Origin of the sequence: Pseudomonas sp. PDM21, assembly GCF_014852505.2 — a bacterium.
Taxonomy (GTDB): domain Bacteria; phylum Pseudomonadota; class Gammaproteobacteria; order Pseudomonadales; family Pseudomonadaceae; genus Pseudomonas.
The window spans coordinates 4259453-4372542 of record NZ_CM181223.1 but is presented as its reverse complement, the minus strand read 5'-3'; the positions used below and the strand labels follow the sequence as shown (position 1 = coordinate 4372542).

The 113090-nt window shown below is 63.6% G+C and carries 99 protein-coding genes, 5 tRNA genes, 1 other RNA gene and 2 pseudogenes (1 of these 107 cut by a window edge); 60 read left to right on the top strand and 47 right to left on the bottom strand.

All coding sequences use genetic code 11. From position 1 onward, the window contains the following. From IB275_RS19965 to IB275_RS19955, 3 genes are all read left to right on the top strand, one after another. On the top strand, positions 1 to 428 hold the 3' portion of the coding sequence (locus IB275_RS19965) for an arylesterase (protein WP_192295034.1). Its footprint begins 178 nt before the window's first position; only the last 428 of its 606 coding nucleotides appear in the window; its start codon lies beyond the left edge, outside the window; it ends in the stop codon at positions 426 to 428. A gap of 87 nt (positions 429 to 515) precedes the next feature. Further along, positions 516 to 794 (top strand): hypothetical protein, encoded by a 279-nt coding sequence (locus tag IB275_RS19960; RefSeq protein ID WP_081518646.1) that lies wholly within the window; start codon positions 516 to 518, stop codon positions 792 to 794. Between the two features lie 73 nt (positions 795 to 867). Continuing rightward, on the top strand, positions 868 to 1851 hold the full coding sequence (locus IB275_RS19955) for a L,D-transpeptidase family protein (RefSeq protein WP_045211466.1): 984 nt from the start codon (positions 868 to 870) through the stop codon (positions 1849 to 1851). A 145-nt stretch (positions 1852 to 1996) separates the two neighbouring features. On the opposite strand, the gene oprI is transcribed toward IB275_RS19955, so the two are convergent. After that, positions 1997 to 2248, bottom strand: coding sequence for an outer membrane lipoprotei OprI (gene oprI, locus IB275_RS19950; protein ID WP_017517003.1), 252 nt, complete (start codon positions 2246 to 2248; stop codon positions 1997 to 1999). A 413-nt stretch (positions 2249 to 2661) separates the two neighbouring features. After that, positions 2662 to 2751: transfer RNA gene (locus tag IB275_RS19945), tRNA-Ser, on the bottom strand. 173 nt (positions 2752 to 2924) lie between these two features. Here IB275_RS19945 and earP point away from each other — a divergent pair. Both earP and efp read left to right on the top strand, forming a co-directional pair. After that, positions 2925 to 4052, top strand: coding sequence for an elongation factor P maturation arginine rhamnosyltransferase EarP (gene earP, locus IB275_RS19940; RefSeq protein WP_192295033.1), 1128 nt, complete (start codon positions 2925 to 2927; stop codon positions 4050 to 4052). Positions 4053 to 4094: 42 nt separating this feature from the next. After that, positions 4095 to 4661 carry an elongation factor P gene (gene efp / locus IB275_RS19935; protein ID WP_045211459.1) on the top strand — a complete coding sequence of 189 codons (567 nt, stop codon included), beginning with the start codon at positions 4095 to 4097 and terminating at the stop codon, positions 4659 to 4661. A 65-nt stretch (positions 4662 to 4726) separates the two neighbouring features. Here the strand turns inward: efp and IB275_RS19930 are convergent, their stop codons facing one another. The 3 genes from IB275_RS19930 to IB275_RS19920 all read right to left on the bottom strand — a co-directional run bounded on the left by IB275_RS19930 (position 4727) and on the right by IB275_RS19920 (position 6797). Further along, on the bottom strand, positions 4727 to 5155 hold the full coding sequence (locus IB275_RS19930) for an organic hydroperoxide resistance protein (RefSeq protein WP_138214829.1): 429 nt from the start codon (positions 5153 to 5155) through the stop codon (positions 4727 to 4729). Positions 5156 to 5327: 172 nt separating this feature from the next. Then, positions 5328 to 5777: a MarR family winged helix-turn-helix transcriptional regulator gene (locus IB275_RS19925; RefSeq protein WP_138521870.1), complete on the bottom strand. Its 450-nt coding sequence runs from the start codon at positions 5775 to 5777 to the stop codon at positions 5328 to 5330. Positions 5778 to 5840: 63 nt separating this feature from the next. After that, positions 5841 to 6797 (bottom strand): LysR family transcriptional regulator, encoded by a 957-nt coding sequence (locus IB275_RS19920; protein ID WP_192295032.1) that lies wholly within the window; start codon positions 6795 to 6797, stop codon positions 5841 to 5843. A gap of 105 nt (positions 6798 to 6902) precedes the next feature. On the opposite strand from IB275_RS19920, the gene IB275_RS19915 reads away from it, so the two are divergent. Next, on the top strand, positions 6903 to 7649 hold the full coding sequence (locus IB275_RS19915; RefSeq protein ID WP_192295031.1) for a sulfite exporter TauE/SafE family protein: 747 nt from the start codon (positions 6903 to 6905) through the stop codon (positions 7647 to 7649). A gap of 6 nt (positions 7650 to 7655) precedes the next feature. Here IB275_RS19915 and IB275_RS19910 read toward each other — a convergent pair whose 3' ends face one another. After that, a complete protein-coding gene (locus IB275_RS19910) occupies positions 7656 to 8507 on the bottom strand; it encodes a LysR family transcriptional regulator (RefSeq protein ID WP_081518641.1) in 852 nt (283 codons plus the stop codon). Between the two features lie 94 nt (positions 8508 to 8601). On the opposite strand from IB275_RS19910, the gene IB275_RS19905 reads away from it, so the two are divergent. From IB275_RS19905 to IB275_RS19895, 3 genes are all read left to right on the top strand, one after another. Then, positions 8602 to 8835, top strand: coding sequence for a DUF1127 domain-containing protein (locus IB275_RS19905; protein WP_412547974.1), 234 nt, complete (start codon positions 8602 to 8604; stop codon positions 8833 to 8835). Positions 8836 to 8922: 87 nt separating this feature from the next. Further along, entirely contained in the window at positions 8923 to 9393 is a 471-nt protein-coding gene (locus tag IB275_RS19900) for a DUF3291 domain-containing protein (protein ID WP_192295030.1), read from the top strand. Between the two features lie 60 nt (positions 9394 to 9453). Further along, a complete protein-coding gene (locus IB275_RS19895; RefSeq protein ID WP_192295029.1) occupies positions 9454 to 10674 on the top strand; it encodes a winged helix-turn-helix domain-containing protein in 1221 nt (406 codons plus the stop codon). Between the two features lie 34 nt (positions 10675 to 10708). Here the strand turns inward: IB275_RS19895 and loiP are convergent, their stop codons facing one another. Together loiP and IB275_RS19885 are read right to left on the bottom strand one after the other, a co-directional pair. Next, positions 10709 to 11470, bottom strand: coding sequence for a metalloprotease LoiP (gene loiP / locus IB275_RS19890; RefSeq protein WP_192295028.1), 762 nt, complete (start codon positions 11468 to 11470; stop codon positions 10709 to 10711). A 129-nt stretch (positions 11471 to 11599) separates the two neighbouring features. Beyond that, on the bottom strand, positions 11600 to 12946 hold the full coding sequence (locus IB275_RS19885) for a class II 3-deoxy-7-phosphoheptulonate synthase (protein ID WP_192295027.1): 1347 nt from the start codon (positions 12944 to 12946) through the stop codon (positions 11600 to 11602). A gap of 419 nt (positions 12947 to 13365) precedes the next feature. On the opposite strand from IB275_RS19885, the gene IB275_RS19880 reads away from it, so the two are divergent. After that, positions 13366 to 14127: a spermidine synthase gene (locus tag IB275_RS19880; RefSeq protein WP_192224322.1), complete on the top strand. Its 762-nt coding sequence runs from the start codon at positions 13366 to 13368 to the stop codon at positions 14125 to 14127. 13 nt (positions 14128 to 14140) lie between these two features. On the opposite strand, the gene IB275_RS19875 is transcribed toward IB275_RS19880, so the two are convergent. From IB275_RS19875 to IB275_RS19865, 3 genes are all read right to left on the bottom strand, one after another. Continuing rightward, positions 14141 to 15808: a ShlB/FhaC/HecB family hemolysin secretion/activation protein gene (locus IB275_RS19875; protein WP_192295026.1), complete on the bottom strand. Its 1668-nt coding sequence runs from the start codon at positions 15806 to 15808 to the stop codon at positions 14141 to 14143. Between the two features lie 84 nt (positions 15809 to 15892). Next, positions 15893 to 17524: a collagen-like triple helix repeat-containing protein gene (locus tag IB275_RS19870; RefSeq protein WP_192295025.1), complete on the bottom strand. Its 1632-nt coding sequence runs from the start codon at positions 17522 to 17524 to the stop codon at positions 15893 to 15895. Positions 17525 to 17783: 259 nt separating this feature from the next. Beyond that, a complete protein-coding gene (locus IB275_RS19865; protein WP_192295024.1) occupies positions 17784 to 18575 on the bottom strand; it encodes a crotonase/enoyl-CoA hydratase family protein in 792 nt (263 codons plus the stop codon). Between the two features lie 337 nt (positions 18576 to 18912). Between IB275_RS19865 and IB275_RS19860 the strand changes: the two genes are divergently transcribed. After that, complete coding sequence (locus tag IB275_RS19860; RefSeq protein WP_081518633.1) at positions 18913 to 20610, top strand: DEAD/DEAH box helicase; 1698 nt, start codon at positions 18913 to 18915, stop codon at positions 20608 to 20610. Between the two features lie 91 nt (positions 20611 to 20701). Here IB275_RS19860 and IB275_RS19855 read toward each other — a convergent pair whose 3' ends face one another. Beyond that, positions 20702 to 21472 (bottom strand): DODA-type extradiol aromatic ring-opening family dioxygenase, encoded by a 771-nt coding sequence (locus IB275_RS19855; protein WP_192295023.1) that lies wholly within the window; start codon positions 21470 to 21472, stop codon positions 20702 to 20704. A 253-nt stretch (positions 21473 to 21725) separates the two neighbouring features. Here IB275_RS19855 and IB275_RS19850 point away from each other — a divergent pair, with 253 nt between their 5' ends. Both IB275_RS19850 and IB275_RS19845 read left to right on the top strand, forming a co-directional pair. Next, the gene (locus IB275_RS19850) at positions 21726 to 21920 is read left to right on the top strand and encodes a hypothetical protein (protein ID WP_192295022.1); all 195 of its coding nucleotides are present in this window, start codon (positions 21726 to 21728) and stop codon (positions 21918 to 21920) included. Between the two features lie 11 nt (positions 21921 to 21931). Further along, positions 21932 to 22588: a thiopurine S-methyltransferase gene (locus IB275_RS19845; protein ID WP_192295021.1), complete on the top strand. Its 657-nt coding sequence runs from the start codon at positions 21932 to 21934 to the stop codon at positions 22586 to 22588. A gap of 55 nt (positions 22589 to 22643) precedes the next feature. Here IB275_RS19845 and htpX read toward each other — a convergent pair whose 3' ends face one another. From htpX to IB275_RS19830, 3 genes are all read right to left on the bottom strand, one after another. Then, positions 22644 to 23519: a protease HtpX gene (gene htpX, locus IB275_RS19840; RefSeq protein ID WP_081518629.1), complete on the bottom strand. Its 876-nt coding sequence runs from the start codon at positions 23517 to 23519 to the stop codon at positions 22644 to 22646. Between the two features lie 172 nt (positions 23520 to 23691). Continuing rightward, a complete protein-coding gene (locus IB275_RS19835; RefSeq protein ID WP_192295020.1) occupies positions 23692 to 24132 on the bottom strand; it encodes a hypothetical protein in 441 nt (146 codons plus the stop codon). Between the two features lie 28 nt (positions 24133 to 24160). After that, on the bottom strand, positions 24161 to 25372 hold the full coding sequence (locus IB275_RS19830) for a pyridoxal phosphate-dependent aminotransferase (RefSeq protein ID WP_081518627.1): 1212 nt from the start codon (positions 25370 to 25372) through the stop codon (positions 24161 to 24163). 291 nt (positions 25373 to 25663) lie between these two features. On the opposite strand from IB275_RS19830, the gene msrB reads away from it, so the two are divergent. From msrB to IB275_RS19815, 3 genes are all read left to right on the top strand, one after another. Then, the gene (gene msrB, locus IB275_RS19825) at positions 25664 to 26059 is read left to right on the top strand and encodes a peptide-methionine (R)-S-oxide reductase MsrB (RefSeq protein ID WP_081518626.1); all 396 of its coding nucleotides are present in this window, start codon (positions 25664 to 25666) and stop codon (positions 26057 to 26059) included. 160 nt (positions 26060 to 26219) lie between these two features. Further along, complete coding sequence (locus IB275_RS19820) at positions 26220 to 26702, top strand: glutathione peroxidase (RefSeq protein ID WP_192295019.1); 483 nt, start codon at positions 26220 to 26222, stop codon at positions 26700 to 26702. Further along, positions 26702 to 27172 carry a MarR family winged helix-turn-helix transcriptional regulator gene (locus IB275_RS19815; RefSeq protein ID WP_192295018.1) on the top strand — a complete coding sequence of 157 codons (471 nt, stop codon included), beginning with the start codon at positions 26702 to 26704 and terminating at the stop codon, positions 27170 to 27172. The genes IB275_RS19820 and IB275_RS19815 overlap by 1 nt, the downstream gene beginning before the upstream one ends. A gap of 1 nt (position 27173) precedes the next feature. Here IB275_RS19815 and IB275_RS19810 read toward each other — a convergent pair whose 3' ends face one another. Beyond that, a complete protein-coding gene (locus IB275_RS19810) occupies positions 27174 to 29555 on the bottom strand; it encodes an ATP-binding protein (RefSeq protein WP_412548202.1) in 2382 nt (793 codons plus the stop codon). Positions 29556 to 29649: 94 nt separating this feature from the next. Here IB275_RS19810 and IB275_RS19805 point away from each other — a divergent pair, with 94 nt between their 5' ends. Together IB275_RS19805 and IB275_RS19800 are read left to right on the top strand one after the other, a co-directional pair. Further along, the gene (locus tag IB275_RS19805) at positions 29650 to 30546 is read left to right on the top strand and encodes an ATP-binding protein (protein WP_192295016.1); all 897 of its coding nucleotides are present in this window, start codon (positions 29650 to 29652) and stop codon (positions 30544 to 30546) included. Continuing rightward, positions 30543 to 31025: a free L-methionine (R)-S-oxide reductase MsrC gene (locus IB275_RS19800; RefSeq protein WP_081518621.1), complete on the top strand. Its 483-nt coding sequence runs from the start codon at positions 30543 to 30545 to the stop codon at positions 31023 to 31025. Before IB275_RS19805 ends, IB275_RS19800 begins: the two co-directional genes overlap by 4 nt. 59 nt (positions 31026 to 31084) lie before the next feature. Here the strand turns inward: IB275_RS19800 and IB275_RS19795 are convergent, their stop codons facing one another. Beyond that, complete coding sequence (locus IB275_RS19795; RefSeq protein WP_192295015.1) at positions 31085 to 31747, bottom strand: glutathione S-transferase family protein; 663 nt, start codon at positions 31745 to 31747, stop codon at positions 31085 to 31087. Positions 31748 to 31795: 48 nt separating this feature from the next. Then, positions 31796 to 32566, bottom strand: coding sequence for a hypothetical protein (locus IB275_RS19790; protein WP_081518619.1), 771 nt, complete (start codon positions 32564 to 32566; stop codon positions 31796 to 31798). 215 nt (positions 32567 to 32781) lie between these two features. On the opposite strand from IB275_RS19790, the gene IB275_RS19785 reads away from it, so the two are divergent. The 9 genes and pseudogenes from IB275_RS19785 to IB275_RS19745 all read left to right on the top strand — a co-directional run bounded on the left by IB275_RS19785 (position 32782) and on the right by IB275_RS19745 (position 40527). After that, positions 32782 to 32857: transfer RNA gene (locus IB275_RS19785), tRNA-Glu, on the top strand. Positions 32858 to 32859: 2 nt separating this feature from the next. Beyond that, positions 32860 to 32935 (top strand) — tRNA-Gly (locus tag IB275_RS19780). A gap of 84 nt (positions 32936 to 33019) precedes the next feature. Then, positions 33020 to 33095, top strand: a tRNA-Gly gene (locus IB275_RS19775). A 74-nt stretch (positions 33096 to 33169) separates the two neighbouring features. Next, positions 33170 to 33245, top strand: a tRNA-Gly gene (locus IB275_RS19770). A gap of 363 nt (positions 33246 to 33608) precedes the next feature. Next, a pseudogene (locus IB275_RS19765) lies at positions 33609 to 34366 on the top strand (TerC family protein); the annotation flags it as partial. 312 nt (positions 34367 to 34678) lie between these two features. Then, the gene (locus IB275_RS19760) at positions 34679 to 36454 is read left to right on the top strand and encodes a type I secretion system permease/ATPase (RefSeq protein ID WP_192295014.1); all 1776 of its coding nucleotides are present in this window, start codon (positions 34679 to 34681) and stop codon (positions 36452 to 36454) included. After that, complete coding sequence (locus IB275_RS19755) at positions 36435 to 37748, top strand: HlyD family type I secretion periplasmic adaptor subunit (protein WP_192295013.1); 1314 nt, start codon at positions 36435 to 36437, stop codon at positions 37746 to 37748. Before IB275_RS19760 ends, IB275_RS19755 begins: the two co-directional genes overlap by 20 nt. 2 nt (positions 37749 to 37750) lie before the next feature. After that, the gene (locus tag IB275_RS19750) at positions 37751 to 39130 is read left to right on the top strand and encodes a TolC family outer membrane protein (protein ID WP_192295012.1); all 1380 of its coding nucleotides are present in this window, start codon (positions 37751 to 37753) and stop codon (positions 39128 to 39130) included. A 638-nt stretch (positions 39131 to 39768) separates the two neighbouring features. After that, complete coding sequence (locus IB275_RS19745; RefSeq protein WP_192295011.1) at positions 39769 to 40527, top strand: response regulator transcription factor; 759 nt, start codon at positions 39769 to 39771, stop codon at positions 40525 to 40527. 101 nt (positions 40528 to 40628) lie between these two features. On the opposite strand, the gene IB275_RS19740 is transcribed toward IB275_RS19745, so the two are convergent. The 4 genes from IB275_RS19740 to IB275_RS19725 all read right to left on the bottom strand — a co-directional run bounded on the left by IB275_RS19740 (position 40629) and on the right by IB275_RS19725 (position 50272). Further along, a complete protein-coding gene (locus IB275_RS19740; protein WP_192319004.1) occupies positions 40629 to 46526 on the bottom strand; it encodes a DUF5801 repeats-in-toxin domain-containing protein in 5898 nt (1965 codons plus the stop codon). A 296-nt stretch (positions 46527 to 46822) separates the two neighbouring features. Then, positions 46823 to 47233 (bottom strand): PA2817 family protein, encoded by a 411-nt coding sequence (locus IB275_RS19735; RefSeq protein ID WP_045208986.1) that lies wholly within the window; start codon positions 47231 to 47233, stop codon positions 46823 to 46825. A gap of 72 nt (positions 47234 to 47305) precedes the next feature. After that, a complete protein-coding gene (locus IB275_RS19730) occupies positions 47306 to 47719 on the bottom strand; it encodes a PA2816 family glutamine-rich protein (RefSeq protein WP_192295010.1) in 414 nt (137 codons plus the stop codon). A 117-nt stretch (positions 47720 to 47836) separates the two neighbouring features. Continuing rightward, entirely contained in the window at positions 47837 to 50272 is a 2436-nt protein-coding gene (locus IB275_RS19725; RefSeq protein WP_192295009.1) for an acyl-CoA dehydrogenase, read from the bottom strand. A gap of 248 nt (positions 50273 to 50520) precedes the next feature. Between IB275_RS19725 and IB275_RS19720 the strand changes: the two genes are divergently transcribed. From IB275_RS19720 to IB275_RS19705, 4 genes are all read left to right on the top strand, one after another. Continuing rightward, positions 50521 to 51177, top strand: coding sequence for a transglutaminase-like domain-containing protein (locus IB275_RS19720; protein WP_192295008.1), 657 nt, complete (start codon positions 50521 to 50523; stop codon positions 51175 to 51177). 159 nt (positions 51178 to 51336) lie between these two features. Then, on the top strand, positions 51337 to 51954 hold the full coding sequence (locus tag IB275_RS19715) for a glutathione S-transferase (RefSeq protein WP_192295007.1): 618 nt from the start codon (positions 51337 to 51339) through the stop codon (positions 51952 to 51954). 107 nt (positions 51955 to 52061) lie between these two features. Then, complete coding sequence (locus IB275_RS19710; protein ID WP_192295006.1) at positions 52062 to 52994, top strand: ABC transporter ATP-binding protein; 933 nt, start codon at positions 52062 to 52064, stop codon at positions 52992 to 52994. Next, the gene (locus tag IB275_RS19705) at positions 52991 to 53770 is read left to right on the top strand and encodes an ABC transporter permease (protein ID WP_081518608.1); all 780 of its coding nucleotides are present in this window, start codon (positions 52991 to 52993) and stop codon (positions 53768 to 53770) included. The genes IB275_RS19710 and IB275_RS19705 overlap by 4 nt, the downstream gene beginning before the upstream one ends. 197 nt (positions 53771 to 53967) lie before the next feature. On the opposite strand, the gene IB275_RS19700 is transcribed toward IB275_RS19705, so the two are convergent. Then, positions 53968 to 55284: a heavy metal sensor histidine kinase gene (locus IB275_RS19700; RefSeq protein WP_192295005.1), complete on the bottom strand. Its 1317-nt coding sequence runs from the start codon at positions 55282 to 55284 to the stop codon at positions 53968 to 53970. Then, positions 55281 to 55961, bottom strand: a complete 681-nt coding sequence (locus IB275_RS19695) for a heavy metal response regulator transcription factor (RefSeq protein ID WP_192295004.1) — start codon at positions 55959 to 55961, stop codon at positions 55281 to 55283. The genes IB275_RS19700 and IB275_RS19695 overlap by 4 nt, the downstream gene beginning before the upstream one ends. Positions 55962 to 56087: 126 nt before the next feature. Here IB275_RS19695 and IB275_RS19690 point away from each other — a divergent pair, with 126 nt between their 5' ends. From IB275_RS19690 to queF, 5 genes are all read left to right on the top strand, one after another. Next, a complete protein-coding gene (locus IB275_RS19690; protein ID WP_263864848.1) occupies positions 56088 to 56219 on the top strand; it encodes a co-regulatory protein PtrA N-terminal domain-containing protein in 132 nt (43 codons plus the stop codon). A 169-nt stretch (positions 56220 to 56388) separates the two neighbouring features. Beyond that, positions 56389 to 56940, top strand: coding sequence for a copper-resistant cuproprotein CopI (copI, locus tag IB275_RS19685; RefSeq protein ID WP_192295003.1), 552 nt, complete (start codon positions 56389 to 56391; stop codon positions 56938 to 56940). Between the two features lie 14 nt (positions 56941 to 56954). After that, positions 56955 to 58616: a copper resistance system multicopper oxidase gene (locus IB275_RS19680; protein ID WP_192295002.1), complete on the top strand. Its 1662-nt coding sequence runs from the start codon at positions 56955 to 56957 to the stop codon at positions 58614 to 58616. A gap of 9 nt (positions 58617 to 58625) precedes the next feature. Beyond that, positions 58626 to 59333 (top strand): copper resistance protein B, encoded by a 708-nt coding sequence (locus tag IB275_RS19675; RefSeq protein ID WP_081518603.1) that lies wholly within the window; start codon positions 58626 to 58628, stop codon positions 59331 to 59333. 140 nt (positions 59334 to 59473) lie between these two features. Further along, on the top strand, positions 59474 to 60304 hold the full coding sequence (gene queF / locus IB275_RS19670; protein WP_192295001.1) for an NADPH-dependent 7-cyano-7-deazaguanine reductase QueF: 831 nt from the start codon (positions 59474 to 59476) through the stop codon (positions 60302 to 60304). Between the two features lie 75 nt (positions 60305 to 60379). Here queF and IB275_RS19665 read toward each other — a convergent pair whose 3' ends face one another. The 3 genes from IB275_RS19665 to pcrP form a co-directional block, all read right to left on the bottom strand. Then, the gene (locus IB275_RS19665; RefSeq protein WP_024763885.1) at positions 60380 to 60643 is read right to left on the bottom strand and encodes a DUF4404 family protein; all 264 of its coding nucleotides are present in this window, start codon (positions 60641 to 60643) and stop codon (positions 60380 to 60382) included. 78 nt (positions 60644 to 60721) lie between these two features. Next, entirely contained in the window at positions 60722 to 61303 is a 582-nt protein-coding gene (locus IB275_RS19660; protein WP_138214789.1) for a phosphonate degradation HD-domain oxygenase, read from the bottom strand. After that, positions 61300 to 62043, bottom strand: coding sequence for an HAD superfamily inactivated hydrolase PcrP (gene pcrP, locus IB275_RS19655; RefSeq protein ID WP_192295000.1), 744 nt, complete (start codon positions 62041 to 62043; stop codon positions 61300 to 61302). Before pcrP ends, IB275_RS19660 begins: the two co-directional genes overlap by 4 nt. A 112-nt stretch (positions 62044 to 62155) precedes the next feature. Between pcrP and IB275_RS19650 the strand changes: the two genes are divergently transcribed. From IB275_RS19650 to rssC, 4 genes are all read left to right on the top strand, one after another. After that, positions 62156 to 62926: a UTRA domain-containing protein gene (locus IB275_RS19650; protein WP_192294999.1), complete on the top strand. Its 771-nt coding sequence runs from the start codon at positions 62156 to 62158 to the stop codon at positions 62924 to 62926. A 115-nt stretch (positions 62927 to 63041) separates the two neighbouring features. Then, positions 63042 to 63746 carry an MlaA family lipoprotein gene (locus IB275_RS19645; RefSeq protein ID WP_192294998.1) on the top strand — a complete coding sequence of 235 codons (705 nt, stop codon included), beginning with the start codon at positions 63042 to 63044 and terminating at the stop codon, positions 63744 to 63746. Positions 63747 to 63927: 181 nt separating this feature from the next. After that, complete coding sequence (rssB, locus tag IB275_RS19640) at positions 63928 to 65112, top strand: two-component system response regulator RssB (RefSeq protein ID WP_192294997.1); 1185 nt, start codon at positions 63928 to 63930, stop codon at positions 65110 to 65112. Further along, positions 65109 to 65591: an anti-sigma factor antagonist RssC gene (gene rssC / locus IB275_RS19635; RefSeq protein WP_017517513.1), complete on the top strand. Its 483-nt coding sequence runs from the start codon at positions 65109 to 65111 to the stop codon at positions 65589 to 65591. Before rssB ends, rssC begins: the two co-directional genes overlap by 4 nt. A 74-nt stretch (positions 65592 to 65665) precedes the next feature. Here the strand turns inward: rssC and tal are convergent, their stop codons facing one another. Next, positions 65666 to 66586, bottom strand: a complete 921-nt coding sequence (gene tal, locus IB275_RS19630; RefSeq protein WP_192294996.1) for a transaldolase — start codon at positions 66584 to 66586, stop codon at positions 65666 to 65668. 62 nt (positions 66587 to 66648) lie between these two features. Continuing rightward, positions 66649 to 67653, bottom strand: coding sequence for a tRNA dihydrouridine(20/20a) synthase DusA (gene dusA, locus IB275_RS19625; protein WP_192294995.1), 1005 nt, complete (start codon positions 67651 to 67653; stop codon positions 66649 to 66651). 191 nt (positions 67654 to 67844) lie between these two features. Here dusA and IB275_RS19620 point away from each other — a divergent pair, with 191 nt between their 5' ends. Continuing rightward, on the top strand, positions 67845 to 68186 hold the full coding sequence (locus IB275_RS19620; protein ID WP_192294994.1) for a hypothetical protein: 342 nt from the start codon (positions 67845 to 67847) through the stop codon (positions 68184 to 68186). Positions 68187 to 68250: 64 nt separating this feature from the next. Next, positions 68251 to 69894: a methyl-accepting chemotaxis protein gene (locus tag IB275_RS19615; RefSeq protein WP_405308259.1), complete on the top strand. Its 1644-nt coding sequence runs from the start codon at positions 68251 to 68253 to the stop codon at positions 69892 to 69894. Between the two features lie 90 nt (positions 69895 to 69984). On the opposite strand, the gene IB275_RS19610 is transcribed toward IB275_RS19615, so the two are convergent. The 5 genes from IB275_RS19610 to puuE form a co-directional block, all read right to left on the bottom strand. After that, positions 69985 to 71331, bottom strand: a complete 1347-nt coding sequence (locus IB275_RS19610) for a nucleobase:cation symporter-2 family protein (protein ID WP_081518591.1) — start codon at positions 71329 to 71331, stop codon at positions 69985 to 69987. A 418-nt stretch (positions 71332 to 71749) separates the two neighbouring features. Continuing rightward, entirely contained in the window at positions 71750 to 73084 is a 1335-nt protein-coding gene (locus tag IB275_RS19605) for a urate hydroxylase PuuD (RefSeq protein WP_192294992.1), read from the bottom strand. A gap of 53 nt (positions 73085 to 73137) precedes the next feature. Beyond that, a complete protein-coding gene (locus IB275_RS19600) occupies positions 73138 to 73644 on the bottom strand; it encodes an ureidoglycolate lyase (protein ID WP_017517520.1) in 507 nt (168 codons plus the stop codon). A gap of 67 nt (positions 73645 to 73711) precedes the next feature. Continuing rightward, positions 73712 to 74227: a 2-oxo-4-hydroxy-4-carboxy-5-ureidoimidazoline decarboxylase gene (gene uraD, locus IB275_RS19595; protein WP_054910388.1), complete on the bottom strand. Its 516-nt coding sequence runs from the start codon at positions 74225 to 74227 to the stop codon at positions 73712 to 73714. Then, positions 74224 to 75159, bottom strand: a complete 936-nt coding sequence (puuE, locus tag IB275_RS19590) for an allantoinase PuuE (protein ID WP_192294991.1) — start codon at positions 75157 to 75159, stop codon at positions 74224 to 74226. The genes uraD and puuE overlap by 4 nt, the downstream gene beginning before the upstream one ends. 410 nt (positions 75160 to 75569) lie before the next feature. Between puuE and uraH the strand changes: the two genes are divergently transcribed. Beyond that, complete coding sequence (gene uraH, locus IB275_RS19585) at positions 75570 to 75923, top strand: hydroxyisourate hydrolase (protein ID WP_024763899.1); 354 nt, start codon at positions 75570 to 75572, stop codon at positions 75921 to 75923. Between the two features lie 168 nt (positions 75924 to 76091). Beyond that, on the top strand, positions 76092 to 77888 hold the full coding sequence (locus IB275_RS19580; RefSeq protein WP_192294990.1) for an ATP-binding protein: 1797 nt from the start codon (positions 76092 to 76094) through the stop codon (positions 77886 to 77888). 104 nt (positions 77889 to 77992) lie between these two features. On the opposite strand, the gene IB275_RS19575 is transcribed toward IB275_RS19580, so the two are convergent. After that, positions 77993 to 79339 carry an NCS2 family permease gene (locus IB275_RS19575; protein ID WP_151187671.1) on the bottom strand — a complete coding sequence of 449 codons (1347 nt, stop codon included), beginning with the start codon at positions 79337 to 79339 and terminating at the stop codon, positions 77993 to 77995. 395 nt (positions 79340 to 79734) lie between these two features. Here IB275_RS19575 and IB275_RS19570 point away from each other — a divergent pair, with 395 nt between their 5' ends. Then, the gene (locus tag IB275_RS19570; RefSeq protein ID WP_192294989.1) at positions 79735 to 80511 is read left to right on the top strand and encodes a GntR family transcriptional regulator; all 777 of its coding nucleotides are present in this window, start codon (positions 79735 to 79737) and stop codon (positions 80509 to 80511) included. Positions 80512 to 80582: 71 nt separating this feature from the next. Here the strand turns inward: IB275_RS19570 and IB275_RS19565 are convergent, their stop codons facing one another. The 4 genes from IB275_RS19565 to IB275_RS19550 all read right to left on the bottom strand — a co-directional run bounded on the left by IB275_RS19565 (position 80583) and on the right by IB275_RS19550 (position 85768). Then, positions 80583 to 82025, bottom strand: a complete 1443-nt coding sequence (locus tag IB275_RS19565; protein WP_192294988.1) for an efflux transporter outer membrane subunit — start codon at positions 82023 to 82025, stop codon at positions 80583 to 80585. Further along, positions 82022 to 83089, bottom strand: coding sequence for an HlyD family secretion protein (locus tag IB275_RS19560; RefSeq protein WP_192294987.1), 1068 nt, complete (start codon positions 83087 to 83089; stop codon positions 82022 to 82024). Before IB275_RS19560 ends, IB275_RS19565 begins: the two co-directional genes overlap by 4 nt. Positions 83090 to 83100: 11 nt before the next feature. Beyond that, the gene (locus IB275_RS19555) at positions 83101 to 84681 is read right to left on the bottom strand and encodes an MFS transporter (RefSeq protein ID WP_192294986.1); all 1581 of its coding nucleotides are present in this window, start codon (positions 84679 to 84681) and stop codon (positions 83101 to 83103) included. Positions 84682 to 84844: 163 nt separating this feature from the next. After that, positions 84845 to 85768, bottom strand: a complete 924-nt coding sequence (locus IB275_RS19550; RefSeq protein ID WP_192294985.1) for a LysR family transcriptional regulator — start codon at positions 85766 to 85768, stop codon at positions 84845 to 84847. 164 nt (positions 85769 to 85932) lie between these two features. Between IB275_RS19550 and IB275_RS19545 the strand changes: the two genes are divergently transcribed. Continuing rightward, the gene (locus tag IB275_RS19545; RefSeq protein ID WP_192294984.1) at positions 85933 to 86355 is read left to right on the top strand and encodes a universal stress protein; all 423 of its coding nucleotides are present in this window, start codon (positions 85933 to 85935) and stop codon (positions 86353 to 86355) included. Between the two features lie 298 nt (positions 86356 to 86653). On the opposite strand, the gene guaD is transcribed toward IB275_RS19545, so the two are convergent. The 5 genes from guaD to IB275_RS19520 all read right to left on the bottom strand — a co-directional run bounded on the left by guaD (position 86654) and on the right by IB275_RS19520 (position 94359). Continuing rightward, entirely contained in the window at positions 86654 to 87958 is a 1305-nt protein-coding gene (guaD, locus tag IB275_RS19540) for a guanine deaminase (RefSeq protein WP_192294983.1), read from the bottom strand. A gap of 83 nt (positions 87959 to 88041) precedes the next feature. Next, on the bottom strand, positions 88042 to 88893 hold the full coding sequence (xdhC, locus tag IB275_RS19535; RefSeq protein ID WP_192294982.1) for a xanthine dehydrogenase accessory protein XdhC: 852 nt from the start codon (positions 88891 to 88893) through the stop codon (positions 88042 to 88044). Between the two features lie 135 nt (positions 88894 to 89028). After that, positions 89029 to 91419 carry a xanthine dehydrogenase molybdopterin binding subunit gene (gene xdhB / locus IB275_RS19530; RefSeq protein WP_192294981.1) on the bottom strand — a complete coding sequence of 797 codons (2391 nt, stop codon included), beginning with the start codon at positions 91417 to 91419 and terminating at the stop codon, positions 89029 to 89031. Then, on the bottom strand, positions 91412 to 92875 hold the full coding sequence (gene xdhA / locus IB275_RS19525) for a xanthine dehydrogenase small subunit (RefSeq protein ID WP_081518577.1): 1464 nt from the start codon (positions 92873 to 92875) through the stop codon (positions 91412 to 91414). Before xdhA ends, xdhB begins: the two co-directional genes overlap by 8 nt. Before the next feature lie 347 nt (positions 92876 to 93222). Continuing rightward, positions 93223 to 94359, bottom strand: coding sequence for an alkane 1-monooxygenase (locus IB275_RS19520; protein WP_192294980.1), 1137 nt, complete (start codon positions 94357 to 94359; stop codon positions 93223 to 93225). A 183-nt stretch (positions 94360 to 94542) separates the two neighbouring features. Here IB275_RS19520 and IB275_RS19515 point away from each other — a divergent pair, with 183 nt between their 5' ends. The 6 genes from IB275_RS19515 (at position 94543) to IB275_RS19490 (ending at position 103153) form a co-directional block, all read left to right on the top strand. Further along, positions 94543 to 95202: a GntR family transcriptional regulator gene (locus IB275_RS19515; RefSeq protein ID WP_192294979.1), complete on the top strand. Its 660-nt coding sequence runs from the start codon at positions 94543 to 94545 to the stop codon at positions 95200 to 95202. Between the two features lie 25 nt (positions 95203 to 95227). Further along, positions 95228 to 98716 carry a chromosome segregation protein SMC gene (gene smc / locus IB275_RS19510; protein WP_192294978.1) on the top strand — a complete coding sequence of 1163 codons (3489 nt, stop codon included), beginning with the start codon at positions 95228 to 95230 and terminating at the stop codon, positions 98714 to 98716. Positions 98717 to 99015: 299 nt separating this feature from the next. Continuing rightward, positions 99016 to 99906 (top strand): cell division protein ZipA, encoded by an 891-nt coding sequence (zipA, locus tag IB275_RS19505; RefSeq protein WP_192294977.1) that lies wholly within the window; start codon positions 99016 to 99018, stop codon positions 99904 to 99906. 87 nt (positions 99907 to 99993) lie between these two features. Next, a complete protein-coding gene (gene ligA, locus IB275_RS19500; protein WP_192294976.1) occupies positions 99994 to 102387 on the top strand; it encodes an NAD-dependent DNA ligase LigA in 2394 nt (797 codons plus the stop codon). Positions 102388 to 102426: 39 nt separating this feature from the next. After that, entirely contained in the window at positions 102427 to 102705 is a 279-nt protein-coding gene (locus IB275_RS19495) for an HU family DNA-binding protein (protein ID WP_024763913.1), read from the top strand. A 70-nt stretch (positions 102706 to 102775) separates the two neighbouring features. Then, a complete protein-coding gene (locus tag IB275_RS19490; RefSeq protein WP_192294975.1) occupies positions 102776 to 103153 on the top strand; it encodes a hypothetical protein in 378 nt (125 codons plus the stop codon). Between the two features lie 6 nt (positions 103154 to 103159). Here IB275_RS19490 and IB275_RS19485 read toward each other — a convergent pair whose 3' ends face one another. Then, a complete protein-coding gene (locus IB275_RS19485) occupies positions 103160 to 103528 on the bottom strand; it encodes a fimbrial protein (protein ID WP_192294974.1) in 369 nt (122 codons plus the stop codon). Positions 103529 to 103771: 243 nt separating this feature from the next. Here IB275_RS19485 and ffs point away from each other — a divergent pair. The 7 genes and pseudogenes from ffs (at position 103772) to IB275_RS19450 (ending at position 110548) form a co-directional block, all read left to right on the top strand. After that, positions 103772 to 103868, top strand: an RNA gene (gene ffs / locus IB275_RS19480) — signal recognition particle sRNA small type. Positions 103869 to 104332: 464 nt separating this feature from the next. Continuing rightward, a protein-coding gene (locus IB275_RS19475; protein ID WP_192319282.1) for an IS3 family transposase occupies positions 104333 to 105483 on the top strand; the annotation gives its coding sequence in 2 pieces (ribosomal slippage) (positions 104333 to 104570 and positions 104570 to 105483; 1152 coding nt in all). 200 nt (positions 105484 to 105683) lie between these two features. Continuing rightward, positions 105684 to 105818, top strand: a pseudogene (locus IB275_RS19470) (hypothetical protein); the annotation flags it as partial. Positions 105819 to 106262: 444 nt separating this feature from the next. Then, positions 106263 to 107210, top strand: coding sequence for an ABC-three component system protein (locus IB275_RS19465; protein ID WP_192294972.1), 948 nt, complete (start codon positions 106263 to 106265; stop codon positions 107208 to 107210). Beyond that, positions 107188 to 107433 (top strand): ABC-three component system middle component 8, encoded by a 246-nt coding sequence (locus IB275_RS19460; RefSeq protein ID WP_412548201.1) that lies wholly within the window; start codon positions 107188 to 107190, stop codon positions 107431 to 107433. Before IB275_RS19465 ends, IB275_RS19460 begins: the two co-directional genes overlap by 23 nt. Next, positions 107430 to 109217, top strand: coding sequence for a DUF2326 domain-containing protein (locus IB275_RS19455; protein ID WP_192319001.1), 1788 nt, complete (start codon positions 107430 to 107432; stop codon positions 109215 to 109217). Before IB275_RS19460 ends, IB275_RS19455 begins: the two co-directional genes overlap by 4 nt. A gap of 539 nt (positions 109218 to 109756) precedes the next feature. Continuing rightward, complete coding sequence (locus IB275_RS19450) at positions 109757 to 110548, top strand: hypothetical protein (protein WP_192294970.1); 792 nt, start codon at positions 109757 to 109759, stop codon at positions 110546 to 110548. Positions 110549 to 111188: 640 nt separating this feature from the next. Here the strand turns inward: IB275_RS19450 and IB275_RS19445 are convergent. Beyond that, entirely contained in the window at positions 111189 to 111752 is a 564-nt protein-coding gene (locus IB275_RS19445; protein ID WP_192294969.1) for a recombinase family protein, read from the bottom strand. A 381-nt stretch (positions 111753 to 112133) separates the two neighbouring features. Continuing rightward, positions 112134 to 112355 carry a helix-turn-helix domain-containing protein gene (locus IB275_RS19440; protein ID WP_192294968.1) on the bottom strand — a complete coding sequence of 74 codons (222 nt, stop codon included), beginning with the start codon at positions 112353 to 112355 and terminating at the stop codon, positions 112134 to 112136. 181 nt (positions 112356 to 112536) lie between these two features. Between IB275_RS19440 and IB275_RS19435 the strand changes: the two genes are divergently transcribed. Further along, positions 112537 to 113007 carry a hypothetical protein gene (locus tag IB275_RS19435; RefSeq protein ID WP_192294967.1) on the top strand — a complete coding sequence of 157 codons (471 nt, stop codon included), beginning with the start codon at positions 112537 to 112539 and terminating at the stop codon, positions 113005 to 113007. Positions 113008 to 113090 lie beyond the last annotated feature (83 nt).

Below are 113090 nucleotides of genomic sequence, written 5' to 3'. Positions count from 1 at the left end.
TGGTGAACGCGTCGATCTCCGGCGATACCACTGCAGGAGGCCTCGCGCGCCTGCCGGCGCTGCTTTCGGAGCAGAAGCCGAAGCTGGTGGTGATCGAACTGGGCGGCAACGATGGCCTGCGCGGAATGGCGCCGGCGCAATTGCAACAGAATCTTAGCGGCATGGTTGAACAGTCGCAGAAGTCGGGTGCCAAGGTGATCCTGCTCGGCATGCGCCTGCCGCCGAACTACGGCCAGCGCTACACCGATGCTTTCGCCAAGGTCTTCGACAGCGTGGCAGGCGAACAGAAGATTGCGCTGGTGCCGTTCTTCCTCGAAGGGGTAGGGGGCGTACAGGGCATGATGCAGGCTGACGGCATTCATCCGGCGGTGGCGGCGCAGCCCAGGCTGCTGGATAACGTCTGGCCGACGCTCAAACCGCTGCTGTGAGGCGACTTTACTAGTGTAAACCGCAGAATCGAGGCTTCCCCGCGAACGACCTTTCGGCTATGTTTGCGCACCCTTCTGGAACCCCCTATGTCGCGCCCCGCCTGGACCCTCTTCGCCTACCAGCTGATCGAACCCGATGAGCAGCTGGACTTGTTCGCCTGCCGCGAGGTCCGGGTGCATCTGGTCGCGCGCCAGCTGGAGCTGGGAACCCCGGCCGACCGCACGTTGTGCGGCAGCCTGCTGCCGGCACAGCCGATGTGGCGCGGCGCCGAGAAACCGCTGCTGCGCGATCGGCGCATCTGCGCGGCCTGCCTGAAACAACTCGAAGAGGAAAAGCGCGGCGCGCGCAGTTCCTGGCTCATCTGATATCTCCCGTTGACGGGGCTTGCGGTGGTAAACTGATCACCCTTTGCTCATTGCCCACGTCAAGGATCCTCGGATGTTGTCGCGCGTCATTGCCGCCTGCTCGCTGTCCCTCGCCGCGCTGCTCTCGGCCGGCCCCGTTTCCGCCATTGAATTGCCGCTGCCGGCACCGGGCGACGATATCGTCGGCCAGGTCCAGGTCATCAAGGCCAAGTACGAAGACACCTTCGCCGACCTGGGCGAGAAGTACGGCCTCGGCTACTCCGAGATGATCGCTGCCAACCCGGGCGTCGATGCCTGGCTGCCGGGCGTGGGTACCGAGGTCATCATTCCGACCCGTTTCGTCCTGCCGGCAGGTCCCCGCGAAGGGGTGGTGATCAACCTCGCCGAATACCGCCTGTACTACTTCCCCAAGGACAAGAATGTTGTCTACACCTACGCCCTGGGAATCGGTCGCGAAGGCTGGGGTTCGCCGGTGGGCAGCACCAGCGTGATCGCCAAGACCAAGGATCCGGCCTGGTACCCGCCGGCCTCGATCCGCGCCGAGCACGCCGCCGACGGCGATCCGCTGCCGACCGTAGTGCCGCCGGGTCCGGACAACCCGCTGGGTCCGTACAAGATGAGCCTGGGCTTCCATGGCTACCTGATCCATGGTTCGAACAAGAAGTTCGGCATCGGCACCCGTACCAGCCACGGTTGCTTCCGCATGTACAACTGGGACGTGACCCAGCTCTTCTCGATGATTCCGGTGGGCACCAAGGTGCGCATCATCAACGAGCCGTACAAGTTCGGTCGCAGCGAAGGCAAGATCTACCTCGAAGCCCACGCGCCCATCGATGACAACGGCGACCCGTCCGTGGTCGACAAGCACACCGCGGTGATCAACGCCCTGCTCAAGCGCGAAGACATCGCCAGCCAGATGCAGATGGATTGGAACGTGGTGCGTGAAGTGGTTGCTGCCGAAGACGGCCTGCCGGTTGCCATTGCCCAGCCGCAGCAAGTGCAGCAGGGTGGTTCGGTTGCCGCTACTGTTGACCAGGACGCGGTGCCGCTGCAGTAACTCGCAGCGCGCACTAAGAAGCCCGCCGACCGTTACCGGTCGAGCGGGCTTTTTGTTGCCTGCCTGTTTGTCGAGGGGAAAAACAGGCAGGCATAAAAAAACCGACCCCGAGGGGTCGGTTTTTTCGAACAGATCCGAAGATCTATTACTTGCGGCTGGCTTTGTCCAGCATACGCAGGGCGCGCTCGTTAGCCTCGTCAGCGGTCTGCTGGGCTTTCTGAGCGGCGGCCAGAGCTTCGTCAGCCTTGCGATAGGCTTCATCGGCACGGGCTTGAGCGCGAGCAGCGGCGTCTTCAGTAGCGGTCAGACGTGCTTCGGTTTCTTTCGAGTGGCTGCTGCAACCGGTGGCCAGAACAGCAGCCAGAGCCAGAGCAGAGAATTTCAGAACGTTGTTCATCGTGTTCCCCTTAAGGTGGACATTTCCATTAAAAGCAATCTCCCATGGCTGGGAAATTAGCCGGACTACATAGTACCCATTACTTGTAGTAAGTAAACTGACCAAGCGCAAGTACGGCACTTTTTTTTCATGTTACGGGTGCTGTTAGCAGTTGTGCGAGGCCGATTTGGGCAAAAACTGTCCAATCTGGCAAAGGAGTGTTGCCAACAGGTGTCAGGCGGGGTCTGAGGCGGGTTTCAGGGCTGCGGAACCAAGCTGTCAGATGACTGTCGACAATGGTCGAACAACTGTTTAATCGCCGTTGTGCATTTGTCCAACTGACAACTTGCAACTAGGCCGCAACAGGTGAAGAAAGTGTGAAGGGGAAAACGAAAAAGCCCGGCTAATTGCTTAGCCGGGCTTTTTCATGAATCTGGCGGTGAGGGAGGGATTCGAACCCTCGATACGATTTCTCGTATACACACTTTCCAGGCGTGCTCCTTCAACCGCTCGGACACCTCACCAGATTTCTCGACAGCGCTGTGTCTGTCGAGGCGCGCACTTTACTCAAAGGTTTCCTTCTTGGCAAATCTTTTTTGAAAATTTTTTCCAAGGGATTCATCGGCTTAAGGAGCATGGCCGGGATCGCGGGTACACTGGCTCCTTCTGAGACACGCTCTGGTACGTAGGAAAGCGCATGGCCAGCTGGGACATCTTCTGCAGCGTAGTCGACAACTATGGCGATATCGGCGTCACCTGGCGGCTGGCCCGGCAACTGGCCGGAGAGCACCGCCAGCAGGTGCGGCTGTGGGTCGACGATCTCGCGGCCTTCGTGCGTATCTGCCCGACAGCTGATGGCGCGGCCGCGTCGCAACAGCAATCGGGTGTGGAAGTGCGGCTGTGGCCCAAGCCCTGGCAGGACACTCCTGCGGCGGACGTGGTGATCGAGGCCTTCGCCTGTGAAATGCCGGCTGCCTATATAGAAGCGATGCGCGAGCGGCAGTCGCCTTCCCTGTGGCTGAACCTGGAATACCTCAGCGCCGAGTCCTGGGTGGAGTCCTGCCATGGTTTGCCATCGATGCAGGCCAGCGGGCTGCAGAAGTACTTCTATTTCCCTGGCTTCACTACTGCCACCGGCGGGCTGTTGCGCGAGCGTGACCTGATTGCCCGGCGCGATGCCTTCCAGGCCGATCCGGCGGCCAGCCTTCGCTTCCTGGAAAGCCTTGGCGTGCACCCCGAGCCTCACGAGCGGCGCATTTCCCTGTTCGCTTATGAGAATGCCGCGCTGGCTGGCTGGCTGGACGCACTGGCTGGAAGTACCGTCGCCACTTTATTGCTGGTGCCCGAGGGCAGGGTGCTCGCCGATGTCGAACGCTGGGCGGAGCAGGCTCTGGGAGTGGGGCAGCAGTACCGGAAGGAGGCCCTGCGTGTTCAGGTGCTGCCCTTCGTGCGCCAGGAAGACTATGACCCGTTGCTGTGGAGTTGCGATTTCAACGCGGTGCGTGGCGAGGACTCGTTCGTGCGGACGCAATGGGCGGGGCGGCCCTTCGTCTGGCACATCTACCAGCAGGATGAGGATGTCCACCTGGAGAAGCTGGAAGCTTTCCTGGCCCTGTTCGGTGAGGGAATGGACGAGACGCTGCGGATGGAGCTGCAGTCGTTCTGGATGGCCTGGAATGGCCAGGGTGACGCCGGCGCTGCCTGGCAAAAGCTGGAAAGCCGGCTGCCGGAGTGGGCCGCGTGGATTGGCAATTGGCAGCGGCGCCTGAGCGAACAAACCGATCTTGCCGCGGGGCTGGTGCGTTTTTATACAAATTGGCTATGATATGGCCCCTGATTTTTGTCTCCAATCCAATCGGATAATCGTATGAAAACCGCACAAGAGTTCCGCGCTGGCCAGGTTGCCAACATCAATGGCGCCCCCTGGGTCATCCAGAAGGCCGAGTTCAACAAGTCCGGCCGTAACTCCGCGGTCGTCAAGATGAAGCTGAAGAACCTGCTGACCGGTGCTGGCACCGAGACCGTGTTCAAGGCCGACGACAAGCTGGAGCCGATCATCCTCGATCGCAAGGAAGTCACCTACTCCTACTTCGCGGACCCGCTGTATGTCTTCATGGACACCGAGTTCAACCAGTACGAGATCGAGAAAGGCGACCTGGAAGGCGTGCTGACCTTCATCGAAGACGGCATGACCGACGTCTGCGAAGCCGTCTTCTACAACGAGAAAGTCATCTCCGTTGAACTGCCGACCACCATCGTTCGCGAAATCGTCTACACCGAGCCGGCTGTCCGTGGCGACACCTCCGGTAAAGTGATGAAGACCGCTCGCCTGAAGAACGGTGCTGAAGTCCAGGTTTCCGCCTTCTGCGAAATCGGCGACTCGATCGAAATCGATACCCGCACTGGCGAGTACAAGTCCCGCGTCAAGGCCTGAGCCTGATCCGAGACAGAAAAAAGCCCGGCTGATGCCGGGCTTTTTCGTTTCTGCCTTTCGTGGAATCACACGCTGACGTTCAGGCGCACGTCGATGTTGCCGCGGGTGGCGTTGGAGTAGGGGCAGACCTGGTGGGCCTTGGCGACCAGCTCTTCGGCCTCGGCCTGGTCCAGGCCCGGCAGGTTGATGTTCAGTTCCACTTCCAGGCCGAAACCGCCGGGGATCTGACCGATGCCGACCTTGCCGGTGATCGAGGCGTCGGCCGGGATCTGCTTCTTGCTCTGGCTGGCGACGAACTTGATGGCGCCGATGAAGCAGGCCGAGTAGCCGGCAGCGAACAGTTGCTCCGGGTTGGTGGCTTCGCCGCCCGCGCCGCCCAGTTCACGCGGAGTGGACAGTTTCACGTCGAGGATGCCGTCCGAGGAAACGGCACGGCCATCACGGCCTCCGGTAGCGGTAGCGGTGGCGGTGTAGAGGGCTTTGATGGTTTGCATGGTGGTCTCCGATTCGCGGTCAGGTAACTCGGTATGAGAGTGTCTTGCTGCTCAATATCTTGTGCGCTAAGCAGTTCGTGAGGTGAAAATTAGTTCGAATTAATTTAGTGCGCAAGATAATTATTGGAAGATTTCTGACTAAGGAACCTGCAGCTTTGGCATAAGCCCCGGATTACGGGGCTTGCAAGTGTCCGCGCAGGTCCACGAGCTCCTCCTGGAGGCGCTTCAGACTGTCCAACGTTAGACCGCTGCTGGCCAGGATGCAGGCCGGAATGCTCTCCGCCTGTCGGCGCAGCTCGCGGCCCTTGTCGGTCAGGCGCAGCTGTACCACGCGTTCGTCCGCCTGACTGCGGGTGCGGGTGATCAGACCCTCTGCCTCCAGGCGCTTGAGCAGGGGCGTGAGGGAGCCAGGGTCGGTGAGCATGCGCGAGCTGATCTCGCCCACGGTGATGCCGTCTTCTTCCCACAGCACCAGCATGGCGATGTACTGCGGGTAGGTGAGGCCCAGCTCCTGCAGCAGGGGCTTGTAGACCTTGGTCATCTGCAGGGAGGTGGAGTAGAGGGCGAAGCACAGCTGGTTGTCGAGCTTGAGGGCTTCGCAGGTCGGGTCTTGCTGGGTCATGGCATGCTCCTGGCCGGGGTGCTCGAAGCGAAGAGGTGATTGCGCATTAATTTAGCGCGATGGTTAATTCTTGAACAGCGCTTCCGCAAGCGCCGCATCCCATGGCGGCGGGAAGCCGAAACGCTCCAGCAGGAAGCCCAGCAGGCGCTCACTGCGTGGGTGGGTGCCGCGCTCCAGGCGCAATGCGTGGATAACGCCAGGCTCTGGTTCGGGAAGGCCGTTCTCGCAGAACAGCGGCAGCAACTGGCCGCTGATCAGGTACTCGCTGCATAGCCAGGTGGGCAGGTGGGCGAGGCCGATGCCTTGCAGCGCACCTTCCACCAGCGTCTCGGCATTGTTCGCGGTCATGCGCAGCCGGCGCGGGCGCAGGTGTTGCAGCTTGCCGTCGATGAGGAAGCGCCAGGCCAGCGGCGGCGCCAGGCCTTCCCAGTCGAGGCCGATGTGCTCCGGCAGCTCCAGTGGCGAGGCTGGTCTGCCGTGCTGCTGCAGGTAGGCGGGGCTCGCGCAGACGATCCGCCGCATGGGCGCGAGACGTGTAGCGACCAGGCGGCTGTCGGGCAGGGTGCCGATGCGCAGCACCAGGTCGACCTGGCCGAGGTTTTCCCCGCGGGTGTCGGTGAAGCTGTCGATCAGCCGCAGCTGCACGTCCAGGCCTGGGTTGGCGGTGAGAAAGTCCGCCAGCGCCGGGGCCAGATGACGGCGACCAAAGGGGACGGGGGCGTCGATGCGGATCAGGCCCTCCGGCGCGGTGCTCAGGGATACCGCTTCCGCGCGTGCCTGGCGCAACTCGATGACTATCCGCCGCGCCCGCTCGGCGAACGCCAGCCCCGCCGGTGTGGCGCGCACGTTGTGGGTGCTGCGCACCAGCAGGGTCGAACCCAATCCCTGCTCCAGCGCGTCCATGCGCCGTGCCACGGCGGAAGGGGTGAGCTGGCGTAGGCGGGCGGCGGCGGAGAAGCTGCCGTTGTCGAGCACGTCCAAGTAGAGGTCGAGCTGGTCTTCGAGGCTGGAAGGGTTCATCGCGGGTTATGGCTTTGCGAAAAGGACAAAGCCATTGTGCTACGCTTTGCGTTTCCCATCCAGCCGGGGTTTTCTAGCATGGACGCCTTGTTGTGGAGGTGCGTCATGTGGGACCTGGTCTTGGACTTTCTGCTCGGCGTCGTGCTGGGCAGTCTGGGTGGGCTGTTCGGTATTGGCGGCGGGCTGCTGGCGATTCCGGCACTGGGCGTGCTGTTCGGGCTGGACCAGCAGCTGGCGCAGGGCACCGCGCTGGTGATGGTGGTGCCGAATGTGTTGTTGGCCATCTGGCGTTATCACCAGCGTAACCGTATCGATTTCGCCCAGGCCGGCGTCCTGGCGCTGACCGGCCTGGTCTGCGCGTTCTTCGCTTCCAGCATCGCGGTGAACCTGGATGCCCGCAGCATGCGCACCGCCTTCGTGGTCTTCCTGGTGCTGCTGGCCCTGTATCTGCTGGTGCGTCTGTTCCAGCGCGTGCCCCAGGGCAGCGGCACGCCGCGCTACGGCCTGCCGTGGATGGGCGTGCTGGGACTGGGTGCCGGTTCTCTTGGTGGGCTGTTCGGGGTGGGCGGTGGTGTGCTGGCGACGCCGGTTCTGACGTCCGTCTTCGGCCTGACCCAGGTGATCGCCCAGGGTCTTGCGCTGGCTCTGGCGGCGCCCAGCACGGGCGTGGCGCTGGCGACCTATGCCATGCACGGCCATGTGGACTGGCGCATGGGCAGCGCGCTGGCGCTGGGTGGGCTGGTCAGCATTTCCTGGGGGGTGCGCCTGGCCCATGCGCTGCCCGAGCGTCAGCTGCGTCTGGCCTTCAGCGCTTTCCTGATCGTCTGCGCAGTGCTGCTGGCGGTGCGTTGAGCCGCATTACGAACGGAAGCCTTCGACGATGTACTCGGCCAGCTTGTCGGTCACCGGGGTCATCTTCTGCCCGCGTAGCAGCACGATGCTGGCGTTGGGGAGCATTGGCAGGCCCTCGTCCTCGCCGATGATGCGCAGATTGCCAGTGAGCAGGCTCTGCAGTTGCGCTGTGACCGCCAGCCCCGCACTGGCCACGGCGAACAGCGCCGACAGGCTCGGACTGCTGTAGGCGATGCGGTAGTCCACTTCCATCGCCTCCAGCGCATTGCAGGCCCAGGCGCGGCAGAAGCAGGCGGTGTTGAACATCGCCAGCGGCAGCGGGCGCTGCTCCTGCGGGCAGAAGCTCTCGGCGGCCATCCAGACGAAGGACTCCTGGCGCAGCAACTGGCCGATCTCGGTACCCGGCTCGCGGGTGACGATGGAAAGGTCCAGGTCGTTGCGCATCAGCAACTGCGCGGACGAGTCGCAGTGCACTTCCACCTGCACCAGCGGATAGGCCTCGGCGAAGCGCGAAAGGATGCTGGGCAGGAAGCGCATCACATAGTCATCCGGCGTGCCGATCTTCACCGAGCCGACCATGTGCGGCTGGCGGAAGGTGTTGAACACCTCACCCTGCAACCGCAGGATGCGCCGCGCGTAGCCCAGCAGGATCTGCCCCTCGGGCGTCAGGCGCACCTGGCGGCCGTCGCGTTCGAACAGGCTGCGCTCCAGTACGTCCTCCTCCAGGCGTTTCATCTGCATGCTCACTGCCGACTGAGTGCGGTTGACCATCTCGGCCGCGCGGGTGAATCCGCCGTGGTCGGCGATGGCGACGAAGGTGCGCAGCAGTTCGCTGTCGATGCTGGGGAAGCTGCTCATTCATCAATCTCCGAGATGGGTTGCATAAGAATGATTCGTTGGATTGATCTTAGCGCGAGCCTGAAACTGCATCCAACCCCACAGGGAGGGAAGCATGATGAAAGGTCAACTCGGTTTCGTAGCAGCGTCCTACCATGTCCACAAAGTCTCCACCGTTCCGCTTTGGAAGCGCGCCATTCAACGTGTCCTGCACTGGCACGAACTGGCCCGCCAGCGTCGTGAGCTGGCGACCATGAGTGATGAGGCGCTCAAGGATATCGGCCTGAGCCGTGCCGACATTCAGCAGGAAGTCGAGCGCCCGTTCTGGATGGATTATGTCCGCCGTTGAAATCGCCGGGCGGCACGGACCCTCGTCGTGCCGCCCGCTCCCCAAAGCCTGATCAGCCTCATGACCCGCTGGATGACAAGGAAGCCCATGTCCACCCGTTACCACCTTGCCCAGGTCAACATCGCCAGGGCCCGCGCACCGCTGGATCACCCCCTGATGAAGGGCTTCGTCGACCAGCTCGATCACATCAATGCCCTCGCCGAGCGCAGCTCCGGTTTCGTCTGGCGCCTGCAGACGGAGGAGGGCGATGCCACCTCGATTCGCGTCTTCGACGACCCGCTGATCATCGTCAACCTGTCGCTGTGGGAGTCGGTCGAAGCGCTCAAGGATTACGTCTATGCCGGCGAGCATCTGCAGGTCCTGCGCAGCAAGCGCGACTGGATGGAACGCCTGCCTTCGCCGAGCCTCGCGCTCTGGTGGCTGCCGGAAGGCGAGCTGCCGGATGTGGCGATGGCCCGCGACCGCCTGGAGCGTCTGCGGCTGGAGGGCCCCTCGGCGGAGGTCTTCACTTTCGCACGTCCCTTCCCGGTACCCACGCCGCTCGGTGAACCCGCCTGATGCAGCCAGGCGCTGCGATTGGCGTTAGGCTCTAGGGCTCGCCCAGCCCCGGAGTCCACGATGCCGACCGTCGAATCCCTGTCCCTCAAGCAGGCCCGCCGCCTGGCACTCGCCGCCCAGGGGTTCACCCTGCGCAAGCCCGGCGGCGAGGTGCAGCGCCGTCATGTGCGCAGCCTGCTCGAGCGGCTTGGCGTGCTGCAGATCGACTCGGTGAACGCGCTGGTGCGCTCGCACTACCTGCCGCTGTTCTCGCGACTGGGCAACTACTCGCCGACGCTGCTGGAAGAGGCCGCCTGGAGCGGCGGGCGGCATCGCCGTCTGTTCGAATACTGGGGGCATGAAGCGTCGTTGCTGCCGCTGGAACTCTATCCGCTGATGCGCTGGCGCATGCGTCGTGCGGCCGAGGGGCGTGGCATCTACCAGCAGCTGGCGCGCTTCGGGCGCGAGCAGCAACCGGTTATCCAGCGGGTGCTCGATGCCGTGCGCGAGCAAGGCGCGCTGGGGGCTGGCAGCCTGACCACCCGCGAAGAGCGCGCCGGCCCCTGGTGGGACTGGAGCGACGAGAAGCACGCGCTGGAGTGGCTGTTCGCCGCGGGCGAGGTGACGGTCGCTGGGCGTCGCGGTTTCGAGCGTCTGTACGACTTGCCGGAGCGCGTCCTGCCCGCCGATCTGCTGCAGCGGCCTGAAGTGGACGAAGACGAGGCGCAGCGCCAGCTGCTGCTGCATTCGGCACAGGCGCTGGGCGTGGCTACCGAGAAAGACCTGCGCGATTACTTCCGCCTCGACCCTGCCGACAGCAAGCTGCGGCTGGCCGAGCTGGTGGAGGCGGGCGAGCTGTTGCCGGTGCAGGTCCAGAGTTGGCAGGCGCCGGCCTACTGCCTGACAGACCCGGTGATCCCGCGCAAGGTGCGCGCCAGTGCCTTGCTCTCGCCGTTCGATTCGCTGGTCTGGGAACGCGCCCGTACCGAGCGGCTGTTCGACTTCCGCTACCGCCTGGAGATCTACACGCCGCAGCACAAGCGGGTTTACGGCTACTACGTGTTGCCGTTCCTGTTCGACGAGCGCCTGGCCGCGCGGGTCGATCTGCGCTCCGATCGCGCTGCCGGCAGGCTGGTGGTGCATGCCGTCCACGAAGAGGAAAAGGGGCTGGGCGAAGAAGGGCACGCTGCGCTGGCGCAGCAACTGGGCGAGATGGCGAACTGGCTCGGGCTGGAACGGGTAGCGGTGAACTGCCGGCGGCCGTCCGGCGAGCGTCTGCAAGGGTTGCTGGCGAGGGTCTGAAAACAAACGGGCCTCCGCAGAGGCCCGTCCGGGATCACTTGCCGCTGGCGATGCGCTGGCGGATGTGGTCCGCGCGCTGCTGCGAGCCGGGGTGCGAGTCGAACATGCTGCTCTCCTGGCCGCCGCTCAGCTTGGCCAGCTTGTCGAAGGCGGTGGCCAGGCCTTCCAGCGGGATGCCACGCTTCTTCAGCAGGTCGAAGGAGTAGTCGTCGGCGGCCGACTCCTGGGACTGGGAGAACTGTGCGTTGACCAGCGCTTCGCCGATCTCGCCCAGCTGCGACTGCGACAGTGCGGCCACGGTGGCATTGCCCGAGGCGGCAGCAGCGTTGCGTGCGGCGGCGGCTGCGTAGGCGGTCTGGGTGGCTTTCTTGATATGGCCCAGGGCGACGTGGCCGATCTCGTGGCCGACCACGCCTTCCACTTCGTTGTCGTTCATCAGGTCCATCAGGCCGGAGTAAACGCGCACGCAGCCGTTGGCCATGGCAAAGGCGTTGACGTCGTCGGTGAGGTAGACCTTGTAGTTGACCGCCGTGCCGTTGAGCGGGTTGCCCAGAGCGGCGGCGATCTTGTCCAGGCGCTGGGTATAGGGGCTGGAGGCCGGCGCGATCTGCGCTTCAGCATCCTGCTTGGCGCAGGCTTCGTCGGCGACCTGCTTGATCTCGGCGTCGCTCAGGGTGGCGGCCTTCATGGCCATCATGCCGGACTGCATGAGGCTGTCGGTGTTCACGTTCTGGCAGCCGGAGAGGGCTGCGGCGGCGCCAATGACGAGGGCGAGGAGGGAGCGGTGCAGTTGCATCGGGATCTTCCTTGGTTGACGGTTTCCATGGCGCGGCGGCTGCCGCGCGGGGCGCCACTCTAGGTAGGCGCCCCCGGCCGCGTCAATGCGGGCAGTGTTTTTAGGACTGCTCTGAGACCCGTGTCGGACTCAGCGGCGAACCTGTTTCAGGGTTTCCGCAATGAGGAAGGCCAGCTCCAGCGACTGGTCGGCGTTCAGGCGCGGATCACAGTGGGTGTGGTAGCGGTCGCTCAGGCCATCCTCGGTGATCGGCCGCGCGCCACCGATGCACTCGGTGACGTTCTGCCCGGTCATCTCGATGTGGATGCCGCCGGCATAGCTGCCCTCGGCCTGGTGCACTTCGAAGAACTGCCGGACCTCGGTGAGGATGCGCGCGAAGTCGCGGGTCTTGTAGCCGCTGGAGGCCTTGATGGTGTTGCCGTGCATGGGGTCGGAACTCCACAGCACCTGCTTGCCTTCGCGCTGTACCGTCTGGATCAGGCGCGGCAGGCCGTCGCCGACCTTGTCCGCGCCCATGCGCACGATGAGGTTGAGGCGGCCGGGGTCGTTCTCCGGGTTGAGGATGTCGATCAGTCGGATCAGCTCCTCGCTGTCCATGCTCGGGCCGACCTTCACGCCGATGGGGTTGCCGACGCCTCGGAGCATTTCCACGTGGGCGCCGTCGAGCTGGCGGGTGCGGTCGCCGATCCACAGCATGTGCGCCGAGCAGTCGTACCAGCCGCCGGTGAGGCTGTCGCGGCGGATGAAGGCTTCCTCGTAGTTCAGCAGCAGCGCTTCGTGGGCGGTGAAGAAACTGGTCTCGCGCAGTTGCGGCGCGGTATCCAGGCCGCAGGCGCGCATGAAGGCGAGGGTCTCGTCGATGCGGTCGGCCAGTTGCTGGTAGCGCTCGGACAGCGCCGAGTTGGCGATGAAGTCCAGGTTCCACTGGTGCACCTGGTGCAGGTCGGCGAACCCGCCGCCGGCGAAGGCGCGCAACAGGTTCAGCGAGGCAGTGGACTGGTGGTAGGCCTGCAGCAGGCGCTCCGGATCCGGCACGCGGCTCTTCTCGTCGAAGCCGATGCCGTTGACGATGTCGCCGCGGTAGGCGGGCAGGGTCACGCCGCCGATGGTTTCATCGCCGGAGGAGCGCGGCTTGGCGAACTGCCCGGCCATGCGCCCGACCTTCACTACCGGACAGCCGGCGGCGAAGGTCATCACCACGGCCATCTGCAGCAGTACCTTGAAGGTGTCGCGGATCTTCGCCGCGGAGAACTCGGCGAAGCTTTCGGCGCAGTCGCCGCCCTGCAGCAGGAAGGCGCGGCCGGCGGTGACCTCGGCGAATTGCCGGCGCAGCTCGCGCGCCTCGCCAGCGAACACCAGCGGCGGGAAGCTGGCCAGGGTGCGCTCGACTTCGCTCACGCGGTTGGCGTCGGGGTAGGCGGGCTGTTGCTGGATCGGCTTGCTTCTCCAGCTATCGGGGCTCCAGGGCAGGCTCATCGGCGGGGTCTTCGCGGCTGTGGACAGTATCCGCCCATGGTATCAGCTCGGCTTTTGCCCCGCGCGTGGTCGCTGGCGTGTGAAGAGAGGGGGGACATCCTTGTCCAGGGGAACACGGGTCTTCGGAACTCGTTGGTGCGATCAGCCGTCTGCGCGGTACGCGCGAGCGTGCCGTGTCTGGAGTCCGGGCGGGGAAAGGTGGCGTGCGGAGAGAGCTTGGGAGGTGTTGCGCTGGTGCATGCTCGGTTGTGCCTCTTGGGCTGTTATTCTTGCGGCCTTGCTGACGTGTCGGTCGTGGTTGGCCGTCTTGATTCGAAGGATTATTGCGTGCGCGAGCCCCTGTATTTCAATGGCAATCCGTGCCGTTCGCCGCTCCCGGCGGATCGCATTGTCACGACCGTTTCTGCCCGGAGCCGGTCATGAGCGAGGAGCTGCTGAGCGAAGAGTTGCTGATCGTCGAGGAGCGCGATGACTTCGGCGTGATACGCGTCGTGGAGAGCGGTGCCTTCCGCTACCTGGAGTTCGGCGACGAGGTCGAGCAGAGCTGCGTGCTGATGGGTGATCCGAGCTGGCTGGAATACGACTACTCGCGCGCCATGCTGGTCGGTGCGCTGTGCCATCCGCGCCCGCGCCGCGCGCTGTTCCTCGGCTTCGGCGCGGGCAGCCTGACACAGGCTTGCCTGAAGTACCTGCCGCTGGAAGAGGTGGAAGCCATCGAGCTGCGCCCATCCATCCCGCGCCTGGCCCGCGAGCACCTCGGGCTGGTGGACGACCAGCGTCTGAACCTGCGCATCGGCGACGCCGTGCAGGAGCTGGCCGAGTGCGAGCCGGCGGACCTGATCTTCCTCGATCTCTACACCGATACCGGGCCGGCGCCGGCGCACATTGGCTGGGACTTTCTCGGTGCCTGTCGCGAGCGTCTGAAGCCGGGCGGTTGGCTGGTGATCAACCAGTGGAGCACCGACGATGGCCGGCCGCTGGGCGCCGCGCTGCTGCGTGGACGCTTCAACCGGCATTACTGGGAGTGCCCGGTGCCCGAGGGCAACGTGATCGTCTTCGTTCCTGCCGAACTCGACCAGGAGCTGAACCTGCGCGGCCTGAAGAAGCGCGTCGGCCAGCTCGAACCCAAGCTGGGCTATTCGCTGCGTACCTACATAGAGTCACTGCGCCCGGCGCAGTGACTCTCCGCATCCCTCAGGGGATCTGGTAGCTGAAGGCGAAGTTCAGCCGCGGGCTGCGCTCGTTGTTGTCCAGCGCGCGGTCGCCGAAAGGCTTGGCGACCTCCATCGACACCAGGTAATGCTTGCGGTTGGAGAAGCGCACGCCCAGTGCTGCCGAGCCGAGCTTGCCTTCGTTCAGGCCGTCCTGGTTGTAGCGGGTGCGTGCGGTGTCTACGACGAAATAGGGCTGAATCTGGTTGAGCACCGCGCTCTGCCGCAGGAAGGAATAGTTCACCTCGTAGGAGGCGCCCCAGCCCTTGTCGCCGCTGGCCTGGTCGTCCGGATAGCCGCGGCCGAAGTTGCCGCCGCCATAGGTGACCTGCTCGGAGTCGGGCAGCACGTCGTCGCTCCACTGGAAGGCAGCACTCACCACGCCCTGCCAGTTGGAGCCGAACTGGTCCTGCTGCGCGCCAAAGCCGAGCAGGCGGGTGAAGTTCTTCTTGATCGGCTCCGGCGCTTCCGCGCCCATGCCGTTCAGCCCCTGGTAAACCGCCACGCTGCCGGCGCGCACGCGCTTCTCGGCGAACTGCTGGACGACGGTTTCGATACCCACCACGCGCAGCTTGCTCTTCTGTTCGATGCGGAAGGGGATGGCCGGGTAGACCAGGTCGTAGGTGCTGGTGTCGTTGACTGTGTAGCCACGCAGGTTGAGGTCCCAGGTCAGGTCGCGGCGCAGCATCAGCGGGATGCCCAGGCCGGCGCTGACCCGCTCGTTCTGCCGCTTGCGTTCGAACTCCAGGCCGCTGGCCAGGCGCAGGTTCTCGCCGGGGCGCGAGTTGTACTTGCTGTAGCCGGCCAGCAGCTGCACGCCGTTGTCGCCCAGCAACTGGCTGTAGTTCCAGGCGCGGTAGTACTCGTGGTCGTCGCCCGGCGGGTAGAGGTAGCTGAACTGCAGCTGCTCGCCCCAGCCAAGCATCGACATCACTTCGGCGTTGAACAGCCCGCGTTGCTCGCCGCGCCGGGAGTCGAGGTTCATCCCGGTATCGAAGCGCTTTTGCTTGCCAGCCAGTTCCAGCACCGCGCCACCGTCGCTGGTGGTGGGTGGGTTGAGCGCCATGGCCATCTGCATGCCGGGCACCCGGCTCATCAGCACGCTGAAGCGCTCGAAGCTCTCGCGGGTGAGGGGCTTTTCCGCTTTCAGCTTCTCGATCCAGCGGTCCACGCGCTGCTGGTGGACTCCCAGGTCGCCCGCGGCGCGGACCTGGCTGATATGGCCCTCGACCAGCACGATGCGCGCGACGCCGCTGCGGAAGTCCTGGTTGGGCACGTAGGCGAAGGAGATGAAGTAGCCGTCGTCCTGGTAGCGCTGGGTGATGGCCTTGGCCGCCGCCACCAGTTCGCTGACCTGGATGGTGCGCTTGGTCAGGGGCTCCAGCAGGGGTTTCCAGGTTTCGACGGGGTAGTGCTTGCCGCCGGCCAGCTCGATGCGCTTGATACGGATGCGCTGCTGGAGGATCTGCGCGGGCTGGGTGGCTGAAGGTTCCGGCGCGGTGACCTTGGGGGCCTTGGGGCGGATGTCGCCGCCAGGGAGGTTGGGGCGGGGCAGGGTCTGTTCGATATCGGAGCCGGGAAGCTGGATCGGGCGCTCGGCCCAGGCGAAAGGTGCAGCCAACAACAGGGGCAGGACAGCAAGTTTGCGCATCTGGCTCCTCCATGAGACCGACTTCGATAAAGGACCAGGAGCCGTGGGCGGCTCCTGGTAACCACAGTATGGGTGTAATTCGGATTATTGCTTGGGCGTACCGATCGCCAATCCACCACCCAGTCCGCCGGTCACACCACCCAGCGCGCCACCCACGGCGCCCAGCGTATTGCCCAGCAGGCCTCCCTGACCGCTGGTACCGCCAGTCGTACCGGCGCCTGCGCCGACTGCCACGCCCGAACCCTGGGTGTTGCTGCCGATGCCCACGCCTGCCCCGGCGACCAGGCCGCCACCACCGGTGAGACTGCTGGTCACGCCGCCGACGGTGCCGGCCACGCCGTTGACCAGGCCGCCTACCGGGTTGCTGCCGCCAGTGGCGCCGCCCAGAGAACCGGTGAGGCCGCCTACTGCGCCAGTCACACCGCTGACCAGGCCACCCACCGGATTACTGCCGCCGGTGGCGCCGCCCAGGGATCCGGTGAGGCCGCCCACTGCGCCGGTCACACCACTGACCAGGCCACCCACCGGATTGCTGTCGCCAGTGGTGCCGCCCAGGGCGCCGGTGATGCCGCCCACGGCACCGGTCACGCCGCTGACCACGCCGCCCACTGGATTACTGCCGCCAGTGGCGCCAGCCAGTGCGCCGGTGACGTTGCCGAGCAGACCACCGCCCGGATTGCTGCCATTGACCAAGCCGCCGGCCGCGCTGACTGCCTGACCCGCATCGCTGACGATTCCGCCGACCGGTGCCAGCGCCGGATTCGCGCTGGCTACCTGGTTGCCTGTCTGGGTCACAACACCGCCGACGGTGGTCAACAGGTTGTTCACCGGCGCTCCCAGTCCGGTGGCGGCGCCGACGCCGCGAGTGGTTCCTTCGACCTTGCCGACCAGTCCGGCGGTGGTGCCGCTGAGCTGGGTGGTCAGTTGGCTCAGCGGGCCGGTGGTCACTGCGCCGCTGAGAGAGTCGCCGAGCATGGTGATCTTGCCGCCGACGCCGTCCACCAGGCCGCCGACCTGGCCGGTCAGGCCATTGAGCGGGGTGTTGGCCAGCACCGGGGCATCACCGATGGCCGCCACGGTGTCGCCCAGGCTGCTGACTGCGCCTCCGGTGTGGCTGACCAGGCCAGTGGCGCCGGCGACGGTGGTGCCAATGGCGTTGGGGTTGTTGCCCAGCTGGCCGAGGCCGTTGGTGACGCCGGTGCCGACGCTGTCCACACCGGCGCCGACTTCCTGGACCAGCGTCCCGGCATTCTGCGTGACGCCATTGCCCAGCACCGGCAGATCGACTGTCTTCACCACGGCGCCGACGGTGCTCACGGTGTCGCCGACATTGGAGACCGCTTCGCCGGTATTGGTCAGGATATTGCCGGTGGTGCTGGCTGGCGGAGTGGTGGTGCCGCCGCCTGTGCCGTCGCCGCCGCCCGTTCCTCCGGTACCGCCAGTGCCTCCGGTTCCGCCGGTTCCGTCGGTGCCGCCCGTACCGCCAGTGCCGCCGGTACCGCCAGTTCCATCGGTTCCGCCGGTGCCGCCGGTTCCATCGGTCCCACCGGTACCGCCAGTGCCGCCGCTGCCATCGCCGCCGGAACCGGCGCCATCGTCGGTGCTGCTGCTATCGGAAGCGCGGTGGTGACTGCTGCCGCCGTGGCTGCTGCAACCTTGCAGCGACAGGGCAACGACGAGAAGGGAAAGTGCGAAAACACGAATCGGACCTGACATAGCGAATTCCTCCATGAGAACGTCAGTCAGCTGGCTGCCCGGTTCGGTATCCCGGCGAGTCGCTGCGCTGCTCTGGAGTCAGTTCTAGAGGTTTGTTTTCAGGCGCGAAATTGGAACTTGTATATAGCCGTTTTGTGTTTGGCAGGTCTTTGAATTAAAAGGAAAAACTAAAGGATTATGGCGACTTGCCAGGCGTTTTTAATACCTTGGATATAGCGCTTTTCGCACGATGGTTCCGTTTGGCGTTTTCCCGGTGCGTTCATTTGCCCTGGAAACGGCCTTCGCGGCGCTCGAGCATGGCGTTCAAACCCTCCTGCGCATCCTCGGTGGACAGCAGTTCGCTGGCCATCGCCGGCAACAGTCGCGCTGCCGCTTCCTCACCTTCGTCGAGACTGCGGCGCGCGGAAGCCAGGGTGGCGCGGATGCCCAGCGGCGCCTGGGCGGCGACCCGCTGGGCCAGCCACAGCGCACGGGGCATCAACTCTTCGGGCGCGGTGACTTCCTGAACCAGGCCGATGCGATACGCCTCGTGGGCGTCGAAGGGATCACCGGTGAGCAGCCAGCGCATCGCGTTTCCCCAGCCGGCCACCTGGTGCATGCGCAGGGTGGCGCCGCCGAAGGGGAAGATGCCGCGCTGCACTTCGAGCTGGGCGAAGCGCGCATTGCTGGCGCACAGGTTGATGTCGGCGGCGAGCATCAGTTCGATGCCCAGGGTGAAGCAGTAGCCCTGCGCGGCCACCAGCAGCGGCTTGGTCAGGCGCCGGCCGCCGAAGGTGCCCCACGGATCGGCGGAGCCCTCAGGCATGGTCCAGCCGGTGCGGAAGGTCTCGCCGATGTTGGCCAGGTCCAGGCCGGCGGTGAAGTGATCACCGTGGGCGAACACCAGGGCGCAGCGCAGGTCGTCGTCGCGCTCGTATTCGCCGAAGGCCTGCACCAACTGGGTAAGCATCTCCAGGTCGAAGGCGTTACGCTTGTCGACCCGGTTCAGGCCGAGCAGCAGGACGTGGTCATGACGTTCGACGGTGATGCGCGGTTCGCTGCTGGCGGTCATCGGCGGGCTCCGGTCAGGTGGCTTGCACGGTATAGCCGGCAGGGACGGGGTTGTCCACGGAATGACCGTTCGCCGGGCATGTTCCGAAAAGAAACACATTGGTCAGGTTTTTCCGGTATGATACGCGCCGGCCAAACGCTGGCCTCGTTTCGGATCCCGCATTCTCCCGCAGTTTCACACTCGGGCTATGTGTCCGCAGTGCGGACTTCCTTGACGCATTCTTCCAATCTTCATTTCGCAAATCCCCGCTTCCAGCTGCCTGGGTGACTTCACTGTCGTACAGGGCATGCGCAGCTCGGCTATTGGGTCTTTGCGGATGTACTTAGAGGCAAAACCCATGACCCAGGAAACCGCCGGCTTCGCCGCGCTCGGTCTTCACCCCAATGTTCTCGCTGCCATTGCCGCTGTCGGTTATGAAGAGCCGTCGCCGATCCAGGCCCAGTCGATCCCGGTGATCCTCGAAGGTCACGACATGATCGGCCAGGCCCAGACCGGTACCGGCAAGACCGCTGCCTTTGCGCTGCCGATGCTGTCGCAGATCGAGCCGAGCCGCCGCGTTCCGCAGGTGCTGGTACTGGTACCGACCCGCGAGCTGGCCCTGCAGGTTGCTACCGCTTTCGAAACCTATTCCAAGCAGATGCCGGGCGTCGGCGTCATTGCCGTCTACGGCGGCGCGCCCATGGGCCCGCAGCTGAAGGCCCTGCGCCAGGGCGCCCAGGTCGTGGTCGCCACTCCGGGCCGCCTGTGCGACCACCTGCGCCGCGACGAAAACCTGCTGTCCACCGTCAAGAGCTTGGTGCTCGACGAAGCAGACGAGATGCTCAAGCTCGGCTTCATGGATGACCTTGAAGTGATCTTCGAAGCCATGCCGTCCAGCCGCCAGAGCGTGCTGTTCTCCGCGACCCTGCCGGCCTCGATCCGCAGCATCGCCGAACGCCACCTGAAAGAACCCAAGCACGTCCGCATCGCTGCCAAGACCCAGACTGTCGCCCGCATCGAGCAGGCGCACCTGATGGTTCACGCCGACCAGAAGCCGGCCTCGATCCTGCGTCTGCTGGAAGTCGAGCAGTTCGACGCGCTGATCGGTTTCGTCCGCACCAAGCAGGCCACCCTGGACATCGCCGAGCTGCTCGAGCGCCAGGGCTACCGTGCCGCCGCGCTGAACGGCGACATGCCGCAGGCCCAGCGTGAGCGTGTGATCGAGTCCCTGAAGGATGGCTCGCTGGACATCGTCATCGCCACCGACGTCGCCGCCCGCGGCCTCGACGTGGCGCGCATCACCCACGTACTGAACGTGGACATGCCCTACGATCCGGAATCCTATGTACACCGTATCGGCCGTACCGGCCGTGCCGGTCGTGAAGGCCGTGCCCTGCTGCTGGTGACTCCGCGTGAGCGCCGCATGCTGCAGGTGATCGAGCGTGTGACCGGGCAGAAGGTTGGCGAAGTTCGCCTGCCGGACGCTGAAACCGTCCTCGAAGCGCGCCTGAACCGCTTGGCCACCGGCCTGCAACCGTTGCTGGCCAACGCCGTTGCCAGCCGTGGCGCCGTGCGTGACGAGCTGTGCCGTCGCCTGGGTACCGACATGGACACCCTGGCCGCCGTACTGCTGGCCAAGCTGACCGAAGGCAAGGCGCTGGACCTGGAATCGGTCCGCCGCGAACAGCCGCTGACCCCGGCCGCCCCGCGTGAGCGCAGCGACCGTTACGAGCGCAGTGAGCGTGGCGATCGCCCCGAGCGCGGCGACCGTCCGGAGCGCAGCGGCGCGCCGCGCACCATGGCTCCGCCGTCGGAAGGTAAGGCCCGCTGCCGTACCGCCCTGGGCGCCCGTGACGGCGTGCAGGCGAAGAACCTGCTGGGCGCCATCCTCAACGAGGGCGGCCTGTCCCGCGAGGCCATCGGCCGCATCCAGATCCGCGAGACCTTCAGCCTGATCGAGCTGCCGGAAGAGAACCTCGACCGTCTGCTGACCAAGCTCAAGGACACCCGCGTCGCTGGCAAGGCACTGCGTCTGCGTCGTTACCGCGAAGACTGATTCGTCAGTCCCCGCGCATGAAAAAGCCCCGCCATTGGCGGGGCTTTTTCGTTTCCGGTCCTGGACGGCTTCCCCTGCAGGGGTGGCTGCTTCAGCCGAAGCGATAGATATCCATTCCCAGCGCGCCGAGGGTGAAGCCGGCGTGCTCCACCGTCATCGCCGAGCCGCCGGCGCCACGGGCGAAGTACAGCGGCAACAGGTGCTCGTCGCGCGGGTGGTTGCGCGCTGCGTGCGGCGCCTGCTGGCGGTAGTCGAACAGGGCGGCTTCGTCATCGGCTTCCAGGTGCTGCACCATCCAGTCGCGGAAGGCCTTGGCCCACGGTGTGATGACTTCCGGGCCGGCGTGCCAGTCCAGTTCGCCCAGGTTGTGGGTGATGCTGCCCGAACCGATCAGCAGGATGCCTTCCTCGCGCAGCGCACGCAGGGCCGCGCCGATACGGTGCTGCATGGACGCGCCGAGGCGGCTGGGCAGGGACAGCTGGACCACGGGGATGTCGGCGCCCGGGTACATCAGGCTCAGCGGCACCCAGGCACCGTGGTCCAGCGGGCGCTCGGAGTCGAGGGTGGCCGGCAGGCCGTCCTCGGCCAGCAGCTCGACGACGCGCTGGGCCAGTTCCGGCGAGCCGGCGGCGGGGTACTGCACGGCATAGAGCTCGGGCGGGAAGCCGTAGAAGTCGTGCCAGGTCTCCGGCTTGGGCGATGCGGTGATGCGCAGGTCCGGGGTTTCCCAGTGGGCGGAGACCACCAGGATGGCTTTCGGACGTGGCAGCTCGCGGGCCAGGCGCTTCAGGGGCGCATCGCTGGCGCCGGGGTCCAGGGCTAACATGGGGGAGCCGTGGGAGATGAACAGGGCAGGGAGCATGGCGAACCTCGCTACTTGAATGGCTCTATGTTCACGCGGGTAAAGATCGAAATCCAGTATAGGTTTTTGACAGTAATGATCGTTTTTGTAGATTGTTCTGTCTGTGGCTATTCCCTTGAGGCGCATCGCTGTAGAAGTGCCAACTCGGTTGCAGAGTGATGGAGGCAGTCGCCTTAGCGCGCTTTGGCAGGATGTCAGTCGGACGATGCGTTAGAGTTTGCGGAAATTTCCGAAGCGAATGGCGAATTCGGCTATGCAACAAATTGAACAAGTCCTGGTGCTCGAGAGCGGCGACTGCCTCCATCTGGAGGACGGCACCGAGATCTGCGTGCAGCGGGTCCGTGGTAACCAGGTGCGGCTGAAGATCCTCGAAGCCGGCGAGCGTCAGCGCGAGCGGCGCGGTGCCTGGTGGCGCTGGCTGTTACCGCGCGTGATGCGCAGTGTTTGAACGGGTGACCTATGCAGCATGAATTCTGGCAGTCGCGCTGGGCGCGCAATGAAATCGGCTTCCACCAGCAATCGGTGAACCCCGGTCTGCAACGGCACTGGCCGAATCTGGAGTTGCCCGAGGAATCGCAGGTGCTGGTGCCGCTGTGTGGCAAGAGCCTGGACATGCTCTGGCTGGCGCAATGGGGGTACCGCGTGCTGGGTGTCGAATTGGCTGAGCGAGCCGCCGTCGACTTCTTCGCCGAACTGGGCGTTACGCCGCAGGTCACCGGGGAGGGCGCGCTGCGGCGCTATAGTTACGAGCGCCTGGAGATTCTCCAGGGGGATTTCTTCGACGTCACGGCCGAGCAGGTGGTCGAGTGCAGTGGCCTTTACGACCGCGCGGCGCTGATCGCTCTGCCGCCGGATCTGCGTGCCGACTACGTGGCGCACCTGCAGCGCATCCTGCCGCAACAGGCGCGCGGGCTGGTGGTCAGCCTGGAATACCCCCAGGCCGAGATGGATGGCCCGCCGTTCGCCGTGCTGGCGGATGAAGTGCGTGGGCTCTTCGTCGAGGGCTGGGAAGTGGCGGAAGTGGAGCGTCTGGACGTGTTGGCGGAAAACCCGAAGTTCCTCAAGCGCGGCGTCAGCCATCTGGATGAAGTGGTGTTCGCGCTGCGACGTGGCTGAATCGACGGTATGAAAAAAGGCGACCCGAGGGTCGCCTTTTTTATCGTTCCGAAACTCAGCGGCCAGCGGCGCGCAGGGCTTCGATACGGTCTTCCAGCGGCGGGTGGCTCATGAACAGGCCAGCCAGGCCGTGTTTGAGGTTGCCGTTGATGCCGAAGGCCTGCAGCGTGTCGGGCATCTGCACCGGCACACCCTGTTCGGCGCGCAGGCGTTGCAGGGCGGCGATCATCGCGCCGGTGCTGGCCAGGCGGGCGCCGGCCTCGTCCGCGCGGTATTCGCGTTTGCGCGAGAACCACATGACGATGATGCTGGCGAGGATGCCCAGGACCAGCTCGGCGAAGATGGTCGCGACGAAGTAGCCGATACCCGGGCCGTCTTCGTTCTTCAGGATCGCCTTGTCGACGAAGTTGCCGAAGATGCGTGCGAAGAACATCACGAAGGTGTTCACCACGCCCTGGATCAGTGCCAGGGTGACCATGTCGCCGTTGGCCACGTGGCCGATCTCGTGGGCCAGCACGGCTTTCACTTCTTCAGGCGAGAAGCGCTCGAGCAGGCCCTGGCTGACCGCGACCAGTGCGTCGTTACGGTTCCAGCCGGTGGCGAAGGCGTTGGCCTCGTAGGCGGGGAAGATGCCTACTTCCGGCATCTTGATGCCAGCCTCGCGGGACAGCTCTTCCACGGTCTGCAGCAGCCACTGTTCGTGGCGGGTGCGCGGCTGGCTGATGATCTCGGTGCCGGTGCTCATCTTCGCCATCCACTTGGAGATGAACAGCGAAACCAGGGAGCCGGCGAAGCCGAAGACGGCGCAGAAAATCAGAAGGCTACCGTAATTCTGGCCGGTGAAACGGTCCACGCCGAGCAGTTTCAGGGTGATGCTGGCGATCACCAGAACAGCCAGGTTGGTGGCCAGGAACAACAGGATGCGCATCATGGCGTAAAGCTTCTCCTCACGGTGACATTGGCGAAAGCCGCAGTGGGTCGCGGCTTTCCGGATCGCCGGGCACAGGCAGGCACGGGATCGCTGAATAGTATGCGGGGTATATACGGTTGGCCCCCAGGCGATTCAACTCGGGGACTATTTCAACTTGTGTCGCCTGCCCGTGTTACGGGCGCCCCGGGTCGCTCTCGAAGAGTAGACGGGTCAGCCGCGCGACGCGTTCTCCGTGCCGGGCGGCCAGTGCCTCGCGCAACTGGTTGGCCAGCGTGGCCTGGTCGCGGCGCACGCTGGGCGGCAGTTCCTCGCCGTCGCGCACGGCATGGGGGACGATGCGGGTCAGGCGCATGAAGGCCTTTTCGCTGAGCACCGCCTGGTCCAGCGCCTCGTAGCGAATGGTGGTCTCGAAGCGCAGATAACCTTCATCGGCCAGCCACAGCAGCGCACCCAGGCAACTCTGGTGGCGGGTGCTGGGCAGGCCGAACTCGTCGGGCTCCTCCCGGCCGATCAGGTCCTCCACATAGAGGGCGATCTTGCGCGGGAAGGCCTGGTAGAGAGTCAGCAGGCCGGAAGCGGCATCCTTGTAGAAGTCGTCGATCTGCAGGTCCATTTATGCGCTGGGCTTCACTGGCGATGAGTTATTGGCGATAGGTTTTCAGGAAGTTGCCGATGCGTCCGATGGCCTGTTCCAGGTCATCGACTCGCGGCAGGGTAACCACCCTGAAGTGATCCGGCCAGGGCCAGTTGAAAGCGGTGCCCTGAACGATGAGCAACTTCTCGGAAAGCAGCAGGTCGAGGACGAATTTCTCGTCGTTGTGGATCGGGCAGACCTTCGGGTCGATGCGCGGGAAGGCATAGAGCGCGCCCATGGGCTTCACGCAGCTGACGCCGGGAATGTCGTTGAGCAGTTCCCAGGCGCGGTTGCGCTGTTCCAGCAGGCGCCCACCCGGCAGGACCAGGTCGTTGATGCTCTGGTAGCCGCCCAAGGCGGTCTGGATGGCGTGCTGGCTCGGCACGTTGGCGCACAGGCGCATGTTGGCCAGGATATCCAGGCCTTCGATGTAGCTCTGCGCCTTGTGTTTCGGGCCGGAAATGGCGATCCAGCCGGAGCGGAAGCCCGCCACGCGGTAGGACTTGGACAGGCCGTTGAAGGTCAGGCAGAGCACGTCCGGCGCCAGGGAGGCGGTGGAGATGTGCTGGGCCTCGTCGTAGAGGATCTTGTCGTAGATCTCGTCGGAGAAGATCACCAGGTTGTGCTGGCGCGCCAGTTCGACGATGTCCAGCAGCACTTCCCTGGAGTAGACCGCGCCGGTGGGGTTGTTCGGGTTGATCAGCACCAGGGCCTTGGTGTTGCTGGTGATCTTCGCCTTCATGTCGGCGACGTCGGGGAACCAGCCGGCCTGCTCGTCGCACAGGTAGTGCACCGGCTTGCCGCCGGAGAGGGCGACGGAGGCGGTCCACAGCGGGTAGTCGGGCGCCGGGATCAGCACCTCGTCACCATTGTTGAGCAGCGCCTGCAGGGCCATGACGATCAGCTCGGACACGCCGTTGCCCAGGTAGATGTCCTCGATGCCGACGCCTTCCACCTGCTTCTGCTGGTAGTACTGCATCACCGCCTTGCGCGCGCTGAACAGGCCCTTGGAGTCGCTGTAGCCCTGGGCGGTCGGCAGGTTGCGGATGACGTCCTGGAGGATTTCGTCCGGCGCCTCGAAACCGAACGGCGCCGGGTTGCCGATGTTCAGCTTGAGGATGCGGTGGCCTTCCTCTTCCAGGCGCTTGGCGTGCTTGAGCACGGGCCCGCGAATGTCGTAGCAGACGTTGGCGAGCTTGTTCGATTTGGTGACCTGCATGATCTGGGATTCCGAAATAGTCCGCGGCCGGCGACTTGGCAGGCTGTAACGCGGGTGACAGACTGGCGTCAAATGATCGGTTCGGAAGTGCTTTTCCCTGGTATCGACCCTGAAAATCGACAGGAAAACAGTGGAATTCTCGAAAAATTAGAGTTTTTAAGGCTTTTATATCGCGAGAATGTCTCTGTGCGGCAGATTCTGAACCTGATGTTAACCACGCGCATCATACGTGCGGCCCGATTCCCGGAAAAGGAGGCATCGGGCATTTTTTCCATTAATGGAGGCAGATCGATGGAAAAGCTGGAAAAGCCCCTGGATTCCTGGCGTGACGAACTCACCGACGAGCAGTTCCATGTCTGCCGCCTGGGCGGCACCGAACGCGCCTTCACCGGTGAGTACCACGACACCAAGACTCCCGGTATCTACCACTGCGTGTGCTGCGGCACCGCGCTGTTCGACTCCGACGCCAAATATGATTCGGGCAGCGGCTGGCCGAGCTACTTCCAGCCGGTGAACGGCGAGGTGGTCAAGGAGCTGGAAGACTTCAGCCACGGCATGCACCGCATCGAAGTGCGCTGCGGCAAGTGCGACGCGCACCTGGGTCATGTCTTCCCTGATGGGCCGCGGCCGACCGGGCTGCGCTACTGCATCAACTCGGCATCCTTGAAGCTGGTGCCCAAGGAGTGACCCCAAGGCCCGCCACCGAGCGGGCCTTTCTTTTGGGCGTTCACCTGTAGGAAGCATGATTCCTCGCTATTTCAGTGGGTGATTCGTGATCAATTGAATTGCGTGCAATTTAATTGATAACTATTCTTGGGGTTCCCACTTTCCCCCGGAGCCATGCCCCATGAGCGACGCACTGCTGAACATTCCCGTGACCACCATCAAGGGCGAACAGAAGACCCTCGCCGACTTCGGTGGCAAGGCCCTGCTGGTAGTGAACACCGCCAGCCAGTGCGGCTTCACCCCGCAGTACAAGGGGCTGGAAAAGCTCTGGAAGCAGTACAAGGACAGGGGCCTGGTGGTGCTCGGCTTCCCCTGCAACCAGTTCGGCAAGCAGGAGCCGGGCAACGAAGGCGAGATCACCCAGTTCTGCGAGCTGAACTTCGGCGTGAGCTTCCCGCTGTTCAAGAAGATCGACGTCAACGGCGCCGCGGCCCACCCGCTCTATGTACAGCTGAAGAAGCGCGCTCCCGGCCTGCTGGGCAGCCAGGGCATCAAGTGGAACTTCACCAAGTTCCTGATCGGCCAGGACGGCCAGCTGGTCAAGCGTTTCGCCCCGACCACCAAGCCCGAGCAACTGTCCGCCGAGATCGAAGCGCTGCTGTGATGAAAGACGCTGTATCCCTGCCGGCCGAACTGCAACTGGACAGCCAGCTGTGCTTCCGCCTGTACGCCGTGTCCCGCGCGGTGATCCGTGGCTACCGGCCGATGCTCGAGGCGCTCGGCCTGACCTACCCGCAGTACCTGGCCATGCTGGTGCTCTGGGAGTGGCAGGCCGAACCGCCGCAGCAGCCGTCGGTGAAGGCGCTCGGCGAGCGCCTGATGCTCGATTCCGGCACCCTCACGCCACTGCTCAAGCGCCTGGAGCAGCTGGGCCTGGTGCAGCGCCGCCGTGCGCAGCATGACGAGCGTGAAGTGCACCTGGGGCTGACGGCAGAAGGGGTGGCATTACGCGAGAAGGTGCTGCCGCTGCGAGAGGAGTTGCTCTGCCGAAGCGGCATCGACCTGAGCGTCACTGACGGCCTGCGCGAGCAGCTGGACAGCCTGCTGCTGCAGTTGTCGAAACTGGACGCCTGACTCAGTTGCGCGGCCGTGGCCCCGCCCAGCGTTCGAGGAGGGCCGCCAGCTCGTCGCGGTGAAAGGGCTTGGCCAGGTAATCGTCCATGCCGGCGGCGCGGCAGCGCTCGCGTTCCTCCGGCAGGGCGTTGGCGGTCAGGGCAACCACCGGCAGGTTCGGCCAGCGGCCACTCTCGCGGATTTCACGGGTGGCCTGGTAGCCGTCCATCACCGGCATGTTGCAGTCCATCAGTACCAGGTCGAACTCGGCGCCATCGAGCTGCTTCAGCGCCTCCTCGCCATTGATGGCGATGCCGACCTGGCAGCCCAGTTTCTGCAACAGGCCGCGTGCGACCAGCTGGTTGACGGGGTTGTCTTCCACCAGCAGCACGCGGGCGGAGAATTGCTCCTGCGAGGTGGCGCCAGTCGTCTTCGATGAGGGCGACGGCTGGTGCTCGAAGGCCTGCTTCAGTGCCTGGTAGAGCACTGCGCGCGACAGTGGCCGCGCCAGTTGCCGCAGCGGGGCGAGGCGCTGGGCCAGCTCGGGGTCGAGGAAGTTGCCGTAGGCCGTGACCAACAGCACCGGCTTGGCGACGTTCTGGCGCAGCACGACCAGGCAGTCCGGGCAGTCCGAGAGCAGCGCGTCCAGCTCCACGCCGGCGAGGCTTTCGTCAATGTCCAGGCGCTGGTAGTCCACGCCCCATTCCGCCAGCCAGTTCTGCAGCAGCGCGGCGAGCCCGCTGCTGGCGGCGCACTGCACGACAAGCTTGCCGTTAAGGTTCGCCAACGGTTGCGCGGGCTCCAGTGTCTGCAGGGGCAGGGTGACGATGAACTCGCTGCCCAGGCCTGGCTCTGAGGTGACGCTCAGCTGGCCCTTCATCGCCTCACAGAGCTTGCGCGTCAGCGCCAGGCCCAGCCCGGTGCCGCCGTACTGGCGGGCGATGCCGGCGTCGGCCTGGGTGAAGGGCTGGAAAATCTTCTGCAGGGCCTCGGGTGCCACGCCGATACCGGTGTCGCGCACGCTGATGCGGACGCCTTGTTGCAGGGATTCGGCTCCCAGCGGCTCGACGCGCACATCGACGCGGCCGAAGCGGGTGAACTTGAGGGCGTTGGACAGCAGATTGCTGACCACCTGGCGCACCCGCGTCGGGTCGCCGGAGAGTTGCGCCGGCAGTTGCGGGCTGATCAGGCAGGTAAGTTCCACTGCAGGGCCGGCGTTCTGCGACAGCAGACTGGCGGTGTCTTCCACCAGGGTGCCGAGGTCGAAGGGAATCTGCTCCAGCTCCAGTTGGCCGGCCTCGAACTTGGAGAGGTCGAGTACGTCGTTGAGCAGCTCCACCAGCACCTTGCCCGAGTCGTGGGCGATGGACAGCTGCTGGTGTTGTTCGGCGGTCAGCGGGCCGTCCAGCGCCAGGCCGAGCATGCCCAGCAGGCCGTTGAGCGGGGTGCGGATCTCGTGGCTCATGTTGGCCAGGAAGTTGCCGCGCGCCTGGGCCATGGCCAGGGCGGTCTGCCGCGCCTGTTCCAGTTCCTGGTTGGACAGCGTCAGGCGTGCGTTGGCCGCCTTCAGTTCAGCGGTACGCGCGGCGACGATGCTTTCCAGTTCTTCCAGGTACTGGGTCAGGCGGTCTTCGGCTTCGCGGCGCTGCTCCATCTCCACCGAGATGCGATTGAGCTGGCGGTTGGTGACCTCCACCAGCACGCCGATCTCGTCGCGCTCATGCCCGCGTGGGCAAGGCAGACGCAGGCGCGAGGGCGAGCGCGGGTCGTGGCGGGAGAGGGCATCGATCAGGCTCACCAGCGGCTTGGTCAGCAGCGCGTAGAAGAGCACCAGCAGGATCAGCGAGAGCATCAGGCTGCGCACGAAGCCGGAGAGGAAGGTCATCCCGGCGCGGCGCAGGAAGTCGTTGCCGAAGACGAAGGTGTCGATCTCCAGGCGCAGCACGCCAAGGGATTCGGCCGGTGCGTGCTCGACGAAAAGTGGTTCCTCGTAGGAGCGCTGCTCGCCGAAGAGGAAGTCGCTGAGACCGCGCAGGTGGCTTTCCGCTGGCGGCCGGTCGGCGCTGGCCAGGGGCACGTTGGCGTTGTCGATGATCTCGGCGCGGATCACCGCGGGCGAACGCAGCAGGCCCACGACCAGTTCCTGGGCCAGTTCGGCGTCGATGTTGTAGGCAATGCGCGCGGCGGGGTTGTGGCTGACGTCCAGCAGGGCGCGCACTTCGCGGTTGATGGAGGCGTCCTGGCTGGCATAATCGACGCCTACCTGGATGAGGCTGAGCAAGGTGCCCAGGATGAACGCCACCAGCACTGTCAGGCTGGCCTGCTTGAACGAGAGGCGATGTGTAAGCGCAATATCCATGGTTGCGGAGCGTCGCCTCGCAGAAGCTTTCCTGCGGCGTAGCATAGCCCATCGGAACCGTCTGTCGGGATAGCCCGAAGGCGAAGAAATTCCCGAGCATGCGCCCGGAGATTTTCCCCTGTAGAGCCTGGAGACTCACGTGGATTCCCGTCTGAACGATTTTCTCGCCCGCGCCGAAACGCTGATGGCGCGCCTGGAACCGTTGCTGCCCGCGGTCCGCGAAACAGTGGATTGGCAGCACAGCCTGGCGGCGCGCTGGCACCGTGACGGCCGCAGCGGCTACCTGCAGCCGCTGAAGGTCAGTCTCGACCTGCGCTTGGCCGACCTGCTGGGTGTCGACCGGCAGCGCGAGCAACTGGCGCGCAACACGCGGCAATTCGTGGCCGGCCAGCCGGCCAACCACGCGTTACTGTGGGGCGCCCGTGGCACCGGCAAATCCTCTCTGGTGCGCGCGTTGCTGGCGGAGCTGGCCGGCGAGGGGTTGCGCCTGATCGAGATCGAGCGCGACCACCTCGCCGACCTGCCGCGTGTGGTCGAGCTGATCCAGGGGCTGCCGCAGCGCTTCGTGCTGTTCTGCGACGACCTGTCGTTCGACGCGGGTGAGGGCGATTTCCGCATCCTCAAGAGCGTGCTCGACGGCTCGCTGGAGCAGGCCCCGGACAACGTGCTGCTCTACGCCACTTCGAACCGGCGCCATCTGGTATCGGAAAAACAGAGCGACAACGAGAACTGGAAGATGGTCGACGGCGAGTTGCACCCCAACGAGGCCGTCGAAGACAAGATCGCCCTGTCCGACCGCTTCGGCCTGTGGCTGTCCTTCTATCCCTTCACCCAGGAGCACTTCCTCAGCGTGGTACGCCACTGGGTCGAAGTGCTCGCGCAGAAGTCCGGGCTCGCCGCCTGGGCCTGGGACGAGGAGCTGGAGAAGGAAGCCATCCGCTGGGCGCTCGGACGCGGCAACCGGAATGGCCGCTGTGCCTATCAATTCGCCCGCTACTGGGTGGGCCGACAATTGCTGGAAGGAGACACTCCATGATCGATCTGCAACAGGCCGGCGCCGGCCTTGGCGGCTATGCGCTGCTGGCCGCGCAGGCGGAGTCGCTGTTCGCCGACGAGCGCGACTTCATTGCCAACGCCTCGCAGTTTTCCGCGTTCCTGTTCAATGAGTTGCCGGACCTGAACTGGGCCGGCTTTTACCTGAACCGCAACGAAGAGCTGGTGCTCGGCCCGTTCCAGGGCAAGGTCGCCTGTGTCCGCATTCCGTTCAGCAAGGGTGTGTGCGGCGCTGCGGCACGTACCCGTGAAACCCAGCGTGTGGAAGACGTGCACGCCTTCCCCGGCCACATCGCCTGCGACAGCGCCTCCAACAGCGAACTCGTGGTGCCGCTGGTGAAGGACGGTCGGCTGATCGGCGTGCTGGACCTGGACAGCCCGTCGGTCGGCCGTTTCAGTGCGGAAGATCAGGCCGGTATCGAGCGCCTGGTGGAGATTTTCCTGCGCCTTTCTGACTGCTGATGGTTCGCGGGTAACAAAAAGCCCCGCCCGGGCGGGGCTTTTTCATTGCAGGCGTCGCTTCAGCGCTTAGCCATGATCTTGGCGATGATCTGCAGCTCGCCCTGGACGATCTCGGCCAGGGCAGGGCGGGCCAGGGTGCGCTCGAAGTGCGCGGCCAGCTTTGGCCAGTGCTGGGCGTCCAGCTCTTCCTCGCCGTGACGCAGGTTCACCAGCTGGCAGGCGATAGCGATGTCGGCGAGGCTGAAGCGGTCATCGACGAACCACTGCTGTTCGCCCAGGCACTTCTCCAGGTAATCGAAGTGCTCCGGGAGCTTCTCCTGCATGGCGCCTTTCACCGCCACTTCATCGCAGACCTTGCCCATCAGCGGCTTGAGCAGACGGTTGCGGAACACGGTGAAGGTGGTCAGCGGGGCCAGCTCGTAGTCGGCGTATTTTTCCAGCCAGTTGATCCGCGCGCGGGCCTCGGCGCTTGTGCCGCACAGCGGGGTGCGCTGCGGGTCGCGGTCTTCCAGGTAGTGGCAGATGACGCTGGAGTCGGCGAGGGTGAAGTCACCGTCGCGGATCGCCGGCACGCGGCGCAGCGGGTTCAGTTCGCGGTACCAGTCCGGCTGGTTGAACGGGTTGACGTTCTCCAGCTGGTAGTCGAGGCCTTTTTCGGCGGCGAACAGGCGGACTTTGCGGACGAAGGGGGACAGCGGGGCGCCGAAGACGACGAGGCTCATGCAAGGCTCCTGGGGCGAAGGTGGCCGGGGTTTTGATTCGACGGTGGATCAGTCGTAAAGGTTCTTCTTCTTCCAGATATCGTCTTCGTCCAGCGCCTTGAGGCCGTCGCCCAGTTCGCTCGGTTCGTCCGGGGCGGGCTGGGAGGTTTCCAGCACCAGGGCGTTGGCGTGGGCCAGTTGGGCTTCCATCTGCTTGAGCTGCGCCTGGTAGCGACCGATCTCGGGCTGCTTCTGCAGGTACTGCGCGCCACGCTCGAAGGCCAGACGTGCCTGGCGCGGTTGGCCCTGCTGCAGCGCCTGCTGGCCGAGGTTACCGAAGAACTCTATATGGAGGAGGGTGAGCAGGTGGCGGATTTCCTTCACCCACTTCTGAGCCTCGGCCCGCGGCAGCATGTTGTCCTGGGCGCAACGGGTGAGCTGGGCATGCAGTGCTTCGAAGAGGAAGCGCACGTCCTTGGCCTTGGCCTCGGTGAGGATCGGCTGCGGCGCGTTCTTCACCGGGATGGCTTCGCCCTTGGCGACCAGGCCGCGCAGCTCGTCCATGCGCTGCTTCAGTGCGGCGTTCTGTTTATCGACGGCCAGCAGGCGTTCGCTGAGGTTCAGCTCGAAGCCGCTGAGCAGCAGCTTCAGTGCCGGCGACATGAACTGGCCGGGCAGGGACTCGGAAACATCGGCGCAGCGCCGGCAGCGGTCGGACAGATCAGCCTTCAGGCGCGCCTGCTCCAGCTTGCGGTTTTCCACCAGGTGATTGATGTAGCCGATGGCGACCAGCAGGGCGATACCGACGAGAACCAGGACCGTAATGACGATTGGCGACACCGTGGAGTGCTCCGGATGTTTTTCCGCGAGTGTAATGTCTTAGTGATACTGCTGATAGCGGCAGCTCAGTTTTTACTCAGAAGTCTTTGATTTAAAAAATATTTCTCTGGAGGGTTGACGACCTAACAAAGCGTCCCTAGAATGCGCGCCACTTCGACGCGAAACGCAGAACTGCCAGAACGGCGAAGTCGGAAAGATGTTAAGTTCCGGGCCGCGTCCCCTTCGTCTAGTGGCCTAGGACACCGCCCTTTCACGGCGGTAACAGGGGTTCGAGTCCCCTAGGGGACGCCATTGCGGGAATAGCTCAGTTGGTAGAGCACGACCTTGCCAAGGTCGGGGTCGCGAGTTCGAGTCTCGTTTCCCGCTCCAGATTCTCGATCATCGCCACGGCGGTGACCGAAAGATGAAATGGCGTTACCCTTCGGCGAAAGCTGAAGGTTGCAACAAGTTGCTGCGGGAATAGCTCAGTTGGTAGAGCACGACCTTGCCAAGGTCGGGGTCGCGAGTTCGAGTCTCGTTTCCCGCTCCAAAATCGAAACGCCGTCCATCAGGACGGCGTTTTCGTTAACCACCGGCGAAAGCTGAGGGTTACAGCAGGTTGATGCGGGAATAGCTCAGTTGGTAGAGCACGACCTTGCCAAGGTCGGGGTCGCGAGTTCGAGTCTCGTTTCCCGCTCCAGAATCGAAACGCCGCCCATCAGGGCGGCGTTTTCGTTTGTGCGCTGAAAAAGCGTCCCGCCGTCATCAGCGAGGCGCTCGCGCCCGTACTGCCCCGCGCCAGTCCGGCGCACTTCCGTCGCAATACACGCCGTCCAGCCCCGAACTGAACCGCGAGAAATCCTTCGAGCGCCTGTATTGAAGAAGATTCCGACGCAGCCCTGAGGGACATCCCGTTTATCGGCCCGGATGGGCGCCCGAGAATGCCTGCGCTCGATCGCCGCGCGATGGAGCGAGCCCTGTTCGTAGCGCCTGGCGGCGATATGAACGGGAATTCCTGGTCGCTCCGCTGTGGTTGCCAAACAAATGGTGGAATTGCTGAATCGCCTGGTTCAAGGTACCTGACGGCCTGCGCCACCGGATGCTGTACTGGGGCATCCTCGGCGCCATCGTGTTCCGCGCCATCTTCGTGGCCATAGGCACCGGCCTGCTGACCTTCGGTCCCTGGGTGGAATCCTGTTCGCCGCCATCGTCGCCTGGACGGGCGTGATGATGCTCAAGGGCGGCAACGATGATGACGAAGAGACGGACTATTCCAAGCACGTAGCCTACCGCTTCGCCAGGAAGTTGTTCCCGGTCTGGCCGAAGCTGCTCGGTGGCCGCTTCTTTGTGGGGCGCAAGCAGCTCGAAAGCGAAGTGCTAAAGCCGGAGAACAAGGTTATCAGCCTGGCCGCCAGGGGCGCGCTGTTCGCCACTCCGCTGTTCTTCTGCCTGGTGGTGGTCGAGGTGTCGGACGTGCTGTTCGCCTTCGACTCGGTACCGGCGGTGATCGCCGTCAGCCGCGAGCCGCTGATCGTCTACTCGGCCATGCTGTTCGCCATCCTCGGCCTGCGCACGCTGTACTTCGTGCTGGAAGCGCTCAAGCGCTACCTGGTGCACCTGGAGAAGGCCGTGGTGGTTCTGCTGTTCTTTACCGCTGCCAAGCTGGGTCTGAATGCCACTGACCATCTGTTCCACCACGGCATCAGCATCGATGCCAATACCAGCCTGATCGTGGTGCTGGTGGTCCTGGCGCTGGGCATACTTGCCAGCCTGCTGTTCCCGGGCAAGGAGGACGCTCAGGCCGAGGCTTCCGAGCGCTGATCCGGACAATACCGCTACGCAAATGCCCGCCTCGCCGCGGGCTTTTTCGTCTCCTGAAACCGCGGACTCGACGAAGCCGGTGATCGGATTTTTCAGGGTTTCGACGGAACCAGTCTCATTTGGCGCCAGGGTCCGCCGTAGAGCGGTTCGGATGCGATGTCACGGATCGCCCGAGCGCGCTGGGCGCGCAGGTTTTTCACGAGTTTTTCACGGACTTTGCTCCGTGCCGCAGGTGGCATGGCCATTGGCCGCACAGCGGCAATTGGCCTGATCTAAGCTCCACTCAGGTCGGCCTCTCGAGCAGAGGTTTCCATGCGAAGTCCCCCTGAAGAAAACCTCCGAAGCGCACTGCAGGCCTGCCGCGAGAGCTTCCTGTTCGTGGGATTCTTCAGCCTGTTCATCAACGCGCTGATGCTTGTGCCGACCTTCTACATGCTCCAGGTCTACGGGCGGGTAATCACCAGTGGCAGCCTGACCACGCTGACCATGCTGACGCTGATCATGACCCTGCTGGTGATCACGCTCGGTTCCCTGGAGTGGGTCCGCTCGCGCATTCTGGTGCGGGTCAGCACACGGCTCGATGTGCTGCTCAGCCGCCAGGTCTACAAGGCCAGTTTCAAGCGGGCGCTGTACAGCGGCGGGATGGATGCCTCGGCCCAACCGCTCAATGACCTCACCGGCCTGCGCCAGTTTCTTGCCGGCAGTGGCCTGTTCGCCTTCTTCGATGCGCCCTGGCTGCCCATCTACATCGCCGTGATGTTTCTCTTCCACCCCTGGCTGGGCTGGGTGGCGGTGGGCAGCGCAGTGCTTCTGCTGGTGCTCGCGCTCATCAACGAGAAGCTGACCGCGCCGGCTCTCGCACAGGCCAACAAGGAGCACATCTCGGCGTCGCTGCATACCACCAAGAACCTGCGCAACGCCGAAGTCATCGAGTCCATGGGCATGCTGGAAACCCTGATGGACCGCTGGGGCGCGCGGCAGCGCGGCGTGCTGTTGCTGCAGTCCCTGGCCAGCGACAAGGGCGCGATCATCAGCACCATTTCGCGCACCTTCCGCCTGCTGGTGCAGTCGCTGGTGCTGGGGCTGGGCGCCTACCTGGCCGTGGATCACCAGGTCGGGCCGGGCATGGTGTTCGCCGGTGCCGTTCTGCTCGGCCGCGCGCTGGCGCCGCTGGACCTGATCATCGGCAGCTGGAAGGGCTTCATCTCGGCCCGCTCGCAGTACAACCGCCTCAACGACATCCTCGAAAAACTGCAGGCGCAACCCGAGCGCATGCCGCTGCCGGCACCGCAAGGGCATATCCAGGTGGAGAATCTGGTCGTCGCGGCTCCCGGCTCGATGACGCCGATCATCAAGAACATCAGCTTCAGCGTGCCCGCCGGTTGCGTGGTGGGCATCATCGGCCCGAGTGCGGCGGGGAAGTCGACCCTGGTGCGGGCGCTGATGGGTGTCTGGCCGCCACTGCACGGTGTCGTCCGCCTGGATGGCGCGGACATCAGCACTTGGAACAAGCACGACCTGGGCCCGCACATCGGCTACCTGCCTCAGGACATCGAACTGTTCGAGGGCACCGTGGGCGAGAACATCGCCCGCTTCACCGAGCTGGACTCGGAGAAGGTCATCCAGGCGGCGAAGATCGCCGGCGTACACGAAATGATCCTGCTGCTGCCAGAGGGCTACGACACCGTCATCGGCAGCGAAGGGCTGATGCTCTCGGGCGGGCAGCGCCAGCGAATCGGGCTGGCCCGCGCGCTGTATGGCAGCCCGAGGCTGATCGTGCTCGACGAACCCAACTCCAACCTCGATGACGTCGGTGATCGCGCCCTGGCGGCCGCCATCCACCAGCTCAAACTGAGCGGCGCGACCGTGTTCGTCATCACCCATCGCACCAACCTCGTTTCCCAGCTGGACCGGTTGATGCTGATGAACGACGGCACCGTCACGCTCTACGGCCCCCGCGACCAGGTGCTGGCCGAACTCACCGCCAGGCAGCAGCCACAGGTGCAGCAACGTCCCATGCCGGCGGGCGCGAGCATCGCTCCGGTGGATACCCACAAGGATGACGCCGATGCCCAGTCACCCCATTGAGAGCTTTGCCGACCTGCCCGTGTCGGACCTCAAGGTGCGTCGCGTGGGGCTGGTCATCGTCGCGGTGACATTCGGTCTGTTCGGCACCTGGGCTGCGTTCGCGCCACTGGACGGCGCGGTGTACGCGCCGGGGGTGGTGACCGTGCAGGCCTACCGCAAGACGGTGCAGCACCCCGAAGGCGGCATCGTCAAGGAGGTGCTGGTGCACGACGGCGACATCGTCAAACGCGATGCCCCGCTGATCGTGCTCGACGACGCGCAGCTGCGTTTCGAGTTCGACATGACGCGCAGCCAGCTGATCGCCGCCGAGGCCATGGAGGCGCGGCTGAAGGCCGAACGCGATGCGCAGACCGCGATCGATTTCGACGGTGTTGGCGATCTGGCCAGCCCCCGCGGCGTAGAGGCGCGGCAGAGCGAGACGCAGGTCTTCAACTCTCGCCAGGGCTCGCGGCAGGGCCAGATTTCCGTGCTGCGCGAGCGCATCGGCCAGTTGAACCAGCAGATCGACGGGCTGCAGTCGATGATCGGTGCCAAGGTCCAGCTGGCGAATTCCTACAGCGGCGAGATCGGTGAGCTGTCCGACCTGCTCAAGCAGGGTTACGTCGACAAGCAGCGCCTGCTCGAGCAGCAGCGCAAGCTGGAGATGATCCGTGCGGAAGTCGACGATCACCGCTCCACCATCAACCGCACGCGCCTGCAGATCAACGAAACGCAGCTGCAGATCCTGCAGATCGACAAGGACTTCAGTGCCGAGGTCGCCAAGCAACTGGCCGAGGTGCAGACGCGCATCTACGACTTGCAGGAGAAGAGCTCGTCCCTGCAGGACCGCCTGGGCCGCATCGTCATTCGCGCGCCCGACGCGGGCATGGTGATCGGCATGACGGTGCACACCGTGGGCGGCGTAGTGCGGCCGGCGACGCCGCTGCTGGACATCGTGCCCTCGGTGTCCGAGCTGGTGATCGAGGCCCAGGTGCCGCCGGTGGACATCGACCGCGTGGCCATCGGCAAGCGCGCGGACATTCGCTTCAGCGCCTTCAACAGTGCGACCACGCCGGTCATCGAAGGCGAGGTGATCAACGTCTCGGCGGACCGTCTGGTCAGTGAAAAGACCAACGCCGCCTACTACCTGACGCGGGTCCGGGTCACCGAGAAAGGTGCCCGTGCGCTCGGCGAGCGCAAGTTGCTGCCGGGCATGCCGGCGGACGTGCTGATCATCACCGGGCAACGCACCCTGTTGCAGTACCTGATGCAGCCGGCGCGCAACGCTCTTTCCCAATCGATGATCGAGGAATGACCATGGCCGCATCCTGCTTTGTGCTGGCGGGGACGCTGATGTTGGCGGCGGGGGGCGCGCTGGCGCAGACCTCCCCGGTGGTGCCCGGTGGGGTCAGTGTCGCCGATGACGCCACCGACCTGTTGCACCTGTACCACGAGGCACGACTGGAGGACCCGCAGATACTGGCTTCCTATGCCCACGCACAGGCGGGCAAGGAGTACCAGCGCGAGGCCATGGGCGTGCTGCTGCCGCAGCTGTCGCTCAATGCCGGGACCAACCAGATTCACCAGCGCAACGACCTGATCGACGAGAGCTACGACAGCGAGAACTACAGCCTGGTGCTGCGCCAGTACCTCTACAACAAGGCGGCCTGGGAGAACTACCAGAAGTTCAAGAGCATGGCCCTGCAGTCGGAGTCCGAGGCGCTGGATGCCCAGGCCGAGGCCACGGTGGAGCTGGCGCGGCGCTACTTCACCGCACTGGCCGCCGAGGACGAGCTGGAGCTGGTGGTCGCCGAACGGCGCACCACCCAGGAAAGCCTCGACCGGGTCAATGCGCTGTTTGCCAAACAGTTGGCCCTGGTGACCGACCAGCTCGACCTTCAGGCGCGAGTGGACCTGCTCGCGGCGCAGGAACTGGAAGCACGCAACCAGGCGACCATCAGCCGTGAGGCGTTGACCGAGATCGTCGGGCGGCCGGTCAAGGAGCGGCTCAGCCGGGTGCGTGATGACGTGCGCCTGCAGATGACGGAACAGAGCCTGGAGAGCTGGGTGCGTGACGGGATTGCCCTCAACCCGGCGCTCAAGGCGCGGGAGAGCGGCGTCGAGGCGGCGGAGGCGGCGCTGCGCAGCGGCAAGGGCGGGCACTACCCGACCCTGAGCCTGAACCTCAGCGCGCAGCAGACCAACGAGGGCTACAACAACTCCCTGGCGCCGCGCACCGACAGCTATGTCGCCGGCGTCGGCCTGCAGGTGCCGATCTACAGCGGCGGCTCCACTTCGGCGCGGGTGCGCGGGCTGTACCAGGACCAGCTGGTGGCCGAGGAGCAACTGGAGGAAATCCGCCGGCGGGTGGTCAAGGAGATCACCAGCGCGTACCTCACGGCCAATTCCAACGGCGAGAAGATCCAGGCCAACCGCCTGGCCCTGGTTTCGGCGCACAAGTCGCGGGAGTCGGCGGAGAAGGCGCTGGGCTACGGCATGGTCAACGCGGTGGATGTGCTGGCCGCGGTGCGCAACGAATTCCGTGCCCGACGCGACCTGCTCAAGACCCAGTATGAGTTCCTCAGCAATGTCTTCACCCTCAACCGCTGGGCGGGCAAGCCGCCGATCGAGAGCGTGCAGAGCGTGAACAGCTGGCTGAGCCCCGGCAGTTCCGGCCAGGACTTCCCGCGTCCCTGATCCCTTCCTGGAGGGCGCGCGATGCGCCCTCGCAGTTCCGGCTTGCGTCCTTGCGCGGCCGGCTAATTCCCCGCTGCCGGTTGTCGTCTTCGCATACTTGCTGCTCTCGTAAAGTGCCGGAATTGACGAGAATTTGACGAGATTGTGCTTATCGTGATTTCTCCCCAGCCACTCGTCGTTTAATTGACGAGTCGGGCCTTGACCGGCAGCAGCCTCCCGAGTGTCGCGGGCGTTTCCAAGCTTTTGATTTTCCGGGCGTGGAGCGCGTTGCGGGGGACGGGCGGCACGACCGTTCGCCGCGAAATCGAACCGCTGGTCGACGGGTGGCAAGGCGGGTAGCGAAGCGGCCTGACCTAGACTCAGGTGACCGGACGAGGGAGCACAGATCATGTGCAACTGGTTGATAGATATTCGTATTCATGCCGCCACGAAGGCTTTTTCCGGCCTGGGAAAGCCTCCCTTGGCCGGGCGTGCGGAGGTAACGTCCGCGCCAAAGAAGTCCTTGTCCGCCAGCTCCGGGGCTGGCACCGCGAGAACCTGTCGCCGCTTCCGTCCTGCTTCCAATCGCCGTGGCCCGGTGAGACCAACACCGAGCGGCTGGAGCGCGCGAATCCTTTTGCAGAGGGGGTCAGCCAGCCATGTCTGACCACAGAAAGCCGATACGGGTGATGCTGATCGATTGCCGCCCGCTTGTTCTGATCGGTCTTCACGACCTGATCAATGCCAGGAAGCCACGCATGGAGGTCAGCGGCCAGGCCACGACCTACACCTATGCCCTGGACCTGGCCGACCAGCAACGTCCCGACGTGATCTTCTTCAGCTTCTTTCCCGATGCCCTGAACCCGCTGGAGGTGGTCGGCGAACTGACCCGCAGCGCGCAGATGAAAGTGCTGGTGCTCAAGGGGCTGTACGAGGCAGTCCCGGTCGCCCAGGCGATAGAGGCGGGGGCGCGGGGCATCGTGCTGGCGGAAGACCCGACCGAGTCGATCATCCAGGCCATCGTCAATGTCCACCATCGCGATATCGGCCTGGACCGCGCCTGGGCGGGTGGGCTTTCCGGCTACGCCGCCAGTGGGCATGTACCGCTCAAGTGCAACCACGAGCAGGCCAAGCAGGCGCGGCTGACGCTGCGCGAGCGCGAGCTGATCAGCGCCATCGTCGAGGACCCGTCAGCCAAGTACATGAGCATCGCCGAGCGCCTGGGCATCAGCGAACACACGGTGCATAACCACCTGAGCAACATCTACCAGAAGCTCAATCTGATCAACCGCATGGACCTGCTGATGTACGCGCTAAAACACGGACTGGCGGGCAGCGAGGAGCTGCCGGAGTCCGCCTGGGTCGAGCTGGACCGGACGCAGCCGCCGGGCAACGGCTCTTCGCTCAGAGGCACTTGAAGCGACACCTGCCTGCGCGAATGCCTGCTCTGTTTTCTCCGTCCTGAAAAACGATGCGGGGGTGGTCTCCACTCCACCCCCGCACCTTTCCCGCGTGCGAACTACGTGGCGCTGCCGTGCACGATATCGGTGTTGAGGATATCGACGCCGACCAGGGTAATGGTCGTCAGTTGCCCGCCGGTCTCGTGGATCGTCACGATGCTGTTGGCGCCACTGTTGTCGATGTTCTGCACGGTCGACGTGGCGTCGCCATTGAGGACCAGCTTGTCCCGCTGGCCCGTAGTGTCGAAGCCGGTGACCTGGTACTTGTTCTCGGTGCGCGCCAGGTCGATGTTGAACGCCTCTTTCGTTCCGGTCACGCCCGCCAGCACGTAGTCGAAGGCTCCGCCGGCAGCCTTGTTGGCGAACAGGTTGGCGGAGAAGGCGCTGGTCGCCGCGTCGCCGTCCTTGTCGGTCACCGTGGCGTTGAACGACAGCTTGACGTCACTGGCCAGGTTTTCGACCTGTTTGATGAACTGGATGGTCGGGACCTTGATCATGCCCTCGGCCATGGTCAGCTGGATGGCATCGATCAGCTTGCCGGCGACGGTCTGCACGGTGAAGGATTTCTGCCCGCCGGACTCGTTCTGCAGGTTCGCCGCCAGCACCTTGATCGGTGCGCCGGAGGTCGTGCCGTCATCGTAGTAGGCGACGTAGTACAGCGACTCCGATGTCGGGTCATAGCCGCCCACCGAGTTGTCGATGAAGACCTTCACCGAGGTCAGCAGCGTCTGCGGGTTGGCGACGAAGCTGTCGTCACCGGCGGTAATGCCGGCACCGCTGCCCTGCAGGACGTTGTTCTTCACGCCGATCCCGGAGGTGCTGACGTTGAGGGCCTTCTGGTCGTCGATGTAGGACGGCAGCGGGGTGGTCTGCAACTGCGCCTCGGTGGGGTCGGTCAAGCCCAGGCCGATACCGGTGAGGATGCTGTCCGAGCCGGTCTGTGGTGCCAGCGCCTTGGCCGCGAAGAACACCACGGCGTCGGTGCCGATGGTCAGGGTCTGCACCGGGTCCGGGCCGCCGGCGCCGAGCTGGCCGTTGGCGGTGCTCAGCACCAGTGTCGAACTGAAGCCCTGCACCAGGTCCAGGGTGTAGGTGCCGTCGGCCAGGGCCGTCAACGTGTAGTCGACGCTGGTGTTGGCGGTGCTGGCGTTGTTGTCGAAGTCGCCGGTGAGGGTGCCGGCGAAGTGGAACGCGCCATTGGCATCCGGCGACGGTGACGTTTCGGTGAGCGTGCCGGTTCCGGTGGTGGTGGTGCCGTTGGGTCGAACCAGGGTGAACTGGCCGTTCGCCAGGACGATATCCAGGCCCGCCGCGCTGCTGCCGTCGGCGCCGAAGGCATGGTCCCAGTAGCCGGTCTGGGCGATGGTGCTACCGGTGCCGACGATGTTGCCGAAGGCCAGGGCTGGCCCGTCGTCGCGGAAAATCAGGTTCTGTCCGATGTTCAGGGTGGCCTGGGCGCTGTCGCCGTCCTTGTCGGTGATGGTCGCGGTGAGTTTCACCAGGCTGTCCGAGGTGAGCGTTCTGGTGTCATTCGGATCGCTGGCATTGGCGTGGAACACGGCGCGCATCTGGTCGAGGGTGACGTCACCGTTGCTGGCGGCGCTGACGGTGAAGACCAGTACGTTGCTGACGGCGGTGCGACCTTCCACCACGCCGTTGTTGACCGACAGGTTGACCGCCTGCCCGGTGGCGGTGTCGACCAGCCCGGACGCTCCGGCGACCACGCTCAGGGCGTAGGTGAGGGTGCCCGACCCGTCGGCGCCGTAGCCCGAGGTGAAGTTGGCAGCGAAGTTGGCCGTGGCGTTGGTGGCCAGCACGGTTTCGTCCACCGTCAGGGTCGGCTCGCTGCCGGTGGTGCTGATGGTCGGCCCGTCGTCCTTGAAGATCAGGTTCTGGCCGATGTTCAGCGTGGTCTGGGCGCTGTCGCCGTCCTTGTCGGTCTTGGTCCCGGTCAGGGTCACCAGGTTGTCCGAGGTGAGCGTCCGCGAGTCGTCCGGGTCGCTGGTGTTGGCGTGGACGATGGCGCGTTGCTGGTCGAGGGTGACATCACCGTTGGCATTGACGCTGACGGTGAACACCAGGTCGTTGCTGATGGCGCAGCGACCTTCCACTACTGTGCCATTGAGCGAGAGCACCACTGACTGGCCGGTAGCGGTATCGGTGAGCCCGGAAGCGCCCGAGACGCAGCCCAGGGTGTAGGTCAGCGTGCCGGCCCCGTCGGCGCCGAACGACGAGAGGAAGTTGGCGGAGAAGGCCTGCAGGGCGTTGGTGGTCAGGTCCGAGTCATCCACGGTCAGTACCGGTTCGGTACCGGTGGGGCTGATGCTCGGGCCGGCATCCTTGAACACCAGGTTCTGGCCGATGTTGAGGGTCGCTTGGGCGCTGTCGCCATCCTGGTCGGTCTTGGTTGCGGTGAGCTTCACCAGATCGTCCGAGGTGAGGGTCCTGGAGTCGTCCGGATTGCTGGTGTCGGCGTGGACGATGGCGCGCTGTTGGTCGAGGGTGACGTCACCATTGGCGGCAACGCTCACCTTGAACACCAGCAGGTTGGTGGTGACCGTGCGGCCCTCCGCCACGGCGCCGTTCATGGACAGGTTCACTGCCTCACCGGTGGCCGTATCGGTCAGCCCGGAGCCTCCAGTGATCACGCTCAGCGCATAGGTCAGGGTGCCGGCCCCGTCGGCGCCGAAGCCCGAGGTGAAGTTGGCGGCGAAGTTCTGCGTGGAGTCGGTCGCCAGGACCGATTCGTCCACCGTCATCACCGGCTCGACGCCGGTGGTGCTGATGTTCGGTCCGTCGTCCTTGAACACCAGGTTCTGCCCGATGTTCAGCGTGGCCTGGGCGCTGTCGCCGTCGCCGTCGGTCTTGGTCGCGGTGAGTTTCACCAGGTTGTCGGAGGTCAGGGTCCTGGAATCATCCGGATCGCTGGTGTTGGCGTGGACGATGGCCCGTTGCTGGTCGAGGGTAACGTCGCCATTGGCGGCCACGCTGACGGTAAACACCAGGTCGTTGCTGATGGCCGTGCGACCTTCCACCACGGCGCCATTCATGGCCAGGTTCACGGCTTGTCCGGTGGCCGTATCGGTCAGCCCGGAGGCACCGGCAATTACGCTCAGCGCATAAGTCAGCGTGCCCGCGCCGTCGGCGCCGAAGCCCGAGGTGAAGTTGCCGGCGAAGTTAGCCGTGGCGTTGGTCGCCAGCACGGTTTCGTCCACCGTCATCACTGGCTCGACGCCGGTGGTGCTGATGTTCGGTCCGTCGTCCTTGAACACCAGGTTCTGCCCGATATTCAGCGTGGCCTGGGCGCTGTCGCCGTCGCCGTCGGTCTTGGTCGCGGTGAGTTTCACCAGGTCGTCCGCGGTGAGGCTTCTGGAGTCGTCCGGGTTGCTGGTGTCGGCGTGGACGATGGCGCGCTGCTGGTCGAGGGTGACGTCGCCATTGGCAGCCACGCTGACGGTGAACACCAACTGGTTGGTGGTAGCGGTGCGGCCTTCGACCACGGCGCCATTCATCGACAGGTTCACCGCTTCGCCGGTAGCCGTGTCGGTCAGCCCCGAAGCACCGGCGATCACGCCCAGTGCATAGGTCAGGGTACCGGCCCCGTCGGCACCGAAGGCCGAGGTGAAGTTGGCGGCGAAGTTCTGCGTGGAGTCGGTCGCCAGCACGGATTCGTCCACCGTCATCACTGGCTCGACGCCAGTGGTGCTGATGTTCGGGCCGTCGTCCTTGAACACCAGGTTCTGACCGATGTTCAGCGTGGCCTGGGCGCTATCGCCGTCACCGTCGGTCTTGGTCGCGGTCAGTTTCACCAGGTCGTCGGAGGTCAGGGTCTTCGAGTCATCCGGATTGCTGGTATTGGCGTGCACGATGGCGCGCTGCTGGTCCAGCGTCACGGTGCCGTTGGCGGCCACGCTGACGGTGAACACCAGGTCGTTGCTGATGGCCGTGCGGCCTTCCACTACGGCGCCGTTCATGGCCAGGTTCACGGCTTGTCCGGTGGCCGTGTCGACCAGCCCGGAGGCGCCGGCGATCACACTCAGCGCATAGGTCAGGGTGCCCGCGCCGTCGGCGCCGAAGGCCGAGGTGAAGTTCGCGGCGAAGCTCTGCGAGGCATCGGTGGTGAGGACGGATTCGTCCACCGTCAGCGTGGGCTCGGTGCCGGTGGTGCTGATGCTCGGGCCGTCATCCTCGAAGATCATCTTCGAGCCGATTTCCGCCGTGGCGGTGGACACCTGCAGCAGCTTGAAGCCGCCGATGTCGAAGGCGGCGTGGTCATTGCCCTTGGCGCCGACTGCCGAGCCGTTCTCGACCAGCACGCGATTGTGGTCGGCTGTGGTGGTGTACTCGATCTTGTAGCCGGCCAGCACGCCGGTAATGGTCGCCACGCCACCCGTGATGATGATGGTGATGCCCGGATCGTTCACCGAGCCGTTGGAGTTCTCCAGCACCGCACCGGTGGTGCTGTTGAGAACGCGGACGTTGGTGATGGCGACCGTCGCGTCGCCGGCATAGCCGTCGATGAAGGCGTTACCCGCTTCGACCGCGGTGCTGAAGGCGCTGAGTTTGACGATGGCGCTCTTGCCGCTCTGTAGCTGCACGACGTCGAAGCTGGCGGTCTTGGCATTGAACATCTGGGTGAAGTCGATGTTGGCTTCAACGTCCGCTTCGTTCTGGTCCAGGTTGGGGATGGTCACGTTCTGCCGGGCGCCGGTGACGAAGGTGAACCTTATGCCTTCCTGCTCGGTGATCATCTGGTTGTTGGTGCCGAAGGTGGTCGGGCCGCCGGCCTGGCTGGTGTTGATGGTGTCACCGGTGGTGATGTTGGCGCCGGTGGACTGGTTGGCCGGGTCCCTGCCGGTGGCGATGATGGTCGGGTCGGTGATGCGGGTCACCCCGTTGTCATTGACCGTCGTGGGCGTTGCCGTGGTGAACATCAGGAACAGGTTCTGCCCGGACGGCGCGTCGGCCAGGCTGAAGGTCAGGTCCTGGCTGGTGCCGATGAAGACCTTGTTCAGCAGATCGAGAGTGTCGTCGGGATTGCTGGTGACCGGGTGCTTGAGCGGTTGGTACTCCACGGTCCAGATCTTGCCACCGCTGACCGGCGAGCCGGTTTCCTCGATGTAGGCGGCGAACACGATGGCGCCCGCGGGACCGCCGGCACGTCCGACGAGCACGTTGTTGTTGGTGGCGTCGGTGTAGAGAAGGATGTCCTGCCCGGCGAGGGTGTCCAGGCCGCTGTCCAGGCCGTTGAGCGCCGCGCCGTTGCTGCCGGTGAAGAGAATGTCGGTGATGGCTCCGCCGGGGGCGGCACTGATGGTGAAGGCGTTGCTGCCGGTATTGCCGGCCGCGCCGGTATAGCCGCTCAGGGCGGCGCCCGAGGCAGTGCCGGCGCCCAGGGCCGTCAGGCGGGCAGTGAACGCGGCGGGCAGGGACGCGAGGAGGATATCGTTGTCATTGGCGTCGCCCGCCGGGCTCGCGGTGGCCGTGGCGTTCTGCAGGCCGGTGGTTTCGTCCAGCGAGACGGTCACGCCGGTTGCCGACACGACGGGGCCGGCGTCGGTAAAGGTGGCGGTCGCCGTGGCGCCGTCACTGGAAGCGGAGAGCAGGAATCTTGCCCCCGCCGAGTCGTCCGGGTCGACATACCAGGAAGTGGTGATGCTGCCGTTGATCTGGCCGTCCAGGTCGCCGGCGCCGCCGTCGGTCACGTACCAGGGATCGTGTCCGGCACCGGCACTGGTGTTGAGCACGTCATCTGCAGTGCCCCATACGCCGTCGGCGCCGGGATTGGTGGCGTGGTCCACCTCGATCTTCACGGTGCTGCCGGCAGTGAAGCCGCTGGCGGTGATGATGGCGGTGCTGCCGGGGGCGTAGTCGTCCTGGTCGGTGGTAACGGAAGGGCTGTTGGTGTCATCTGCGGTGGGGCGCGTTGGCGACGCAATCTTCTTATGGAGGGTCATGATGTTCTCCCGAGCATTTCCATGCGTGGCGGCCAGACCTCGACTGCTGGCCTTTTACTGCTACATGCCACGACTATGGGGACGCCCCGGGGAATGCGCATCGGCCGATACTCCCAGGCGCGCTGGGAGTTTCGGACTAGACGGGCAGGGCAGCGCAGGCGCTGCGCGGGTTGCAGCGCTGCGCTTGCCGACGGGAGGTAGAAGCGTCGGATCGTCGAGGGAGAAAGTGGCGAACAGCTGGCGATCGCCCATGAAAAAGCCCGCATTGTGCGGGCTTCTCTGGTTCTGCTCGGTGCTTAATGCTTCGGCGTGTCTTCCGGCAGCGCGAGCAACTGCTTCTCGCGGTTCCAGTCGAAGGGCTCGCCGTTTTCTTCGGCTTCGAAGCGACGCTCGTCGAGCTGCTGGTACATCTGCAGCTCTTCGTCGGGCATGTAGTGCAGGCAGTCGCCGCCGAAGAACCACAGCAGGTCACGTGGGATCAGGTGGGCGATCTGCGGGTAGCGGTGGAAGATCTGGCTGATCAGATCCTGGCCCAGGTACTGGGCGCCTTCCGGATCGCGCGGCAGTTCCACCAGCAGCTCGTCGAAGCGCTCGAGGAACAGGCCGTGGTTGTCCTCGGGAACCTGCTCGGCTTCGCCCAGGGCGCCAAGGATCATGCGCAGGTGGTTGAGCAGGGCGATGTGGTGGTCGAGATAGGCGCTGGCCATGGGATTCCTCTGGAGCTGTGTGCAAACGGCCGGGGAGTATATCGGGTTTCGCCGCCGCTGCCGCCGGAGCGATCAGCGGAGCGGGCGCATCTGGATCTGCCGACGCTGGTTGTCGATCTGCTGGCGCTGCTGGTCGAGCATCCGTTGCTGCTGTTGCAACTGATCCTGCTGCAGCTCGTTCTTCTGCCGCTGGATCATCTGGTCGCTCTGTCGGCGTTGTTCGTTCCAGCGTTGCTGGTTGTTCTGCTGGCGCTGCAGGTCCTGCTGCTGCATCTGCAGGCGTTGGTCCTCGTAGTTCAGGCGCTGGCTGTCGAGCTGGTTCTGCCGCAGCTGTTGCTGGCGGCGCAGGCTGTCCTGCTGTTGCTGGATCGGGTCGATGACCGGGCTGGGCGCTGGCGCCGGACGCGGCCGGCTGGGGTAGAGCCAGGGATCGGCGTGGACGCTGCTGGCCAGCAGCACGAGCAGCAAGAGGATGGATCGACGCATGTGCGGTTCTCCATGGGGGTGATGCCTTCAGTGTGCACCTGATAGCCCGCGCAGGCATTGCTGTGCGTCGGAGAAAAAAGAGGCGCCCGAAGGCGCCCCGTGCGTGAAAGCTGCCGCTCAGTCGGCCTTGCCGGCCAGTTCTTCTTTTGAAAAATCGTCCACGTCGATCACCGCGCGACGAGCGCGTTCGGCGGCGTGCAGGGTTTCCGCTTCCGCGGCTTCCAGCACGCCCGCCTCGGCGGCGGCATCGATGGGCGACTGCCCTGGCTTGGGATTGACTCCGTGCTCCTTGAGCGCCTTGTGCAGCTTCTTCTGCAAGGGAGCCGCGGCAGCGAGCTGGTCGTAGGCGAGGGTGAGCTTGGCGACCGGATCATCTTCGCCAGTGGGCAGGTGCGCGCCGGCGAGGATTGCCTGCAGCGCCGGGTCGCTCAGCGGGCGGCCGAGGATGTGGGCGATCTCGGCATCCAGCGCGTCGCTCGGGCCACGGTGGCGACGGCCCAGCGGCAGCACCAGCAAGCGCAGCAGGCACCCAAAGGCGCGGTTGGGGAAGTTGTCGATCAGGTCGGCCAGCGCGGCTTCGGCCTTCTCCAGGTTTTCCTCCATGGCCCAGTGCAGCAGCGGGTGCAGGTAGTCCGGGTTGTCCAGGTCGTGGTAGCGCTTGAGCGCGGCAGAGCCCAGGTAGAGGTGGCTCAGCGCATCGCCCAGCCGCGCGGACAGGCGTTCGCGGCGCTTCAGCTCGCCGCCGAGCAGCATCATGCTGAAGTCCGCGAGCAGGGCGAAGGACGCGGCCAGACGGTTCAGCGCACGGTAGTACGGGCGGCTGATACGGTCGCCTGGCACCTGGTCGAAGCTGCCGAAGCCCAGGCCCAGCAGCAGGCTGCTGGCGGCGTTACTGACGGCGAAGCCGATGTGGTTGAGCAGCAGCTCGTCGAACTCGCGCTCGGCCTGGTCCTGGTCCTCGCGGCGGGCCAGTTCCATCTCCTTGAGCACGTACGGATGGCAGCGGATGGCGCCCTGGCCGAAGATCATCAGGTTGCGCGAGAGGATGTTGGCGCCCTCGACGGTGATGAAGATCGGCGCGGCTTGCCAGGAGCGGCCCAGGTAGTTGTTGGGGCCCATGATGATGCCCTTGCCGCCGTGGATGTCCATGGCGTGGGCGATGCACTCGCGGCCGCGTTCGGTGAGGTGGTACTTGAGGATGGCGGAGAGCACCGAGGGTTTCTCGCCCAGGTCCACCGCGTTGGCGGTGAGAATGCGCGCGCTGTCCATCATCCAGGCGTTGCCGCCGATGCGGGCGAGGGCTTCCTGGATGCCTTCGAAAGCCGACAGCGGCACGTTGAACTGCTCGCGCACCTGGGCGTAGCGGCCGCTGACGTAGCTGCCGGCCTTGGCGGCGCTGGTGCCCACCGCCGGCAGGGAAATCGAGCGGCCCACCGACAGGCAGTTCATCAGCATCATCCAGCCTTTGCCGATCATTTCCTGGCCGCCGATGATGTACTCCAGCGGCACGAACACGTCCTTGCCGGAGTTCGGGCCGTTCATGAAGGCGGCGCCCAGCGGTACGTGGCGACGGCCGATCTGCACGCCGTCGGTGTCGGTGGGGATCAGCGCGAGGGTGATGCCGAGGTCTTCTTCCTCGCCCAGCAGGTGGTCCGGGTCATGGCACTTGAAAGCCAGGCCGAGGAGGGTGGCCACCGGGCCGAGGGTGATGTAGCGCTTCTCCCAGGTCAGGCGCAGGCCGATGACTTCCTCGCCTTCCCACTGGCCCTTGCAGACCACGCCGACGTCGGTCATGCCGCCGGCATCGGAGCCGGCCTGCGGGCTGGTCAGGGCGAAGCAGGGAATCTCGTCGCCAGTCGCCAGGCGAGGCAGGTAGCGCTGGCGCTGGGCGTCGGTGCCATAGTGCAGCAGCAGTTCCGCCGGGCCGAGGGAGTTGGGCACCATCACGGTGGAGGCGAGGTCGCCGCTGCGGGTGGCGAGCTTCATCACCACCTGGGAATGGGCGAAGGCGGAGAAGCCCTTGCCGCCGTATTCCTTGGGAATGATCAGGCCGAAGAAGCCCTGGCTCTTGATGTAGGCCCAGGCTTCGGGCGGCAGGTCCATGGCCTTGCCGACCTCGTAGTCGTCGATCATCGCGCAGAGCTGCTCGGTGGGGCCGTCGACGAAGGCCTGTTCCTCTTCGGTCAATTGCGCCCTGGGATAGCCCAGCAGGGTGTGCCAGTCCGGGCGGCCGCTGAACAGCTGGCCATCCCACCAGACGGTGCCGGCCTCGATGGCCTCGCGCTCGGTCTCGGACATCGGTGGCAGGGTCTTCTTGAACCAGGCGAACAGCCGCGAGGTGAACAGGCTGCGGCGCAGGTCGGTGGCCAGAATGGTCACCGCGACCACGGCCCAGAGCAGCCACAACAGCACCATCCAGCCATGGGCGTGGCTGAACAGGCTCATCAGTGCCAGGTACACGGCGACGATGCCGAGTGCCTTCAGGGGGGCGGCGCGGCGGTGCGCGAGCCAGGCGACGCCGAGGATCAGGACGAGTAACCAGACGAGCAGCATGCGGATTCCTCCATGACAGCCAGCCCCGGCGAGAGCAGGCCGCGGCGAGCTTGGTGACGAAAGTGCGCGAACACAGCGGCAGGTATTCCCGGTGGGAGCCCCCTCCGCCATGCACCGGAAGCTTAGCTGGGCGAATCGGACCGATGGCCGCATGGCCGGACAGCTTGGCCGGATCGCCTTGTCGGTCAGGAGCCTGCGCTGGTTAGACTGGGGCCGACATCAAGGATGAAATGCCCGGAGACAGCGCCATGCAGCAATACCTCAAGCCCAGCCGCTTCGTTGATAGTGACCACCCCGGGGTAATCGAGTTCGCTCTAAATCACCGGGGCGACGGCGGCACTCCGCTGGAGCAGGCGGTGGCCCTGTATTACGCGGTGCGCGACCAGATTCGCTACAACCCCTACGTGTTCAGCCGCGACCCGCAGACGCTCAAGGCCAGCCATGCGCTTGGGGCCGGGCAGTCCTACTGCGTGCCCAAGGCTACGTTGCTGGCGGCCTGCGCCCGGCATTGCGGCATCCCCGCGCGCATCGGCCTGGCCGACGTGAAGAACCACCTGGCCACGCCGCGCCTGCTGGAACTGCTGCGCAGCGAAGTGTTCGCCATGCACGGCTACACCGAGCTGTTCCTCGAAGGCCGCTGGGTCAAGGCCACGCCGGCCTTCGACATCGGCCTGTGCGAAGCCTTCGGCGTGCTGCCGCTGGAGTTCGACGGGCGCAACGACAGCGTCTTCCACCCGTTCAACCGCGAAGGTGAACGGCACATGGAGTACCTGCGCGACCACGGCCAGTTCCCCGATGTGCCCGAGGAGTTCTTCTTCGGCTACCTCAAGCAGTGCTACCCGCACCTGTTCACCGGCGAGGACGCGCCGCTGGACGGCGACATGCGCAGTGAAGCGTTCACATGAGCGCGATCGCCATGAACGCAATCGCCATGAACGCAATCGATAGTAACCATCAGTACGTGTGTCTTTTTTCCTCGCGCCTTAGCCGGTAGGGTGCCGTCATCCGAAGTCACGCCTTCAGGCCGTGCCTTCATCCGATGACGACAACAAGAGAGGCGCAGCATGCTCAAGATCTGGGGTCGGAAGAATTCCTCCAACGTGCGCAAGGCGCTCTGGTGCGCGGAAGAGGCCGGGCTGGCCTATGAACGGATCGACGCCGGCGGCGCTTTCGGCCTGGTCAACGACGAGTCCTATCGCTCGCTGAACCCCAACGGTGTGGTGCCGACCCTGGACGACGACGGCTTCGTGCTCTGGGAGTCCAACACCATCGTCCGCTACCTTGCCGCGCGCTATGCCCCGGACCTGTACCCGCAGGACCTGCAGCAACGCGCCAGCGCCGAGAAGTGGATGGACTGGACCACCTCATCCTTCGCTGCGCCGTTCCGCACCGTGTTCTGGGGTACCCTGCGCACCCCGCCGGAGCAACGCGACGCCGCCGCCATCCAGGTCGCCATCGATACCTGCGTGGGTCTGCTGGCGGTCCCCGAGGCGACGCTGGCGAAACAGCCGTACCTCACCGGCGAACAATTCGGCATGGGTGACATTCCGCTGGGCAGCTTCATCTATGCTTGGTTCGAAATGCCCATCGAGCGCCCGGCACAGCCGCATCTCGAAGCCTGGTACGCGCGCCTGAAGGCCCGCCCGGCCTACCGTGCGGCAGTGATGACCGACCTGACCTGAATGCCTGCGCGTGCCCCGGAGGTTGCAATCCTCGCGGCGTACCCTTATCAAGCAGGCCTTTTTTCCAAAGACATGCGTCTTTCCACCGACTTGCAACGGGAAAACCCATGAGTTCCGCGCTGTCCATCCGTCAACTGACGAAGACCTACGGCAACGGCTTCCAGGCCCTCAAGGGCATCGATCTGGACGTCGCCGAGGGCGATTTCTTTGCCTTGCTGGGCCCCAACGGCGCCGGCAAATCCACCACCATCGGGATCCTCTCCACCCTGGTGAACAAGACCAGCGGCACGGTCAACGTGTTCGGTCATGATCTGGACAAGGACCCGTATGGCCTCAAGCGCTGCCTCGGCGTGGTGCCCCAGGAATTCAACTTCAACCAGTTCGAGAAGGTGTTCGACATCGTCGTCACCCAGGCCGGCTACTACGGCATCCCGATGAGCGTGGCCAAGGGCCGCGCCGAGAAGTACCTGACCCAGCTGGGCCTGTGGGACAAGCGCAACTCCGCCTCGCGCGAGCTCTCCGGCGGCATGAAGCGCCGCCTGATGATCGCCCGCGCGCTGGTGCACGAGCCGCGTCTGCTGATCCTCGACGAACCCACCGCTGGCGTGGACATCGAGCTGCGCCGCTCGATGTGGAACTTCCTCACCGAGCTTAATGGCGAAGGCATCAGCATCATCCTCACCACGCACTACCTGGAGGAGGCCGAGCAGCTGTGCCGCAACATCGCGATCATCGACCACGGCACCATCGTGGAGAACACCAGCATGCGCAAGCTGCTGAACAAGCTGCACGTGGAGACCTTCTACCTAGACCTGCAGGGCACCCTGAGCGCGGCGCCGAAGCTGGACGGCTACCCGGTGCGCCTTGTGGATGACCACACCCTGGAAGTGCAGGTGGACAAGTCGCTGGGCATCAACGGGCTGTTCGTCCAGCTCAACGCCCAGGGCCTGCAGGTGCTGAGCCTGCGCAACAAGAGCAACCGCCTGGAGGAACTGTTCGTGTCGCTGGTGGAGAAGAATCTGTCGAAGGTGGCGGTATGAGTCACGAACTGCGCGCCAACTGGGTCGCCCTCAACACCATCGTCTACCGCGAAGTCCGCCGCTTCCTGCGCATCTGGCCGCAGACCCTGCTGCCGCCGGCGATCACCATGGTTCTGTACTTCGTCATCTTCGGCAACCTGATCGGCCGGCAGATCGGCGACATGGGCGGCTTCACCTACATGCAGTACATCGTGCCGGGGCTGATCATGATGTCGGTGATCACCAACTCCTACGGCAACGTGGTGTCGAGCTTCTTCGGCAGCAAGTTCCAGCGCAACATCGAGGAGCTGCTGGTCTCGCCGGTGTCGCCGCACACCATCCTCCTGGGCTTCGTCTGCGGTGGCGTGCTGCGCGGGCTGGCGGTGGGCGTGATCGTCACCATCCTGTCGCTGTTCTTCACCGACCTGCAGATCCACCACCTGGGGATCACCGTGCTGGTGGTGGTGCTGACCGCCGGAATCTTCTCCATGGGCGGCTTCGTCAACGCCGTGTTCGCGCGCAACTTCGACGACATCTCCATCGTCCCGACCTTCGTGCTGACACCGCTGACCTACCTGGGCGGGGTGTTCTACTCGATCACGCTGCTGCCGCCGTTCTGGCAGACCGTGTCGTTGGCCAACCCGATCCTGCACATGGTCAACGCTTTCCGCTACGGCATCCTCGGCGTGTCCGACATCCGTATCGGCACGGCGGTGGTCTTCATGCTGGTGGCGACGGTGCTGCTCTACATCTTCTGCGTGCGCCTGCTGGTGAGCGGGCGCGGCATGCGGCAGTGAGCGGCGCGTTGCGCTGATGAAAAAGGCCCCGGTTGGGGCCTTTTAATGCGCCAGCTGGGACCTCGCTGCATTGGTTTGCCCTCACCCCAGCCCTCTCCCGGAGGGAGAGGGGGCCGCACGTGCCGGCTGACACTTTGGTTTCCACCTGTGCCGAACAGTCCCCTCTCCCTTTGGGAGAGGGTTAGGGTGAGGGGCTCTTAGCCCGGAAACTCGATGACGAACCGCGTCCACCCCTCGGCCGACTCACAGCGAATCTCCCCGCCATGGGCGTGGACGATGGAGCGGCAGATCGCCAGCCCCAGCCCCGCATGTTCGCCCTGGCCTTCGCGGCGGGCCGGGTCGGCGCGGAAGAAACGGTCGAACAGGCGCGGCAGGCGGTCGGCGGGAATCTCCCGTCCCGGGTTCTCCACGCTCAGGCGGCCCGGCTCCAGGCGTACGCGAATCTGCCCGCCGTCCGGGGTGAAGCGCAGGGCGTTGTCCAGCAGGTTGGCCAGCACCCGGCGCAGCAGCGCGCGGTCGCCCTGTACCGACAGCTCGCCGTCGCGCTCCAGACGGATGGACTTCTCCTCGGCCAGCGGCCCGTAGAACTCCAGCAGCTCGTCCACCTCGCCGGCCAGCGCCAGCGGCTGGCTGCTGGGGCTGAGCAGGCCGTGGTCGGCCTTGGCCAGGAACAGCATGTCGTTGACCATCGTGGTGAGCCGCTCCAGCTCCTCCAGGTTGCCGTGCAGCGCTTCGCGATAGTCCTCCAGGCTGCGCGTGCGCGACAGCACCACCTGGGTCTGGGTCAGCAGCCCGGTCAGCGGCGTGCGCAGCTCGTGGGCGATGTCGGCGGAGAACGCCGACAGGCGTTGGAAGGCCTCTTCCAGGCGCGCCAGCATGGCGTTCAGCTCGCCCGCCAGGCCGCGCAGTTCCTGCGGCATCTGCCCGGCGTCCAGGCGGGTGGTCAGCGAGTGCGCGCTGACCTGCGCCGCCACCTCGCTCATGCGTCGCAACGGGCGCAGGCTGGCACGGGCGGCCCAGGCGCCGAGCAGGGCGGTCGCCAGAGCGGAGAGGCCCATGGTCATCCAGATCAGCCGTTGCATGCGCTGGAGGAAGTGCTGGTGGTGGGTGATGTCGAGGATCAGCGTCAGCTGCGCGCCATCACGTTGCCGAGGCTCCAGCGGGGCCTGCAGTTCGCGGAAGGCCTGCTCCTCGCCGGTGGCCATGTTCATCGCCGGGTGTTGCTCGAACCAGGTAGCGCCGTCCGCGCCCTGCAGGCGCAGGCCGAGGTCGGGGTGGCGACGCAGTTCGCGGCGCAGTTCGGCGGTGTGCGGTGCCAGCTGCTGCGGGCCGCCAACATCGCCCAGTACGTCGCGGAAGATCGCCAGCTTGCCGGCCATCAACTGGTGGTCCAGTTCGATGAAGTGCGCCTCGCTGGCGCGGCTGAAGATGATCCCGGCCAGCAGCGACACGGCAGCGGTACAGGCGGCAAACAGCAGGCTCAGGCGCAGGCCGAGGGACAGGCGCGCGCTCATGCTTCGCGCTCTTCCAGCACGTAGCCCATACCGCGCACGGTGTGGATCAGGCGCTGCGGGAAGTCGTCGTCGACCTTGGCGCGCAGGCGGCGGATGGCGACTTCGATGACGTTGGTGTCGCTGTCGAAATTCATGTCCCACACCTGGGAGGCGATCAGCGACTTGGGCAGCACCTCGCCGCGGCGGCGCAGCAGCAGTTCCAGCAGGGCGAACTCCTTGGCGGTCAGGTCGATGCGCTTGCCGGCGCGCTGCACGCGGCGGCGCAGCAGGTCCACTTCGAGGTCGGCCAGTTGCAGGGTGGTTTCCTGGATCTGCTGGCCGCCACGGCGCAGCAGCGTGCGCACGCGGGCCAGCAGTTCGACGAAGGCGAAGGGCTTCACCAGGTAGTCGTCGGCGCCCAGTTCCAGGCCGCGCACGCGGTCTTCCACGGCATCGCGGGCGGTGAGGAACAGCACCGGCACAGCGCTGCCGGTCTGGCGCAGTGCCTGGAGGATCTGCCAGCCGTCGCGGCCGGGCAGCATCACATCGAGGATCAGCAGGTCGTGTTCGCCGGCCAGGGCCAGTTGCAGGCCTTCGTCGCCGTCGGCAGTCAGGTCGACGGCAAAACCGGCCTCGCTCAGGCCCTGCTGCAGGTACTGGCCGATGCGCGGTTCGTCTTCGACGATGAGGAGTTTCATCCGGGTATCCCTTGTGGCGCTCGGGGCGCAGCTGTCATCAGGGTAATGGGGCGGTCAGCGAACTGACAGTGTCGGTATTGCAGACTGGCGGCGTGTTCATTTTTCAGCGTCATCGAGGAGCCCGCCATGCACCTGATTATCTCCACGCTGTTTGCCGTGCTGTTCTTCCCCGCCGCGCCAGCCTGGGCTGACGGGGGAGGGGATATCACCTTCCAGCGTATGCAGGAGCAGGCCGCCACGGTGCACCAGGCCTGCTAATCCGATTCATCGTGCTGCCCCTTGCCCGCCTCTGGCGGGCTTTTTTTCGCCCTCTTTATACCTCGCGCCACGCAGGCGAGCGCCAAGCTGACAGAGTTGTAATCTTCCCGACAGCTAGCCCTCAGCCGCCGGCAGCGACCATGGCCACAGACCTTAAAGGAGAGTCGCCATGTCCCTGCGTCATCTGCTCCAAGCCTCCGTCCTTGGCCTCGTCGCCGCCATCAGCCTGCCGGCCCTGGCCGACGCCGGGCGCGCCTACGATTTCGGCGAGCCGGCCAAGGCTGCTCAGGCCACCCGCACCGTCGATATCAAGCTGGACGAGATGTTCTTCGAGCCCGAAAGCATCGACGTGAAGCCGGGCGAGACCGTGCGTTTCGTCATCCACAACACGGGCAGCCTGCTGCACGAATTCAACCTGGGCAGCGCGGCCATGCACGCCGGCCACCAGAAGGAAATGCAGCAGATGATGGATTCCGGGATGCTCACCTCCACCGGCATGCAGCACGACATGAGCCAGATGGACCACAGTAAGATGGGCCATGGCGATAAGCCGATGGACCGGCTGATGAAGCACGACGACCCCAACAGCGTGCTGGTGGAACCGGGCAAGACCGCCGAGCTGACCTGGACCTTCAGCAAGGCCACCAGCCTGGAGTTTGCCTGCAACATTCCGGGCCACTACCAGGCCGGCATGGTCGGCAAACTGACCGTCAAGCCCTGAGCGGGAGCGCCGTGATGATCCGCGCAAGGGAGTGGGCTCTGGGGGCGTTGCTGCTGGCACCGTTGGCGGTGCAGGCGGGCGTGTATGACCTGACGATTGGCGAGGGCGAGCTGAAGCTGTCCGACGGCGCCCGCAAGGCGCTCACGGTGAATGGCCGCACGCCCGCGCCGGAACTGCGCTTCAAGGAGGGCGAGGACGTCGAGTTGCGCGTCACCAACACCCTTGACCGCGACACCTCGCTGCACTGGCACGGGCTGATCCTGCCGTACACCCAGGACGGCGTGCCGGGCATCAGCTTCCCCGGCATCAAGCCTGGCGAGACCTTCACCTACCGCTTCACAGTGAAACAGTCCGGCACCTACTGGTACCACGCCCACAGCGACTTCCAGGAAATCGAGGGGCTCTACGGCCCGCTGGTGATCGAGCCGAAGGCTCGCGAGCCGTACCGCTACGACCGCGAGTACACCCTGCTGCTGGCCGACTGGCACGACACCCGACCGGAGACCGTGTTCGCCAACCTGAAGAAGCAGAGCGACTACTACAACCGCAACCCGCGCACCCTCGGCGACTTCATCGCCGACTCTAGCGCCAAGGGCTTCATGGCAACCCTGCGCGACCGCCTGGACTGGGGCGGCATGCGCATGACGCCGACGGACATCGCCGACATCGCCGGCTTCCGCTTCCTGGTCAACGGCCAGGACAGCGAGCAGAACTGGACCGGCCTGTTCAAGCCCGGCGAACGGGTGCGGCTGCGCATCATCAACGGCTCGGGCATGAGCTACTTCGACCTGCGCATTCCCGGCCTGAAAATGACCGTGGTGCAGGCCGACGGCAACGACGTGCAGCCGGTGACGGTGGACGAATTGCGCATCGCCGTGGCCGAGACCTACGACGTGATCGTCCAGCCGCAGGAAGACCGCGCCTACACCTTCTTCGCCGAGGCCATGGACCGCAGCGGCTACGCCCGCGCCACCCTGACCCCGCGCGCCGGGTTGCAGGCCGAGGTGCCGGCGCTGCGCGAGCGGCCGCTGCTGACCATGGCCGACATGGGCATGAGCCACGAGGGCATGGATCACAGTGGAATGGCGATGGCTGGGCAGGGCGGTGATTCGAACGATGCAGGCATGGCCGGCATGGACCACTCGCAGATGGCGGGCATGGATCACTCGGCCATGGCTGCGCCGAAGTCCGACTACGCACCGGGCAGCGGGCTGACGCCGCAGCCGGCCGAGCCGGGCAACCGCCTGCTGGTCTACGCGGACCTCAAGGCCATGCGCCCCTATGCCGATTACCGCGCGCCGGACCGCACCATCGAGTTCCGCCTGACCGGCAACATGGAGCGCTACTTCTGGTCCATCGACGGCAAGAAGTACTCCGAGGCCGAGCCGATCCGCCTGACCTACGGCGAGCGGGTGCGCATCCGCTTCGTCAACGACACCATGATGACCCACCCCATGCACCTGCATGGCATGTGGATGCAGCTGGACAAGGGCAACGGCCGCTTCAACCCGCTTAAGCACGTGGTCAGCGTGGCGCCGGGCAGCACGCTGGACGTCGACGTGCCCGCCGATGCGCTGGGCGAATGGGCCTTCCACTGCCACCTGATCTACCACATGGCCGCCGGCATGATGCGCAAGGTCATAGTCGAGCCGGCTCCCGCCAGCGCCAGCCTCTGAGGAACCGCCATGAAACGCATAGCAACGGTGGCCTGCGCGGCGACCCTGGGCCTGGCCTTGCCCGCAGAAAGTGCCGAGATGGACGACATGCCCATGGGCTCGCTGCTGATACAGCGCCTGGAAAGCCGCTTCCACGGCAACGATCAGGCGCTGGGCTGGGAAGCTCAGGGCTGGTACGGCACCGACTACCAGAAGCTGCGCCTGAAGCTGGAAGGCGAGCGCGACGCCGGCGGCCCGACCACCGACAACGAGGTGCAGCTGCTCTACCAGCGCATGGTCGCGGACTTCTGGGACTGGCAGGTGGGCGTGCGCCACGACGACCAGCCGGGACCGTCGCGCAGTTATGCGGTACTGGGTATCCAGGGCCTGGCGCCACAGTGGTTCGAGGTGGACGCCAACCTGTTCCTCAGTGAGCGCGGCGATCCGTCCTTGCGGCTGGAGACCGAGTACGAACTGCTGCTGACCCAGCGGCTGATCCTCGAACCCTCGCTGGAATACAACCTGGCGCTGGCCGATGACCGCGACATCGGCGTGGGCGCCGGGGGCAGTGAACTGGAAGCAGGATTGCGCCTGCGCTACGAAGTGCGCCGGGAGTTCGCGCCGTACTTTGGTTACGTCTGGAGCAAGACCTACGGCCGCAGCGGTGATCTCGCCCGCGCGGAGGGCGAGGACGACGAGGAGGGGTACTGGGTCGCCGGTGTGCGCATGTGGTTCTGATTGGCTCTACGTAGGATGGGCGCATGCCCAGGGCGTCGAAGTGGTCGCCTCGTCTGCCGCCTGCTGAAAGGGGCGGCGGATTTGTATACACTCGCCGCCTCGCGCCACCACCCGCATCGCCGATCCAGCAGGTCATCCCCATGCAGCATCCCGCCGAACACTCGCCCCTGGGCAAATCCAGCGAATACGTCTCCACCTATGCGCCGGAGCTGCTGTTCCCGATCTCCCGCACCACCAAGTGGGCGGAGCTGGGCCTGACCGCCCAGACCCTGCCGTACCAGGGCGTGGACCTGTGGAACTGCTACGAACTGTCCTGGCTGACTGCGTCGGGCAAGCCGGTGGTGGCCATCGGCGAGTTCGCGATCCCGGCGCAGTCGCCGAACATTATCGAATCCAAGTCTTTCAAGCTCTACCTCAACTCGCTGAACCAGAACGCTTTCGACAATGCCGATGCCGTGCGCGCGGTAATGGAGCGCGACCTGTCCGCCGCCGCTGGCGCGCCGGTGGGCGTGCGTGTGCGTGGTCTGGACGACGTGGCGAGCGAGGGCGTGGCCGTCATCGAGGGCACCTGCGTCGACGACCTGGACGTCGCGGTGGAGAGCTACGACCACCCGCGCCCGGAGCTGCTGCGCTGCGATGACACCCGCCGTGTCGACGAAGTGCTCTACAGCCACCTGCTCAAATCCAACTGCCCGGTCACCGGCCAGCCGGATTGGGGCACCCTGGTCGTGGAATACAGTGGTCCGGTGCTGGATGCCGCGAGCCTGCTGGCCTATGTCGTGTCCTTCCGCCAACACCAGGATTTCCACGAGCAGTGCGTCGAGCGCATCTACCTCGACCTGCAGCGCCTGCTGCAACCGACCCGCCTGACTGTCTATGCACGCTACGTGCGCCGTGGCGGACTGGACATCAATCCCTACCGCAGCAGCGAAGCCGTGCAGCCGGACAATCGCCGGTTGGTGCGCCAATAAGGCTTCGGTAAAACGCGGATACGAAAAACCCGGCCGCGGCCGGGTTTTTCTTGTCTGGTGGAAGCGAATCAGGGATCAGATCCCCATGTTCGCCAGGCTCTGCACGATGGAGCGCAGCGTGCCGGCCAGCGTCGGATGGCTCGCCTCGAAGCGCTCCACGGCCAGGTTGACGTTGTCCATCAGGGTCTCGTCGGCCAGCGCCTCTTCGTTGGCCAGCTGCAACTCGATGTCCTTGATCAGGGCTTGCAGCGATTCGCGCTCTTCCGCATTCAGCGGCGGCTGTCGCTCCAGCTGGTCGCGCAGGGCCTGGAGTTCTTCCTGGAGGCGTTGTGTCGGCATGGTGGTGTCCTTCTGCGGTACGTACCCAAAGATGGACCTCGCCCGGCGGGGAAAAGGTCCATCGCCATGCCTTTGAGCTTAACTCGCCGCGCGCACCCTTGCCTGATGCCGATCAATTCGCAGGAGACGTTCGAGCAGCGGGAAGAAGTGTTCCAGCTCCGGCGTGCGCATGGCCGGGTCCTTGCCCAGGTCATCCAGCCGGCGCAGGGTCAGCGCGTCCTGGGAGAAAGGCGCGTTGAGGAAGGCGCTGGAGCCGCGCTCGTCGAACGGCCCGCCCTGCAGCGCCAGGCTCTGCCGCGAAGCCCAGGACAACCCGGCGTGGTAGGCCGGATCGACAGCGCAGAGGTAGCGCTTGGCGGCCACGTGCAGGCGGATCGGCTGCCAGACGGATTCGGGCAGCAGCTCGCGCAGCAGGTTGGCGCCGAACTCCTCGTGACGCTGGTCCTGTTCATCAATCAATTGCGGGTCTTCATACAGGTGGCCGATGTCGTGGAGCAGGGCAGCGATCACCAGACTGTCGGAACAACCGGCGCGCTCGGCCAGGGTGGCGCACTGCAAGGCGTGTTCGGCCTGGCTGACGGCCTCGCCGTAAGGCTCTGCGCCGTGGCTGGCGAAGCGCTCGGCCAACTCGTCGAGGAAGCGGTGGCGTTCGTGCTTCATGGCTTTTCTCCTTTCAGGCGGCGACCGGCGATGTCCTGCAGGCAGGAATCCAGCTCGCCCAGATGATCGATGACCGAGTGCACGCCGAGGCGGTACAGGCCCAGCGTCGCCTGGGCGCGCAGGCGGTCGCGGTCGAGGTTGCCGAGGGCGTCCCAGTCTCCCGGCGCGTGGCCGCAAAGCGGACCGCTGGCGGCCAGGCCGATGGTCCACAGGCCGGCGTTGAGGCCCGCCTGGAGCAGGCGGGGCTGGCCGCTGACCAGCACGCAGCCGTCCAGGTGCGGGCTGTCCAGCTGCATCAGCGCCTGCCAGCAGGAGTCCGGTGCGGGCCATTGGCGCCCGGCGATGTCCAGGCCGGTGGCGAGGCGGTCGTCGAGGGCGGCGGCCAGGTGCACCGTGGTGGCGTTGGGCAGCTCATCGAGCCAGGCGCAGGGCACGCCGCGCTGGTTCAACGTCTGCAGGGCGTCCAGGGCGCCGGGAGTCGCCTCGGCGTGGGCCTGGGCAGCGTCGTCCAGGGCGGACTGGAAGCGGTTGCGCTCCTGGGCATCGGCGGGACGGCCCAGGGCAAGGTCCAGCGCGTCCTGCGGGGGCAAGGTCACAGCGCTGGTCAGGCGTTCCGGCGGACAATCGGGGCAGGTACGTTGCAGGGCAATCGGCAGCGTCCTTGCGCCGAAGTCCACCAGGTCGCCCGACAGTCCGAACAGTAGGGAAGTGAAGCGCGGAAGGTCGGCGGTCGCAGGCATGGTGGGCTTTTCTGGTAATTGGTCTAGGCCAGACTAGCGGGCCAATGTGACGGTCCGATGAAGTCCGCCGCCATGCCGTTATAATCGCCGCGCCTTTTTGCGGAAGACGCCCATGCCGGTCGAACCCATGCCTCATTACCTGCGCATCCGCGATCAGCTGGCGCAGGACATCGCTAACGTCGCCCTGAGCCAGCGCCTGCCCGCCGAGCGCGAGCTGGCGGAGCGCTTCGGTTGCACCCGAGTGACCCTGCGCGAGGCGCTGCAGCAACTGGAGACCGAGGGATTGCTGTACCGGGAGAACCGCCGTGGCTGGTTCGTCTCCCCGCCGCGCATCCGCTACAACCCGACGCGCACCACGGGTTTCATGGATTACGTCGAGGCCCAGGGTCGCGTGCCGCGTACCGAGGTCCTGGCCGCCGAACGCCGCGCGGCCGGGCCGGCATTGGCGCGGCGCATGGGGTTGGCTGAAGAGGCCGAGGTATTCCGCATCCTGCGCCGTCGCTGGGTCGACGAGCGGCCGGTGATGCTAGAGGAAATCACCCTGGACGCCAGCTGGTGCGCAGGCCTGCTCGATCACGAATTGGATACCTCGCTCACCCGCGTGCTGCGCGAGGAGTTGGGGCTGAGCCTGTCTCGCTCCGAGTTGGCCATGCACTCCACGGCGCTGGTAGAGGCGCGGGCGACGCCGCTGCAACTGACGCCGGGCTCGCCGGGGCTGTACGTGGAGCGCTCCAGCTATTTGGAAGACGGCCGGCTGGTGGAGTGGGACCAGGAGTTCTGGCGCTCCGACGCTCTGGAAATTGTCATCGACGCACGGTATCCCGACGGAAGTGGCACTATGCTTTCAACTGGAAGCAAGCGAAACGGCATCCTGCACCCCTGAATCGAAATCCTGTGAGAACGGTCCGGGTCTGCAAAACCGTTGCGCCTCTATATACTCTGCCCGCATAGCGGGGCCGCCATGGCTGGCCCGATAGACATTTACTGGAGAATTCCCGATGCGCCCACTAGGCGTCCAATGGACGAAACGCTGCTTCAGCCTGCTCGCCGCCGCTGGCCTTGCCACCATTCCGTTCCTAGCGCAGGCTGCCAGCGAAGACGACCCGTGGGAAAGCGTCAACCGCCCGATCTTCACCTTCAACGACACCCTGGACACCTATGCGCTCAAGCCGCTGGCCCAGGGATACCAGTACGTCACGCCGAACTTCGTGCAGGACGGCGTGCACAACTTCTTCGGCAACATCGGTGACGTGAAGAATCTGGTCAATGACCTGCTGCAGCTGAAATTCCACAATGCCGGCGTCGATACCAGCCGCCTGCTGTTCAACACCACCTTCGGCCTGGCTGGCGTCTTCGACGTGGCCACCCACATGGGCCTGCGCCGCAACGACGAAGACTTCGGCCAGACCCTCGGCCATTACGGCGTGGGCAGCGGGCCCTATGTGATGCTGCCGTTGCTGGGCCCGAGCACCCTGCGCGATGCCCCTTCGCTGATCCCGGACTCCTACACCGGCCCGTATCCGTACATCGACAATGTGCCGGTTCGTAACAGCATGCGTGCCGTGGACGTGGTCGACACCCGCGCCGACCTGCTCAAGTCCGAGAAGCTGATCAGCGGCGACAAGTACACCTTCATCCGCAACGCCTACCTGCAGAACCGCGAGTTCAAGGTCAAGGACGGCGAGGTCGAAGACGACTTCTGATCGGCCTTGCACGCAGACCTTACCTGTCCTCCAGCCCGCGCCATTCGTGGTGCGGACTGCGCCTGCTTGAACCCTTGAGCGGATGGGAGTAGTGTCTGCGCCTTGTCGCGACCGACCCGCGCCGCTGTTCCCTAGAATGAGCGCCAAACCACAACCCCGGCGCCGTTTGCCTGGATGACCCATGCACAAAGCCAGTGCCTCGCTGCTGATTATCGATGACGACGACGTCGTCCGCGAAAGCCTCGCCGCCTACCTGGAAGACAGCGGATTCAAGGTCACACAGGCCACCAACGGCCTGGAAGGCCTGAAAGTCTTCGAGCACGAACTCCCCGACCTGGTGATCTGCGATCTGCGCATGCCGCAGATGGACGGCCTCGAGCTGATCCGTCGCGTCACCGAGATGGCGGTGGAAACCCCGGTGATCGTGCTGTCCGGCGCCGGCGTCATGAGCGACGCCGTCGAGGCCCTGCGCCTGGGCGCCGCCGACTACCTGATCAAGCCGCTGGAAGATCTCGCCGTCCTGGAGCACTCGGTTCGCCGTGCTCTGGATCGCGCCTACCTGCGCTCGGAAAACCGCCGCTACCGCGAAAAGCTGGAAACCGCCAACCGCGAGCTGCAGGCCAGCCTGAACCTGCTCCAGGAAGACCAGAACGCCGGTCGCCAGGTGCAGATGAACATGCTGCCGGAGACGCCATGGGAATCCGAAGGCCTGGCCTTCGCCCACCAGATCATCCCGTCGCTGTACCTGTCGGGTGACTTCGTCGACTACTTCCGCGTGGACGCCCGCCGCATCGGCTTCTACCTGGCCGACGTTTCCGGCCACGGTGCTTCGTCCGCCTTCGTCACCGTGCTGCTGAAGTTCATGACCACGCGGTTGTTGTACGAGTCCAAACGCAACGACATGTTGCCGGAATTCAAGCCGTCGGACGTCCTCGGTCACATCAACCGCGGGCTGATCAACTGCAACCTGGGCAAGCACGTAACCATGCTGGGTGGCGTGATCGACCTGGATACCGACCGTCTGACCTACAGCATCGGCGGTCATCTGCCGCTGCCTGTGCTTTATGTCGACGGCGAAGCCCGTTATCTGGAAGGCCGTGGCCTTCCAGTGGGGCTGTTCGACGAAGCGACTTACGAGGATCATGTCCTCGATCTTCCCAAGTCCTTCAGCCTTTCCCTGTTCTCGGACGGCATTCTCGACGTCCTTCCGGGAGCTACGCTGAAGGAAAAGGAGACGGCCCTGCCCGAGCAGGTCGTCGCCGCCGGCGGAACCCTCGATGGCCTGCGTCAAGTCTTCGGACTGGCCAAGTTGTCCGAGATGCCGGATGATATTGCCTTGCTGGTGTTGAGCAGGAACCTTGCATGAGTACCGGTAAAATCCAGTTCGCCGAGCAGGATGGCTCATTTGTCCTGAAGTTTGTGGGCGAAGTCCGACTGACCCTGTGTTCGGCGCTGGATGCCACCATTGAAAAAATCTTCGCTGCGTTGAATTTCTCGGCGATCATCATCGATCTCACGGAAACCCAGAGCATCGACAGCACCACGCTGGGCCTCCTGGCGAAGCTGTCCATTCTCTCGCGGCAGAAGGTCGGCCTGTTGCCCACGCTGGTCACCACCAACGCGGACATCACCCGGCTGCTGCAGTCGATGGGCTTCGACCAGGTGTTCAACATCGTCGATCGCCCGATTCCGTGCTCGGATTGCCTGACCGATCTGCCTCCCCAGGACCAGTCCGAGGAGGTGGTGCGCGGCAAGGTGCTCGAAGCCCACCGTATCCTGATGGGCCTGAACGAGACCAACCGTGAGGCCTTCCATGATCTGGTGAGCGCGCTCGAGCGCCACTGATTCGATGAGCCCCAATGCAAACCGGCGCCCTGGGGCGCCGGTTTGCTTTTGCTCGTCTACAGCGTTTGCCGCGCTCAGCGGCCGGCGAGCAGCGCCTCGAGCTTCTCCTGGTCGCGGGCGAACAGGCGGATGCCTTCGGCCAGCTTCTCGGTGCCCATGGCGTCTTCGTTCATCTGCCAGCGGAAGGCGCTCTCGTCCAGCACCTGGCGGGCTTCGCCGCCGCCCGGCTGCAGAGCGCGCGGCAGTTCGCCTTCGGCGTCGGCCAACAGTTGCAGCAGGTCCGGACTGATGGTCAGGCGGTCGCAGCCAGCGAGCTGCTCGATCTGTCCGAGGTTGCGGAAGCTGGCGCCCATCACCACGGTCTCGTAACCGTTAGCCTTGTAGTAGCGATAGATGCGCGAGACCGACTGCACGCCTGGATCTTCCGCGCCCACGTAGTCGCGGTTGTTGGCCTTCTTGTACCAGTCATAGATGCGCCCGACGAAGGGCGAGATCAGGAATACGCCGGCGTCGGCGCAGGCCGCAGCCTGGGCGAAGGAGAACAGCAGGGTCAGGTTGGTCTGGATGCCTTCGCGCTCCAGTTGCTCGGCGGCGCGAATGCCTTCCCAGGTGGAGGCGATCTTGATCAGTACGCGGTCGCGGCCAATGCCCTGCTGGTCGTACAGCTCGATCAGGCGATGGGCGCGCTGCAGCGTGGCCTCGGTATCGAAGGACAGCCGGGCGTCCACTTCGGTGGAGATGCGCCCCGGAATCACGCCCAGGATGTCCTTGCCCACGGCAACGGCGAAGCGGTCGCAGGCCAGGCCGGCGTCACCCTTTGCGCCTTCGGTGGCGCGGGCCAGGTGCTCGGTGTAGCGGGGCAGGGCAGCGGCCTTCAGCAGCAGCGACGGGTTGGTGGTGGCATCCACCGGCTTCAGGCGGGCAATGGCGTCGAAATCGCCGGTATCGGCGACAACCGTGGTGTACTGTTTGAGTTGTTCCAGCTTGGAGGTCATGGCGCGTCTTCCGTAGAGAGTGCATCGACCTTACCCGAGCCCGATGCGCCACTCAACGGGACTCAGTGACCGGCGAGAAGTTCTCCGGCCTGATCGAGCAGTCCGAGGGAATCCTTGGTCTTGTGAACGTCCACCGAGAGCAGCTGGCGGAAGCGCCGCGCCCCTGGGAATCCCTGGGCCAGGCCGAGTACGTGGCGGGTTACGTGGTGCATGGCGCCACCCTCGGCGATGTGCCGCTCGATGTACGGACGCATCCGCGCCAGGGCCTCGGCGCGGGTGATGGCCGGCTCCTGCGAGCCGTAAAGCGCGGCGTCCACCTGGGCCAGCAGGTAGGGGTTGTGATAGGCCTCGCGGCCGAGCATCACGCCGTCGAATACCTGCAGGTGCTCGCGGCATTCTTCCAGGGTCTTGATGCCGCCATTGAGGACGATCTCCAGCTCCGCGAAGTCGCGCTTGAGCTGCGCGGCGATGTCGTAGCGCAGCGGCGGGATTTCGCGGTTTTCCTTGGGCGACAGGCCTTCGAGGATGGCAATGCGCGCATGCACGGTGAAGCTGCGGCAGCCGGCGTCGCGCACCTGGCCGACGAAGTCGCAGAGCTCTTCATAGCTGTCACGACCGTTGATGCCGATGCGGTGCTTGACCGTCACCGGGATCGATACCGCGTCACGCATCGCCTTCACGCAATCCGCTACCAGGGCCGGATGGCCCATCAGGCAGGCGCCGATCATGTTGTTCTGCACGCGGTCGCTGGGGCAGCCGACGTTCAGGTTCACCTCGTCGTAGCCCGCTTCCTCGGCCAGTTTCGCCGCGGCCGCCAGGTCTGCCGGGTTGCTGCCGCCCAGCTGCAGCGCCAGCGGGTGCTCGCACTCGTCGTGGCGCAGGAAGCGCGCGGCATCACCGTGCAGCACGGCACCGGTGGTGACCATCTCCGTGTAGAGCAGCGCGTGGCTGGAAAGCTGGCGCAGGAAGTACCGACAGTGACGGTCGGTCCAATCCATCATCGGCGCCACGGAGAAGCGGCGGGAAGGCTCGGGGCGGTTGGTGGCAGTCGGTGTTGCGCTGGTCATAGGTACTGGATATCTGGCTTCGCTAGGAGCGCGAAATCGCTCGCGCCGACGGAAAGGGCGGAGATTTTACCGGGGTTGCCGGCGCAGCGCACGGAAACCGGCAGGCGGTCTGCCACAGGCTTGACCTGACCGGACGGTCCGCATCGATGCAACTGCTACCCTCTGGGTTCCTGACAGAAGGATCTCACTCGATGAAACCCCTATTGTTGACGCTGCCACTGATCCTGCTGGCCGCCTGTTCTTCGCCGGGCAAGCTGAAGGAGGAGGCGCCGGCGTTGCGGCTGGAGAGTGGCAAGTCGCCCTCGGTCTACATGACCTGCCTGCTGCCAGAATGGCAGGCTATACGCCCTTCGGCGGCGGTGCGGGAAATCCGGTTCGGCTACCGGCTGCTGGCGCCGGCCGCCTCGGGCGATAGCACCGAGGTGCTGCTGGAGACGACGGCGGCGGACAAGGGTAGCGATGTGGCGCTCTATCGCCGCAATCCACCGAGCCCGGACGATGCGATCACCCAGGCAGCGCGCACCTGCCTGTAGCGACTCAAGCAGCGCCTCGTCTACCACTAAGGAACGATAGCCGCCGGGTGCAGCAGGCGGCCTAATGGCTCTGACAAGAATAATCGGGCTCCCCGGCAGCGTGCCCGCGCTGCGCAGCGGCAGGGCCCGCCAGAAGAGAGCTGTTGCCATGGATATCGCGCGTCCGCGTATCGTCCTCATTCTTACCCTGCAGACTTGCGGCCTGGTGCTGCTGTTCATCGCCCAGGCGCTGGGCGGCTGGCCATTGTCTGTGTGCCTGCTGCTTGCCGCGATACTGCTCTGGGGGCCGTGGTTCGTCCCCGAGCGGGCGGCGCCGGCCGGAGCGCTGGCGGTGTTGCCGGACGTCGCCGAGCTGACCCGCGAGCTGTCCCAGGGCACCAGCCGCAATGCTTTGTCCGCCGCCGGCGTGTCGTTCTCGGTGCAGCGGCTGGTGGAAAAGCTGGAGTCCCAGGTAGTGGCCGCCGAGCAGATCGTCGGTAGCGCCGAAGTGATGATCCACACCGAGCGGGCTACCTCGAATCTCGCGCGCCAGGCGAAGGAGGCCGCCACGCTCGCCCGTGCTGGCAGTGATAGTGGGCGCAGCGAGCTGCAGGCCGCCATCGATTGCATGCGTCTGCTGAGCCAGCGCGCCAGCGCCAGCCGTGCGCTGATCGAGACCCTGAATGCGCGCAGCGAGGATATCCAGCGCGTCACCCAGGTCATTCAGTCCATCGCCAGCCAGACCAACCTGCTGGCTCTCAACGCGGCCATCGAGGCGGCGCGGGCAGGGGAGCACGGCCGTGGCTTCGCCGTGGTGGCCGAGGAGGTTCGCGGGCTCGCCGGGCGCACCGCCGAGGCCACCGACGAGGTGGGGCAGATGATCGAGGATATCCAGCGCCAGACCGGCGAGGTGGTGGAGCAGATTCGCCAGCTTACCGATGACCTGGGCCTGGGCGTCAGCCAGGTGGAGAGCACCGGCCGCCAGCTGCAGGATATCGCCGGGCTGGCTGCCACCGTGGAAACCCAGATCACCGAGATCGCCGAGGGCGCGGAGATCAACCGCAACCAGCTGGACAGCCTGTTCGCTGCCGTCGAGCAGGTGCGCGGCGACCTGCGCGCCAGCGATGAGCAGACCCACCGTCTGGCCGATGCCGCGATGCAGCTGGAAAGCCAGGCGGAGACCATCAGCGAACGTCTCGCCGAGGTCGCGCTGGACGACTATCACCAGCGCGCCTACGACCTCGCCCGCGCCGGTGCCCAGGCCATCGGCGCGAAGTTCGAGACGGACATGGAGAACGGCCGGATCGGCTTCGATGATCTGTTCGACCGCGACTACCAGCCGATGCCCGGCACCCGCCCGCAGAAGTTCCGCACGCGCTTCGATCGCTACACCGACGAGGTGCTGCCGCGCATCCAGGAAGATCTGCTGCAACGCCACGAGGGGCTGGTGTTCGCCATCGCCTGTACCGCCGAGGGTTATGTGCCGACCCACAACCAGGCGTTCAGCCATCCGCCGAGCGGCGACCTGCAGGTGGACATGCTCAAGAGTCGCAGCAAGCGCCTGTTCAACGACCGCACCGGCGTACGCTGCGGCAGCCACAACCAGCCGATGTTGCTACAGACCTACTGCCGCGATACCGGCGAGCTGATGCATGACCTGTCTGTGCCGATTTACGTGCGCGGGCGCCAGTGGGGTGGGTTGCGTCTGGGTTACCGGCCGGAGGCCTGAGACCCAAAGCCGAACCGCAGGCGAAAAAAAGCCGCGAAGGAGTTGGACGCGGCTTGGTGCGGGCGTTCGGGAGACGCCCGCGAAAGGGACTCAGTGATGCCCGCAGAGGGCGTCGCGGCCTTGTTCGCCGAGGATGTTGAACAGGATGTTCAGCACCACGGCCCAGATCGCGGTCATCGCGATGCCGCTGTGAGTGATCGGCTCCATCCACTGGGGCAGGGCGGCGAAGAAGTCCGGGCGCACCACCGGCACCATTCCCATGCCAATGCTCACCGCCACCAGCAGCTGGTTGCGGCGGTCGACGATGTCCGCTTCGTGGAGGATGCGGATGCCGCTGGCCGCGACCATGCCGAACATGGCGATGCCGGCGCCGCCCAGCACCGCCGGCGGAATCGAGGCGACCAGGAAGGCGGCCTTGGGTAGCAGTGACAGGGCGATCAGGAACAGCGCGGCGGCGGCGGTCACATAGCGGCTGCGCACGCCGGTCATCTGCACCAGGCCGATGTTCTGGGCGAACGAGGAGTGGGTGAAGGTGTTCATGAAGCCGGCGATGAACGACGCGCCGGCGTCGCACAGCAGGCCACGGCGCAGGCGGTTAGGGCAGATTTCGGTCTCGGTGATCTTGCCCAGGGCGAGGAACATGCCGGTGGACTCGACGAAGATGATCACCACCACCAGGCACATGGACAGCACCGGGGCGAGGTGGAATTCCGGCGTGCCGAAATGCAGCGGGGTGACTACGTCGAACCACGGGCGCTGCTCGATGCCGTCCAGGCTGACCATGCCCATGCTGGCGCCGATGATGTAGCCCAGCAGCATGCCGATCAGCACCGAGACGTTGACCCAGAAGCCCTTCATGAAGCGGTTGATCAGCAGGATCACCGCCAGCACGAAGGACGACAGGGCGAGGTATTCGATGGCGCCGAAGTTGGCGGCTGCCTTGCCGCCTCCGGCCCAGTTGATCGCCACCGGGAACAGGCACATACCGATGGAGGTGATCACGGTGCCGGTCACCAGAGGCGGGAAGAAGCGCACGATGCGGCTCATGAACGGCGCGATGACCATGCCGAAGAAGCCCGCGGCGATGGTGGCACCGAAGATGCCGGTCATGCCCACGCCGGGCATACCGGCCATGGCGACCATGCTGCCGACGGCGGCGAAACTGGCGCCCATCATCACCGGCATGCGGATGCCGACCGGGCCGATGCCGAGCGATTGCACGAGCGTGGCGATGCCGGCGACCAGCAGGTCGGCGTTGATCAGGAAGGCGATTTCTTCACGGGAGAGACCGGCGGCCTGGCCGACGATCAGCGGGACGGCGACGGCGCCGCCATACATCAGGAGAACGTGTTGGAAGCCGACCAGCAGCAGCTGCAGCAAAGGCAAACGCTGATCGACGGGCGAGCCGGTATGGGAGCGCTCAGTTACCACGGACATGCAACACCTCGGTTTTTATTGTTGTCAGTCGCTGGTTGCCGGACGGGCACGACAACCGGGAAGTACTGGCCGATCTCACCCCCGGGGCCGAGCGGGTGAAGCGGTGCGGGACTTTATAAACGCGATGTGTATTACGTTCAATCGATTTTTGTATACAACTCGCCGGTCACGTTTTGTCTCCATGGTGCTGCATCGCTCTAGGCCGCATGTTTCCTGGCTTCGGTAATTCTGTAGCCATTGGTCGAGTGGACTACATTTTTTGTTTCAGCATTCGGCCCAGCCTGTAGGAGCGCGCCATGCGCGCCATGCGCGCCATGCGCGCGATCGCGGGCATGGCGCGCTCCTACAGGGAAATGCCAATCTGCGCGCATAAAAAAACCGCACCCGAAGGTGCGGTTTCTCTGGCCGTGCCGCAGGCTCAATTAACCTGGGCGCCCCTGGAGATCCAGTCTCCGACGAGCTTGCGCTCTTCCGGGGTCATCTGGGTGATGTTGCCCAGCGGCATCACCTGCGAGGCCACGGCCTGCGCCTGGATGCGCGGGGCGAGCTGCTGGATCTGCTGCGGGGTGTCGAACATCACGCCAGCCGGCGCGGTGCTGAACAGGTTGCTGGTCGGCTTGGCCGAATGGCACACGGCGCAGCGTTCCTGGATGACGTGATGGACCTTGTCGAAGCCTTCGGTCGAGCCGGCAGTGGACGCCTGGGCCGGAGCGGCCTGAGCCTGCTGGGCAGCGGCGGCCTTGGCGGCTTCCTCGTCCTTGGCGCGCTCGGCCGGGGTCTTGCCGCCGACGGCGGTTTCCGGCAGTGGTTGGTACTCCACCTTCGCCGGCTGGGCGCTGGCAGTGTTGTCGCTGCTGGGGAAGTTCGGGCCGGTGACGAAGGCCAGGGCGATCATGCCGACAGCGCCGGCGGGCAGCGCCCAGGCCATGCCGTTGCCATTGTGGCGGGTGTTGAAGTAGTGACGCACGATTACCGCCAGCGCCGCGATGCAGGTCAGGATCAGCCAGTTGTAGTGGCTGCCGTAGGTGCTCGGGAAGTGGTTGCTGATCATGATGAACAGCACCGGCAGGGTGAAGTAGTTGTTGTGGCGCGAACGCAGCAGGCCTTTGGCCGGCAGTACCGGGTCGGGCTCGCGGCCTTCCTCGATGGCCTTAACCAGTGCGCGCTGGGCCGGCATGATCACGCGGAACACGTTGCCCACCATGATGGTGCCGATGATGGCGCCCACGTGCAGGTACGCACCGCGACCGCTGAACACCTGGCTGAGCAGGTAGGCGGCGAGGACCAGCAGGCCGAACAGGATGGCGCCCAGCAGGGCGGGTTTCTTGCCAAGCGGGGAGTCGCACAGGGTGCTGTAGACGAACCAGCCGGCGATCAGCGAGCCGATGCCGATGGCAACGGCGGCGGCTGGGGCCAGGTCGCTGCCAGGAGCGATCAGGTACAGGGTCGGGTTCAGGTAGAACACGATGGTCAGCAGGCAGACACCCGACATCCAGGTGGAGTAGGCCTCCCATTTGAACCAGTGCAGGTTGTCCGGCATTTTCGGCGGGGCAAGCTTGTACTTCTCCAGGTGGTAGATGCCGCCACCATGGATCGCCCAGAGGTCACCGGAAAGCCCCTCGCGCGGGTTGGCGCGGTTGAGGTTGTTTTCCAGCCAGACGAAGTAGAACGAGGCGCCGATCCACGCGATACCCACGATCATGTGGATCCAGCGGACCAGCAGGTTCAGCCATTCGATGAGATGTGCTTCCACAGTTTTTTACCTCTTGCCCGGGCATCGCCGTCGCGCTGCGCGGGCCTCTCTTATTAGTTCGCTTGGGGGTCGAGGAGGAGCTGTTCGTCCTCGGTGAAGAAATGCTCGTCGCAGTTGTTGCCAGAACCGCTGCGATCGACCACCAGGAAGTCATCCCGCTTTTCGATCGTCAGCACCGGGTGGTGCCAGACGCCGCGGTGGTAATTGACGCCCTGCTTGCCGTTGGACAGGAAAGCGCGGACGAGACCCGATACAGGTACATCGCCAACTGGCGCGACCACGATCAGAAAAGGGTTGCCGAGCAGCGGAATGAAAGCCTGGCTGCCCTGCGGGTGACGTTCCAGCATGCGGATGCGCAAGGGCATCTCCAGGGACTCGGCGCTGAAGATGCTGATGATCGCCTTGTCATCGGGCTGCGCCGTTTCGACGGTGGCGAGCTTGTGATAACGGCGGGTGGAACCGTTGTTGATCATGAAGAAGTCACTGCCTTCGGTTTCGATGACATCACCGAACGGTGCGAAGGCTTCCTTGGTCAACGGCTCGATCTTCAGGGTGCGCATGGCTGGTCTTCTTTTTCGTTGTTCGCATTGGCCCCGTCGCTGGGACAGGGAGTGAAGGTCCGCTCGCTCAGAGCTGCTGCAGGCGGAACATCGCGATCTTGTTGATCTCCGCCAGGGCGGTCTGGAACTCCTGCTCCGGCGTGTTGTGGATGCGCTCTTCGAACGCGGCCAGGATCTGGTGGCGGTTGCTGCCCTTCACCGCCTTGATGAAGGGGAAGCCGAACTTGGCCTTGTAGGCGTCGTTGAGTTCGGTGAAGCGGGCGAACTCCTCGGCGGTGCAGTCCTGGATGCCGGCGCCGGCTTGTTCGGCGGTGCTCGAGGCGGTCAGTTCGCCACGTACGGCGGCCTTGCCGGCGAGGTCCGGGTGCGCGTTGATAAGCGCCAGCTGGGCATCGTGGCTGGCGGACAGGAGGATGTCGGCCATGCGCTGCTGCAGCAGTTCAATGTCGTTCAGGCTGTCGTCGACGCCCAGGTCATAGGCTTTCTCGGCGACCCATGGGGAGTGCTCGTAGATGTCGGCGAAGGCGGCGACGAACGCGGCGCGGTCGAGGCTGGCCGGGGTCAGGGTCTGGAAGCGGCTCATGCCTTGTTCTCCTGCGCTTTGTACGGATGGTTCTCGTGCCAGTGCTTGGCGATGTCGACACGGCGGGTGATCCACACCTTCTCGTGACCCTTAACGTACTGGATGAAACGCTCCAGCGAGGCCATGCGCGCTGGACGGCCCAGCAGGCGGCAGTGCATGCCGATCGACAGCATCTTCGGCGCGCCCTCGGCACCCTCGGCGTAGAGCACGTCGAAGGCATCCTTGAGGTATTCGAAGAAGTCGTCGCCCTTGTTGAAGCCCTGCACCTGGGTGAAGCGCATGTCGTTGGTGTCCAGGGTGTAGGGGATCACCAGGTGCGGCTTCTCGGCGGTGCTCGCCGGGTCCCAGTAGGGCAGGTCGTCGTCGTAGGTGTCGGAGTCGTAGAGGAAGTTGCCGTCCTCGCGGACGATGCGCCGGGTATTCGGGCCCAGGCGGCCGGTGTACCAGCCCTGCGGGCGCTGGCCGGTCAGCTCGGTGAGGATGCGCACGGCCTCGAACATGTGCTCGCGCTCCTGCTCCGGATCCATGTACTGGTAGTCGATCCAGCGGTAGCCGTGGCTGCAGATCTCGTGACCGTCGGCGACCATCTGGCGGATCGCCTCGGGGTGGCGCTGGGCGGCCATGGCCACGGCGAACACGGTCAGCGGCAGGTCGTACTTGCGGAACAACTTGAGCAGACGCCACACGCCAGCACGGCTGCCGTATTCGTACAGCGATTCCATGCACATGTTGCGTTCGCCCTTGAGCGGCTGGGCAGCAACCATTTCAGAGAGGAAGGCTTCGGATTCGGCGTCGCCATGGAGGATGTTGCGTTCGCCGCCTTCTTCATAGTTGAGGACGAAGGACAGGGCGATGCGCGCATCGTTGGGCCAGTGCGGATGGGGGATGTTGTTGCCGTAACCGATCAGGTCGCGTGGGTAGTCAGCGCTCACTGCAGTGTTCCTTCTTGTGGTTGGCGGTCGGCGCCGGGTCGGTGGACTGTGCGCTGCCGTTGATGGGTGCATTGTATACAAAATGTGGAGTGGTCTGTAAATACAATCCGCGCAACGGTCGTTTCATTCCTTTCGCGAGCGTTCGACAGGGCGTGGATGCCGGGCGCGCCCTGTTCTGGCGCAGCCTGAGGCGGGTTTTCCAGTGGTCTGGTACCCGGCTGTCGGCTGGCGCGACAGGGGTTTTTTGCGGGGTCTAATCAGTTTTTTGTATACAATCAATTGTGCCGCTGGGTATATTCGCTTCAGCCAAACGCACCCGCGGGCCGCTTCGATAGCGGCCCGTTCATTCGCATCAACGAGACAGAGGAGGAAGGTGTCGGCCGGCTCCGCCGCAGGACACCGATAAGCCCATGGGACGCCTGACCACTCACGTACTGGATTCCGCCCACGGCTGCCCCGGCCATGGCATCAAGATCGAGCTGTTCCGCGTCGAAGGCCAGCAGCTGGAACTGATCGCCACCCGCGTGACCAACGACGATGGCCGTTGCGACGAGCCGTTGTTGCAGGGCGAGGATTTCCGCGCCGGCGTCTACCAGTTGCTGTTCAATGCCGGCGACTACTACCGCGCCCGTGGCGTCGAACTGCCCCAGCCGGCATTCCTCGACCAGGTCGTGCTGCGCTTCGGTATCGCCTCTGAAAGCGACCACTACCATGTGCCGCTGCTGATTTCCCCCTACAGCTATTCCACCTATCGCGGCAGCTAGTCCCCCGCCCGTAGGTCTTCCCCCGGACTCTTCGTGGAGTCTTCCTCAGCCCGCCCACACGGCGGGCTTTTTTTTGCCTGTCGTACGGAAAATCGCGTAGGACGCACGGGCGGGATGGGCACATTTGGACTAGAAGAAAGGAGGGAAAAAACTGTTTCGAGGGGTGGTATGAGCAGGATTCTGATCGTCGATGAACAGCCGGTGACCCGTCACGCGCTGCGCCTGATGATGGAGGCGGACCGGCACGAGGTCGTCGGCGAGGCGGACAACGGACCCGATGCGCTGCATCAGGTGCGCGTATGCAAGCCGGACCTGATGATCCTCGAACTGTCGATTCCACGCCTGGGTGGGCTGGAGGTCCTGCAGCGCCTGGTGGCACAGGAATCACCCGTGAAGGTGCTGGTGCTCACCTCACAGGACTCCGAGTACTTCGCCGGGCGTTGCCTGACTGCCGGCGCCGCCGGTTTCGTCAGCAAGCAGGAGAACCCCCAGGCGGTGCGCGAAGCGGTGCGGGCCATCGCCCAGGGGCACAGTTATTTCCCCAGCCATGCGCTGGGCAGCGTCAGCGCGGCAGAAGAAGCCGGTCATGGCGAACTGATCAAGGGACTGTCGGTCCGCGAACTCAGTGTGCTGCAGTTGCTGGCTCGGGGCTTGAGCAACATCGCCATCGCCGACCAACTGGCCATCAGCGACAAGACGGTGAGCACCTACAAGGTGCGGCTGATGCAGAAGCTGCACGCCAAGTCGCTGGTCGAGCTGATCGACATCGGCCGCCGCCATGGGCTGGTGGAAGGTGGTGCGCGGGAAGAGTCCGGTAGCGCAGCGTCGGAGCTGGACGATGAGCAGCATCGCGAGCTGGGCCTGTTGCGCAGGTTCATGGAATCCATTCCCTATCCGATCAGCCTGCGCGGGCTGGACGGTCGCATTCAGTACTGCAGTGATGCCTCACTGGAGACCCTGGGTAGAACACGTGAAGAAGTCATCGGCAGCACCTGGTCAGAGCTTGGCGTATTCGCCAGTACTGACGAGGCTCGGCTGTTGCAGGACCGCTTCCTTGCCGCGGTGGGCAAGGGCGAGAGTCTGGACTGGGACGTCGAATTCCAGGGCGCTCGGGATCGTCGGGTGGTTCACGTCTGGGCGAGGCCCTATCGGGACGCGCAGGACGCCCTGCTGGGGGTCATGAGCGGCGTCGTCGATATCACCCACCAGGACAATGTGATTCGCGGGCTGCGTAATGCCAATGCCCGGATTGGCACCATCAGTCGCGGCAAGGGATTGTTCCTCGCGAGCATGGGCAGCGAATTGCAGGGGCCGCTACAGAATATCCTGGCGATGATCGGTATGGCGCTGAACCAGGATGATCCTGCGCGGCGTGTCGAGCCGTTGGAGGTTGCGCGCAGCATGGCAGAGAACATGTTGCACATGCTGGACGACCTCAATCTGCTCAGTCGTGCGGACCTGGGACGGCTCCACCTGGCGCCGGAGGAAGTGGACTTGAAGGCGCTCGCGCAGCGGCAGTTGGACATGCTGGCCGAGCCAGCGATGACCAAGGGATTGGCGCTGGACGCGGATTTCAGTCTGGCCATGCAGCCTCGGGTCTGGTGCGATCCGTTGCGCTTGCGGCAGGTGCTGAACAACCTGCTCAGCAATGCGCTGAAGTTCACCGATCACGGGGCAATCGTTTTGCGGCTGCGAGCGCGCGGTAGTGGCGAAGGCATGGTGGAGGTGCAGCTTGATGTCATCGACACCGGAGTGGGCATTCCGCTGGAGGAGCAGGAGGCCCTGTTCGAGCCCTTCACTGCGCCGTTGAAGGGCGAGCGGGTGCGTCGTGGCAGCACCGGGCTGGGTCTGGCGCTGTCGCGCAGCCTGGTCGAACTGATGGGGGGCGAACTGACCATGAGCAGCCGTCCTGGAATCGGCACAGAGTTCAGCATCAAGTTGCTGTTGCCTGCCGTGGAAGGCTGAGCAGCTTTCGCCTCGCTCCAATCCGGATGGCACTCTGTCACCGCACTGCTAAAACAAAGGCCCCGGCAATCGCCGGGGCCTTTTTCATCTTGCGCAGCAGAGACTCAGAGGAAGATGAACTTGGCCACGAAGATCGCGCACAGTGCATACAGGCTGATGGTTACGTCCTTGTGGCGGCCGGTGAAGACCTTCATCGCTACGTAGGTCACGAAGCCCAGCGCGATGCCGTCGGCAACCGAGAAGGTCAGCGGCATCATGATCACGGTGACGATGGCCGGGATGGTCTCGGTGTGCTCGTTCCAGTCGATGTGGGCCATGCCGCCCATCATCAGCATGGCGACGTAGATCAGCGCGCCGGCGGTGGCGTAGGCAGGGATCATGCCGGCCAGCGGGGCGAAGAACATCGCGGCGACGAACAATACACCCACCACCACGGCGGTCAGGCCGGTGCGGCCACCGGCGGCGACGCCCGCAGCGCTTTCCACATAGCTGGTCACCGGCGGCACACCGAGCACCGCGCCGAAGGCGCTGGAGGTGCTGTCGGCTTTCATGGCTTTCGACAGGTTCTCGATGCGACCGTCTTCACGCACCAGATGTGCACGCTGGGCAACGCCCATCAGGGTGCCGGCGGTGTCGAACATGTGCACGAAGAGGAAGGCCAGGATCACGCTGATCATGGTGACGTTGAACGCGCCGGAAATGTCCATCGCCATGAAGGTCGGCGCCAGGCTCGGAGGCATGGAGAACACGCCGCCGAACTGGACGATGCCCAGCGCGATGCCGGCCACGGTGACGGTGAGGATGCTGATCAGGATGCCGCCGAACACGCGGCGGTATTCCAGTACGGCGATCATCAGGAAGCAGATGGCGGCCAGCAGCGGGCCGGGGCTGGTCAGGTCACCCAGGTGGACCAGGGTGGCGGGACTGGCGACTACGATGCCGGCGGTCTTCAGGCCGATCAGCCCGAGGAACAGACCGACGCCGGCGCCCATGGCGAAGCGCAGGCTGACCGGGATGCTGTTGAGCAGCCATTCGCGGATGCGCGAGAAGGTCAGGATCATGAAGGCGATGCCGGAGATGAACACCGCGCCCAGCGCGATCTCCCAGCTGTAGTTCATGGTCTTGACCACGGTGTAGGTGAAGAAGGCGTTGAGGCCCATGCCCGGCGCCAGGCCCACCGGCCAGTTGGCGTACAGGCCCATCAGGAAGCAACCGAGCGCCGCGGCAAGGCAAGTCGCGACGAAGGCGGCGCCGTGGTCGATGCCGGCGTCGGCCATGATGTTGGGGTTGACGAAGATGATGTACGCCATGGTGATGAAGGTCGTGAGACCTGCGGCGAGTTCGGTCTTCACGGTGGTGCCGTGCTGGCTGAGCTTGAACAGGCGTTCGAGCAGGCCGGTAGCAGGCGGGCTGGTTGCAAAGGCTTGTTGTTCTTGTTTGGTGCTTTCCACAGCGGTACTCCTCAACGCTCTTGTTGTTGGTCCCTTGCCGTCGGCTGGTTCACCTGCGTCCCTTGCGCTAACGGAAAGAGTTGTGAGGGTGTGAATGTTGACCTTTGGGTCAGGAAGTCACGCCGCGATTATGCAGTTGTGTACAAAAAGTTCAAATAATGTTTAGTGTCTTGCCGAAAGATTTTTACAAGCAAAGCGTCGGAATGGTCGCACGCTGACCTTCGCCAGGCTCCTGTGCCGCGCGGCCTTGGGGTTGATGGGGAGTCGCTCGTGACGGCTGCACGATAGTGGCCACTTTGTGTACACTGTGCCCCATGCCTGGCCCGCGGCCAGCTCCACTCATGCCCCCACGGATTTCGCGCCGGTTCAACCCGGCTGAGCAGGGTTCGACTCCGATGACCGACCAGTTGCAACAGATCAGGAAGCAGCCGCGCAATGGCAAGGCGCGCAGCGGCACTCAGGACGAGATCGTCTACGCGCACATCTTCGACGCCATCCTCGAACAGCGCCTGGCGCCCGGCACCAAGCTGAGCGAAGAGGCCCTCGGTGAAATCTTCGGCGTCAGCCGCACCATCATCCGTCGTGCCCTGTCGCGCCTGGCCCACGAACAGGTCGTGCTGCTGCGTCCGAACCGTGGCGCCGTGGTGGCCAGCCCGAGCATCGACGAAGCCCGGCAGATCCTCTTCGCCCGCCGCACCGTCGAGCGCGCGATCACCGAACTGGCCGTGGACAACGCCAGCAGCGATATCCTCGCCGAGCTGCGCGACATGGTGAAACAGGAGCAATCCAGCTTTGCCCGCGGTGACCGTGGCGCCGGCATCCGCCTCTCCGGCGAATTCCACCTGAAGCTCGCCGAGATGGCGAAGAATGCCCCGCTGGTGGTGTTCCAGCGCAGCCTGGTGTCGCAGACCTCGCTGATCATCGCCCAATACGAAAGCGGCGGCCGCTCGCACTGCTCGTTCGACGAGCACAACGAGATCCTCGACGCCATCGAGAAGGGCGACAAGGAAAAGGCCGTGACCCTGATGATGCACCACATGGCGCACATCGACGACAAGCTGAACCTGGACGTGGACGGCGCCTCCGGCGACCTGCACGCAGTGTTCTCGCACCTGCTGGCCGGCAAGAAGAAGCCGCGCCGCAGCAAGGCCGACGCCGACTCGGCAGCCTGATCGCCGAGCCAGAAAAAAGCCCCGCAGATGCGGGGCTTTTTCGTTTCCGGGGGAGGGCGGATTTGCCGTTCCTACAGGTTCTGCGCGGTTTCCTGGCCTTGCTGCCAGCCACCGCCCAGTGACTTGTAAAGCAGCACCAGCGTGGTGGCTACGGCTTCGCGGCTGCGCACCTGCTGTTCCTCAGTTGCGAGTAGCTCGCGCTGGGCGCTGAGCACGTTGAGGAAGTCCACCGCGCCGGCCTTGTATTGCTCACGGGCGTTGGCCAGCGCGGTGCGGCCATGTTCGGTGGCCGTATCGAGGCTGGCCAGGCGACGCTGGTCGGCGGCGTAGTCGGTCAGCGCGTCGTCCACTTCCCGCCAGGCGTTGAGCACCGTGCGGCGGTAAGCGATGGCCGACTCCTGTTGCTGCGCCTCGCGCAGGGCGAGCGTGCCCTTCAGGCGACCACCCTCGAAGACCGGCAGCGACAGGCTCGGGCCGATGTCGAAGGTACGGCTGTTCCAGTCGCCGAAGTTGGACAGTTGCAGCGCCTGGAAGCCGAAGCTGCCGTTGAGGCTGATGCGCGGGTAGAAGTCCGCCTTGGCCACGCCGATGCTGGCGGTGGCGGCGTGCAGCGCGGCTTCGGCGCGGCGGATGTCCGGGCGGCGCTGGGCCAGTTCCGACGGTAGGCCGACCGGTACGCCACGCGGTGGTTGTGGCACCGGTTTGGCCTGGGCGAGTTCCGCCTGTAGCGCACCGGGCGCTTCGCCGAGCAGGTAGCCCAGGGCGTTGATCAGCCGCGCCTGGCGCTTCTGGCTATCGGGCAGGCGCGCTTCGATGCTGGAGACCTGGGTCAACGCTTCTGCCACGTCGAGTTCGGTGGCGACGCCATCGGCGCGGCGCAGGCGGGTCAGCTCCAGGCTGCGCTGGGCGATTTCCAGATTGCCGCGGATGATGGCTTCCAGGTCCTGTTCGGCGCGCAGTTGCAGGTAGTTGCGTGCGGTCTCGGCAAGCACCGAGACCAGCACGTCGCGACGGCTTTCCTCGGTGGCCTGAACGTTGGCGTCGGCGGCTTCCAGCTCGCGGCGTACACGGCCCCAGAAGTCCAGCTCCCAGGACAGGTCGAAGCCACCGTCGAGCTGGTTGAAGTTGTCCTTGCCGGCTTGGCCGGATGGGTCGCTCAGGCCGACCTCGCTGTTGCGCTTGCGCTGGTAGCCCAGGTCCGCGCCGACGTTGGGTGCGGCATCGCCGCCCAGTGCCTGGCGGATCGCCCGGCTCTGCTGCAGGCGCGCGTCGGCTTCGCGCAGGTCGAGGTTGGTATCCGCCACGCGGCGTTGCAGGTCGTTGAGCTGCGCATCGCCCAGCAGCGTCCACCACTGCGCTTCCAGCGGCGCATTGAGGGTCTGGCTGGGCGCGTTGCCGCGCCGGGCGGACCAGTTCACTGCGTCGGCATCGTCCGGGCGCTGGAAGTCCGGGCCGACGCTGCAGGCGCCGAGCGCGAGCAGAGCCAGAAACAGCGGCGTGCGGGCGGCGATCATTGCGCGGCTACCTTCTGCTCGGCCTCGACGTGCTTGCCGGTGTCGATGCGGGCGATCACCGACATGCCCACGCGCAGCTTGTCGCGCAGCGGCTGGTCGGCGTCGAGGATGATCTTCACCGGGATGCGCTGGACGATCTTGGTGAAGTTGCCGGTAGCGTTGTCCGGGGCGATGGGCGCGAAGCTCAGGCCGGTGGCCGGGGCGATGCTGTCGACGTGGCCGCGCAGTTTTTCGCCGGGGAAGGTGTCGATGCTGACCTCCACGGCCTGCCCTGGCTGCACGTCGGTCAGCTGGGTTTCCTGGAAGTTGCCGACCACATAGGCGTTCTGCAGCGGCACCACCGCGAGCAGTGCATTGCCCGGCGTGGTGTAGGCGCCGACGCGCACGGCACGGCGGCCGACCATGCCGTCGAAGGGCGCGCGAATCTCGGTGTACGACAGGTTCAGTTGTGCCTGCTGCAGTTGTGCCTGGCCACGCTTCAGCGCGCCGAGAGCCTCGGCCTGCTGGGCCAGCAGTACGTCGAGCTGCTTGCGGGCGGCGAGGGCGGCAGCCTTGTCCTTGTCCAGCACGGCCTTCGCCGAGTCGACGCGCGAGCGCGCCTGCTGGGCATTCTGCAGCGTGCCCGCGCCCTGGGTCGCGAGGTGCTGGTAGCGGTTCAGTTCCTGCGCGGCGAAGGTCAATGCGGCCTGGTCGGCCTGCACCTGGGCGGCGCTCTGGGCGATCACCGCCTGCTGGCGTTCGAGGTCGGCGGCGACGTGGTGGTGACGCGCCTCGGCGGCCATTACGTCGGCTTCGGCGGCTTCCAGGGCGGCGCGGTAGTCGCGGGCATCGATGCGCGCCAGGACCTGCCCGGCCCTCACCGACTGGTTGTCTTCCACCAGCACTTGCTCGATGAAGCCGGCGACTTTCGGCGCGACCAGGGTGAAGTCGGCATGGATGTAGGCGTCATCGGTGCTCTGCTCGCGGCTGGGGCCCAGCAGGCGCAGCAACAGGTAGACGACGAGGGCGAGAAGCAGCACGGCAACCAGGGCCAGACTGCCGCGACGGGAGCTCAGTTTCGACATGGGCAGACCTTTCATTGATTAGGCACGACAGGGCGCGGCGGGTAGACCCGCAGCGGCAGCAGGGGGATCAGGACGAGCAGGGCGGCGGCCAGCCAGGACATCGCCAGCAGCGTGTCGGAGGCGGCGAGCACGCCGGCCTGGCCGCGCACCTGGCCGGCCAGGCGGCCGATGTACTCGGCGCCGCCCAGTTGTTCCAGGCGCAGACCGAGGGCTTGCGAGGCATTGCCCAGGTGATCGACCAGGCGGTTGGAGTGGTAGTGCTCGCGCCAGGTCATCAGGATCGACACCACGGCGCTGCCGAGCACCGCCGAGAAGCCGCGCACACTGTTGAACCAGGCTGAGGCGAATGGCCCCTCGATGGGCGCGACGACGCTGGTGGCGGACATCAGCAGCGGCACGATGGCCACCGGCTGGCCAATGATCTGCAACGCCAGCAGCCAGTAGAAGTTCTCCCGTGTCCACTCGCTGGTGAGCTGGCTCATGCCGAAGGCCGACAGCCCGCACAGGCTGATGCCGATGGCGAGCACCCAGCGGCAGTCCACCCGCGGGATGTTGCACAGCGCGGCCACCAGCGGCAGCGAGATCAGCTGCGGCAGCGCCACCAGCAGCGCCATGGGCGCCGATTGCAGCGGGCGATAGCCGTGGGCGGAGGCGAGGTAGGACGCCGGCACGCCAGCGCACGCGCCGAGCACCACCAGCACGCCGGCCAGGGTGATCAGCGAGTGGGTGAAGTTGCGCCGCTTGAGGATGTCCAGGCGGAAGAAGGGCAGCGGGTGCGTCCATTCGTTGATGAAAAAGGCCACCAGCAGCCCGGCACCGCCGATCACCAGCAGGGTGACCAGGTCGGATTCGAACCAGTCCAGGCGCTCGCCCTGTAGCAGGCCCATCACCAGCATCAGGATGCCCGGCAGGCCGAGGGCGAGGCCGAGGTAATCGAACTGCTTCAGGCGCTCCAGGCGCAGCGGGTCCTGGGGGATGCCCCAGGCGACGGCGGCCAGCGCCACGGCGCAGAGCGGGATGACCTGCCAGAACACCCACTGCCAGCCGACGAACTCGGTCCACAGCGCCGCCAGCGGCATGCCGAGGTTCGGCGCAAAGGTCGCGGTCAGCGCATAGGCGCCCAGGCCGTAGAGCTTGATCCCCGGCGGCAGGAAGCGCAGCGCCACAGTCATCAGCATCGGCGGCATGCAGCCTCCGGCGAACCCCTGCAGCAGGCGCAGCAGGTAGAGCGTCTCGACGTTCGGCGCGAAGGGGCAGAGCAGCGCGAGCAGAGCGAAACAGGCGATGGCGCCTAGGGTGAAGCGGCGCAGCGACACGGTGACCGAGAACCAGGGCGCGAAGGCCATGGCGGCGACCTGCGCCGCCGAGTACAGGGCGATCAGCCAAGTGCCTTCGTCGTGGCCGATGGACAGCGCGCCACGCACGTCGGTCATGGCCAGGTCGGTGACTTTTTCGTTGAGCCCGGCGCTGAGGGAGGCGATCAGTACGCCGATCATGCCGACCACGATGCGCAGGCCGAATGGCTGGGCAACCGGTGCGGCAGGCTTCGCTGGTTGTGGGCTGGCGGCGGAAATCGGGGCGAGCGCGGTCATGGCCGGCCTCCATGGGGATGGCCGATGCCGCCGCCCTTGGGCGGTGATGTGCAAGGCATAGGAATCAACTCGGGTATTTGCGACCGAGTCTAGGGAAGGGTGATAGCTGTGGAAATTGAAATGATTGCAGCTAATTAGTGCGTTCAGCGCACTTTATGCACATTCAGCTCAGCAGACCGGAGCTCTCGCGCAATTCGATGCAGACGCGCTTCACCGTTTGCCGCAGCCAACTGTGCGCCGGGTCATTGTCGAAGCGCGGGTGCCAGGCCTGGATGATCACCACCGATTTGAGCGGCAGCGGAATGTCGAACTGGCGCAGGGCGAAACCCAGGCGGTCCAGGCGCCACAGCGAGTGCTCCGGAATGGGCAGCACCAGGTCGGACTCCAGCAGCGCGAAGATCGAAGAGTGAAAGGTCGGCGCGGTGAGGCGGATTTCCCGCTGCAGGCCCAGGTTGGCGAGTTCCTCGTCGATCGGCCCGCGGGATTTGCCGCGCCGCGACACACTGATCTGAGGAAACGAGGCGAAGCGCTCGGCGGTGATCTCGTCGTCGAAGATCGGATGGTCGCGCCGCGCAAGGCCGACGAAATTGGTGGTGAACAGGGTCTGCGTGCGGATTTCCGGTTCCAGCGTGGAAGCGCCGCCGATGTACAGGTCGATGCGGTTCTGCCGCAGGGCTTCGTCGTCGAAGTCGGCCTCCGGGGCGATGCGCAGGCTGCAGCGCGGCGCTTCTTCCTTCATCACCGCCAGCATGCGCGAGGCAAAACCGCCCACCAGCACGTTGTTGGAGCGCAGCACGAAGCAGCGTTCGAGCTGGTCCATGCGCAGGTTTTCCTTGGCGTTGAACAGGCGCATGGCCTGTTCCACCAGATCGCTGACTTCCTCGCGCAGTTGCAGTGCGCGGGGCGTCGGCACCAGGTTGCGTCCGGCGCGGACCATGATCGGGTCGCCCACCGCCTCGCGAATGCGCGACAGGGTGCGGCTCATCGCTGGCGGGCTGAGGTGCATGCGCCTTGCGGCACCGACCACGCTGCCTTCTTCCAGCAGGATGTTGAGGGCGACCAGCAGGTTGAGATCGGGCAGGGCCATGGCGACTCCGGAGGGTTGGCGCGATGCCATTCATGTTCCATTGCGACGGGCCCGATGGGCAAGCGTGCGTTTCATGCAATGGTCCATTACGTTTTGCGTGCCTTTACGCTCCACGCCCTGGCCCGAAGAATGGCGGCGGATTTCGTTCGTTGAGGAAGAAAGGCATGTTCAAACGGATTCTGCTGGCCATCGACGGCGCGGCGCAGTCGCCGCGCATCATCGCGACCGCCGGCGAGCTGGCGAGCTGTAACGGGGCGCAGGTGCATGTGGTCTGCGCCGTGGACCGCGCCTTCGCCATGCCGCGCCAGGATGCGCTGGAATATCCGCCGGCCGAACAGGAACAGCAGGAGGCGCAGGCGCTGGTGGATCAGGCGGTGGCGCAGTTGCAGCCGTGCGTAGCGGCGGGTGCGGTGGTGGCCGGTGATCCGGCGCGGGCGATCCTGCGCGAGGCCGAGAGGCTGGAGTGTGACCTGATCGTGATCGGTCACCGGCACCTGGGGCGCATCGAACGGTTGCTGGACCCTTCGGTGGGGCAGCGGGTGATCGAACGGGCGCCTTGTCCGGTGCTGGTCGAAGTCAGGGAGTAGGGGCTGCTCTGTGCCTTGTGGTTCGCGAGCAAGGACTAGGCGTCCCCCTCGGTCCTACGAAGAGCGCGCCGGCGTTGACCTGTAGGAGCGAGCTTGCTCGCGAACCCCGCCGGATTCCGATCTTGCCGGCTAACGCCGAGGCTCCCTGTAGGAGCGGGCCATGCCCGCGATCGCGCGCATGGAGCGCTCCTACAAGGGTGGATTTACGCGGGATTGCCGCGCAAAGGTGCCGGAAAGAAAAGCGGCCCCAGCGCCGGGTTGGTCCTGAGCGAGGACCCGGCGCCGGAGCCGTAAGGGGTCAACCGCGGCGATGCACGTTGCGGCCGTGCGCGAAGGTTTCCTTCACGGTACGGTCGTCGCCGAGGATGACCAGTGCGAAGAGTTTCTCCTCCAGGGTTTTCGCCTGCTGCAGGCGGTAGTCCAGCAGCGGGGTGGCCTTGTAGTCGAGGACCACGAAGTCGGCCTCGTTGCCCTGGGCGAAGCTGCCGACTTTGTCGTCCAGCTCCAGTGCGCGGGCGCCGCCGAGGGTGGCCAGGTACAGCGATTTGAAGGGGTCGAGCTTGATGCCCTGCAACTGCATGACCTTGTAGGCCTCGTTCAGCGACTGCAGCTGGGAGAAGCTGGTGCCGGCACCGACATCGGTGCCCAGGCCGACCTTGACCTTGTGCTTCTCCAGCTTGGCCAGGTCGAACAGGCCGCTGCCTAGGAACAGGTTGGAGGTCGGGCAGAAGGCCACGGCCGAGCCGGTTTCCGCCAGGCGCTGGCATTCGCCGTCGCACAGGTGCACGCCGTGGGCGAACACCGAGCGCGGGCCGAGCAGGCCGTGGTGGTCATAGACGTCCAGGTAGCCCTTGCGCTCCGGGAACAGCTCCTTGACCCACTCGATTTCCTTGAGGTTTTCCGACAGGTGCGTGTGCAGGTACACGCCCGGATGCTCCTTGAGCAGGCGGCCGGCGGCGTCCAGCTGTTCCGGGGTACTCGTGGGAGCGAAGCGCGGGGTTACCGCGTAGAGCAGGCGGCCCTTGCCGTGCCAGCGCTCGATCAGCGCCTTGCTGTCGGTGTAGCTGGTTTCGGCGGTATCGGTCAGGTAATCCGGGGCGTTGCGGTCCATCATCACCTTGCCGGCGATCAGGCGCAGATCGAGCTTCTGCGCAGCGCCGAACAGCGCGTCCACCGACTGCGGGTGCACGGTGCCGAACACCAGCGCGGTGGTGGTGCCGGCGCGCAGCAGCTCCTTGAGGAAGATGCCGGCGACATCGGCGGCGTGGGCCGGATCGGCAAACTGCTTTTCGGTGGGGAAGGTGTAGGTGTTCAGCCAGTCCAGCAGCTGTTCGCCGTAGGAGGCAATCATGCCAGTCTGCGGGTAATGGATGTGGGTGTCGATGAAGCCGGGGGTGATCAGCGCGTCACGGTATTCCACCACTTCGACGCCACCCAGTTGCGGCAGCAGGTCGGCAGCATGGCCGAGGCGGGCGACCTTGCCGTCTTCCACCAGCAGGATGCCGTCCTCGAAGTACTGGTAGGACTTCTCCACGCCGACTTCGGCCGGGTCGGCGACGCTGTGCAGGATGCTGGCGCGGTAGGCTTTGGCTTGAGTGCTCATCGATCTCTCTTCAGTCGTGTTTCGGGGCCGGGGCGCGCGCAGGCGCCGGGGCGGGATGGGCATGCGCCCATGCTACGGAAATTTCAGGCGCCGCTTTCGGCGGTGCGGGCGCGGCGGCTCGTGGGTAACAGTTTGGCCACGGTGTTCTCGCCTTTGCCGGTCTCCTGACCGAAGGTGGCGTTGTAGGTGGCGATCACCTCGCCGGCGATGGACACGGCGATCTCCACCGGCAGCTTGCCCTTTACCTCGCTGATGCCCATGGGGCAGCGCATGCGCTGCACGGTGTCGGCGGCGAAACCGCGGTCGCGCAGGCGGTGCTCGAACTTGGCGCGCTTGGTGTCGGAGCCGATCAGGCCGAAGTAGGTAAAGTCGTTGCGCTCGAGGATCTTCGCGGTCAGCTCCAGGTCCAGCGCGTGGTTGTGGGTCATGACGATGAAGTAGCTGCCGGCGGGCATCTCGTCGATCTCGTCGATCACTTCCTCGTTGATCACGCGGGTCACGCCCTCGGGGATGTAGCCGGGGAACTCGGCCTCCCGCGAGTCGATCCAGCGCACCTTGCACGGCAGGCTGGCGAGCAGCGGTACCAGCGCGCGCCCGACGTGGCCGGCGCCGAACACGGCGATGTGCGCCTGTGGCTGGCCCATGGGTTCGAACAGCAGGACGGTGGCGCCGCCGCAGCACTGGCCGAGGCTGGCGCCGAGGCTGAAGCGCTCCAGCTTAGGCTCGCGCTCGCGGGACAGCAGCATGTCGCGGGCGATCTGCATGGCCTTGAATTCGAGGTGGCCGCCGCCGATGGTGTCGTAGGCCTGGTCGGCGCTGACGACCATCTTCGAGCCGGCGTTGCGCGGGGTCGAGCCGCGCTCTTCGATGATGGTCACCAGCACGCTGGCTTCGGCGCGTTGTTGCAGGTCGGCGAGGGCACTGATCCAGTTCATCGTTGCGAACCTCAAGGGTGTAGTCGTGGGGCGCGCGAAGCGTTCCACGGTTACTTGTAAGGGTGGGGCGCCGCTGGCAGGGTGGAGGACGGAAGTGGGGACGTCTCTCCCTGCCAGCGGTGCCCCATGGTCACATCACGCCGGCTCGACCTGAACCGGTGCCTTCTCGACCTGGGCCAGCTTCAGCTTGCGCATCTGCTCCACGCCCCAGAGCACGCGCTCAGGGGTGGCCGGGGCATCGATCTGCGGCTGGGCGCGGTAGTCGGCGAGGCTGGCCACGGCGTCCTTGATCGCGCAGAACACCGAGATACCCAGCATGAACGGCGGCTCGCCGACAGCCTTGGAGTGGAACACCGTCTGTTCCGGGTTCTTGCGGTTCTCCACCAGCTTCACCCGCAGGTCGATGGGCATGTCGGCGATGGCCGGGATCTTGTAGCTCGCCGGGCCGTTGGTCATCAGCTTGCCCTTGGCGTTCCACACCAGCTCTTCCATGGTCAGCCAGCCCATGCCCTGGACGAAGCCACCTTCCACCTGGCCGATGTCGATGGCCGGGTTCAGCGAGGCGCCGACATCGTGGAGGATGTCGCTGCGCAGCATCTTGTACTCGCCGGTGAGGGTGTCGACGATTACTTCCGAGCAGGACACGCCGTAGGCGAAGTAGTAGAACGGCCGGCCGCGCGCCTGGCTGCGGTCGTAGAAGATCTTCGGCGTGCGGTAGAAACCGGTGGAGGAGAGCGAGACCTGGCCGAAATAGGCCTGCTGTACCAGTTCCTCGAAGGGCAGGATCTGGTCGCGTACGCGCACCTGGTTGTTGCGGAACTCGACGTCTTCCTCGGTTACCTTCCAGTGCTTGGCGGCGAACTCCACCAGGCGCTGCTTGAGGGTCTCGGCGGCGTTCTGCGCGGCCTTGCCGTTCAGGTCGGCACCGGAAGAAGCGGCGGTCGGTGACGTGTTGGGCACCTTGTCCGTGTTGGTGGCGGTGATCTGCACGCGGTCGATGTCGACCTGGAAGACCTCGGCCACCACCTGGGCGACCTTGGTGTTCAGGCCCTGGCCCATCTCGGTGCCGCCGTGGTTCAGGTGGATGCTGCCGTCGGTGTAGATGTGGATCAGCGCGCCGGCCTGGTTGAGGAAGGTGGCGGTGAAGCTGATGCCGAATTTCACTGGGGTCAGCGACAGACCTTTCTTCAGCACCGGGCTATTGGCGTTGAATTCGCGGATTTCGGCGCGGCGCTTGGTGTACTCGGAGCTGGCTTCCAGTTCCTCGGTCATTTCCTGCAGCAGGTTGTGTTCCACCTGCTGGTAGTAGTGGGTGACGTTGCGCTCGTCCTTGCCATAGTAGTTACGCTTGCGCACTTCCAGCGGGTCCTTGCCGAGGTGGCGCGCGACCGCGTCCATGATCTCCTCGATGGCGACCATACCCTGCGGGCCGCCGAAGCCGCGGTAGGCGGTGTTCGACGCGGTGTTGGTCTTGCAGCGGTGACCGTTCACCGTGGCGTTGCCGAGGAAGTAGGCGTTGTCGGAGTGGAACATCGCGCGGTCAACGATGGATCCGGAGAGGTCCGGCGAGTAGCCGCAGTTGCCGGCCAGCTCGATGTTGATGCCGTGCAGCAGGCCGTCGTCCTCGAAGCCCACGTCGTATTCGACGTAGAAGGGGTGGCGCTTGCCGGTCATCTGCATGTCTTCGACGCGCGGCAGGCGCATCTTCGCCGGGCGACCGGTGAGGCGCGCGATCACCGCGCACAGGCACGCCGGTGCGGCAGCCTGGGTTTCCTTGCCGCCGAAGCCGCCGCCCATGCGGCGCATGTCGATGACCACCTTGTTGAAGGAGATGCCCAGCACTTCGGCGACCAGCTTCTGCACTTCGGTGGGGTTCTGCGTCGAGGTATAGACGATCACGCCGCCGTCTTCGGTGGGCATGACCGAGGAAATCTGCGTCTCCAGGTAGAAGTGTTCCTGGCCGCCGATGTGCAAGGTGCCCTGGATGCGGTTCGGCGCGGTGGCGAGCTTGGCTTCCGAGTCGCCGATCTTGTGCTGGTGGCTGTCGAGCACGAAGTGCTTCTTGCGCAGCGCTTCGACCACGTCGAGCACCGGCTCCAGGTCTTCGTACTCGATGATCGCGGCCATGGCGGCCTTGCGTGCGGTTTCCAGGCTGTCGGCGGCGACGGCGATGACCATCTGGCCGACGTACTCGACCTTGCCGTCCGCCAGCAGCGGGTCACCGGCAACCACCGGGCCGATGTCCAGCTGGCCGGGAACGTCATCCTTGGTGATCGCGATGGCGACACCGGGGAACTGGTAGCAGGGGCTCACGTCCAGCTTGGTAATGCGTGCGTGGGCGCGGTCGCTCATGCGGGCATAGACGTGCAGCTGGTTGGGGAATTCCAGGCGGTCGTCGATGTACTGCGCTTCGCCGCTGACGTGCTTGGGCGCGCTCTCGTGCTTGACGCTGCGGCCCACGCCGGTGGTGAGGTCGGCGCGGAACAGCGCAGTGAGTTCTTCCTGGCTCTTCTGAGGCTTATGCATAGTGGGTCACCCGGGTCACGGCCTGAGGGGCTTCCAGTTCCAGGAAGCACTTGCGCAGCAGGTTCTGCGCGGTGAGCAGGCGGTACTCCTTGCTCGCACGGAAGTCGGTGAGCGGGGCGAAGTCCTCGCTCAGTGCCTGCGCGGCACGCTCGAAGGTGGCGCTGTTGAAGGTCTGGCCGAGCAGTGCGGCTTCGCAGGCGGCGGCGCGTTTCGGGATGGCGGCCATGCCGCCGAAGCCGGTGCGCACGGCGGTGATCCGGCAGTTCTCCACGGTCAGGTTGAAGGCAGCGCAAACGGCGGAGATGTCGTCGTCCAGGCGCTTGGAGACCTTGTAGGCGCGGAACGCCTGGCTGGCCTGCGGGCGCGGGATGATCACCTGCTCGATGAACTCGCCTTCCTGGCGCGCGGTGACCTTGTAGTCGATGAAGTATTCGTCGATCGGCAGTTCGCGACGTTCGTTGCCCTTGCGCAGTACCAGGCGCGCGCCCAGTGCGATCAGCAGCGGCGGCGAGTCGCCGATGGGCGAGGCGTTGCCGATGTTGCCGCCCAGGGTGCCCTGGTTGCGGATCTGCAGCGAGGCGAAGCGGTGCAGCAGCTCGCCGAAGTCCGGGTAGTCGCGGGCCAGGGTTTCGTAGCAGTCGGTCAGCGGAGTCGCGGCGCCGATCTCGATGCGGTCGTCGAAGACTTCGACGCGCTTCATTTCCTCGACGTGGCCGACGTAGATCATCACCGGCAGTTCGCGGTGGAACTGGGTGACTTCAAGGGCCAGGTCGGTGCCACCGGCCAGCAGGCGAGCCTGCGGGTTGGCGGTGTAGATGTCGGCCAGGTCGGCGATGGTCAGCGGGAGCAGGCAGCGCTTGTCGCCGCTGTTCAGCTCGGCGGTTTCGCGCGGGGCGATGGCTTTCAGCTGGGCGATGATCTCGGGCTGGGCAACATCGAACTGGTCCGGCTGCTTCTGGCAGCAGGATTGCTCGGCGGCATCGAGGATCGGGCGGTAGCCGGTGCAGCGGCACAGGTTGCCGGCCAGCGCTTCATGGGCCTCGGCCTTGCGCTCTTCGGCGGTCTCGCCTGCGGTGTTCTTCTGCAGGGCGAACAGCGACATGACGAAGCCGGGGGTGCAGAAGCCGCACTGCGAACCGTGGCAATCGACCATGGCCTGCTGCACGCCGTGCAGTTCGCCGCGGTGCTTCAAGTCATCGACGCTGATCAGCTGCTTGCCGTGCAGCGACGAGACGAAGGTCAGGCAGGAGTTGAGGGTGCGGTAGCGGATGCGCTCGGCGCCTTCTTCGCCGACCAGTTCACCGACGACCACCGTGCAGGCGCCGCAGTCACCGGAGGCGCAGCCTTCCTTGGTGCCTGTCTTGCTCAGGTTCTGGCGCAGGTAATTGAGCACGGTGAGATTGGGATCGAGGCGGTCTTCGACGCGCAGCTCGCGATTGAGCAGGAACCTGATCAAGGCTTGCCTCCAGGCTGGTTCTTGTTTTTGGTAGGGCACTGGAGGCGAATCTATGGAAAGCTGACTTTTGAGTCAATAAAATTTCTGTCTCAATGGTCAGAAAGTTTTTCGGCGGGTGATGAATGGTGTGATGGGGGCAGATTGGCGGGCGCTCCTGCCGCTCCGTAGGGCGCATAACGCGCCGGCGTTATCCGCCGCAGGACAACGGCGGATAACCCGTTCCGGGTTATGCGCCCTACATCCGGCGTGCCACGCCGTCCTACGTAGAGCGGCCGACTCAAGAAGGCAGAAAGAAAAAAGGCGGCAAGCCGGGGTAGGGCTTGCCGCCAAGGCGTGGAACTCGTCGATCAGGCCTGCTGTGTAGCGCTCAGCTGGTATTCCTCGCCGGCGTAATAGGCGCGCACGCGGCGGTCCATCACCGCCCGCCAGAGCGGTGGGAACAGCGCGAGGACGATCATCCCGGCGTAACCGTTGGGCAGCTGCGGGCTCTCGTCGAAGTGGCGCAGCACCTGGTAGCGGCGCTTGGCGTTGGCGTGGTGGTCGGAATGGCGCTGCAGGTGGAAGAGGAACAGGTTGGTCAGCAGGAAGTTGCTGTTCCAGGAGTGCTCGTGGGTGGTGCGCTCGTAGCGCCCGGTGTCCAGGCGGCGGCGGTGCAGGCCGTAGTGCTCGACGTAGTTGACGATCTCCAGCAGGGTGAAGGCCATCACCGACTGGCCGATGAAGTACACCGCGCCGATCCAGCCGAAGGCGACGCTGAAGCCGACCAGGAACAGCGCGCTGATCACGTACCACCAGATCAGCTCGTTGCGCCAGTGCAGTGCCGGCAGGCCCTTGCGCTTGAGGCGTTCGGACTCCAGCCGCCAGGCGTTGAGGAAGTTGTGCTTGTAGGCGTGGGGCAGGAAGGCATACAGGCTCTGGCCGTAGCGCGAGGACGAGGCGTCTTCCGGCGTGGAGACATGCACATGGTGGCCGCGTACGTGTTCCACCTTGAAGCCCGCGTAACACACTGCTGCCAGCAGCAGGCCGCCGGCGTTCTGCTCCAGCTCCGGGTCCTTGTGGATCAGTTCGTGGGAAACGGTGATGCCAATGGCGCCCATCACGGTGCCGACGGAAAGTATCCAGCCGAGCTGGCCGACCCAGTTCCAGGCGTCATAAGTGGCCAGTACCCAGCCGCCGTAGACCAGCATGCCCAGCAACAGCGGCACGGTCATCAGGCTGAGGAAGCGGTAGTAGCCCTCGCGCTCCATGGGCGGGACTTCCTCCACCTCGTCGGGATTGGCCGGATCGCGGCCGACCACGAAGTCCAGCAGCGGGATCACCCCGAACACCACGGTGATGACCAGCCACGCCCAGGCATTGGGATAGTCGCTGCCGTAGGACCACCAATAGCTGACGGGAATGCCGAAGACGGGAACCAGCCAGATCCAGTAGCCGGCTTTCTTAAGACGCAACATCCAGGCAGGGGAAAGGAACAAAGCGAACATGGACGACTCCCGATACGTCTCTTGTGTAGGATTGTCAGACAATCCTGCGCCTGTTCCTTCCGGCGGATGCACCAACCTTTGTTCTGTCGTCCCTCCTGGGCGGGGGATGGCGCGGTAACACCCTGTGTTACACTTCGCGTCCGCAATACCCCCTCGAAAGCGCCCCGATTCTTAAGGACAACCATGACGTTCAAGGCCCCGGACAGCCTGGCTGAGCAGATCGCGCACCACCTTGCCGAACGCATCATCCGGGGCGAACTCAAGGAACGCGAACGCATCCAGGAACAGAAGGTCACCCAGACCCTCAACGTCAGCCGCGGCTCGGTCCGCGAAGCGCTGCTGATCCTCGAGCGCCGCCATCTGGTCGTGATCCTGCCGCGGCGGGGAGCGCAGGTGTCCGAGCTGTCCGCGGCCCACGTGGAAAGCCTCTACTCGCTGGTGATGGAGCTCTACATCATGCTCGCCAGCAGCGTGGCGCGGACCTGGCGCCAGGAAGCCGATCTGGCACCCTTCATGGCCATCCAGCAGCGCCTGCTGGACGAACTCGAACGCGGCGACATCAACGCCTTCGTCGAATCCAGCTTCGACATCATGCGCGCTGCCTTCCCGTTCGCTGCCAATCCCTACCTGCAGGAAACCGTGGAAAATCTCCTGCCGGCCATCAGTCGCACCTATCATCTGGCCCTGGAACGCCGCAAAGGCGAGATGAGTCAGTTCATCGGCAGCTTCGAAAACCTGCTGCGCGCGGTGGTGGGCCGCGACGAGGCGGGCATCCGCGAGGTCCTGCTCGACTACGGTCGGCACAACAGCCAACTGGTCCTCGCCGCACTGGCTGAACGATAAGAAGAGAAAAGGGGGAAGAGGGCGCATGCGGCTCAAGTGCATCAAGCTGGCGGGCTTCAAGTCCTTCGTCGACCCGACGACGGTCAATTTCCCGAGCAACATGGCGGCCGTGGTCGGCCCCAATGGCTGCGGCAAGTCCAACATCATCGACGCCGTTCGCTGGGTGATGGGCGAGAGTTCGGCGAAGAACCTCCGCGGCGAGTCGATGACCGACGTCATCTTCAATGGCTCCAACACGCGCAAGCCGGTGACCCAGGCGTCCATCGAACTGGTGTTCGACAACTCCGACCAGACCCTGCTGGGCGAATACGCCAGCTACGCCGAGATTTCCATCCGCCGCCGCGTGACCCGCGACGGCCAGAACACCTACTTCCTCAACGGCACCAAGTGCCGCCGCCGTGACATCACCGACATCTTCCTCGGCACCGGCCTGGGGCCGCGCAGCTACTCGATCATCGAACAGGGCATGATCTCCAAGCTGATCGAGGCCAAGCCCGAGGATCTGCGCAACTTCATCGAGGAAGCCGCCGGCATCTCCAAGTACAAGGAGCGCCGCCGCGAGACCGAGAATCGCATCCGCCGTACCCAGGAAAACCTCGCGCGCCTCACCGACCTGCGCGAAGAGCTGGAGCGCCAGCTGGAACGCCTGCACCGCCAGGCCCAGTCGGCGGAGAAGTACCAGGAATTCAAGGCCGAGGAGCGCACCCTCAAGGCCCAGCTCGGTGCCCTGCGCTGGCGCGACCTGAATGAGCAGGTCGGGCAGAAGGAAAAGGTCATCGGCGACCAGGAGGTGGCCTTCGAGGCGCTGGTGGCCGAACAGCGCAGCGCCGATGCCAGCATCGAGCGCCTGCGCGACGGCCACCACGAGCTGTCGGAAACCTTCAACCAGGTGCAGGGCCGCTTCTATTCCGTGGGCGGCGACATCGCCCGCGTCGAGCAGAGCATCCAGCACGGCCAGCAGCGCCTGCGTCAGCTGCAGGACGACCTGCGAGAGGCGGAAAAGACCCGGCAGGAAACCGAATCCCACCTGGGCCACGACCGCACCCTGCTCGCCACCCTGGGCGAGGAGCTGGAGCGCCTGGCCCCGGAACAGGAAATCAGCGCCGCCGCCGCCGAAGAAGCTACCGTCGGCCTGGAAGACGCCGAGCAGCGAATGCACGACTGGCAGCAGCGCTGGGACGCCTTCAACCAGCAAAGCGCCGAACCGCGCCGCGAAGCGGAGGTGCAGCAGTCGCGCATCCAGCACCTGGAACAGAGCCTGGAACGCCAGGGCGAGCGCCAGCGCCGTCTGAACGACGAGCGCACGCAACTGGCCGCCGATCCGGAAGATGCCGCGATCCTCGAGCTGGGCGAACAGGTCGCCGCCATCGAGTTGCTGCTGGAAGAGTCGCAGATCGAGGAACAGGAACTGGCCGAGCGACTGGAGCGTGTGCGCCAGTCCCTGCAGGAAAGCACGGCCGCGCAGCATCAGGCGCAGGGCGAGCTGCAACGCCTGAATGGCCGCATTGCCTCGCTGGAGGCGCTGCAGCAGGCCGCGCTCGATCCGGGCGACGGCACCGCGCAATGGCTGCGCCAACAAGGGCTGGAGCAGCGTCCGCGCCTTGCCGAGGGCCTGCGAGTGCAGGCGGGTTGGGAGCTGGCGGTGGAAACCGTGCTCGGCGCCGACCTGCACGGTGTGCTGCTGGATGACGTGAAGGGGCTGCCCTTCGACGCGCTGGAGAAGGGCGAGCTGCGCCTGCTCGATCTGACCGCTGGCGCCGTTTCCCGCCCCGGCAGCCTGCTGGACAAGGTCGAAGCGAATGTCGACCTGAGCTACTGGCTGGGCCGCGTGCGGCCGGTCGAAACCCTGGAGCAGGCACTGGCTCAGCGTGCGTCGCTGGGGGATGGCGAAAGCCTGATCAGCCGCGACGGCTACTGGGTTGGCCGCAACTTCCTGCGCGTGCGCCGTGGTGAGTCCGCCGATGGCGGTGTACTGGCGCGTGGCCAGGAGCTGGAGCGCCTGTACGCCGAGCGCGAGACGCTGGAGCAGCGCCTCGCCGAGATCGATGAACAACTTGTACGCCTGCGCGACGAGCAGCGCCAGGCCGAGGAGGGCCGCGACCAGGTGCGTCGCCGCCTGCAGGACGAAGGCCGCCGCCAGGGCGAGCTGAAGGCGCAGCTGTCCGCGCAGCAGGCCAAGGTCGAGCAACTGACCCTGCGCCGTCGCCGTCTGGACGAAGAGCTGGCCGAGCTGGCCGAGCAGCACGCTATCGAGCAGGAGCAGCTGGGCGAAGCCCGCCTGAGCCTGCAGGAGGCGCTGGATGCCATGGCCGTGGACACTGAGCGGCGCGAATCACTGCTCGCCGAGCGCGACGGCATGCGCGAGAAGCTCGACCGCATCCGCCAGGAGTCTCGCCAGCACAAGGATCACGCCCATCAGCTGGCTGTGCGCGTCGGCTCCCTGCGCGCCCAGCACGAATCCACCCGTCAGGCGCTGGAGCGCCTGGACAGCCAGGCCGTGCGCCTGGTCGAGCGTTGCGAGCAGCTCAACCTCAACCTGGAGGAGGGCGCCGCGCCGCTGGAAGAACTGCGCATGCGTCTCGAGGAATTGCTCGACCGGCGCATGGCGGTGGAAGACGAACTCAAGCACGCGCGCCTGGCGCTGGAAGATGCCGACCGCCAGTTGCGCGACGCCGAGAAGCGCCGCACCCAGGCCGAGCAGCAGTCGCAACTGCTGCGCGGCCAGCTGGAGCAGCAGCGCATGGAGTGGCAGGCCCTGAGCGTGCGGCGCAAGTCGCTGCAGGAACAGCTCCACGAGGACGGCTACGACCTGCACGGCGTGTTGGCCACCTTGCCCCACGACGCCGCCGAGAAGGTCTGGGAAACCCGTCTGGAAGAACTGGCCGCGCGCATCGGCCGCCTGGGCCCGATCAACCTTGCGGCGATCGAGGAATACCAGCAGCAATCCGAGCGCAAGCGCTACCTGGACGACCAGAACGACGACCTGGTGGAAGCGCTGGATACCCTGGAAAACGTCATCCGCAAGATCGACAAGGAAACCCGCAATCGCTTCAAGGAAACCTTCGACCAGATCAATGCTGGCCTTCAGGCATTGTTCCCCAAGGTTTTCGGCGGCGGCCATGCCTATCTGGAACTTACCGGCGAGGATCTACTCGATACCGGGGTGGCGATCATGGCGCGGCCGCCGGGCAAGAAGAACAGCACCATCCATCTTCTGTCCGGTGGCGAGAAGGCTCTGACCGCTCTGGCGCTGGTGTTTGCGATTTTCCAGCTGAACCCGGCACCGTTCTGCATGCTCGACGAAGTCGATGCGCCGCTGGACGATGCCAACGTCGGCCGTTATGCGCGGCTGGTGAAGGAGATGTCGGAAAAAGTGCAGTTCATCTATATCACCCACAACAAGATCGCCATGGAGATGGCCGATCAGTTGATGGGCGTGACCATGCACGAACCGGGTTGTTCGCGTCTGGTGGCGGTGGATGTGGAAGAGGCTGTTGCGCTCGCCGAAGCGTGATCGTCCGGGCGAACTTGAGCTATGCTGGCAAGATGCTTTGTTTTCAGTCTAACGCATTGATTTGATTGGGGTAGGGTTCACTCCGGGGGCACAGCTGGCGACCGCTATGAAAAGTTGCAAAGAGTGCGGCGGAGTGTCGCCTCAGACAGTGTAAAGTTATGTGAGAGCGTGTTAGCTTAACCCCCACTTTTGTATCGCGTGGAAAACATCAGTCAGAACATGAAGTTGGCTCCACGTTTTCAAGGGATAGGATGTCCTTTTTTTCATCATCATTTTTTGTTCAGGGGCTACAGGATTAGATGGATATCGGTCTGCGCGAATGGCTGATCGTCATTGGGCTTATCGTCATCGCCGGCATTCTGTTCGACGGTTGGCGTCGCATGCGGGGTGGCAAGGGCAAGTTGCGTTTCAAGCTGGATCGCCAGTTTGCCAACCAGCCCGATGACGGGGACGAAACCAACCCGGAACTGCTCGGGCCTTCCCGTGTAGTCGAGCACCGCGAGCCGGAGCTGGACGAGGAAGACCTGCCCAAGCTCAGCGCCAAGGAGTCGCGCGGCAAGCGCCGCGGCGAGCCGCGTCAGGGTGACCTGAACCTGGACGACCCGGCGCCGAACCTGCTCGGCCCGCTGGACGAAGAGGATTTCCCCAATCCACTGGACGAAGCGCCGGCAGAGAAGGACAAGCCCAAGAAAGACCGCAAGAAGGACAAGGAGCGCGTAGCTCCCGCAGCTGCTGCTCCGTCGGCGCCGCAGGCGCCGGTCGATGAAGTGCTGATCATCAACGTCATCAGCCGCGACGAGAACGGCTTCAAGGGCCCGGCGCTGCTGCAGAACATCCTCGAAAGCGGCCTGCGCTACGGTGAGATGGACATCTTCCACCGCCACGAGAGCATGGCCGGCAACGGTGAAGTGCTGTTCTCCATGGCCAACGCGGTCAAGCCGGGCACCTTCGATCTGGACAACATCGACCAGTTCAGCACCCGCGCAGTGAGCTTCTTCCTCGGCCTGCCGGGCCCGCGCCATCCCAAGCAGGCGTTCGATGTGATGATCGCCGCTGCCCGCAAGCTGGCCCAGGAGCTCAATGGCGAGCTGAAGGACGAGCAGCGCAGCGTGATGACCGCGCAGACCATCGAACACTACCGTCAGCGCATCATCGACTTCGAGCGACGCGCCCTGACCCAGAAGCGCTAAGCTTTCCGCACGCTGCACAAAAAGCCCCAAGCGACCCTTGGGGCTTCGCATTTCTAGCCGCAACCTCTTGCCGCCCGAGATTCCCGCATGACCGACTCCCAATCCGCAGCCGAACGCATCGCCCAGCTGCGCAGCGAACTCGACGACCACAACTACCGCTACTACGTGCTCGACGAGCCGAGCGTGCCGGACGCCGAGTACGACCGCCTGTTCCGCGAACTTAAGGCGCTGGAAGCCGAGCATCTCGAACTGATCACCCCCGAATCGCCGACCCAGCGCGTCGGCGGTGCGGCCGCCTCGGCCTTCGGCGAGGTACGCCACGAAGTACCGATGCTCAGCCTGGGCAACGCCTTCGAGGAACAGGACCTCAGCGACTTCGATCGCCGTGTGCGTGAAGGCCTGGCCGACCAGCTGCCGGCGTCGGACCTGTTCGGTGGCGGCGCCGAAGTGGAGTACAGCTGCGAGCCCAAGCTCGATGGCCTGGCGGTCAGTCTGTTGTACGAAAACGGCGTGCTGACCCGTGGCGCCACCCGTGGCGACGGCACCACCGGCGAGGACATCAGCGTCAACGTGCGTACCATCCGCAATGTGCCGTTGCGCCTGAAGGGCGAGGGCTGGCCCGCGGTGCTGGAAGTGCGTGGCGAAGTCTTCATGTCCAAGGCAGGTTTCGATGCGCTCAACGAGCGGCAGATGGAAGCCGGCGCCAAGACCTTCGCAAACCCGCGCAACGCCGCGGCCGGCAGCCTGCGTCAGCTGGATTCGAAGATCACCGCCAGCCGCCCGCTGGAGTTCTGCTGCTACGGTTTCGGCCGCGTCGAGGGCGGCGCGCTGCCCGGTACCCAGGTCGATATTCTCGAAGCCCTCAAGGGCTGGGGCATTCCGATCAGTCGCGAGCTGAAGCTGGCCAAGGGTATCGAGGGTTGCCGCGCCTATTACGAAGACATCGGCGCCCGCCGCGACAGCCTCGCGTACGAGATCGACGGCGTGGTGTTCAAGGTCAACCGCATCGACTTCCAGCGTGAGCTGGGCTTCCGCGCCCGCGAGCCGCGCTGGGCCATCGCCCACAAGTTCCCGGCCCGCGAAGAGCTGACCGAGCTGCTCGATGTGGAATTCCAGGTCGGTCGTACCGGTGCCGTAACGCCCGTGGCGCGTCTGAAGCCGGTGCAGGTGGCTGGCGTGACCGTGTCCAATGCCACGCTGCACAACATGGACGAAGTCGCCCGCCTGGGCCTGATGATCGGCGACACCGTGATCATTCGCCGTGCCGGCGACGTGATTCCGCAGGTCATGCAGGTCGTCACCGAGCGCCGTCCGGCGGATGCTCGCCCGGTGGCGATCCCCACCCAGTGCCCGGTATGCGGCTCGCAGGTCGAGCGCACACAGCTGGTCAAGCGCAGCAAGGGCAAGGAGTCAGTCAGCGAAGGCGCCATCTACCGTTGCGTCGGCCGGCTGTTCTGCCAGGCGCAGCTCAAGCAGGCGATCATCCACTTCGTCTCGCGCCGCGCGATGGACATCGACGGTCTCGGCGACAAGATCGTCGAGCAGCTGGTGGACAAGGGCCTGGTGAAGTCCCCGGCTGACCTCTACACCCTGACCTTCGAGCAGGTCATCGAGCTGGAAGGCTTTGCCGAAGTCTCCACGCGCAACCTGCTTGCCGCCATCGCCGATAGCCGCAAGCCCGCGCTGGCACGCTTCGTCTTCGCGCTGGGAATCCCGGATGTGGGCGAGGAAACCGCCAAGCTGCTGGCGCGTTCCCTGGGTTCCCTGGCGCGCATCCAGAAGGCGCTGCCCGAAGTGCTCACCTACCTGCCGGATGTCGGCGGCGAGGTGGCCTACGAGATCCATAACTTCTTCGATGACGAGCACAACCGCAGCGTGATCGCTGAACTGCAGAATCCGGAGCATGGCGTCCAGCTGCAGGACGAAGGCGAGGTTTCCGCCGAGTTCGCCGCCGTCGCCACACTGGCGGGCTTCATCGACAAGCTGAACATCCCCTTCATCGCCGCCACGGGCGCCGAGAAGCTGGCCGACCGCACGGGCAGTCTCGACGCGCTCATTACCCTCAGCCAGGACTGGCTCGACCTCAGCACCCTCAAGGGCGTGAACGAGAAGGCCAAGCAGTCGGTACGCGAGTACTTCGCCGATGCCGCCCGCGTCGAGCGCGCGAAGGCGGTCGAAGCGCAGCTGGCGGAGTTCGGCATGCACTGGCGCAGCGAGCGCAAGGTGGTCGAAGGCCTGCCCCTGGCCGGCCAGACCTGGGTGCTGACCGGCACCCTGGAGGCCATGAGCCGCGACGTCGCCAAGGAAAAGCTCGAAAGCCTGGGCGCCAAGGTGGCCGGCTCGGTCTCGGCCAAGACCCACTGCGTCGTTGCAGGACCGGGAGCGGGTTCAAAGTTGGCAAAGGCCCAGGAACTTGGCGTCGCCGTAATGGACGAAGAGCAGCTGATCAAGCTGCTGGCCGACCATGGCCTCGGCGCCTGACACGCATCCATCAAGATCAATGCATCAAGGAGTCATTCCATGCCCATGACCAAGGACCAACTGGTTCGCGATATCGCCGAATCCCTCGACCTGACCCAGGCCGCCGTGCGCGGCGTGTTCGAGCAACTGGCGCAGATCGCCCAGGACGCCCTGGAGAACGACGGTGAGCTGACCCTGCCGGGGATCGGCAAGCTCAAGGTCAGCGAACGCGCTGCCCGCACCGGCCGCAATCCGCAGACCGGCAAAACCATCGAGATCGCCGCGAAGAAGGCGGTACGCCTGGTGCCCGCCAAGGCCCTGGTCGACAGCCTGAACTGATCGGCAGGCCTGCTCCGATCCCTGCGTTGCAACGCAGGGCGGGGTGGGCCAGCGATTGACGGAGAGCGAGATGGACAAGGCAAGAAAGCAGCGCCTGCTCGGCGTCGGGGCGCTGGTGGTGCTGTTCGGGGCCTACGTAGCCTGGACCGAGCGCCCGCAGATCGTCCTTCATTACGAGGGCGTGGGCGGGCCGGCGGTGAACTACAGCTTCAAGGAAAACGGCGAGGAAACCCTCGCGGGCGAGATCAAGCCGGGCGAAGCGCGCGCCTTCCCGCTGCGCCTGCTGCGTTCGGGTGAATACCGCGTCGCCTTCCAGTTCCACCAGGGGGCGGAGCGCTACTCCACCTTCAGCACCCGTCCGGGCTACAGCAAGATGGATCTGTTCATCGGGCCGAACCTGGAGGTCTCCACCCAGCCTCGGCCCGAAGGGCTGATCCAGGGGCAGTAACGCCCCTTACAGGTACTCGGCCACCAGCACCACATTGCGCTGGCCCGCGGCTACGCCACCCTTGGCGATTTCGCGGATCACGCTGTCGGTGTCGCCGGTGGCCGCGATGCCATTCCCCAATGCATTGCCGCGAGCATCGGTCAGCCGGTAGCTCACGCTGGGCATCGCGCCGCGCGGCTGGTTCAGCATCATCGTCATGGCCCGGTTGCACTCGCTCAATTGCACGCGGGCGCTGCGGGCGGTTACGTCGGTCAGCCCGACCTGGCAGGTCGGTTCGACCACCGCACCGCTGAAGTGGATGACCCCGTCGTAGGCCATCAGCGGGGCGGAGAAGAGCAGGGCAACGAGAGTGGTGGATCGCAGTGCAACGGACATGCTGGCATTCCTCGCTCGGTCATGGCCCGCCCTTGAGCGACGGGTTCGTCCTATAGCGTCGGCACCGCTGGAATTTTCTGAATTGGCTGTAGGGTAATTCCCCTAATGAAAAGGCAAATTCGTGATGAAGGTCAGGAATTGCGTGTGGAACGTCGCTAAGTGCTTGAAGTGCTTGTAAGTTGCGCTCAAGCCGCTACAATGGCGCGGCTCGCTGATCTGGCGAGCTTCTCGTGATGGTGGCCCTGTCGGTCCCCCCGCAACGATTACTCGCTTACCTGGTCAGGTCCGGAAGGAAGCAGCCAAGGCGGGGACATTGTGTGCCGGGGTGTGGCTGGCGGGGCCGCCTCCATTTCGTAAGTCCTTAATTCTAAAGGACTTCCTCTCCTGAAAATCTCTGAGTGTGACAGCGCCTTGGTACACCAAAGTGGTGTCCCAAGACTAATCGTACCGTTCCGGTGCGTCTGAAACCACTTCGCTTGATTCGCTGCTTCCAGCCAGTACCTATTGGTGGCATTCCGATATCGCTCTGACGCTGCTAATCTCCGTCAGGAGGGAGGCAGTGCTGCCCCTTTTTTAAGCAAGATAGTAGTAATAAGGATTTGCATTTAATCTTGTGGGGCTGGCTGAATGGACTCGGTTATCTACGTACTGGATGGAACTGATTGCACGGTGGCTGCATATCAGCAATCTCCTGATACGTACAGAGGAAATATTGTTTGTGATCTATGTCAGGAGAAGGCATTGAATCGCCCCTAGTTTCGTAGACACCTCCAAGCCTCATAATGAGGCCCATCAGGAGGTGCCATGAGCAACCAGCGTTACCCCGAAGAATTCAAAATCGAAGCGGTCAGACAAGTTACCGCGCGCGGCCTGCGTGTAGCGGATGTGGCGGAGCGTTTGGGTGTGTCGGTGCATAGCCTCTATGTCTGGATCAGGCGCTATAGCAAGCCCCAGGAACAGCGGCAGCAAGAAGGTGATCAGCAAGCCGAACTGCGTCGTTTGCGCGCCGAACTCAAGCGGGTGACCGAAGAGCGAGACATCCTAAAAAAGGCCGCCGCGTACTTTGCCAAGGAGTCCGGCTGAAGTACGCCTTCATCAGCAAGCTGTCGGTGGAGTACCCGGTTCGACGTCTCTGCCAGACCCTCAGGGTGCATCCCAGCGGTTACTACGCCTGGCTGGCCGAGCCGAAATCCGTACGCGCTAAGGAAGATCAGCGCCTGCTCGGATTGATCAAACATGCCTGGCTGGAAAGCGGTGGGGTCTACGGCTATCGCAAGATCCACGACGACCTGCGTGAGCTGGGAGAGTCCTGTGGCCGGCATCGCGTAGCCCGCCTGATGCGGGGGGAAGGGTTGCGCTCGCAGACCGGCTATCGTCGTCGGCCCGGCTACTACGGCGGCAAGCCCACGGTGGCTTCGCCCAACCGTCTGGAGCGGCAATTCACCGTCAGCGAGCCGAACAAGGTCTGGGTCACTGACATCACTTACATCCGCACTTATGAAGGCTGGTTGTACTTGGCGGTGGTGCTGGATCTGTTTTCGCGCCAGGTGATCGGCTGGTCGATGAAACCTCGGATGTGCAGCGACTTAGCTATCGATGCCTTATTGATGGCGGTTTGGCGACGCAAGCCCAAGCAGGAAGTGATGATCCACTCCGACCAGGGCAGCCAGTTCAGCAGCTCGGACTGGCAGAGTTTCCTCAAGGCCAACAATCTGATCAGCAGCATGAGCCGACGCGGTAACTGTCACGATAACGCCGTGGCAGAAAGCTTTTTCCAGTTGCTGAAGCGCGAACGCATCCGACGAAAAACCTATGCCACTCGCGAAGAAGCTCGCAGTGATGTGTTCGATTACATCGAGATGTTTTATAACCCCAAACGCCGGCACAGCAGCGCTATGCAGCTATCGCCAGTGGAGTTTGAGAAACGCTATTTCCAGAGCTTGGAAAGTGTCTAGGAAAGCCGGGGCGATTCACATGGTTCGTAAAAGGCTTCTCTACTTCAAAGTATATTAGGGCGCCTTGCTTTGCCGCACATCATGATGAAGAGTGCGGAAATAAAATTACTTTGATCGCTGATGAAGATGCTCCGTCGACTTCAAGCGACCCATCTACGATTCATGTTGACTTAGATAAGCAGCGAAAATCCTCTATCGATATTGCTGTTCCATCCTCAGTACTTCCTAAAGTTTCAAAATGGGGTACGACGAGAAGGTACTCTGATATTGCTGAATATCCAGAGAATAAAACCTTGCGTCAAATTCTAACCGCGCTTTGGCGTAACCCAAGTTATCCAGAGGCCGGCACCGAAGTGAAGATGATTGCGGATGGTGGACGCATCGTTATTCAAGGTGATCTAAAGGATTTTTTAATCCCTCAGTATAAAATTGATGAGGCTCCACTTGGTGAGCCTAGGATTTTTTGGGGGAGGATAAATAACGTTAATAAAAGTAACGGCGTACTGTGGCTAAATTGTGGGGATTATAAGGCTGAGCCCAGCATAATGGTGGAGGAAGAGGACTTGGAGGATGATTTAGTCGAAGATTTCCGGCTAAAGGATATTGATGACCTCCAAGGGGCTGACTTTATTGTGGTGGGAGTCGCTTTTAAAGCTCAGAATGGGAAGCCCTATATAAAGTTTGGATTCACCAAGTATATCTCATTCAGAAAATATCGGATTCTGGAGGAGGGCGATCTTGGTCAGGGATAGAGTGCTCTCTTGGATGGAGAGTGATGTATGAAGTATCAGTACTGTGAGCTTTCCCATATTCAATTTGAAAGCTTGGTGGTCCATCTTTGTTATCGATTGTTTGGTATAGGTACCGAGAGCTTTGCTGAAGGTGTTGACGGAGGCCGTGATTCTCGATTTGACGGGGTGGCAGAAAAATACCCGAGCACAGCTTCTCCATGGAAAGGTTTAACTGTAGTTCAGGCAAAGCACACTATTGCATATAATAAGAAATTCTCTGACTCTGATTTCTTTGGTGGTGTTTCATCCGACATAAATTTGGAAGTTGAGAAAATAAAAAGGCTTATCAGGGAGGATGGCTTAAGTAACTATATATTGTTCTCCAATAGGAAGCTCCCTGCTAATGCAAACGAGTCAATTAAAAATTATATCTCTTCAGAGACAGGGTTGCCAAAGCACAATGTGGGCTTGGTTGGTGTGGAAGCCCTGGAACGCTATTGGAAGATTTATCCAGAAATACCTGAAGAAGTAGGGCTGAACCCCTTTGATATGCCGCTAAATATTGAGCCCGATGAGTTGTCGCAAGTGATCGTTGCAATAAGCTCAGGGTTGAAATTTATAGCGTCTTCAAAATCGCCTAAGGCTATAATCAGAACTGATTTTGAGAGAAAGAATCAGATCAATGATCTGAGCCAGCAATATTCAAGTCGTATTAAGAGTAAGATTGCCGAGATGGCTCAGGTCGAGGAGTTTCTTGCTGTTCCTGATAATGAAGAGTATCAGAGGCTCTATATTGAAAGTTCCGAAGAGCTTTCGGCAAAGATATCTGCGCTTCGTCGGACTGAGCAAAGTTTTGATATTGTGATTGAGCGGGTTATTGATCTCTTGATCGAGCGGGATGTTGATTTGAAATCAAATAAAGCCCTGACGAGAATGATGATCTACTATATGTATTACCACTGTGATATAGGTGATGATGATGCTGTTGTTGCCTAATAAAAATGCGCACCCTGATATGACAATATTGTCTGTCTCAGCATTTGTGCTAAAGCGGCTGAGAAGAAACAAATTCGAAACCTACTCGGACTTGCATGAGAGATTAAAAGAGTATGAGCCTCGCGCATTGACTTTGTTTGAGAAAAGTTTGCAGCTGTTGTATGTGCTGGGCCTTATTGAATATCATCAAAAAAATGACCTTATTGAGTATGTGGGGAAATGAAGCTTTCAAGAATATATTGTAATTTTGAAAGTGACTTTCATACGATTGATTTTAATTCTGGATTCAACGTTGTCATCGGGGAGATTCTGAATCCGGATGCGAAGAATACAGATGCGCACAATCTAGGAAAGAGTAAGCTTTCTGAGCTTATTGATTTCTGCCTTCTAAAGGGACGCTCTAAGACATTTTTCTTGTTTCAGTTTTATCAGATATTTGAGAAGTATGTCTTCTTTCTAGAGCTTAAGCTGAATGATGGCAGCTATCTAACAGTAAGGAGATCTGTAGAAAAGAATACTAAGATTGCGCTCAAGAAGCATTTTGAGAGCAAGTGTGATCTTAGAGGTTTTGAAGATTCCAATTGGGATTATTGCAATATACCCATAGATCGAGCAAAGCTGATCCTTGACTCCTATATAGGTCTTTTTTCAATAGCTCCATGGACCTATCGCGACGCAGTTGCCTACTGCTTGCGCTCTCAAGACGACTATACAGACATTTTTCAGCTGGATAAGTTTAGAGGGACTCATCTGAGCTGGAAACCTTATCTTGGCCGCCTCCTTGGTTTTGAGGCGAGTAATCTTACCAAGAATTATTTGCTGCGTAATCAGTTAGATAAACTTTCGGAAAATATCGCAGCTGTGAGGGCCTCTATTGGGGCTTTGCAAAGTGATCAGGAAGAGATTCTGACCGCCTTATTGGATTCAAATAAGTCTCAGGCACGCTTTCTTGATGAACAGTTGTCTAGTTTAAATTTTGATAAGGTCGAGCAAATATCGCTCAATAATGTTGCTGATAATATTGATTCAGAGCTTGATGAGCTGACAAAGGTAAGGTATTACCTGGTTTCGAAGGTTCGTAAACTTGAGAAGGCCAGGGTTATAGGTCAGGCAAAATTTAATATTGAAGACGTTTCGAGGTTGTTTGAAGAGGCTGGGATTCTATTTGGTGATCAAGTAGTAAAGTCTTATGGTCAGCTTTCGGATTTCAATGAAAAGATTTCCATTGAGCGTGATCAGCTTATAGCGCAGCAACTTAATGATTTGGCTTTTGAGTTGGAAGGGGTGTCAGAGAGGATCTCTGAGCTTAATGAAGAGCGCTCCCGTGCATTGGCCTACCTGCGTACCTCGGATGTTTTCTTGAAATATAAAGGGGCAGCTGATCGACTTGCTCAAATTAATGCAAGCATTGCTGAGATTCAGCGAAAGCTGGATGTCAATGATCAGATTAGAAATTTAGAACAGGAAGAGAGAGACCTTCTTCGCGAGAAGCGATCAGTCGTTGACGCTATTCGCCAGAATAGAGATGAGGTTGTTAGGTCTAAGGGGGGTATTTATCAGAGGATTAAAGATTCTTTCGTTTCATATGTCTCTGATGTCCTCGGTTTAACCGGTATTTTGCGCACAGAGCAGAATTCGGAAGGAAATCTCGAATATTATGCTGGAATTCTTGGGGCGGACGGCTGTGTTACTGGACAGAGCGAAGGGCATAGCTACAAGAAAATACTTTGTATTGGATTCGACTTGGCTGTGATGGAAGCCTATTCATCAAAGGATTTTGTAAGATTTCTGTATCATGATGGTGGGCTTGAAACTCTTGATGACCGAAAGAAGATCGAGTTTATTGAGTATGTTCGGACAGCATCGAATATTTTTGACTTTCAGTATATTCTGACACTGATTGACTCTGATCTTCCCAAGGGATTTAACTTCTCTAGTCAAGAGGTAGTTAGAAAACTTAGTGATAATGGTCCAGAGGGGCGACTGTTTAACATTCCCGCTTGGTAAGTTCAGCGTTATGGTCTTTTGTAGAGGGGTATAGGCTTTAAGATTCGCTGCCTGCTGCAAATGTTCTCAGGAATATAAAGAGGATCAAGCTGCGGAAAAGCGAAAACGATCAGCCATACGCGTGTTATTAGTCTGGGTCGCTGCGTGTTCGAGTGGTACTTAATGCTCCGAAGGCGCTTTAGGAGGTGGCTGTCGGCTTGTTTTGAAGTATGTAGTGGGGATAATACCCTTCAGAATTTCCCAATCGGCCTGAGACAGACGGGATAGCCGGTCTACGGATTCCAACGAACATGATCACGCTATCTCTGCTTTATGCTGATCCAAAGCTAGTGTTTCTGATACAGTGTGGCGAATTTATTCGCCGAATATGCTTAGGGTCAGATTGAGGGCTATTGGTGATGATTTCTGGCCAAGCCCGATACTCGCTTATTATGTATATCCGGCTGGTACTTTGAGGTTTCGCTCGGAAGAGTAAGTCTCTGGAATTATTTTAGATTTGATATTCCTCTTAAGAGAAAGCTGGATAATATGGTGGCTATGTGAAAGTCCTAGCAGACAAACAAGAAAGATGGTTGTTTATTTTTGCAGTTTCGGCATTTTTTCTTTTGATAGTGGTGGAGATTCGATTCAAAATTCCTCACTTCCTTGAAGGGACGGATATAGCTAAGGTTCTAGTGGCTGATGCAACTCAATCAGTTGTTGCTGATCTTCTGGTAGGGCTTTTGTCGGCTTACGTTTTCTATCTGTTGATAGATTATGCCCCAAGATTGCGCAAGGAACGTGAGGCAGAGGCAGTGTTAAATATACATTTGGCATCTATCTTAAGTGCTTTTGATAAAGTATCAGTCTTTGGTCATGAGACAGCAGTGACAGAGGTGAATTGCGATGTTCTAAGGAAGTCATGGCTGGATGCGAATATTAATCGCGTTATGGAGGGTGAGACAAGCTTCCTATCGCTAAAAACGGCCATGTTTGTTGCTCATTCTAGACTAGAGGACTTTAGGAGTTTGCTCGTGTTGGCAAGTTCTATTTCGTCTGATCGTGCGCTTAGATGGATGGTGATAACAGAAAAGGTAAAGCTGTTTGCGGAAGAATATGGAAACCAGCCGGTTGTTGAGCAAGCGGAATTTATATTTGTCGATCATAATGCAGAAGAAAGCCCATTGGGGCATTACAAAGCGAGCTTGGCTGTACGATTTCTTGAGGTTATGGAGCAGGCGGAAGAATGGCTTTACGGAAGTTCGCGTGGTAGCCAAATAGTTATGGACTACAAGACTGAGAAGCCTGTCGAAAGTCCGCAGATGGCTAAGGCGGAACTATCAGCGAGATGAGGTGTGCTTTGGTTGGCTAAAAATTGGTTTTTTATTTTAAGAAAGGAGCTGTGATGCGGTGTTCCAAGCCTTTTGTCCTTCCGGCTGTTATGGGGTTGTTGTCGGCGTCTGGAAAGTCTCCTGAAGAGAAGCTTAATTAAGCTCTGGCTAGTCAAAATAACTTATCGATCCCTATGGTTTTCAGGTGCGATTCTTGAGACTAAGTGAATATAAAAAGTAAATATTGCGGTGATATAACGCCAAGAATCGACTTGGTGCATACGCCGAGTGGACTGCTTTTTATGCACAGCTAGATGACGGCGGGAAGCTAGAGTTACAACTTATTGAAGATAAGTACGGAACTGGGCAGCCCTATAGAGCTGCGGATTCGTCTATCGGAAGCCTTTGCATAGATGTGCACGGTTGACAGTCTTCATTTAATACACCTCTGTTGGGGTTGTTTACGAAAAATCAGAAATAACTGCCAGAGTTGGCTCAGGGTTAAGGGCACGCGCAGATGGCCCGCAGGAGGCTCTCTGATGAAATCAAAATATTACGTAGTGCTATCGCTACCCTCCGCTTATCGTCGCACAGAGACCTTCCTAGGCGGCATTGCGTGGGCTGCATAAGCAGGAGATAGGCTCAACGTTAAGGTGTGTTCTCAAACATTCCAGCGGCGTTTGACAGTAGGCAGGCTGATTCCCAGCGCCCCAGCGACTTGAGATTGGCTCATGCCTTGGGCCTTGAGTTCCCGTACTTCGTCAGCAGATGCCTTCACAGGACGACCGAGGGTCTTGCCATCGGCCTTGGCACGCTGCAATGCACTCTGAGTCCGCTCGATTAGCAGGTCACGTTCAAACTCTGCAACTGCCGCAAGTACCTGCATAGTCATCTTACCGGCTGCACTGGTTAGGTCTACGCCACCAAGGGCAAGGCAGTGAACGCGAATACTACGACTAGCTAGCAGTTCGACAGTAGCCCGCACGTCCATTGCATTACGGCCCAATCGGTCCAGCTTTGTAACTAGCAGCACGTCACCATCTTCCATTCGTTCCAGGAGCTTACAGAAGCCCTGACGCTTAGCAGTTTCTACCGATCCTGAAACTGTTTCAGCGATAACGCGCTGAGGTTGTACGTCGAAGCCAGCACGTTTGATTTCCTCGACTTGGTTGTCCGTAGTCTGATCACTGGTGCTGACTCGGGCATAAAGGAAAGTGCGACTCATGACTTAGACTCCATTCGGTATCAATAATGTGGTGTCATTATGATTTAGGTGTCATAAGTCGTAAAGCATATTTTTGATACCAAATTAAACCCTATTTCAGACAGGTATCAGAATCGGTCGTTTTTGAGCCTTCTAGTCTGGTTAGCTTCTGAGTAGGGCAGGGGAGAGCTCATTTCAACGGTGGAGCCTCACGTTTATTTCCCAGAAATGAGGATTTGATCAGGGTGAAGGCCTACCGGCTAAGGCCCTCCCAGCGGAAAGCCTGATGGATGGGGCGGGTGTAAGGATATGCACATACAAAAACGCCCCAGCGTGTTAGGCCGGGGCGAGGAAAGTCCATTGATACGGAATAGTTATCTGATCAAGTTTTGAGCAGCTGCGTTACAGCCCTTCCAGCAGCTCAGAAAGGGTCACCCCCAACCCATCTGCAAGCACCTTGGCGGCTTCCAGGCTGGGGTTAGCCGTTCCATTCTCAATACGAGACATGTAAGTGCGGACGAGCTTGCATTCGTCGGCAAAGGCTTCTTGGCTGAAGCCCTTCTTGATGCGTAGCTCGCGGATTCGTTGGCCAAAGGCCGTTCGCAATATCTGATTGGTTTCCATCGAAACATGATGGTTTGGTGTGGTCCAACCGTGAACGCACCAAGTGATGTCACACCAAGAGATGACACACCAATCGTTACATTTCTTTGAAATGATGGCATCATTCTGGTGGCAAAGCAGGTGGGGATCGGCACTACCGGCTATGAACAGACGGATGCATTACTAGAAGGAAGGTGAAGGTATGAGAACGGGATTCTTGGGGGCCATTTCGATTGGTCTTATGGTGACTCTTGCGGGGTGTGCATCCCCAGAGCAGGTGGCACGCGTGAAGGCTGAGAAAGCAAAGGTGAAAAGAGACCTGATCGCTTCTTGGCCTAAAGCAAGCGTCCGATGCAAGGATGAGAAGTCTTGCAATAAGGCATTCTCACGAGCAAAGGTGTTCGTTCAGCAAATCTCGGATATGAAAATCCAGATGTCTGATGAGACTATGGTCACTACGTATAATCCAACTGAGTTCGGCTATGTAGGGTTGACAGTAACTAGATCACCTGATGTCGGGAATGAGGAAATCATCAAGATTCAACCGGTATGTAGGGGGTTGAGAAGTCTTGAGGATATCGATAGTGATATAACTGGTTTTGCGGCTGATTGTGCTAAGAAGATGGCTTATATAAATAATAATTTCAAGGCGTACATAGCGCCGGACGCTTGATCGTAGGCTAGGATATTGAGGGATTATTGCAAGACTCACGGCTATGCCAATGTGATTGCAATAATTCTTCAATAGTTGACGTC

Bases quoted from the DNA above. Each gene is read 5' to 3' on its own strand.
- IB275_RS19960 (WP_081518646.1), top strand. From the start codon at position 516: ATGTCGCGCCCCGCCTGGACCCTCTTCGCCTACCAGCTGATCGAACCC.
- IB275_RS19955 (WP_045211466.1), top strand. From the start codon at position 868: ATGTTGTCGCGCGTCATTGCCGCCTGCTCGCTGTCCCTCGCCGCGCTG.
- oprI (WP_017517003.1), bottom strand. From the start codon at position 2,248: ATGAACAACGTTCTGAAATTCTCTGCTCTGGCTCTGGCTGCTGTTCTG.
- earP (WP_192295033.1), top strand. From the start codon at position 2,925: ATGGCCAGCTGGGACATCTTCTGCAGCGTAGTCGACAACTATGGCGAT.
- efp (WP_045211459.1), top strand. From the start codon at position 4,095: ATGAAAACCGCACAAGAGTTCCGCGCTGGCCAGGTTGCCAACATCAAT.
- IB275_RS19930 (WP_138214829.1), bottom strand. From the start codon at position 5,155: ATGCAAACCATCAAAGCCCTCTACACCGCCACCGCTACCGCTACCGGA.
- IB275_RS19925 (WP_138521870.1), bottom strand. From the start codon at position 5,777: ATGACCCAGCAAGACCCGACCTGCGAAGCCCTCAAGCTCGACAACCAG.
- IB275_RS19920 (WP_192295032.1), bottom strand. From the start codon at position 6,797: ATGAACCCTTCCAGCCTCGAAGACCAGCTCGACCTCTACTTGGACGTG.
- IB275_RS19915 (WP_192295031.1), top strand. From the start codon at position 6,903: ATGTGGGACCTGGTCTTGGACTTTCTGCTCGGCGTCGTGCTGGGCAGT.
- IB275_RS19910 (WP_081518641.1), bottom strand. From the start codon at position 8,507: ATGAGCAGCTTCCCCAGCATCGACAGCGAACTGCTGCGCACCTTCGTC.
- IB275_RS19905 (WP_412547974.1), top strand. From the start codon at position 8,602: ATGATGAAAGGTCAACTCGGTTTCGTAGCAGCGTCCTACCATGTCCAC.
- IB275_RS19900 (WP_192295030.1), top strand. From the start codon at position 8,923: ATGTCCACCCGTTACCACCTTGCCCAGGTCAACATCGCCAGGGCCCGC.
- IB275_RS19895 (WP_192295029.1), top strand. From the start codon at position 9,454: ATGCCGACCGTCGAATCCCTGTCCCTCAAGCAGGCCCGCCGCCTGGCA.
- loiP (WP_192295028.1), bottom strand. From the start codon at position 11,470: ATGCAACTGCACCGCTCCCTCCTCGCCCTCGTCATTGGCGCCGCCGCA.
- IB275_RS19885 (WP_192295027.1), bottom strand. From the start codon at position 12,946: ATGAGCCTGCCCTGGAGCCCCGATAGCTGGAGAAGCAAGCCGATCCAG.
- IB275_RS19880 (WP_192224322.1), top strand. From the start codon at position 13,366: ATGAGCGAGGAGCTGCTGAGCGAAGAGTTGCTGATCGTCGAGGAGCGC.
- IB275_RS19875 (WP_192295026.1), bottom strand. From the start codon at position 15,808: ATGCGCAAACTTGCTGTCCTGCCCCTGTTGTTGGCTGCACCTTTCGCC.
- IB275_RS19870 (WP_192295025.1), bottom strand. From the start codon at position 17,524: ATGTCAGGTCCGATTCGTGTTTTCGCACTTTCCCTTCTCGTCGTTGCC.
- IB275_RS19865 (WP_192295024.1), bottom strand. From the start codon at position 18,575: ATGACCGCCAGCAGCGAACCGCGCATCACCGTCGAACGTCATGACCAC.
- IB275_RS19860 (WP_081518633.1), top strand. From the start codon at position 18,913: ATGACCCAGGAAACCGCCGGCTTCGCCGCGCTCGGTCTTCACCCCAAT.
- IB275_RS19855 (WP_192295023.1), bottom strand. From the start codon at position 21,472: ATGCTCCCTGCCCTGTTCATCTCCCACGGCTCCCCCATGTTAGCCCTG.
- IB275_RS19850 (WP_192295022.1), top strand. From the start codon at position 21,726: ATGCAACAAATTGAACAAGTCCTGGTGCTCGAGAGCGGCGACTGCCTC.
- IB275_RS19845 (WP_192295021.1), top strand. From the start codon at position 21,932: ATGCAGCATGAATTCTGGCAGTCGCGCTGGGCGCGCAATGAAATCGGC.
- htpX (WP_081518629.1), bottom strand. From the start codon at position 23,519: ATGATGCGCATCCTGTTGTTCCTGGCCACCAACCTGGCTGTTCTGGTG.
- IB275_RS19835 (WP_192295020.1), bottom strand. From the start codon at position 24,132: ATGGACCTGCAGATCGACGACTTCTACAAGGATGCCGCTTCCGGCCTG.
- IB275_RS19830 (WP_081518627.1), bottom strand. From the start codon at position 25,372: ATGCAGGTCACCAAATCGAACAAGCTCGCCAACGTCTGCTACGACATT.
- msrB (WP_081518626.1), top strand. From the start codon at position 25,664: ATGGAAAAGCTGGAAAAGCCCCTGGATTCCTGGCGTGACGAACTCACC.
- IB275_RS19820 (WP_192295019.1), top strand. From the start codon at position 26,220: ATGAGCGACGCACTGCTGAACATTCCCGTGACCACCATCAAGGGCGAA.
- IB275_RS19815 (WP_192295018.1), top strand. From the start codon at position 26,702: ATGAAAGACGCTGTATCCCTGCCGGCCGAACTGCAACTGGACAGCCAG.
- IB275_RS19810 (WP_412548202.1), bottom strand. From the start codon at position 29,555: ATGCTACGCCGCAGGAAAGCTTCTGCGAGGCGACGCTCCGCAACCATG.
- IB275_RS19800 (WP_081518621.1), top strand. From the start codon at position 30,543: ATGATCGATCTGCAACAGGCCGGCGCCGGCCTTGGCGGCTATGCGCTG.
- IB275_RS19795 (WP_192295015.1), bottom strand. From the start codon at position 31,747: ATGAGCCTCGTCGTCTTCGGCGCCCCGCTGTCCCCCTTCGTCCGCAAA.
- IB275_RS19760 (WP_192295014.1), top strand. From the start codon at position 34,679: ATGCGAAGTCCCCCTGAAGAAAACCTCCGAAGCGCACTGCAGGCCTGC.
- IB275_RS19755 (WP_192295013.1), top strand. From the start codon at position 36,435: ATGCCCAGTCACCCCATTGAGAGCTTTGCCGACCTGCCCGTGTCGGAC.
- IB275_RS19750 (WP_192295012.1), top strand. From the start codon at position 37,751: ATGGCCGCATCCTGCTTTGTGCTGGCGGGGACGCTGATGTTGGCGGCG.
- IB275_RS19745 (WP_192295011.1), top strand. From the start codon at position 39,769: ATGTCTGACCACAGAAAGCCGATACGGGTGATGCTGATCGATTGCCGC.
- IB275_RS19740 (WP_192319004.1), bottom strand. From the start codon at position 46,526: ATGACCCTCCATAAGAAGATTGCGTCGCCAACGCGCCCCACCGCAGAT.
- IB275_RS19735 (WP_045208986.1), bottom strand. From the start codon at position 47,233: ATGGCCAGCGCCTATCTCGACCACCACATCGCCCTGCTCAACCACCTG.
- IB275_RS19730 (WP_192295010.1), bottom strand. From the start codon at position 47,719: ATGCGTCGATCCATCCTCTTGCTGCTCGTGCTGCTGGCCAGCAGCGTC.
- IB275_RS19725 (WP_192295009.1), bottom strand. From the start codon at position 50,272: ATGCTGCTCGTCTGGTTACTCGTCCTGATCCTCGGCGTCGCCTGGCTC.
- IB275_RS19720 (WP_192295008.1), top strand. From the start codon at position 50,521: ATGCAGCAATACCTCAAGCCCAGCCGCTTCGTTGATAGTGACCACCCC.
- IB275_RS19715 (WP_192295007.1), top strand. From the start codon at position 51,337: ATGCTCAAGATCTGGGGTCGGAAGAATTCCTCCAACGTGCGCAAGGCG.
- IB275_RS19710 (WP_192295006.1), top strand. From the start codon at position 52,062: ATGAGTTCCGCGCTGTCCATCCGTCAACTGACGAAGACCTACGGCAAC.
- IB275_RS19705 (WP_081518608.1), top strand. From the start codon at position 52,991: ATGAGTCACGAACTGCGCGCCAACTGGGTCGCCCTCAACACCATCGTC.
- IB275_RS19700 (WP_192295005.1), bottom strand. From the start codon at position 55,284: ATGAGCGCGCGCCTGTCCCTCGGCCTGCGCCTGAGCCTGCTGTTTGCC.
- IB275_RS19695 (WP_192295004.1), bottom strand. From the start codon at position 55,961: ATGAAACTCCTCATCGTCGAAGACGAACCGCGCATCGGCCAGTACCTG.
- IB275_RS19690 (WP_263864848.1), top strand. From the start codon at position 56,088: ATGCACCTGATTATCTCCACGCTGTTTGCCGTGCTGTTCTTCCCCGCC.
- copI (WP_192295003.1), top strand. From the start codon at position 56,389: ATGTCCCTGCGTCATCTGCTCCAAGCCTCCGTCCTTGGCCTCGTCGCC.
- IB275_RS19680 (WP_192295002.1), top strand. From the start codon at position 56,955: ATGATCCGCGCAAGGGAGTGGGCTCTGGGGGCGTTGCTGCTGGCACCG.
- IB275_RS19675 (WP_081518603.1), top strand. From the start codon at position 58,626: ATGAAACGCATAGCAACGGTGGCCTGCGCGGCGACCCTGGGCCTGGCC.
- queF (WP_192295001.1), top strand. From the start codon at position 59,474: ATGCAGCATCCCGCCGAACACTCGCCCCTGGGCAAATCCAGCGAATAC.
- IB275_RS19665 (WP_024763885.1), bottom strand. From the start codon at position 60,643: ATGCCGACACAACGCCTCCAGGAAGAACTCCAGGCCCTGCGCGACCAG.
- IB275_RS19660 (WP_138214789.1), bottom strand. From the start codon at position 61,303: ATGAAGCACGAACGCCACCGCTTCCTCGACGAGTTGGCCGAGCGCTTC.
- pcrP (WP_192295000.1), bottom strand. From the start codon at position 62,043: ATGCCTGCGACCGCCGACCTTCCGCGCTTCACTTCCCTACTGTTCGGA.
- IB275_RS19650 (WP_192294999.1), top strand. From the start codon at position 62,156: ATGCCGGTCGAACCCATGCCTCATTACCTGCGCATCCGCGATCAGCTG.
- IB275_RS19645 (WP_192294998.1), top strand. From the start codon at position 63,042: ATGCGCCCACTAGGCGTCCAATGGACGAAACGCTGCTTCAGCCTGCTC.
- rssB (WP_192294997.1), top strand. From the start codon at position 63,928: ATGCACAAAGCCAGTGCCTCGCTGCTGATTATCGATGACGACGACGTC.
- rssC (WP_017517513.1), top strand. From the start codon at position 65,109: ATGAGTACCGGTAAAATCCAGTTCGCCGAGCAGGATGGCTCATTTGTC.
- tal (WP_192294996.1), bottom strand. From the start codon at position 66,586: ATGACCTCCAAGCTGGAACAACTCAAACAGTACACCACGGTTGTCGCC.
- dusA (WP_192294995.1), bottom strand. From the start codon at position 67,653: ATGACCAGCGCAACACCGACTGCCACCAACCGCCCCGAGCCTTCCCGC.
- IB275_RS19620 (WP_192294994.1), top strand. From the start codon at position 67,845: ATGAAACCCCTATTGTTGACGCTGCCACTGATCCTGCTGGCCGCCTGT.
- IB275_RS19615 (WP_405308259.1), top strand. From the start codon at position 68,251: ATGGCTCTGACAAGAATAATCGGGCTCCCCGGCAGCGTGCCCGCGCTG.
- IB275_RS19610 (WP_081518591.1), bottom strand. From the start codon at position 71,331: ATGTCCGTGGTAACTGAGCGCTCCCATACCGGCTCGCCCGTCGATCAG.
- IB275_RS19600 (WP_017517520.1), bottom strand. From the start codon at position 73,644: ATGCGCACCCTGAAGATCGAGCCGTTGACCAAGGAAGCCTTCGCACCG.
- uraD (WP_054910388.1), bottom strand. From the start codon at position 74,227: ATGAGCCGCTTCCAGACCCTGACCCCGGCCAGCCTCGACCGCGCCGCG.
- uraH (WP_024763899.1), top strand. From the start codon at position 75,570: ATGGGACGCCTGACCACTCACGTACTGGATTCCGCCCACGGCTGCCCC.
- IB275_RS19580 (WP_192294990.1), top strand. From the start codon at position 76,092: ATGAGCAGGATTCTGATCGTCGATGAACAGCCGGTGACCCGTCACGCG.
- IB275_RS19570 (WP_192294989.1), top strand. From the start codon at position 79,735: ATGACCGACCAGTTGCAACAGATCAGGAAGCAGCCGCGCAATGGCAAG.
- IB275_RS19565 (WP_192294988.1), bottom strand. From the start codon at position 82,025: ATGATCGCCGCCCGCACGCCGCTGTTTCTGGCTCTGCTCGCGCTCGGC.
- IB275_RS19560 (WP_192294987.1), bottom strand. From the start codon at position 83,089: ATGTCGAAACTGAGCTCCCGTCGCGGCAGTCTGGCCCTGGTTGCCGTG.
- IB275_RS19555 (WP_192294986.1), bottom strand. From the start codon at position 84,681: ATGACCGCGCTCGCCCCGATTTCCGCCGCCAGCCCACAACCAGCGAAG.
- IB275_RS19550 (WP_192294985.1), bottom strand. From the start codon at position 85,768: ATGGCCCTGCCCGATCTCAACCTGCTGGTCGCCCTCAACATCCTGCTG.
- IB275_RS19545 (WP_192294984.1), top strand. From the start codon at position 85,933: ATGTTCAAACGGATTCTGCTGGCCATCGACGGCGCGGCGCAGTCGCCG.
- guaD (WP_192294983.1), bottom strand. From the start codon at position 87,958: ATGAGCACTCAAGCCAAAGCCTACCGCGCCAGCATCCTGCACAGCGTC.
- xdhC (WP_192294982.1), bottom strand. From the start codon at position 88,893: ATGAACTGGATCAGTGCCCTCGCCGACCTGCAACAACGCGCCGAAGCC.
- xdhB (WP_192294981.1), bottom strand. From the start codon at position 91,419: ATGCATAAGCCTCAGAAGAGCCAGGAAGAACTCACTGCGCTGTTCCGC.
- IB275_RS19520 (WP_192294980.1), bottom strand. From the start codon at position 94,359: ATGTTCGCTTTGTTCCTTTCCCCTGCCTGGATGTTGCGTCTTAAGAAA.
- IB275_RS19515 (WP_192294979.1), top strand. From the start codon at position 94,543: ATGACGTTCAAGGCCCCGGACAGCCTGGCTGAGCAGATCGCGCACCAC.
- smc (WP_192294978.1), top strand. From the start codon at position 95,228: ATGCGGCTCAAGTGCATCAAGCTGGCGGGCTTCAAGTCCTTCGTCGAC.
- zipA (WP_192294977.1), top strand. From the start codon at position 99,016: ATGGATATCGGTCTGCGCGAATGGCTGATCGTCATTGGGCTTATCGTC.
- ligA (WP_192294976.1), top strand. From the start codon at position 99,994: ATGACCGACTCCCAATCCGCAGCCGAACGCATCGCCCAGCTGCGCAGC.
- IB275_RS19495 (WP_024763913.1), top strand. From the start codon at position 102,427: ATGCCCATGACCAAGGACCAACTGGTTCGCGATATCGCCGAATCCCTC.
- IB275_RS19490 (WP_192294975.1), top strand. From the start codon at position 102,776: ATGGACAAGGCAAGAAAGCAGCGCCTGCTCGGCGTCGGGGCGCTGGTG.
- IB275_RS19485 (WP_192294974.1), bottom strand. From the start codon at position 103,528: ATGTCCGTTGCACTGCGATCCACCACTCTCGTTGCCCTGCTCTTCTCC.
- IB275_RS19465 (WP_192294972.1), top strand. From the start codon at position 106,263: ATGAAGTATCAGTACTGTGAGCTTTCCCATATTCAATTTGAAAGCTTG.
- IB275_RS19460 (WP_412548201.1), top strand. From the start codon at position 107,188: ATGATGATGCTGTTGTTGCCTAATAAAAATGCGCACCCTGATATGACA.
- IB275_RS19455 (WP_192319001.1), top strand. From the start codon at position 107,430: ATGAAGCTTTCAAGAATATATTGTAATTTTGAAAGTGACTTTCATACG.
- IB275_RS19445 (WP_192294969.1), bottom strand. From the start codon at position 111,752: ATGAGTCGCACTTTCCTTTATGCCCGAGTCAGCACCAGTGATCAGACT.
- IB275_RS19440 (WP_192294968.1), bottom strand. From the start codon at position 112,355: ATGGAAACCAATCAGATATTGCGAACGGCCTTTGGCCAACGAATCCGC.
- IB275_RS19435 (WP_192294967.1), top strand. From the start codon at position 112,537: ATGAGAACGGGATTCTTGGGGGCCATTTCGATTGGTCTTATGGTGACT.